The 113827-nt window shown below is 69.9% G+C and carries 100 protein-coding genes, 2 tRNA genes and 1 riboswitch (1 of these 103 cut by a window edge); of the genes, 62 read left to right on the top strand and 40 right to left on the bottom strand.

What is annotated here, in order from left to right; genetic code table 11:
- The first annotated feature begins 94 nt into the window (after positions 1 to 94).
- Positions 95 to 808 (top strand): nucleotidyltransferase domain-containing protein, encoded by a 714-nt coding sequence (locus tag ACZ6Z4_RS34080; protein WP_465574473.1) that lies wholly within the window; start codon positions 95 to 97, stop codon positions 806 to 808.
- On the opposite strand, the gene ACZ6Z4_RS34085 is transcribed toward ACZ6Z4_RS34080, so the two are convergent.
- The 10 genes from ACZ6Z4_RS34085 to ACZ6Z4_RS34130 all read right to left on the bottom strand — a co-directional run bounded on the left by ACZ6Z4_RS34085 (position 809) and on the right by ACZ6Z4_RS34130 (position 16386).
- The gene (locus tag ACZ6Z4_RS34085; protein WP_465575386.1) at positions 809 to 2647 is read right to left on the bottom strand and encodes a PucR family transcriptional regulator; all 1839 of its coding nucleotides are present in this window, start codon (positions 2645 to 2647) and stop codon (positions 809 to 811) included.
- Between the two features lie 134 nt (positions 2648 to 2781).
- On the bottom strand, positions 2782 to 3888 hold the full coding sequence (menC, locus tag ACZ6Z4_RS34090; protein WP_465574476.1) for an o-succinylbenzoate synthase: 1107 nt from the start codon (positions 3886 to 3888) through the stop codon (positions 2782 to 2784).
- Positions 3885 to 4889 (bottom strand): GNAT family N-acetyltransferase, encoded by a 1005-nt coding sequence (locus ACZ6Z4_RS34095; RefSeq protein WP_465574479.1) that lies wholly within the window; start codon positions 4887 to 4889, stop codon positions 3885 to 3887. Before ACZ6Z4_RS34095 ends, menC begins: the two co-directional genes overlap by 4 nt.
- Positions 4886 to 5968, bottom strand: coding sequence for a M20 family metallopeptidase (locus tag ACZ6Z4_RS34100; RefSeq protein WP_465574482.1), 1083 nt, complete (start codon positions 5966 to 5968; stop codon positions 4886 to 4888). Before ACZ6Z4_RS34100 ends, ACZ6Z4_RS34095 begins: the two co-directional genes overlap by 4 nt.
- Positions 5969 to 6078: 110 nt before the next feature.
- The gene (locus ACZ6Z4_RS34105; protein ID WP_465574486.1) at positions 6079 to 9411 is read right to left on the bottom strand and encodes an LpqB family beta-propeller domain-containing protein; all 3333 of its coding nucleotides are present in this window, start codon (positions 9409 to 9411) and stop codon (positions 6079 to 6081) included.
- On the bottom strand, positions 9408 to 10448 hold the full coding sequence (locus tag ACZ6Z4_RS34110) for an ABC transporter ATP-binding protein (protein ID WP_465574489.1): 1041 nt from the start codon (positions 10446 to 10448) through the stop codon (positions 9408 to 9410). The genes ACZ6Z4_RS34105 and ACZ6Z4_RS34110 overlap by 4 nt, the downstream gene beginning before the upstream one ends.
- Positions 10445 to 12343 carry a dipeptide/oligopeptide/nickel ABC transporter permease/ATP-binding protein gene (locus ACZ6Z4_RS34115; protein WP_465574494.1) on the bottom strand — a complete coding sequence of 633 codons (1899 nt, stop codon included), beginning with the start codon at positions 12341 to 12343 and terminating at the stop codon, positions 10445 to 10447. The genes ACZ6Z4_RS34110 and ACZ6Z4_RS34115 overlap by 4 nt, the downstream gene beginning before the upstream one ends.
- Entirely contained in the window at positions 12343 to 13416 is a 1074-nt protein-coding gene (locus ACZ6Z4_RS34120) for an ABC transporter permease (RefSeq protein WP_465574499.1), read from the bottom strand. The genes ACZ6Z4_RS34115 and ACZ6Z4_RS34120 overlap by 1 nt, the downstream gene beginning before the upstream one ends.
- A 4-nt stretch (positions 13417 to 13420) precedes the next feature.
- Positions 13421 to 15001, bottom strand: a complete 1581-nt coding sequence (locus tag ACZ6Z4_RS34125; protein WP_465574503.1) for an ABC transporter substrate-binding protein — start codon at positions 14999 to 15001, stop codon at positions 13421 to 13423.
- A 14-nt stretch (positions 15002 to 15015) separates the two neighbouring features.
- Entirely contained in the window at positions 15016 to 16386 is a 1371-nt protein-coding gene (locus tag ACZ6Z4_RS34130) for a serine hydrolase domain-containing protein (protein ID WP_465574507.1), read from the bottom strand.
- Positions 16387 to 16526: 140 nt separating this feature from the next.
- On the opposite strand from ACZ6Z4_RS34130, the gene ACZ6Z4_RS34135 reads away from it, so the two are divergent.
- From ACZ6Z4_RS34135 to ACZ6Z4_RS34160, 6 genes are all read left to right on the top strand, one after another.
- Positions 16527 to 17729: a cysteine desulfurase family protein gene (locus tag ACZ6Z4_RS34135; RefSeq protein WP_465574512.1), complete on the top strand. Its 1203-nt coding sequence runs from the start codon at positions 16527 to 16529 to the stop codon at positions 17727 to 17729.
- Complete coding sequence (mnmA, locus tag ACZ6Z4_RS34140; protein ID WP_465574515.1) at positions 17729 to 18817, top strand: tRNA 2-thiouridine(34) synthase MnmA; 1089 nt, start codon at positions 17729 to 17731, stop codon at positions 18815 to 18817. The genes ACZ6Z4_RS34135 and mnmA overlap by 1 nt, the downstream gene beginning before the upstream one ends.
- On the top strand, positions 18814 to 19800 hold the full coding sequence (locus ACZ6Z4_RS34145) for a uroporphyrinogen decarboxylase/cobalamine-independent methonine synthase family protein (protein ID WP_465574518.1): 987 nt from the start codon (positions 18814 to 18816) through the stop codon (positions 19798 to 19800). Before mnmA ends, ACZ6Z4_RS34145 begins: the two co-directional genes overlap by 4 nt.
- A gap of 46 nt (positions 19801 to 19846) precedes the next feature.
- Positions 19847 to 21967, top strand: a complete 2121-nt coding sequence (gene ligA / locus ACZ6Z4_RS34150; protein ID WP_465574521.1) for an NAD-dependent DNA ligase LigA — start codon at positions 19847 to 19849, stop codon at positions 21965 to 21967.
- A gap of 150 nt (positions 21968 to 22117) precedes the next feature.
- A complete protein-coding gene (locus ACZ6Z4_RS34155; RefSeq protein ID WP_465574524.1) occupies positions 22118 to 23530 on the top strand; it encodes a hypothetical protein in 1413 nt (470 codons plus the stop codon).
- A gap of 8 nt (positions 23531 to 23538) precedes the next feature.
- Positions 23539 to 23763, top strand: coding sequence for a hypothetical protein (locus ACZ6Z4_RS34160; protein ID WP_465574527.1), 225 nt, complete (start codon positions 23539 to 23541; stop codon positions 23761 to 23763).
- 68 nt (positions 23764 to 23831) lie between these two features.
- Here ACZ6Z4_RS34160 and ACZ6Z4_RS34165 read toward each other — a convergent pair whose 3' ends face one another.
- Entirely contained in the window at positions 23832 to 24476 is a 645-nt protein-coding gene (locus ACZ6Z4_RS34165) for an amino acid-binding protein (RefSeq protein ID WP_363676466.1), read from the bottom strand.
- Between the two features lie 224 nt (positions 24477 to 24700).
- On the opposite strand from ACZ6Z4_RS34165, the gene gatC reads away from it, so the two are divergent.
- Genes gatC through gatB form a run of 3 tightly spaced genes read left to right on the top strand, consistent with a single transcriptional unit; the run spans position 24701 to position 27995 of the window.
- A complete protein-coding gene (gene gatC / locus ACZ6Z4_RS34170) occupies positions 24701 to 24997 on the top strand; it encodes an Asp-tRNA(Asn)/Glu-tRNA(Gln) amidotransferase subunit GatC (RefSeq protein ID WP_465574531.1) in 297 nt (98 codons plus the stop codon).
- Complete coding sequence (gatA, locus tag ACZ6Z4_RS34175; RefSeq protein ID WP_363676464.1) at positions 24997 to 26502, top strand: Asp-tRNA(Asn)/Glu-tRNA(Gln) amidotransferase subunit GatA; 1506 nt, start codon at positions 24997 to 24999, stop codon at positions 26500 to 26502. Before gatC ends, gatA begins: the two co-directional genes overlap by 1 nt.
- Positions 26499 to 27995, top strand: coding sequence for an Asp-tRNA(Asn)/Glu-tRNA(Gln) amidotransferase subunit GatB (gene gatB / locus ACZ6Z4_RS34180; RefSeq protein ID WP_465574537.1), 1497 nt, complete (start codon positions 26499 to 26501; stop codon positions 27993 to 27995). The genes gatA and gatB overlap by 4 nt, the downstream gene beginning before the upstream one ends.
- Positions 27996 to 28102: 107 nt before the next feature.
- On the opposite strand, the gene ACZ6Z4_RS34185 is transcribed toward gatB, so the two are convergent.
- Together ACZ6Z4_RS34185 and ACZ6Z4_RS34190 are read right to left on the bottom strand one after the other, a co-directional pair.
- Positions 28103 to 28537, bottom strand: coding sequence for a hypothetical protein (locus ACZ6Z4_RS34185; protein WP_465574540.1), 435 nt, complete (start codon positions 28535 to 28537; stop codon positions 28103 to 28105).
- A 97-nt stretch (positions 28538 to 28634) separates the two neighbouring features.
- Entirely contained in the window at positions 28635 to 29642 is a 1008-nt protein-coding gene (locus tag ACZ6Z4_RS34190; RefSeq protein ID WP_465575389.1) for a PQQ-dependent sugar dehydrogenase, read from the bottom strand.
- A gap of 223 nt (positions 29643 to 29865) precedes the next feature.
- Between ACZ6Z4_RS34190 and ACZ6Z4_RS34195 the strand changes: the two genes are divergently transcribed.
- Complete coding sequence (locus ACZ6Z4_RS34195; RefSeq protein ID WP_465574543.1) at positions 29866 to 30465, top strand: nucleoside/nucleotide kinase family protein; 600 nt, start codon at positions 29866 to 29868, stop codon at positions 30463 to 30465.
- Positions 30466 to 30578: 113 nt separating this feature from the next.
- Entirely contained in the window at positions 30579 to 31925 is a 1347-nt protein-coding gene (locus tag ACZ6Z4_RS34200) for a hypothetical protein (protein WP_465574546.1), read from the top strand.
- A gap of 78 nt (positions 31926 to 32003) precedes the next feature.
- On the opposite strand, the gene ACZ6Z4_RS34205 is transcribed toward ACZ6Z4_RS34200, so the two are convergent.
- A complete protein-coding gene (locus ACZ6Z4_RS34205; RefSeq protein WP_465574549.1) occupies positions 32004 to 33290 on the bottom strand; it encodes a class I SAM-dependent methyltransferase in 1287 nt (428 codons plus the stop codon).
- Positions 33287 to 34666 (bottom strand): FAD-binding oxidoreductase, encoded by a 1380-nt coding sequence (locus ACZ6Z4_RS34210; RefSeq protein ID WP_465574552.1) that lies wholly within the window; start codon positions 34664 to 34666, stop codon positions 33287 to 33289. Before ACZ6Z4_RS34210 ends, ACZ6Z4_RS34205 begins: the two co-directional genes overlap by 4 nt.
- A gap of 109 nt (positions 34667 to 34775) precedes the next feature.
- Here ACZ6Z4_RS34210 and ACZ6Z4_RS34215 point away from each other — a divergent pair, with 109 nt between their 5' ends.
- From ACZ6Z4_RS34215 to serA, 12 genes are all read left to right on the top strand, one after another.
- Positions 34776 to 35318, top strand: coding sequence for a TIGR03086 family metal-binding protein (locus tag ACZ6Z4_RS34215; protein ID WP_465574555.1), 543 nt, complete (start codon positions 34776 to 34778; stop codon positions 35316 to 35318).
- 9 nt (positions 35319 to 35327) lie between these two features.
- Entirely contained in the window at positions 35328 to 36257 is a 930-nt protein-coding gene (locus ACZ6Z4_RS34220; RefSeq protein WP_465574559.1) for a 2-hydroxyacid dehydrogenase, read from the top strand.
- Positions 36258 to 36305: 48 nt separating this feature from the next.
- Positions 36306 to 37394: a WD40/YVTN/BNR-like repeat-containing protein gene (locus tag ACZ6Z4_RS34225; RefSeq protein WP_465574566.1), complete on the top strand. Its 1089-nt coding sequence runs from the start codon at positions 36306 to 36308 to the stop codon at positions 37392 to 37394.
- Positions 37395 to 37402: 8 nt separating this feature from the next.
- Positions 37403 to 37666 (top strand): ubiquitin-like small modifier protein 1, encoded by a 264-nt coding sequence (locus ACZ6Z4_RS34230; protein ID WP_465574569.1) that lies wholly within the window; start codon positions 37403 to 37405, stop codon positions 37664 to 37666.
- Between the two features lie 44 nt (positions 37667 to 37710).
- Positions 37711 to 38244, top strand: coding sequence for a phosphotransferase-like protein (locus tag ACZ6Z4_RS34235; protein ID WP_465574572.1), 534 nt, complete (start codon positions 37711 to 37713; stop codon positions 38242 to 38244).
- Positions 38245 to 38322: 78 nt separating this feature from the next.
- Complete coding sequence (locus ACZ6Z4_RS34240) at positions 38323 to 39294, top strand: hypothetical protein (protein ID WP_465574575.1); 972 nt, start codon at positions 38323 to 38325, stop codon at positions 39292 to 39294.
- Positions 39295 to 39316: 22 nt separating this feature from the next.
- Entirely contained in the window at positions 39317 to 40990 is a 1674-nt protein-coding gene (gene ilvD, locus ACZ6Z4_RS34245; RefSeq protein WP_363676447.1) for a dihydroxy-acid dehydratase, read from the top strand.
- Between the two features lie 256 nt (positions 40991 to 41246).
- Positions 41247 to 43022, top strand: coding sequence for an acetolactate synthase large subunit (locus ACZ6Z4_RS34250; protein WP_465575394.1), 1776 nt, complete (start codon positions 41247 to 41249; stop codon positions 43020 to 43022).
- Positions 43023 to 43658 carry an acetolactate synthase small subunit gene (gene ilvN, locus ACZ6Z4_RS34255; RefSeq protein ID WP_465574579.1) on the top strand — a complete coding sequence of 212 codons (636 nt, stop codon included), beginning with the start codon at positions 43023 to 43025 and terminating at the stop codon, positions 43656 to 43658.
- 55 nt (positions 43659 to 43713) lie between these two features.
- On the top strand, positions 43714 to 44736 hold the full coding sequence (ilvC, locus tag ACZ6Z4_RS34260) for a ketol-acid reductoisomerase (RefSeq protein ID WP_465575396.1): 1023 nt from the start codon (positions 43714 to 43716) through the stop codon (positions 44734 to 44736).
- Positions 44737 to 44838: 102 nt separating this feature from the next.
- Positions 44839 to 46074 (top strand): S1 family peptidase, encoded by a 1236-nt coding sequence (locus tag ACZ6Z4_RS34265; protein ID WP_465574583.1) that lies wholly within the window; start codon positions 44839 to 44841, stop codon positions 46072 to 46074.
- 99 nt (positions 46075 to 46173) lie between these two features.
- Entirely contained in the window at positions 46174 to 47772 is a 1599-nt protein-coding gene (gene serA, locus ACZ6Z4_RS34270) for a phosphoglycerate dehydrogenase (RefSeq protein ID WP_465574587.1), read from the top strand.
- Between the two features lie 208 nt (positions 47773 to 47980).
- Here serA and ACZ6Z4_RS34275 read toward each other — a convergent pair whose 3' ends face one another.
- Positions 47981 to 48547 carry an O-methyltransferase gene (locus ACZ6Z4_RS34275; RefSeq protein ID WP_363676443.1) on the bottom strand — a complete coding sequence of 189 codons (567 nt, stop codon included), beginning with the start codon at positions 48545 to 48547 and terminating at the stop codon, positions 47981 to 47983.
- A 149-nt stretch (positions 48548 to 48696) separates the two neighbouring features.
- On the opposite strand from ACZ6Z4_RS34275, the gene ACZ6Z4_RS34280 reads away from it, so the two are divergent.
- The 6 genes from ACZ6Z4_RS34280 to ACZ6Z4_RS34305 all read left to right on the top strand — a co-directional run bounded on the left by ACZ6Z4_RS34280 (position 48697) and on the right by ACZ6Z4_RS34305 (position 53632).
- Positions 48697 to 48858 (top strand): hypothetical protein, encoded by a 162-nt coding sequence (locus tag ACZ6Z4_RS34280; protein WP_363676442.1) that lies wholly within the window; start codon positions 48697 to 48699, stop codon positions 48856 to 48858.
- The gene (locus ACZ6Z4_RS34285) at positions 48855 to 49907 is read left to right on the top strand and encodes a 3-isopropylmalate dehydrogenase (protein ID WP_465574591.1); all 1053 of its coding nucleotides are present in this window, start codon (positions 48855 to 48857) and stop codon (positions 49905 to 49907) included. Before ACZ6Z4_RS34280 ends, ACZ6Z4_RS34285 begins: the two co-directional genes overlap by 4 nt.
- A 102-nt stretch (positions 49908 to 50009) precedes the next feature.
- Positions 50010 to 51101, top strand: a complete 1092-nt coding sequence (locus ACZ6Z4_RS34290) for a branched-chain amino acid aminotransferase (protein ID WP_363676440.1) — start codon at positions 50010 to 50012, stop codon at positions 51099 to 51101.
- Between the two features lie 46 nt (positions 51102 to 51147).
- Positions 51148 to 51546 (top strand): hypothetical protein, encoded by a 399-nt coding sequence (locus ACZ6Z4_RS34295; RefSeq protein WP_465574595.1) that lies wholly within the window; start codon positions 51148 to 51150, stop codon positions 51544 to 51546.
- A gap of 233 nt (positions 51547 to 51779) precedes the next feature.
- Entirely contained in the window at positions 51780 to 53369 is a 1590-nt protein-coding gene (gene cimA / locus ACZ6Z4_RS34300) for a citramalate synthase (protein WP_465574598.1), read from the top strand.
- On the top strand, positions 53366 to 53632 hold the full coding sequence (locus tag ACZ6Z4_RS34305; protein WP_465574601.1) for a hypothetical protein: 267 nt from the start codon (positions 53366 to 53368) through the stop codon (positions 53630 to 53632). The genes cimA and ACZ6Z4_RS34305 overlap by 4 nt, the downstream gene beginning before the upstream one ends.
- Here the strand turns inward: ACZ6Z4_RS34305 and ACZ6Z4_RS34310 are convergent.
- Genes ACZ6Z4_RS34310 through ACZ6Z4_RS34320 form a run of 3 tightly spaced genes read right to left on the bottom strand, consistent with a single transcriptional unit; the run spans position 53623 to position 56695 of the window.
- Positions 53623 to 54894: an MGH1-like glycoside hydrolase domain-containing protein gene (locus ACZ6Z4_RS34310; protein WP_465574604.1), complete on the bottom strand. Its 1272-nt coding sequence runs from the start codon at positions 54892 to 54894 to the stop codon at positions 53623 to 53625. The genes ACZ6Z4_RS34305 and ACZ6Z4_RS34310 overlap by 10 nt on opposite strands.
- Positions 54891 to 55685, bottom strand: coding sequence for a sugar phosphate isomerase/epimerase family protein (locus ACZ6Z4_RS34315; RefSeq protein WP_465574607.1), 795 nt, complete (start codon positions 55683 to 55685; stop codon positions 54891 to 54893). Before ACZ6Z4_RS34315 ends, ACZ6Z4_RS34310 begins: the two co-directional genes overlap by 4 nt.
- Positions 55685 to 56695, bottom strand: coding sequence for a zinc-binding dehydrogenase (locus ACZ6Z4_RS34320; protein ID WP_465574610.1), 1011 nt, complete (start codon positions 56693 to 56695; stop codon positions 55685 to 55687). The genes ACZ6Z4_RS34315 and ACZ6Z4_RS34320 overlap by 1 nt, the downstream gene beginning before the upstream one ends.
- A gap of 86 nt (positions 56696 to 56781) precedes the next feature.
- Here ACZ6Z4_RS34320 and ACZ6Z4_RS34325 point away from each other — a divergent pair, with 86 nt between their 5' ends.
- From ACZ6Z4_RS34325 to ACZ6Z4_RS34350, 6 genes are all read left to right on the top strand, one after another.
- Positions 56782 to 58161: an ABC transporter substrate-binding protein gene (locus ACZ6Z4_RS34325; RefSeq protein WP_465574613.1), complete on the top strand. Its 1380-nt coding sequence runs from the start codon at positions 56782 to 56784 to the stop codon at positions 58159 to 58161.
- 7 nt (positions 58162 to 58168) lie between these two features.
- The gene (locus tag ACZ6Z4_RS34330) at positions 58169 to 59128 is read left to right on the top strand and encodes a carbohydrate ABC transporter permease (protein WP_363676432.1); all 960 of its coding nucleotides are present in this window, start codon (positions 58169 to 58171) and stop codon (positions 59126 to 59128) included.
- The gene (locus ACZ6Z4_RS34335) at positions 59125 to 59991 is read left to right on the top strand and encodes a carbohydrate ABC transporter permease (RefSeq protein ID WP_465574617.1); all 867 of its coding nucleotides are present in this window, start codon (positions 59125 to 59127) and stop codon (positions 59989 to 59991) included. The genes ACZ6Z4_RS34330 and ACZ6Z4_RS34335 overlap by 4 nt, the downstream gene beginning before the upstream one ends.
- Complete coding sequence (locus ACZ6Z4_RS34340) at positions 59972 to 61153, top strand: ROK family protein (RefSeq protein WP_465574620.1); 1182 nt, start codon at positions 59972 to 59974, stop codon at positions 61151 to 61153. The genes ACZ6Z4_RS34335 and ACZ6Z4_RS34340 overlap by 20 nt, the downstream gene beginning before the upstream one ends.
- Before the next feature lie 9 nt (positions 61154 to 61162).
- Entirely contained in the window at positions 61163 to 64045 is a 2883-nt protein-coding gene (locus tag ACZ6Z4_RS34345; protein WP_465574623.1) for a tetratricopeptide repeat protein, read from the top strand.
- An 88-nt stretch (positions 64046 to 64133) separates the two neighbouring features.
- The gene (locus tag ACZ6Z4_RS34350) at positions 64134 to 66932 is read left to right on the top strand and encodes an AfsR/SARP family transcriptional regulator (protein WP_465574626.1); all 2799 of its coding nucleotides are present in this window, start codon (positions 64134 to 64136) and stop codon (positions 66930 to 66932) included.
- Here the strand turns inward: ACZ6Z4_RS34350 and nagA are convergent.
- From nagA to ACZ6Z4_RS34380, 6 genes are read right to left on the bottom strand one after another with little or no spacing between them, the layout of a single operon-like run.
- Complete coding sequence (gene nagA / locus ACZ6Z4_RS34355; RefSeq protein ID WP_465574629.1) at positions 66919 to 67965, bottom strand: N-acetylglucosamine-6-phosphate deacetylase; 1047 nt, start codon at positions 67963 to 67965, stop codon at positions 66919 to 66921. The genes ACZ6Z4_RS34350 and nagA overlap by 14 nt on opposite strands.
- Before the next feature lie 47 nt (positions 67966 to 68012).
- Positions 68013 to 69482, bottom strand: a complete 1470-nt coding sequence (locus ACZ6Z4_RS34360; protein ID WP_465574632.1) for a glycoside hydrolase family 3 protein — start codon at positions 69480 to 69482, stop codon at positions 68013 to 68015.
- 21 nt (positions 69483 to 69503) lie between these two features.
- Positions 69504 to 70322 carry a carbohydrate ABC transporter permease gene (locus ACZ6Z4_RS34365; protein ID WP_465574635.1) on the bottom strand — a complete coding sequence of 273 codons (819 nt, stop codon included), beginning with the start codon at positions 70320 to 70322 and terminating at the stop codon, positions 69504 to 69506.
- The gene (locus ACZ6Z4_RS34370; RefSeq protein ID WP_465574638.1) at positions 70319 to 71293 is read right to left on the bottom strand and encodes a carbohydrate ABC transporter permease; all 975 of its coding nucleotides are present in this window, start codon (positions 71291 to 71293) and stop codon (positions 70319 to 70321) included. The genes ACZ6Z4_RS34365 and ACZ6Z4_RS34370 overlap by 4 nt, the downstream gene beginning before the upstream one ends.
- 12 nt (positions 71294 to 71305) lie before the next feature.
- The gene (locus ACZ6Z4_RS34375; RefSeq protein WP_465574641.1) at positions 71306 to 72601 is read right to left on the bottom strand and encodes an extracellular solute-binding protein; all 1296 of its coding nucleotides are present in this window, start codon (positions 72599 to 72601) and stop codon (positions 71306 to 71308) included.
- Between the two features lie 11 nt (positions 72602 to 72612).
- Complete coding sequence (locus ACZ6Z4_RS34380; protein WP_465574644.1) at positions 72613 to 73752, bottom strand: ROK family transcriptional regulator; 1140 nt, start codon at positions 73750 to 73752, stop codon at positions 72613 to 72615.
- Between the two features lie 144 nt (positions 73753 to 73896).
- Here ACZ6Z4_RS34380 and ACZ6Z4_RS34385 point away from each other — a divergent pair, with 144 nt between their 5' ends.
- From ACZ6Z4_RS34385 to ACZ6Z4_RS34395, 3 genes are read left to right on the top strand one after another with little or no spacing between them, the layout of a single operon-like run.
- Entirely contained in the window at positions 73897 to 74331 is a 435-nt protein-coding gene (locus ACZ6Z4_RS34385) for a MarR family winged helix-turn-helix transcriptional regulator (RefSeq protein WP_465574647.1), read from the top strand.
- A complete protein-coding gene (locus ACZ6Z4_RS34390; protein ID WP_465574652.1) occupies positions 74328 to 75884 on the top strand; it encodes an MFS transporter in 1557 nt (518 codons plus the stop codon). The genes ACZ6Z4_RS34385 and ACZ6Z4_RS34390 overlap by 4 nt, the downstream gene beginning before the upstream one ends.
- A gap of 14 nt (positions 75885 to 75898) precedes the next feature.
- Positions 75899 to 76477: an isochorismatase family protein gene (locus ACZ6Z4_RS34395; protein ID WP_465574655.1), complete on the top strand. Its 579-nt coding sequence runs from the start codon at positions 75899 to 75901 to the stop codon at positions 76475 to 76477.
- Positions 76478 to 77260: 783 nt separating this feature from the next.
- Here the strand turns inward: ACZ6Z4_RS34395 and ACZ6Z4_RS34400 are convergent.
- The 3 genes from ACZ6Z4_RS34400 to ACZ6Z4_RS34410 all read right to left on the bottom strand — a co-directional run bounded on the left by ACZ6Z4_RS34400 (position 77261) and on the right by ACZ6Z4_RS34410 (position 82108).
- Positions 77261 to 78316: a ribonucleotide-diphosphate reductase subunit beta gene (locus tag ACZ6Z4_RS34400; RefSeq protein WP_465574658.1), complete on the bottom strand. Its 1056-nt coding sequence runs from the start codon at positions 78314 to 78316 to the stop codon at positions 77261 to 77263.
- Positions 78313 to 81180 carry a ribonucleoside-diphosphate reductase subunit alpha gene (locus tag ACZ6Z4_RS34405; protein ID WP_465574661.1) on the bottom strand — a complete coding sequence of 956 codons (2868 nt, stop codon included), beginning with the start codon at positions 81178 to 81180 and terminating at the stop codon, positions 78313 to 78315. Before ACZ6Z4_RS34405 ends, ACZ6Z4_RS34400 begins: the two co-directional genes overlap by 4 nt.
- Before the next feature lie 131 nt (positions 81181 to 81311).
- A riboswitch (cobalamin riboswitch) is annotated at positions 81312 to 81468 on the bottom strand.
- Positions 81469 to 81526: 58 nt separating this feature from the next.
- Positions 81527 to 82108 carry a DinB family protein gene (locus ACZ6Z4_RS34410; protein ID WP_465574664.1) on the bottom strand — a complete coding sequence of 194 codons (582 nt, stop codon included), beginning with the start codon at positions 82106 to 82108 and terminating at the stop codon, positions 81527 to 81529.
- 320 nt (positions 82109 to 82428) lie between these two features.
- Here ACZ6Z4_RS34410 and ACZ6Z4_RS34415 point away from each other — a divergent pair, with 320 nt between their 5' ends.
- Positions 82429 to 83337 carry a class I SAM-dependent methyltransferase gene (locus ACZ6Z4_RS34415; protein ID WP_465574668.1) on the top strand — a complete coding sequence of 303 codons (909 nt, stop codon included), beginning with the start codon at positions 82429 to 82431 and terminating at the stop codon, positions 83335 to 83337.
- Positions 83338 to 83354: 17 nt separating this feature from the next.
- Here the strand turns inward: ACZ6Z4_RS34415 and ACZ6Z4_RS34420 are convergent, their stop codons facing one another.
- Together ACZ6Z4_RS34420 and ACZ6Z4_RS34425 are read right to left on the bottom strand one after the other, a co-directional pair.
- The gene (locus ACZ6Z4_RS34420; protein ID WP_465574670.1) at positions 83355 to 84215 is read right to left on the bottom strand and encodes a 3-methyladenine DNA glycosylase; all 861 of its coding nucleotides are present in this window, start codon (positions 84213 to 84215) and stop codon (positions 83355 to 83357) included.
- Complete coding sequence (locus tag ACZ6Z4_RS34425) at positions 84212 to 84718, bottom strand: GNAT family N-acetyltransferase (RefSeq protein ID WP_465574673.1); 507 nt, start codon at positions 84716 to 84718, stop codon at positions 84212 to 84214. Before ACZ6Z4_RS34425 ends, ACZ6Z4_RS34420 begins: the two co-directional genes overlap by 4 nt.
- Positions 84719 to 84856: 138 nt before the next feature.
- Between ACZ6Z4_RS34425 and ACZ6Z4_RS34430 the strand changes: the two genes are divergently transcribed.
- The 5 genes from ACZ6Z4_RS34430 (at position 84857) to ACZ6Z4_RS34450 (ending at position 88487) form a co-directional block, all read left to right on the top strand.
- Positions 84857 to 85645: a fumarylacetoacetate hydrolase family protein gene (locus ACZ6Z4_RS34430; protein ID WP_465574676.1), complete on the top strand. Its 789-nt coding sequence runs from the start codon at positions 84857 to 84859 to the stop codon at positions 85643 to 85645.
- Positions 85638 to 87176 (top strand): glutamate--tRNA ligase, encoded by a 1539-nt coding sequence (gene gltX, locus ACZ6Z4_RS34435; RefSeq protein ID WP_465574679.1) that lies wholly within the window; start codon positions 85638 to 85640, stop codon positions 87174 to 87176. The genes ACZ6Z4_RS34430 and gltX overlap by 8 nt, the downstream gene beginning before the upstream one ends.
- A 4-nt stretch (positions 87177 to 87180) precedes the next feature.
- Positions 87181 to 88140, top strand: coding sequence for a lysostaphin resistance A-like protein (locus ACZ6Z4_RS34440; RefSeq protein ID WP_465574682.1), 960 nt, complete (start codon positions 87181 to 87183; stop codon positions 88138 to 88140).
- Between the two features lie 118 nt (positions 88141 to 88258).
- Positions 88259 to 88330 (top strand) — tRNA-Gln (locus ACZ6Z4_RS34445).
- Between the two features lie 81 nt (positions 88331 to 88411).
- Positions 88412 to 88487: transfer RNA gene (locus tag ACZ6Z4_RS34450), tRNA-Glu, on the top strand.
- A 93-nt stretch (positions 88488 to 88580) separates the two neighbouring features.
- Here the strand turns inward: ACZ6Z4_RS34450 and ACZ6Z4_RS34455 are convergent.
- The 4 genes from ACZ6Z4_RS34455 to ACZ6Z4_RS34470 form a co-directional block, all read right to left on the bottom strand.
- Complete coding sequence (locus tag ACZ6Z4_RS34455; RefSeq protein WP_465574685.1) at positions 88581 to 89153, bottom strand: HdeD family acid-resistance protein; 573 nt, start codon at positions 89151 to 89153, stop codon at positions 88581 to 88583.
- A 139-nt stretch (positions 89154 to 89292) separates the two neighbouring features.
- A complete protein-coding gene (locus ACZ6Z4_RS34460) occupies positions 89293 to 90255 on the bottom strand; it encodes a hypothetical protein (protein WP_465574688.1) in 963 nt (320 codons plus the stop codon).
- A gap of 60 nt (positions 90256 to 90315) precedes the next feature.
- Positions 90316 to 90696, bottom strand: a complete 381-nt coding sequence (locus ACZ6Z4_RS34465) for a hypothetical protein (protein ID WP_465574691.1) — start codon at positions 90694 to 90696, stop codon at positions 90316 to 90318.
- A 174-nt stretch (positions 90697 to 90870) separates the two neighbouring features.
- On the bottom strand, positions 90871 to 91590 hold the full coding sequence (locus ACZ6Z4_RS34470) for an IclR family transcriptional regulator (protein WP_012922430.1): 720 nt from the start codon (positions 91588 to 91590) through the stop codon (positions 90871 to 90873).
- Positions 91591 to 91699: 109 nt separating this feature from the next.
- Between ACZ6Z4_RS34470 and leuC the strand changes: the two genes are divergently transcribed.
- From leuC to ACZ6Z4_RS34495, 5 genes are all read left to right on the top strand, one after another.
- On the top strand, positions 91700 to 93130 hold the full coding sequence (gene leuC, locus ACZ6Z4_RS34475) for a 3-isopropylmalate dehydratase large subunit (protein ID WP_465574697.1): 1431 nt from the start codon (positions 91700 to 91702) through the stop codon (positions 93128 to 93130).
- A 13-nt stretch (positions 93131 to 93143) separates the two neighbouring features.
- Positions 93144 to 93743 (top strand): 3-isopropylmalate dehydratase small subunit, encoded by a 600-nt coding sequence (gene leuD, locus ACZ6Z4_RS34480; protein WP_465574700.1) that lies wholly within the window; start codon positions 93144 to 93146, stop codon positions 93741 to 93743.
- Between the two features lie 140 nt (positions 93744 to 93883).
- On the top strand, positions 93884 to 94921 hold the full coding sequence (locus ACZ6Z4_RS34485) for an SGNH/GDSL hydrolase family protein (protein ID WP_465574703.1): 1038 nt from the start codon (positions 93884 to 93886) through the stop codon (positions 94919 to 94921).
- A gap of 2 nt (positions 94922 to 94923) precedes the next feature.
- Positions 94924 to 95841 carry an LLM class flavin-dependent oxidoreductase gene (locus ACZ6Z4_RS34490; protein ID WP_465574706.1) on the top strand — a complete coding sequence of 306 codons (918 nt, stop codon included), beginning with the start codon at positions 94924 to 94926 and terminating at the stop codon, positions 95839 to 95841.
- Positions 95842 to 95875: 34 nt separating this feature from the next.
- Positions 95876 to 96409, top strand: coding sequence for an NUDIX hydrolase (locus ACZ6Z4_RS34495; RefSeq protein WP_465574708.1), 534 nt, complete (start codon positions 95876 to 95878; stop codon positions 96407 to 96409).
- Positions 96410 to 96504: 95 nt separating this feature from the next.
- Here ACZ6Z4_RS34495 and ACZ6Z4_RS34500 read toward each other — a convergent pair whose 3' ends face one another.
- A complete protein-coding gene (locus tag ACZ6Z4_RS34500) occupies positions 96505 to 97062 on the bottom strand; it encodes a flavoprotein (protein ID WP_465574711.1) in 558 nt (185 codons plus the stop codon).
- A gap of 1130 nt (positions 97063 to 98192) precedes the next feature.
- Between ACZ6Z4_RS34500 and corA the strand changes: the two genes are divergently transcribed.
- The 4 genes from corA (at position 98193) to ACZ6Z4_RS34520 (ending at position 100775) form a co-directional block, all read left to right on the top strand.
- The gene (gene corA, locus ACZ6Z4_RS34505) at positions 98193 to 99365 is read left to right on the top strand and encodes a magnesium/cobalt transporter CorA (RefSeq protein WP_363676403.1); all 1173 of its coding nucleotides are present in this window, start codon (positions 98193 to 98195) and stop codon (positions 99363 to 99365) included.
- A gap of 65 nt (positions 99366 to 99430) precedes the next feature.
- The gene (locus ACZ6Z4_RS34510; protein WP_465574715.1) at positions 99431 to 99616 is read left to right on the top strand and encodes a hypothetical protein; all 186 of its coding nucleotides are present in this window, start codon (positions 99431 to 99433) and stop codon (positions 99614 to 99616) included.
- Between the two features lie 224 nt (positions 99617 to 99840).
- Entirely contained in the window at positions 99841 to 100431 is a 591-nt protein-coding gene (locus ACZ6Z4_RS34515) for an HU family DNA-binding protein (RefSeq protein ID WP_363676401.1), read from the top strand.
- Positions 100432 to 100568: 137 nt separating this feature from the next.
- On the top strand, positions 100569 to 100775 hold the full coding sequence (locus ACZ6Z4_RS34520) for a hypothetical protein (RefSeq protein WP_344183556.1): 207 nt from the start codon (positions 100569 to 100571) through the stop codon (positions 100773 to 100775).
- Here ACZ6Z4_RS34520 and cofC read toward each other — a convergent pair.
- Positions 100772 to 101440: a 2-phospho-L-lactate guanylyltransferase gene (cofC, locus tag ACZ6Z4_RS34525; protein WP_465574721.1), complete on the bottom strand. Its 669-nt coding sequence runs from the start codon at positions 101438 to 101440 to the stop codon at positions 100772 to 100774. The two genes, ACZ6Z4_RS34520 and cofC, sit on opposite strands and share 4 nt — an antisense overlap.
- Positions 101441 to 101456: 16 nt before the next feature.
- Here cofC and ACZ6Z4_RS34530 point away from each other — a divergent pair, with 16 nt between their 5' ends.
- The 3 genes from ACZ6Z4_RS34530 to ACZ6Z4_RS34540 are packed head-to-tail and all read left to right on the top strand — an operon-like array spanning position 101457 to position 104145.
- On the top strand, positions 101457 to 102236 hold the full coding sequence (locus tag ACZ6Z4_RS34530) for a lysophospholipid acyltransferase family protein (protein ID WP_465574724.1): 780 nt from the start codon (positions 101457 to 101459) through the stop codon (positions 102234 to 102236).
- The gene (locus tag ACZ6Z4_RS34535) at positions 102233 to 103237 is read left to right on the top strand and encodes an NAD(P)H-dependent glycerol-3-phosphate dehydrogenase (protein ID WP_465574727.1); all 1005 of its coding nucleotides are present in this window, start codon (positions 102233 to 102235) and stop codon (positions 103235 to 103237) included. The genes ACZ6Z4_RS34530 and ACZ6Z4_RS34535 overlap by 4 nt, the downstream gene beginning before the upstream one ends.
- Entirely contained in the window at positions 103234 to 104145 is a 912-nt protein-coding gene (locus ACZ6Z4_RS34540; protein WP_465574731.1) for an aminoglycoside phosphotransferase family protein, read from the top strand. Before ACZ6Z4_RS34535 ends, ACZ6Z4_RS34540 begins: the two co-directional genes overlap by 4 nt.
- On the opposite strand, the gene ACZ6Z4_RS34545 is transcribed toward ACZ6Z4_RS34540, so the two are convergent.
- The gene (locus tag ACZ6Z4_RS34545) at positions 104135 to 105280 is read right to left on the bottom strand and encodes an ROK family protein (RefSeq protein ID WP_465574735.1); all 1146 of its coding nucleotides are present in this window, start codon (positions 105278 to 105280) and stop codon (positions 104135 to 104137) included. The genes ACZ6Z4_RS34540 and ACZ6Z4_RS34545 overlap by 11 nt on opposite strands.
- Before the next feature lie 78 nt (positions 105281 to 105358).
- Here ACZ6Z4_RS34545 and ACZ6Z4_RS34550 point away from each other — a divergent pair, with 78 nt between their 5' ends.
- Together ACZ6Z4_RS34550 and ACZ6Z4_RS34555 are read left to right on the top strand one after the other, a co-directional pair.
- On the top strand, positions 105359 to 106447 hold the full coding sequence (locus ACZ6Z4_RS34550) for a Gfo/Idh/MocA family protein (RefSeq protein WP_465574738.1): 1089 nt from the start codon (positions 105359 to 105361) through the stop codon (positions 106445 to 106447).
- Between the two features lie 41 nt (positions 106448 to 106488).
- Positions 106489 to 107496, top strand: a complete 1008-nt coding sequence (locus tag ACZ6Z4_RS34555; protein ID WP_363676394.1) for a sugar phosphate isomerase/epimerase family protein — start codon at positions 106489 to 106491, stop codon at positions 107494 to 107496.
- 45 nt (positions 107497 to 107541) lie between these two features.
- Here ACZ6Z4_RS34555 and ACZ6Z4_RS34560 read toward each other — a convergent pair whose 3' ends face one another.
- A complete protein-coding gene (locus ACZ6Z4_RS34560) occupies positions 107542 to 108741 on the bottom strand; it encodes an MFS transporter (protein ID WP_465574745.1) in 1200 nt (399 codons plus the stop codon).
- 43 nt (positions 108742 to 108784) lie between these two features.
- On the opposite strand from ACZ6Z4_RS34560, the gene ACZ6Z4_RS34565 reads away from it, so the two are divergent.
- Complete coding sequence (locus ACZ6Z4_RS34565) at positions 108785 to 109447, top strand: FadR/GntR family transcriptional regulator (protein WP_465574748.1); 663 nt, start codon at positions 108785 to 108787, stop codon at positions 109445 to 109447.
- Here ACZ6Z4_RS34565 and ACZ6Z4_RS34570 read toward each other — a convergent pair.
- A complete protein-coding gene (locus ACZ6Z4_RS34570) occupies positions 109444 to 110601 on the bottom strand; it encodes an MFS transporter (protein WP_465575401.1) in 1158 nt (385 codons plus the stop codon). The two genes, ACZ6Z4_RS34565 and ACZ6Z4_RS34570, sit on opposite strands and share 4 nt — an antisense overlap.
- A gap of 69 nt (positions 110602 to 110670) precedes the next feature.
- On the opposite strand from ACZ6Z4_RS34570, the gene ACZ6Z4_RS34575 reads away from it, so the two are divergent.
- Positions 110671 to 111453 (top strand): DeoR/GlpR family DNA-binding transcription regulator, encoded by a 783-nt coding sequence (locus tag ACZ6Z4_RS34575; RefSeq protein ID WP_465574751.1) that lies wholly within the window; start codon positions 110671 to 110673, stop codon positions 111451 to 111453.
- Positions 111450 to 112607, top strand: a complete 1158-nt coding sequence (locus ACZ6Z4_RS34580) for an MFS transporter (protein ID WP_465574754.1) — start codon at positions 111450 to 111452, stop codon at positions 112605 to 112607. The genes ACZ6Z4_RS34575 and ACZ6Z4_RS34580 overlap by 4 nt, the downstream gene beginning before the upstream one ends.
- Positions 112608 to 112836: 229 nt before the next feature.
- Here the strand turns inward: ACZ6Z4_RS34580 and ACZ6Z4_RS34585 are convergent, their stop codons facing one another.
- Positions 112837 to 113827, bottom strand: the 3' portion of a protein-coding gene (locus ACZ6Z4_RS34585; protein WP_465574757.1) for a trans-sulfuration enzyme family protein. The gene runs 116 nt beyond the window's last position; the window shows 991 of its 1107 coding nt (coding positions 117–1107); its start codon lies off the right edge, out of view; the stop codon is at positions 112837 to 112839.

Below are 113827 nucleotides of genomic sequence, written 5' to 3' on the forward strand. Positions count from 1 at the left end.
ACTGCGACCGGGAGGTCGTGGGAGAGTAGGACGTCGCCGGACATTCACACTGTTAAGGGCCACCCCACACCGGGGTGGCCCTTAACATTTCCCCATGCAACTCCCGCCGGACTCCCAGCCATCGCCGCACCCTGAAGACCGGCACCCGGAAGTCCGCAACGCCGAGGTTCGCTACCCGGATGATCTGGACCCCGAGGAGCTCGCCTTCCAGCAGCTCTACGGCCCATGGCACGTCTCCACCCCACAGGACGCCGCAGAACTCCTCGACGGCTACCCCTCCGACTGGTGGATCGTCGGCGGCTACGCCATCGAGGCCTTCACCGGCGTACGACGTCCCCACGAAGACGTCGACGTATCTCTCTGGCGCGCGGACATCGAGCCCCTCCGCCAGCACCTCAAAGAAGACTGGCACCTCTGGTCCAACGCGGGCGGCCGGCTTAGCCCGCTCACCGACCAGCGCCCCGAGCAACCTGACGAAGCGGACCAGATCTGGCTCCGCCGTCACGCCCTCTCTCCATGGGAGTACGACCTGGTCGTGAACCCAGACCGAGACGGCCGCTGGATCTTCCGCCGCGACCCGTCTCTCGACTTCGCCTTGGAGGAGATCACCTGGATCGCCTCCGACGGCCTGCGGTACATCACCCCGGAGATGGCCCTCGCCTACAAGGCTCGCCTCAACCGCCCGAAGGACGAGCAGGACCTAGCCGCGGCCTTGCCTCTCCTCGCGTCCACTCAGCGCACCTGGCTGGCCGACATGATCGACCACCTCCACCCCGGCCACGCCTGGCTGTCCCGCATCACCGCCTGACTACGGCCGCCCCGGCCGCGCCGGCGTGACAACCCGCAACTGCAACATCGCCGCGAACCGAGTCTCCGGATCCGCCAGATCCAGATCCGCAACCTCCGCCAGCCGCCGCAGCCGGTACCGAAACGTGTTCGGATGCACGTACACCGTCGCTGCAGCCGCGATGACATCCCCAAACGCATCCAGCCAGGCGCGCAGCGTCTCCACCAAGTTGGTGTTGTGCTCCCGGTCGTACGCGACCAGTCGAGCAATCGGCCCCGTCGGCTGATCACCCCGAGCCTCGATTAGATCCCGCAACTCGAGCAACAACGTCTCCACATGCACATCCGCCAACCGCGCAACCCGCTGCGCCCCCGTCCGCAGCACCCGAAGCGCCCGATCAGCCCCAGCGCGAGCATGCGGAAGCCGGCCCGTCTCCCGCACCACCGGCCCAACTCCCACGGTGACCGTCACCCGATCCCCGATCCGATCCAGGAAGTCCTTGGCGATCCGCACCGCCCGCTCCTCCCCGTCCTCCCGATCACCCCGAACCGGCAACAACCCGTACGCGACATCCCCCACCAACGCCGCGGCCGACCGCGGGTGCACCGCTCCCAAGTGCATCGCAAACGCATCCGCCAACCGCTGCCGCTCAGTAGCCAACCCCGCCTCACCCACCAACGACTCCTGACCAGCCCCCACGGAAACATCCCGACCGGACGCCTCCCGCGCCCGATCGCGCGGCGACTTCGGGGGAGCCACCACCTCCCGAGCCTGACTGCGTTGCGCCTTCGGGACAGCCGACGCCCGCGCCCTATCGCGCCGAGTCTTCGCGACAGCCCCCTGCCGTTCACGCCCGGCACCATCCTCAGCCGTGCGTCGTACCTGCACAGCCAAAGCCAGCACCACAACCGGCTGGTCGGCCAGCCCAAGACGATCAAGCGCATCCCGCGCCCCAGCCCCGCCCTCCAGCGCCGTACTGACCAGATCGGCGCGGAGCCGCCGTTCCACATCCGCGCCGGCCCGAATCCGAAGCATGTGCAGCGCCACCAACTTTGCCGCGTCGCACAACGCCTGGGTCCGCTCGTCAGTCAGCGGATCCCGAACAGCCGCCCAGATCGACCCAAGAATCTCGTCCCCAGCCCGAACCGCGACGGCAACCCGAGGAATCGTGAACTCGGTAGCGGTGATCGGCAACGGCGGCACATGCACCGGCCGATCGGTCCGATGCAGCTCGCGAAAGATCCCCAGCTCAGCAAGCAACCGCGAGTACCGCTGAGGCACCTGCCGCCCCAACACCGTCTCGACCCGAGCGGTATCAGCCTCATCCTGCCGCCCAGAGAACGCGAGCACCCGAGAGCTCCGATCCTCGATCGTCACCGGAGCATCAAGCAACGCCGCCGTAGCGTTCGCCAACGCGAACAAATCTCCCGACGGCATCCCGCCCAAGGTCTCCGGCTCAGCAACCCCCACATCCCCCTCAGCCAGCAACGACCGCAACAACACCGCCAGCTGATCCCAAGAAGCCCCCCGAGTCAGCCCCAGCAAAGCCACCCCAGACTCAGCAACCGCCGCACGAACACTCGCGTCCCGAGTGACCGGCGCCCGCACCACCAACCCAGCCGCCTGCTGCCGCCCCAAATCCCGCAACGCCCAAGCGATCGCCCCGGGTTCCTGCAGCCCAACCCCCAACACCAACGCATTCGAAGGCAACACAGGCTCGTCGACGGGATCATGAATCACCACCCCACCGATCTCGACGGGCCGGTCAGCGTCCCCCTCCACCAACTCGAGCAACGTGGCGCCCAAATCATCCAGCACCCGCCCAAGACTCGCCCGAGGCCGATTAGTCACGGAACGCATCACCTCCCTGACCCTAAAACCCAACTCCCCACCCTAGTTCGTCCCACCCAACAACTTCACCCCCCACTTTCGTAGCCCCGGACAACCGGTGCCGTGCCCGCCGTCGGTGGTGTGCGGTGGGGTTGCTGGTTGGGTTAGAGCTTTAGCCATTCGGTGTGGGTGGTTACTGCGGCTAGTTCTGGTTCCAGGGGGTCTACGCCTATGCCGGGGGTGGTGGGGACGGGGAGGTGGCCGTTGGTGAGGGTGAAGGGTGGGGTGATGTCGGTTTGGTAGTAGCGGGAGGAGGCTGAGGTGTCGCCGGGGAGGGTGAAGTTGGGGAGGGCTGCCAGTGCCAGGTTGGCGGCTCGGCCCAGGCCGGTTTCGAGCATGCCGCCGCACCAGACGGGGATGTTGTGGGACTGGCAGAGGTCGTGGATTCGGCGGGACTCCAGGTAGCCGCCTACTCGGCCGGGTTTGATGTTGATGATGGAGCAGGCTTTGAGGGTGATGGCTGCGGCGGCTGTTTGGGCTGAGGTGATGGATTCGTCCAGGCAGACGGGGGTTTTCAGGTGCTTCGACAGTTCTGCGTGGCCGAGGATGTCGTCTTCTGGGAGGGGTTGCTCGATCAGGAGGAGGTTGAAGGGGTCCAGGCGGGAGAGGTGGCGGGTGTCGGCCACGGTGTAGGCGGTGTTGGCGTCTACCTGGAGGAGGATGTCGTCGCCGAAGCGCTTGCGGACGGCGGCGACTGGCTCGATGTCCCAGCCTGGTTGGATCTTGAGCTTGATGCGGAGGTAGCCCTCGTCGAGGTAGTTGCCTACGGCGTCGAGTAGTTCTTCGGTGGAGTTCATGATGCCGACGGAGACGCCGCAGGGGACTTCGGTGTGGACGGCGCCCAGCTCGCGGGCCAGGGGGCGGCCTTCGGCGCGGAGTTCTGCGTCGAGGACGGCGGTCTCCAGGGCGGCTTTGGCCATGCGGTGGCCGTGGAACTTCTGCAGGGTCGGCGCGACGTCGACGGCGGTGAGGTGGTCGACGGCTGCGAGGGCGGGGACGAAGAAGCGGCGGAGGACGTCGGCGGCTGCGTCGGCGTACTCGGAGGAGTACAAGGGGGCGGCCATGGCTACGCACTCGCCCCAGCCCTCGGCTTCGGTGGTGACGACTCGGACGAGGAGGGCGTCCCGGGTGGTCTCGGTGCCGAAGCTGGTGCGGAAGGGCGAGACGAGGGGGAGGGAGATTCGGCGGAGTTCTACTCCGGTGAGTTTCATCGGGTGAGGCCTCTCGCGGGGAGTTCGAGGACGTACCAGCCGGTGCGGTCGAAGCCGATCACTTGGGCGCCGTCGGCGAGGAGGCCGCCGAGGACGTCGCGGAGGGCTGAGCGCCAGGACTTGGCTGCGGTCGGGTTGGTTTGGCGGAGAGATTCGATGTCGGGCGGTACGGCGACGAGGACGATGTTGCCGGTGAGGGGAGCGACGCCTGGGGGCGGAGGCTGCGCGGGGGAGCCCGGGACGGAGTGCGCGGCTGCACCGGCGACGGTGTGAGCGGCTGCACCGGCGACGGTGTGAGTGTTGGAGCCGGGGGCTGGGGCATCGTTGGGGGCTCGGGTCAGGGCGATGGTGGCTTGTGGGTAGGACTGGATGGTCAGCGGTTGGGGGTGGGTGGTCGCCGCCCTGGTGACTGCGGGGGTGTCGAGGTCCCACCGGACCAGGAGACGGTCGGTGTCGTCGCCGTTGTTGATGCTGTCGTGCATGCCGCCGTAGAAGTTGGTCAGGTACTCGGCGGGGTGGGCCGCCAGCTTCACGAGGTTGAAGTAGGCGTTGCGGCGGATGAGCGGGTCGAAGGTCCAGGAGATTGCGGTGATGCCACGTTCCAACGCCCAGGCTCGTTGGTGGAGTTTGAGGGCGAAGCCGATGTTGCGGCCGCGGGCTGTGGTGGAGACGCCGGCTACGTGGCTGTGCATGGAGACTTCGGCCGGTGGCGCGAAGAAGCCGACGCAGGCGCCGACGAGTTCGGTGCCGTCGTAGGCGCCGGAGACGTAGTTGCCAGCTTTGGTGAGGGCGCGAAGGAGCTCGGTGGTGACCGGAGGATTCTTCGGGTCGGGGCGCCAGATCGAGTTGTAGAGGTGATAGACGGCGTCGAGCTCGGAGAGTTCGGTGAGGGTGCGGACCTGTACGCCGGCTGAGGTGGCGGCGGCCGCGGAGGCTTGGTCGGCTGCGCTCACCGCCGTGCTGGTTGGAGCGCTGACCAGGCCGCTGACTGGGGTGGTCATGGCGTTTCCAGCAGGTCAGCGATCAGGGCTGTGAGCAACGAGGTGCGGGGGACGATCTCCGAGACCACCACGTGTTCGTCGTCGGCGTGGGCGCCGCCGCCTACTGCGCCCAGGCCGTCGAGGGTCGGGGTACCGACGCCGGCGGTGAAGTTGCCGTCGGAGCCGCCGCCGACCGAGGTTTCGCGGAGGGGCGGTAGGCCGAGGGCGGTCGCTAGTTTGCCCGCCTGTTCGTAGAGAGCTTGAGACATCTTGCGCTCTAGGGGTGGGCGGTTGGGGCCGCCGAGGATTTCGACGGTTGCTTCGGGGAGGACTGGTTTCAGGGCGTGCAAGGCGGTGTCGACGCGGAGTTGCTCGGCGACTGTGCGAGCCCGTACGTCGACCAGGAAGCTGCCTGACGCTGGGACTGTGTTGCGGGTGGTGCCGGAGGTCAGGGCGGTCGGGGTGACGGTCGTGCCTAGAGCACCGTCGCCCAGGGCGGCGATGGCGAGGATTTGGTGGGCGGCTTCGATGCTGGCGTTCACGCCGAGCTCTGGTTCCAGGCCGGCGTGGGAGGCTCGGCCGGTGATGCGGATTTCGTAGTTGGAGACGCCTTTGCGTTCGAGTTTCAGGGCGCCGTTGTCTGCGGATGCCTCCAGGACCAGGGCCGCCGAGCAGCCGGTGGCTTCGGCTTCGATCAGGGCGCGGGAGGACGGGGAGCCCAACTCCTCGTCGCCGGTGACGAGGAGGGTGACTCCGTCGAGGGACGGCAACGCGGCCAGTGCGTGGAATGCCATCACCAAGCCGGTCTTCATGTCGAAGCTGCCGGGACCGCGGAGGATGCCGTCCTCGATGACGAAAGGATGGGTGGCCAGGGAGCCGATCGGCCAGACCGTGTCGTGGTGGGCGAGGACGAGGACGCGCGATGGACCGGCGCCGAAGCTCCAGCGCAGGTGCGTACACCCGTCCACCACCTCGTACGACGGTTCGCTGCCCAGGCGTTCGGTGCCCAGGCGGGCGACTATGTCGGCGCTGCGGGCGACCGCTTCGAGGTCTGACGACGGGGACTCGCAGGCGACCAGGGTCTCGAGGTCCGCCAGCATCGCCGGCAACGACAGGGTCGTCCGGGGGGATGGTGGCGTGGGGGAGGGAGCGTTCGCCGGGGAGGGCGGACTCGCGGACGAAGAAGGGCGCGGGGACGAAGTGGGTGTCATCAGCTGACCTTCGGGGTGGCTCGGACGCCGAAGTGCATGTACTTCTCTCCGGTCGGCAGCGCGTAGAAGGTGATCGTCGACCAGGTCAGTGAGCCGGGCTGGCGGACGACGAACAGGTCGCCGGTCGCGTCTGCCGGTCGCATCTCGAAGACCTGGGACGGTTCGGGCATCAGCTCGGCCAGCGGGCCGGTTGCCGTGAGGCGGACCTTCAGCTGGTCGTCCTCGACGAAGACCTCCTGCAGGGTGCTCGCGCGTTCGTAGCGGCCGACGTGGCGGTGCAGATCGAGCTCGGGCGTCTCGGACAAGGGGGCCAACGGCAACGGCATGGCGACTCCGGCCAGGTCGCGGAAGATCTCGCGGTAGAGGTCCTGGTACAGGTCGCGGGTGTTGCCGCCGTTCGTCAACAGCGTGACGGCCAGGCCCTGCTCGGGCAGCACACGGAGGAACGCGGCCTGGCCGATCGTGTTGCCGTCGTGGCCGATCAGGCGGTGGCCGTCCCAGTCGAAGCGGATCCAGCCGAGGCCCCACGAGTCGCCGAGGGTGTGCTTGTCGGGGAGCTCGGCTTGCTTGTCGGCCATGGCAGTGACAGAGCCCGAGCTGAGTACGCGGGTGCCGTCCGGAGCGAGACCGTCGTTCAGGTGCATGCGGGCGAAGGCCAGCGCTTCGGCTGCTGTTGACGTGATGAGACCCGCCGGGCCGAGAGCCCGGGGGAGTCCCCACACCGGTGCCGGGACCAGCTCGTCCTCGCCGACGTGGCCGACGGCGGCGCGGTGCAGCAGCGCCTCCTCGGGCAGTGTGACCGTACGACGCAAGCCGAGCGGGGTGAAGATCCGTTCCCGCAACGCCGCGTCCCACGTCTTTCCGGTGAGCTTCTCGATCACGCGGCCTGCCAGCGAAAAGCCGGAGTTGCAGTACGACCAGGTCGCGCCGAGCGGGTGGTTCTGGCCGACCTCGGCCAGCCCGTCGACGTACTTCTCCAGGCAGTCGTCGCCGCGGCCGGTGTCGGTGAACACGTCGCCGTCGATGCCGCTCGTGTGCGTCAGCAGCTGCCGCATCGTCACCTGCTTGGCGACGTCGGGGTCGCCGAGCTGCAGCTCGGGCAGCACCTGGATCAGCGGCGCGTCCAGGTCGAGCAGACCCTCGTCGACGAGCTGCAGCGCTAGCGTCGCCGTCCAGACCTTCGACATCGAACCGATCTGGAAGATCGAGTCCGTCGTCACCTCGACGCCGGTCTCCTTGTGCAGTACGCCGGTCGCCGCCTCCACCAGCTCGTCGTCCTGGCCGGGCCGCAGCCGCAGGATGCCGAGCGAAGCGCCGACGACCTTGTGCTTGGCCGCGAGGGTGGTCAGCCGTCGCTGCCAGTGCGCCGCGTCGATACGCGGCCGCTTAGGGCCGCGCGCGTCGCCGGCGTACTGCTCGACCCAGTTGGCGATGCGGTGGCCGAAGTCGATCCGGTGCGACGGGCGACCCTCGACGATGAACAGGTGGCTGGCCTCCGGGTACAGGACGAGTTGCGTCGGTACGCCCTGCTCGCGCAGCGCGGTGTGCCACTGCTGGGCCTGGCCGATCGGGCAGCGCACGTCCGCGTCACCGTGGAGGATCAGCGTCGGCGTCTTCACCTGGTCGACCTTGGCCAGCGGAGACATCGCGCTGAAGTCGCCGGGGCCGTTCAGCTCGTAGACGCTGAGGAAGTGCGCGGCGTCCGACGTACCGCTCATGCTGGTCAGGTCGCTGACGACTCCGCCCGCGACGGCCGCGGCGAACCTGCTGTCGCGGCTGGTCAGGTAGCAGGTCATGAAGCCGCCGTAGCTGTACCCGGCGATCGCGAGCCGCTCGGCGTCGGCGATGCCTTCGGCAACGAGCTGGTCGATCGGCTCGAGGAAGTCGTTGGCGTCCGAGGTGCCCCACCCGCCGAGCACGGCGTTGTAGAACTCCTCGCCGTAGCCATCGCTACCGCGGGGGTTGAGCAGGAGGACGGTCCACCCGTGGGCGGCCAGCTCCTGGTGGTAGAGGTGAGCTTCGTCAGCCACACCGTTCCACGCGTTGTGCGGGCCGCCGTGGACGTCGAGCAGCAGCGGCTGGGCGCCGGTCGCCGCAGGGTCGCGGACGATCCAGCCGTGCACCACGGTGCCGTCCGAGATCGTGAACTCGCGCTCCTCACGGACGAAGGTCTCGACGTCCTCCAGCCTGTACGACGTACGCTGCGTCACCGAGTCGTCGGTCAGGTCGACCGTCACGATCTCGCCGTACGACGTCGCGGTGGTCAGCGCGGTCGCGGCGACGCCGCCGGCGACGGAGAGGCCGGACACGTTCTGGCCGGCCTCGCCCAGCACCAGACGCGGCGTGCCGCCGGCGACCGGTACGGCGTACAGGTGGGTGCAGCCGCGGTCGCGGATGCAGAACAGGACGGTCTGGCCGTCGTCGATCAGGACCGGCAGAGCTCCCGGGTACGCCGGGCTGCCGGGCATGACGTTGCGGTCGAGCGGCGCCGACAGGTTCGCGACCTCGCCGGTGTCGAGCGTGAGGCGGAGCAGGCTGGCGTGGCCGACCGGGCCGGTGGTGTTGCCGACGATCAGGAGGGACTCGCCGTCGGCCGTCCAGCGGACCTGGCCGGCCAGGCCGTCGCGTAGGCCGACTTGCTGCGGCTCTGCCTTCGCGTCGGTTGCGTCGATGACGTACACCGGTGAGGTCGGGACGAGGTCGCTGTCGGGGGCGGTGCCTGCGCTGAAGGCGAGGTTGGTCCCGTCGGGGGACCAGTCGGGGTCGCCTGCGTGCCAGTCGCCCTCCGTGGCCTGGCGGCAGGCCTTCGTGTCGAGGTCGAGGAGGTGGACGTGCTTGCGGTACGTGCGCAGCCAGCCGGATCCGTCGGCCTGGTAGTCGAGGCGCTCGTTCACGATCGGGGCGTGGCCGCGGGTCTCGCGGGCCTCGTCGTCCTCGCCGGGGAGAGCCGCGGTGTCGACGGCGGCGCTGAAGGCGATGCGGGTGCCGTCGGGGCTCCAGCGTGGGGCGCCGGCACCGAGCGGAAGCGTGGTGAGCTGCTCGGGCTCACCGCCGCCGGCCGGGAGCACCCAGAGCTGCGCCGGGCCGTCCTTGGCGCGGAGGAAGGCGAGCTGCGTGCCGTCCGGGGACCAGGTCGGTGAGGTGTCGCTGTCGCCGCGGGTCAGCTGCTTCGGTTCGCCGTCGGTGATCCGCCACAGGCTGCGCAGGGTGCGGTCGGCCGCCTGGTCGGTCGTCCGGAGGACGTAGACGAGCTGGCTGCCGTCGGGGGAGAGCGCGGGCTGCTCGGGGACGGTGAGCTCGGGCAGGTCGTCGATGCGCAGACGTCGGGTCACAGGGAGTCCTCCTTGGCTACGGAACCGGCGGTGACCGGCTGCAGGGCGCCGGCCACGTGGTGGCAGGCGGCGCGATGACGCCGGCGGTCGGCGTCAGTTGTCGGATCAATCGTCAGGCAGTGCTCGCGGTCGGCGAGCACGAACGGCCCGATCGGGCATCGCGGGTGGAACCGGCAACCGGCCGGCGGGTGGTGCGGGTCAGCCGGCTCGGCGTCGGCGACGACGTGGGCGGCGCGTTCGGCAACGGCCTGGGCCGCCGGGTCGGCGAGCAACTGGTCCACCGGGTCGAGCAGTGAGGTCGAACCCCGCCGCGGCGCGGCGGCCAGCAACTCCTTCGTGTACGGGTGTTGTGGATCGGCGAGCACCTCCGCGGCCGGGCCGAACTCGACGATGCGGCCCAGGTACATCACGGCGATGAAGTCGCTCACGTAGCGCACGACCGCGAGGTTGTGGGAGATGAACAGCATCGACAGCCGCAGCTCGCGTTGCAATGAGCGGACCAGGTTTAGCACGGTGCCCTGGATGGACACGTCGAGCGCCGAGGTGATCTCGTCGGCGATGATCACGTCCGGCTGTCCGGCCAGCGCCCGCGCGATCGCGACTCGTTGCCTCTGGCCACCGGACAGGGCGCCCGGGTACGACTGGGCGCGCTCGGCGTCGAGCCCGACCAGCTCGAGCAGCCGGGCCACCTCGGGGCGTCGTGGTGGACCTGAGCGTGGCACCGCCTCCGCGATAGAGTCGCCGATCGTCATCCGCGGATCCAGCGAGGAGTACGGATCCTGGAAGACCATCTGCAGCGGCCGTCGCTCGCGCGGCCGCCGCCGGAGCGGGGCGCCGTCGAGCAGGATCTGCCCCGACGTCAGGTCCGCGAGACCGACCGCGGCCCGGGCGAGCGTCGACTTGCCCGATCCGGACTCACCGACCAGCCCGACCACCTGGCCGGACGGGACGCACAGATCGACCGCGTCGACAGCGGTCAGCGCGCGGCGGCCGGCGCCGTACCGCACCGTCACTTGGTCGAACCTCAACTCACTCATCGTTGCCCCGTCCGGATCGACTCGATCGTCAACACTGCTTGGCCTTGCGGGTTCCAGCAGGCGACTCGGTGGTTTGTGCCTGCCAGTTCAGGGTCCTGCTCGGAACAGGCCCTCACAAGGAACTCACACCGACCTTTGTAGGCACATCCGGCCGGAAAAGCTGACGGCTCAACAGGTCTGCCGGGGATGACCGCGAGCGGTTCGTCGAGCGGCGTGTCCAGATCCGGTACGGCGGCCAGCAGCGCTCGCGTGTAGGGATGCCGAGCCCCGGTGGCCAGCTCCGAGGCCGGCAGATCCTCGACGATGCGCCCGGCGTACATCACCAGCACCCGGTCGCAGACCTGCGCGACGACGGTGATGTCGTGGCTAATCAGCAGCACCGCGACCTCGTCGGTCTCGCGGATCGTCTCCAGCAGCCGCAGCACCTGCCGCTGGACCGTCACGTCGAGCGCGGTCGTCGGCTCGTCCGCGACGATCAGCGCCGGGGCGCCCATCAGTCCCATCCCGATCATCGCCCGCTGCCGCATCCCGCCGGAGAACTCGTGCGGGTACTGCCGCGCGCGCCGTTCTGCCGCGGGAACGCGGACCGCGCGCAAGCGATCGACCGCCCGGGCCATCGCCGCGCGCCGGCTCAGTCCCTGATGCTCCCGAGCCCCTTCAGCAAGCTGTACGCCGATCCGCTTGGTCGGGTTGAACGACGTCATCGGGTCCTGGAAGACCATCGCGAACGACGTCCCCAGCAGCCGACGCCGGGTCGCTGCCGAGGTGCGGTCGGCCAGCCGGCCGAGCAGCGGCGCCCCGAGGAAGGACAGCTCCGCAGCCGAGACCTGCCCGGGAGACTCGATCAGGCCCGCGACAGCGAGCGCCGTGAGGCTCTTCCCGGAGCCGGATTCGCCCACCACACCGACGATCTCGCCCTTGCCGATCGTGAAACTGACCCCGCGCACCGGCGTGATCGGCCCCGGGAAGCTGACCCGCAGATCCTTCACGACCAGCACGGCCTCGTCGTCCACAGGCTCTGCGGGAACGGTCTCGGGCAGCCGGGACCGCACCCGGGGACCGAGAACCACCGGCACCCCGAGCCCCTTCGCCACCGCCTCGCCGAACAGGTTGAACGCCAGCCCCGCGATCACCACAGCGACGCCAGGCGCGAGCGCGGCCGCCGGATGCACGTAGATCCCGTTCAGCGACTCGCCCATCAGCCGCCCCCAGTCGTACGCCGGTGGCTGTACGCCGAGCCCGAGGAACGACAGCCCCGCGAACGCGAGCAGCACACCACCGGCGCCGATCGTCGCGTTGACGACGAGCGGCTCGGCGACGTTCGGCAGGATGTGCCGCAGCAGAATCCGGAACCGCCCAACGCCAGCGATCCGCGCCGCCGCGACGAAGTCCCGCTCGGCAACGCCGGCCACCAGCGTCTGCGTCAGCCGCGCGAAAGCAGGCGCCCCCGCCAGGCCGATCGCGAGCACCGCACCCTTCGCCCCCACGCCGAAGATCACCGCGAAGAACAGCGCGAGCAGCAGCCCCGGGAACGCGACCGCGATGTTGATCACCGCAGTCGTCAACCGCCCGAAGCGACGCCCAAGCAGCACTGGAGCGGTGCCGAGCAGAAGCCCGGCGAACACGCCAAGACCAGTAGCCAGCAGCGCGAGCAGGATCGACGTACGGGAAGCGACCAGGACTCGGTAGAAAATGTCGCGTCCGAGACTGTCGGTGCCCAGCCAGTGCTGGGAGGAGGTGCCTTCCAGCAGGTGCTCGGTGTCGATCGCTGAAGCCTGGTCGGACCAGAGCACCGGCGCGAGCACTGCGAGCAGGAGGACCGCCAGCAGGAGCAGACCGGCTCCGGCGCCCACCGGCGTACGGAGTACTGCGATCCAGCGGGTACGGCGGGCCATCAGCTCTCCCGGATCGTCGAGCGCGGGTCCAGCAGGGCAAGGGCTACGTCGACGGCCAGGTTCACCAGCAGGACGCCGACGCCGTACACGAGCACCACGCCCTGCACGAGCGGGTAGTCCTTGGCGAGGATCGAGGAGACGATCGTGCTGCCGAGGCCCGGCCAGCCGAAGACGTTCTCGACCAGGACGGTCCCGGCGACCATGCCGCCGAGCAGGAGGCCGCCGAGGGTGATGGTGGCGGTGACGGCGTTGGGGAGGGCGTGGCGGAGGTAGATCGCGACTGGGCGGAGGCGCTTGGCGCGCGCTGTCCTCAGATAGTCGGTCTGGAGTACGGCGAGCAGTTCGACGCGGCAGATGCGAGCCAGCACGGCAGCCGGACCGATGGCGAGCGAGAGGACCGGCAGCACGTACGACGTGATGCCGCCGCGGCCGGCCACCGGGAACCAGTGGAGCTGCACGGCGAACACGTAGACGAGCCCGACCGCCAGCAGGAACTCGGGAATCGCGGCGAGCACGACCGAGGTCGACGTGAACGTGAGCTCGGCCTTCGGGCGGCGGCCGGCGCGGGTGAGCACGCCCATCGCCAGGCCGAGCGGGAGCGCGATCAGCACGGCGACGAGGAACGCGGCGACGGCCAGGACAACGGTCGCCGGCAGGCGGTCGCGGATCACGTCGGAAACCGGCAGGCCGGTGGTGATCGACGTGCCGAGGTTGCCGGTGAAGAGGTGTTGGAGGAAGTGCAGGTACTGCGTCCACAGCGGGTCGTTGAGGCCGAGGGACTCGCGCTGGGCGTCGACCACGCTCTTGGCGGCGGCCGGTCCGAGCGCTGCTCGGACCGGGTCACCGGGGATCAGGTGGATCATCAGGAAGGCGGCGCTGAGCAGGGCCAGCACCGAGACGACCAGGCGGACGCCGCGGCGGAGCGCGAAGCGCAGCCAGGGGTGAAGCTCGAGGGCGGATGACGCCGGGGAGCCAGGCGACGGCGGAGCGCCGGGCGAGCCCGAGCTGCCGGAAGCAGCCGAACTGCCGGAAGCCGAGCCGCCAGGCGACGCCGGGACCAGTGGGGCCGTCACCGCATCACCCCAAGACCCGGATCGAGCTCGGCACGACACTGCCCTGCGCCATCTCGAACGTCGCGTTCTTCCCGAACACCGGAACCGTCGTGTTCACGAACGGCACCAGGTTCACCTGCTCGAACAGCGCCCGCTCACCAGCCGCCCAGTCCTCGCACCCGTCCGTCCCAGCGGTCTTGGACGCCTTGGCGACAGCAGCGTCGTACCCGGCGTTCTTGATCGACGAGAAGTTGCTCCCGTTCGGCGGACCCGTCCCGGACAGGAAGCTCACCAGCTGGCTAGGCAGCGACACCGTCAGCGGGATCAGCCCCGCGTGCCACGTCCCCTGACCAGCAAGAACCACAGTGCTGATCTCAGCGGTCGACACCGCTTTGAGCGACACGTCCACGCCCAGCTCGGTCCACGCCTTCTGCAGCAGCTCAGCGGCCGACTGCATCGTCGGGCCGAGCGTGGTCGGGTAGTAGAAGACCAGCGACAGCTTGCTCCCGCCCTTCTCGCGGACGCCACCAGCACCCGCCTTCCAGCCCGCCGCGTCGAGCGCGGCCTTGGCTGCGTCCAGGTCGTGGCCCGGCAGGTTGCCGGTGATGGTGTCGACCTTGCACGGCCCCATGCCCGGGGCAACCAAGTCAGTCGGCGCAGCCCCGGTCCCACTCGTCACCACCTTGCCCAGCTGGGTCAGGTCGAGGCCCTGGGTCAGCGCACGCCGTACGGCGAGATCCGCGGTCGGCAGCCCGGCCTTCTGGTTGAACCAGAGCTGGCCGAGCGGCGCACCGACCTCGCGCTTGAACAGCTGCTGAGCAGCCAGGCGCTGCTTGTCCGGTCCGGCGATGGCGACGATGTTCACCTGACCGGCGGCGAGCAGGTTGGCCGCGGTGGTCTCGTTGGCGACGACCTTGATCGTCACCTTCTCCGGCACGCCGGTCTGGTCGGCCTTGAAGTCACCCGGTCCCCAGGCGTAGTCCTTGCGCCGCGTCAGCGTGTAGTGGTCACCAGGTACGGCCTCGCTGACCGTGTAGAGCCCGGTGCCGTCGGAGCCCTGCTTGAGGATGCTGCGGTCCTTCATCCCCTTGGCGCAGACGATGTGCAGCCCACCGACGTTGCGGGTCAGGAACGCGTCCGGCGCCGCCGCGGTCACGGTCACCGTCCCGGCCGCGTCGTCGGCGACAGCCTTGGCGCCCGCCGGGACGAAGACGCCGATCCGGGTGGACTTGTTGGCTGGGTCCCCGACGAAGTTGATGTTCTCCGCGACCGTGCCGGCGGTCAGCGGCGTGCCGTCTGAGCAGGTGATCCCCTTGCGCAGCGTGTACTTCGCTGAGGTCGTGGTGCCTTCCCACTTCTCCGCCAGCCCCGCCACCGGGTTGCCGTCCGGACCGATGTTCAGCAGCGCGTCGTACAGGAACCAGTCGACCTGCATGGTGACCGACAGCGAGGTGAACTGTGGGTCGAGGTTGCCGGGGTCGCCGCTGACAGCCATCGTCAGCGGCTGACCTGCGACGGGCTGACCGGCCGTGGTGGGCGAGCCGCTGGAGCTGCAGGCCGACAGAGCCAGTACGCCGGCCACCAGGACTGTGAGTGCGGATCTCATGTCGCCTCCGAAGGTCAGGCGCGGCGCAGGGCGCGGCCGCTGTGCAGGTAGAGGGCGCGACCGGTGCCGTCGTCGCCGAGGAAGACGTGCGGGGTGTGCAGGCCGTTCTCCGCCTTGACCGCGATCAGGCTGTGCTCGTCGCGACCGACCAGTTCCACCGGCTCCGGCGTCGGCCCGAGCTCGGCGAAGATCCCCTTCGGCATCTGGTCGAGCCAGAGCCGCCCCTCCTCGTCCTGGCGGACGGTGAGGTCCAGCGCGTCACAGGTGTAGGTCCCGAGGAACCGGCCGGCGTCGACGGCGACAGCGGCGGCCGGGGGAGTGGGCATCGCAGGCAGGTCGAGCCCGGCGAGCTCCCTGGCCACGTGGCTGAACACAGCGCGGTACGCCTCGATCACGTCGCCGCCGTTGGTCAGCAACGCGATGGCCAGCCCGTGTTCCGGTAGGACGCGCAGGAACGCGTTCTGGCCGATGGTGCCGCCGTCGTGACCGATCACCGTCGTACCGGCCCAGTCGAACAGCTCCCAGCCGAGCCCCCAGGAGTCGCCCATCATCCCGAGCGCCGGCAGCTTCACCTGCGGCTCCTGCATGGCCGCGACGCTCGCAGCACTCAGTACGCCGTCCCTGCCGCCCTCGAGGTGCAGCTGCGCGAACGTGAGCAGGTCCCGCGGACTCATCGCCAGCATCGCGCCAGCAGCAGCCATCGACCGCGTCAGCGCCCAGACCGGTGCAGGCACCGGCGCCTCACCCGGCGCCGGCCGCAGGTGCCCGACAGCGGCCCGGTGCAAGATCGCCTCGTACGGGTCGCTCGCTGCATGCGCCAGACCGAGCGGCGTGAACAGCTGCTCCTGCAGTACGGCGTCGTACGACTTACCGCGGACCACCTCGACCAGGCGGCCCAGCACCGCGAAGCCGGCGTTGTTGTACGAGAACATCTCGCCCGGCCCGAACAGCTGGCTGACGTCGGCCAGCGTGGCCAGGTACTTCTCCACCGCGTCGTCGCCCTTGCCGGTGTCGTTGAAGATGTCGCCCTCGAACCCGGCCGTGTGACTCAGCAGCTGGCGGGTGGTGATCTTCGCCGCCGCGCCGTCGTCGCCCAGCACGAACTCGGGCAGGTAGGTGCGCACCGGCACGTCCAGGTCGACGTCATCGGATTCCACCAGCTGCATCACCAGTGTGGTCGTCCACACCTTGGTGATCGACCCGATCTGGAACACGGAGTCGGCGGTCGCCTCCACCCCCGTCGCCTTGCTCAGTACGCCGGCCGCGTGGTCGACGATCTGCCCGTCGTACAGGACGCCGACAGCGGCGCCGGGGACCTCGTGCTCGGCCAGCAGCGCCGGCAACTGGTCGTGCAGCCACGTCTCGATCTCAGTCAGGGTCGCCATGCGCCGACGCTAGGACGCTCGGGAGCGCGCGTATTCGTCGTGGCCGACGACTGCCCGGGCCGATTTCGTCCGCCGGGACGAAGCAGCCGGACGGGACGCTGCGCGGGAACATCGGAAGAGGACTTACTCTTGAGGGTGTTATGACCTCTTCCGGCCGTCGTACGGTCTACCTCGATCACGCTGCGACGACTCCGATGCTGCCCGCGGCGATCGAGGCGATGGCCTCGCACCTCGGGCGCACCGGCAACGCCTCGTCGCTGCACGGGTCGGGACGGGCGGCGCGGCGGACCGTCGAGGAGTCCCGGGAGACGATCGCGGAGGCGCTCGGCGCGCTGCCGAGCGAGGTGGTGTTCACCTCCGGCGGCACCGAGGCGGACAACCTCGCGCTGAAGGGCCTGTGGTGGGCGCGGCTCAAGCAGGAGCCGCGCCGGCGGCGCGTCCTGCTCAGCGGCGTCGAGCACCACGCCGTGCTGGACCCAGCGGTCTGGCTGGCGGAGCACGAGGGTGCCGAGCTGATCTGGCTGCCTGTCGACACGCTCGGCCGGGTGCGGCCCGACGACGTCCGGGCGGCGATCGAGCAGGACCCGGCGACGGTGTCCTTCGTCACGCTGATGATGGCCAACAACGAGGTCGGCACGCTGCAGCCGATCCAGGAGGTCGCGGCGATCGCCGCGGAGTACGGCATCCCGGTGCACACCGACGCCGTCCAGGCGGTCGGCGAGGTCCCGGTGGACTTCGCGGCCCTCGGCGTCGACGCGATGACCGTGTCCGCGCACAAGATCGGCGGCCCGTACGGGATCGGCGCGCTGGTGGTCCACAAGGAGACCCAGCTGGTGCCGATCGTGCACGGCGGCGGCCAGGAGCGCGACGTCCGGTCCGGCACGCTGGACACCCCGGCGACGGCCGGGTTCGCGGTCGCGGCCGCGCACGCCGTCAAGCACCAGGCCGACGAGTCCGAGCGCCTGATCGCGCTGCGCGACCGGCTGATCGCGGGCATCACCAGCACCGTCCCGGGCGCGCTGCTGTCCGGCGACCCGGTCGGCCGTTTGCCCGGTAACGCACACTTGTCGTTCAAGGACTGCGAGGGCGACTCGCTGCTGCTCCTGCTGGACGCCCGGGGGATCGAGGTCTCCACCGGGTCGGCCTGCAACGCGGGTGTCGCCGAGCCGAGCCACGTGCTGCTCGCGATGGGGTACGACGACCAGCGCGCTCGCGGCTCCTTGCGCTTCACCCTCGGGCACACGTCCAGCCAGGCCGACGTGGACGCCGTACTGGACACCATCGGGCCTGTCGTGGAGCGGGCGATGTCCGCCGGTCTGCAGAACGTGGGAAGGAACAGCTGATGCGGGTACTCGCAGCCATGTCCGGCGGGGTCGACTCCGCCGTCGCGGCGGCGCGGATGGCCGAGGCCGGGCACGAGGTGGTCGGTGTGCACCTGGCGCTCAGCCGCAACCCGCAGTCGTACCGGACCGGCGCCCGCGGCTGCTGCACGGTCGAGGACTCCCGCGACGCCCGCCGGGCCGCCGACGTGATCGGCATCCCGTTCTACGTCTGGGACCTGGCCGAGCGCTTCCACGCCGACGTGGTCGAGGACTTCGTCGCCGAGTACGCCGCCGGCCGGACGCCGAACCCGTGCCTGCGCTGCAACGAGAAGGTCAAGTTCAGCGCGGTCCTGGAGCGGGCGCTGGCGCTCGACTTCGACGCGGTCGCGACCGGCCACTACGCCCAGATCGTCGAGACCGCCGCCGGCCGCGAGCTGCACCGCGCGGTCGACCACGGCAAGGACCAGTCGTACGTGCTCGGCGTGCTCACCCAGGAGCAGCTGCAGCACGCGTTCTTCCCGCTCGGCGACACGGTCAAGACCGAGATCCGGGCCGAGGCCGAGCGGCGCGGGCTGTCGGTGGCGGCCAAGCCGGACAGCCACGACATCTGCTTCATTGCCGACGGCAACACGCCGGGCTTCCTGGCCGACAAGCTCGGCGCGGCCCCCGGCGACATCGTGGACAGCAGCGGGACCAAGCTCGGCGAGCACAGCGGCACCCACGGCTTCACCGTCGGGCAGCGCAAGGGCCTGCGGATCGGTACGCCGGCCGCCGACGGCAAGCCGCGCTTCGTGCTCGACATCAGCCCGGTCGACCGCACGGTCACGGTGGGCTCCCGCGAGGAGCTGGCCGTGGAGAGTCTGGTCGCCTCCAAGCCGCGCTGGTGCGGCCCTGCTCCTGAGGACGTACTGAGCGTCAAGGCGCAGCTGCGCGCGCACGGCGACGAGGTGGCGGTCACCGCTCGGCTCGACGGTGACCAGGTGCACGTGACCTTCGACGAGCCGACTGCTGCCGTCGCGCCGGGTCAGGCAGTCGTCCTGTACGACGGCACGCGCGTCATCGGCTCCGCCACGATCGACTCGGTCCAGCGCGCCAGCGTCAACGTATGACGACCACAGGTCTCGGTTCGCTGCCCGGGGACGACATCCGCGAGTGGACCAAGGTGGTGCTCGGCGCGGTCGACATCCCCTTCCTGCCGGAGCTCCCGGCACGTCCGTACGGCGACATGCTCAGCCGGGCGGTCGCCGTACTGGCTGAGCTGTCGGCGGACCTCCAGCCGGCCGGCTGGCGGCTGACGGGTGGCTCGGACTCCCGGTCGAGCCTGGACCAGCGCCGGGCGCGGTCCGTGCTGGAGGAGGACCTGGACGTTCTGGAGGAGTACGCCGACGGCTACACCGGGCCGCTGAAGCTCCAGTTCACCGGGCCGTGGACGCTGGCGGCCACTGTCGAGCTGCCGCGCGGCGACAAGGTGCTGGCCGACCACGGTGCTCGCCGAGACCTGGCTGACGCGCTGGCGCACGGGGTGAACGCCCAGGTGGCCGAGGTACGCCGCCGGGTGCCCGGTGTGGACCTGCTGGTGCAGCTGGACGAGCCGGCGCTCCCCGCCGTACTGGCTGGGGCTGTGCCGACGGCCAGTGGGTGGAGCAAGCACCGCTCGGTCGACGGGCCGGGAGCTGTGGAGCTGCTGGCGCGGGTGGTCGAGGCTGGGGACCCAGCGACGACTCTGGTGCACTGCTGCGCGGCCCGGCCGCCTATCGAGGTGTTCACCAAGGCAGGGGCGGGGGGAGTAGCGGTGGACGTGTCGCTGCTCACAGAGCCCGCCTGGGAGCAGATCGCCATCGCAGTAGAGGCCAAGACCACCCTGTACGCCGGACTGGTCGCCACCACCGGCCCGCTGCTCGACCCGGAGCAGACCGCCGCGCCGCTGGTCAGGACGTGGCGCAACCTCGGGCTGGACCCGGAGCTGATGAAGCAGGTCGTCGTCACCCCAGCGTGCGGGCTCGCTGCCTCTGCGTCGCCGGCCGACGCCCGCGCCCGCCTGGACCTGCTGCGAGGTGTGGTCGACGCCATCGGCGAAGCCGCCGAAGCGTAGGGCGCAAGAGCCCGAAAACGTCGGTGCCGGGCGGTAGGTTCTGCACATGAGCACGGAGATCCCGGAGACCGACGCCGCCGACCAGCCCCCCGCGCCGCCCGCGGTGCGCGAGCGGCACGCCGCGCTGAGCCGGGAGATCGAGGAGCACCGCTTCCGGTACTACATGTCCACCTCGACCATCTCCGACGCCGACTTCGACGCGCTGATGCACGAGCTGCAGGGCATCGAGGAGGAGTTCCCGGAGCTGCGGACGCCGGACTCGCCGACGCAGAAGGTCGGCGTACCGATCTCGACGCTGTTCGCGCCGGTCACCCACCCGATGCGGATGGAGAGCCTGGGCAACGCGTTCTCCGCCGAGCAGATGGAGGCCTGGGCCAAGCGGCTCGAGCGCGAGGTCACCGTCCAGCAGATCCACGACAGCGGCTTCATGTGCGAGCTGAAGGTCGACGGGCTGGCCCTCGACCTGGTCTACAAGAACGGCCGCCTGGACAGCGGCGCCACCCGCGGTGACGGCACCACCGGCGAGGACGTCACGCTCAACGTCCGCACGATCGACAGCATCCCGGAGGTGCTGGACACCGACGACCCGCCGGAGTTCCTGGAGGTACGCGGCGAGGTCTACTTCCGGGTCGAGGACTTCGAGCAGCTGAACGCGAAGCTCGTCGAGGCCGGCAAGGACCCGTTCTCGAACCCGCGCAACAGCGCGGCCGGCTCGCTGCGGCAGAAGGACCCGCGGGTCTCCGGCCAGCGCCCGCTGCGCTTCGTCGTGCACGGCCTGGGCCGCGTCGACGGGCATCACATCGCCCGGCTGTCCGAGGCGTACGAGCAGCTCAAGGCCTGGGGGCTCCCGGTCAGCGACCGCGCCCGGCGCGTCGAGACGCTGGCCGAGGTCAACGAGTTCATCGCGTACTACGGGGAGAACCGGCACTCCGTCGACCACGAGATCGACGGCGTCGTGGTGAAGGTGGACGAGGTCGACCTGCAGCGCGCGCTGGGCTCCACGTCGAGCGCGCCGCGCTGGGCGATCGCGTACAAGTACCCGCCCGAAGAGGTCACCACCAAGCTGCTCTCGATCGAGGTGAACGTCGGGCGGACCGGCCGCGTCACGCCGTACGGGGTGATGGAGCCGGTGCGCGTGGCCGGGTCGACGGTCGAGTTCGCGACCCTGCACAACGCGCAGGAGGTCGAGCGCAAGGGCGTCTGGATCGGCGACACCGTCGTCCTGCGCAAGGCCGGCGACGTGATCCCGGAGATCCTCGGACCGGTGATCGACCTGCGGCCCAAGGAGGCGTACCCGTTCCGGATGCCGACCGAGTGCCCGTCCTGCGGGACGACGCTGCGGCCGATGAAGGAGGGCGACATCGACATCCGGTGCCCGAACGCCCAGTCCTGCCCGGCGCAGCTGCGGGAACGGCTGTTCCACCTGGCCGGGCGGTCGGCGTTCGACATCGAGGTGCTCGGGTTCAAGGCCGCCGACGCGCTGATCGGCAGCGAGCTGATCACCGACGAGGGCGACCTGTTCACGCTCACCGAGGAGGCGCTGGCGCGGAGCCCGTTCTTCACCACCAAGGCCGGCGCGCTGTCGGCGAACGCGCAGAAGCTGCTCGCGAACCTCCAGGCGGCCAAGACCCAGCAGCTGTCACGTGGCCTGGTCGCGCTGTCGATCCGGCACGTCGGGCCGACCGCCGCGGCGGCGCTCGCGGCGGCGTACGACGACATCGACGCGGTCGAGGCAGCGAGCGAGGAGGAGCTGGCCGAGATCGAGGGCGTCGGGCCGACCATCGCGCACGCGGTGATCGAGTGGTTCCAGGTCGACTGGCACCAGCAGATCGTGCGCAAGTGGAAGGCCGCCGGGGTCGAGATGCGCCAGGAGCGGACCGGGCCGGCCGTCGAGCAGACACTGACCGGGCTGTCGGTCGTCGTGACCGGTACGGTCGAGGGGTTCAGCCGCGACGAGGCGACCGAGGCGATCGTGTCCCGCGGCGGCAAGGTCGCCGGGTCGGTGTCGAAGAAGACCTCGTTCGTGGTGGTCGGCGACTCGCCGGGCTCGAAGTACGACAAGGCGGTTCAGCTCGGGGTACCGGTGCTGGACGCGGCCGGGTTCCAGGTGCTGATCGAGTCGGGCGCGGAGGCGGCGGCCGAGGTGGCGACCACCCCGGAGCCGTAGACCGTCCCGCTCGGCGGGCAGATCTGGCCTAGGTCGGTACGGCGATTCCGCTTGGTACAAAGGAATTTCCGTTGGATGGATCCGTGGCGGGACCTGGCCCGTCGGACTGTTAACTTTGCACGTCGACACGTGGGTCACTAAGGAGCGAATATGACTACGCCGCCACAAGGACCGTGGGGTCCTGGGCAGCCGGGGGGCCAGCCGGGCGGGCAGCAAGGGGGAAACCAGGGGCAAGGTGGCTGGGGACAACAGCAGCCGCCCCAGGGCGGTGGTGGCTGGGGACAGCGCCCGCCGCAGCAGGGGCAGCCGCCTCAGCCTCCGCAGGGTCAGCCGCCCCAGCAGGGCGGCTGGGGTCAGCAGCCCGGGCAGCAGCCTCAGCAGCAGCCGGGTCAGGCTCCGCAGCAGGGTTGGGGCCAGCAGCAGAGCGGCGGCGGGTACCAGCAGCAGCCGTGGAGCCAGCAGAAGCCGCAGCAGCAGGGCTGGCACCAGCAGCAGGGTGGTCAGCAGCCGTGGCAGCCGAACGGCCCGGGTGGTTCCGGCGGCGGCAAGGACAAGATGCCGCTGTACATCGGCGGCGGCATCGTCGGCATCCTGGTGATCGGCCTGCTCGTGTTCGTCGGCATCAAGGCGCTCGGTGGCGACGACGACCCGGTCACGCAACCGACCACGACCACCTCGCAGCCGACCGACGGCCCGAACCCGACCGGCGACCCGACCGACGCGCCGCCGGCCGGTCAGCTCGGTGAGGCGACCGGTCAGGCCAAGGCCGCGACCGACAAGCTGCAGAACGACGGCTACCAGTGCAGCGACCTGTTCAACGGGGCGCAGGGTGCGCACCGGGGCTGCTTCAAGATCGACGGCGCCACCGAGGCCGAGACGGTCTTCCAGTTCCAGTCCGACGGCACGATCATCGCGGTGCTGATCAAGTCGTCGAACGACGACAACGTCAACAACGCCGGCGTCACCTTCGACGCCGCGCTGCAGGCCCTCGGCAACGACACCTTCGGCGGTTCCGAGGTGGCCAAGGTCCAGCAGGCCGTGAAGAACGGGCAGAAGACGCAGAAGGTCGGCAGCACCTGGGGCGAGTTCTCGCTGCGCAACAACGGCGACACCATCCAGGTCGGCGGCAAGAAGTCCGGCGCGGACGAGCTCGACCTGCCGCGCAAGGAGTTCCAGACCACCCAGGCGTCGATGGTCGCCGAGCTGAAGGCCAAGAAGTACGACTGCAAGACCGGTCTGACCTGCCGCAAGACGCTCGGCAAGTACGGGTCGCTGTCGGTGCTCGGCTTCGGTTCGCAGGGCGGCGGGCTGCGCTCGTTCCAGATGCGCGCCTCGGGTGACATCGAGGACGTGAAGGCCGGCGGTACGGCGGTGTTCGCCGACGGGCTCGCCGTGCTGAAGGGCCCGGACGTGGCGGCGCTGAAGGCGTTCGTCGACGCCCGTAACGACGGCAAGTCGTACACTGCGTACGTGTCCGGCTGGCGCGTGGAGATCCTCTCCGACGCCGACGACTCCTACGGGTCGCGGTCGGTCGAGTTCTCGTACGAGTCGTTCTACGTCTGAGGAACCAGGTGAAGTTCGAGCCGGAGAAGCGTGAGTCGCGGGCGGTGGCCAAGCCACCGCCCGAGGCGCTGCAGCGGATCGACGGCGGCGGCGCCTGGGGGCCGACCCAGTTCGAGCTCCCGCCGGGCGACGGCAAGAACGTCACCGCGATCCTGATCACGGCGCTGGCCTGCGGACTCGTCGTCCTGGCTATCGTCGGGCTCGGGGCACTGGCGTACTTCGAACTGCGCTGATCCCGCACTGACGAAAGCCTCCTCACACCTGTTGGTGTGGGGAGGCTTTGTGCTGTCTGTCGGTCGGGTCAGGCGGTGGCGTGGATGGTGACGGCGAGGTTGGCCAGGTAGCTCAGCCGGGCGACCTCGGAGCCGAGGAACTCCGGACCACCGCGGCGGCCGATCACCAGCACCCGGCGGTCCGACTCCAGCGGCGCGGCGACCAGCACCGACTCGACCAGACCCTTGTGGTCCGGCGCGGCCAGCGTCGTCGCCTTCTCCAGCGGCAGCCACTGCCCGACCAGGTCGCCGAACTCCGGCGTCGCGCTGGTCTCGAGCGCGACCTTGACCTCGCCGCCGGTACCGTCCAGCAGCGCGGCCCAGTCGGCGTGCAGCACCGAGGGCGCCTGCTCGACCAGGATGTCGATCGCCTCGGTCGGGGCCGACGTCATCTGCTCGACGGCCTCCAGGTCCATGTGCAGACCGCCGCCGGCGCCGTACCGGGAGAACCAGATCACCTCGACGCCCTCGACGCTGTTGCAGGCCGAGACCAGACGGTCGGGCAATACTCCGGGCGGCAGGTCGACCACGATGTCGTCGACGGCGGTGCCGTTCTCACGGCGGTGCTCGACGATCTCGATCGCGTGGATGTCGGCGTCGACCTCACCGAGGGCGGTCGCGACGGTACCGAGCGAACCGGGACGGTCCGGGATGATCAGTCGTAACAGGAACACCGAACGATCATCTCCCAGCCCAAGAACACGCAAGTCACGCCCTGTCGCGGCCAATGTTACAGAGCGGCACAAAGTGACACGCCCGAGGTGCTGATCCGATCGTCGGCGACGGGTTGTCCACAGCATCCGGCAGCAGGCAACACGGCCGTCACAACGGACCTCTAGGATGGCTCAACGAGTCTCTTTTCGGCTCGATCAGCAACCGAACACATTGGATGCCCTTCATGCCATCGATCACCCGCGAAGAAGTCGCGCACCTCGCGCGGCTGGCGCGGATCGAGCTCTCCGACGACGAGCTCGACCACCTCGCACCTCAGCTCGACCAGATCATCGCTCTGGTCGGGCAGGTCAGCGAGGTGGCCGCGGACGACATCCCGCCGACCTCGCACGCCCTGCCGCTCACCAACGTGATGCGCAAGGACGTGAACGTGCCGTGCCTGACGCCGGAGCAGGCCCTGTCCGGCGCGCCGGCCGCGGAGGAGCAGCGTTTCCGGGTGCCGCGGATCCTGGAGGAGGACTGATGGGTGACCTGACCCGCAAGACAGCCGCCGAGCTGTCGGAGCTGATGACGTCCGGCGAGGCCAGCGCGGTGGAGATCACCCAGGCGCACCTGGACCGGATCGCCGCCGTCGACGGTGCCGTGCACGCGTTCCTGCACGTCGACACCGAGGGCGCGCTGGCCCAGGCCGCGGCCGTCGACGGCAAGCGCGCCGCCGGCGAGAAGCTCGGCCCGCTGGCCGGCGTACCGCTGGCGCTGAAGGACGTGCTGACCCAGGACGGCGTCCCGACGACCGCCGGGTCGAAGATGCTCGAGGGCTGGAAGCCGCCGTACGACGCGACCGTCGTGCAGCGGCTGAAGGCGGCCGGTGTGGTCATCCTCGGCAAGACCAACATGGACGAGTTCGCCATGGGGTCCTCGACCGAGAACTCGGCGTACGGGACCACCCACAACCCGTGGGACCTGAACCGGATCCCGGGCGGCTCCGGCGGCGGTTCGTCGGCGGCCATCTCGGCGTACGAGGCACCGCTCGCGATCGGCACCGACACCGGTGGCTCGATCCGCCAGCCGGGTGCGTTCACCGGCACGGTCGGCGTCAAGCCGACGTACGGCGGCACCTCGCGGTACGGGCTGATCGCGCTCGCCTCCAGCCTGGACACGCCCGGCCCGTGCGCGCGGACGACGCTCGACGCGGCGCTGCTGCACGAGGTGATCGCCGGGTACGACCCGATGGACTCCACCTCGATCAACCAGCCGGTGCCGGCGGTCGTCGACGCGGCGCGTCGCGCCGACGTGGCCGGCCTGCGGATCGGCGTCGTCAAGGAGCTCGGCGGCGAGGGGTACCAGCCGGGTGTCGAGGCCCGCTTCCACGAGGCGGTCGAGCTGCTCACCAAGCTCGGCGCCGAGGTGGTCGAGGTGTCCTGCCCGCACTTCCAGTACGCGCTCCCGGCGTACTACCTGATCCTGCCGAGCGAGGCCTCGTCCAACCTGGCCAAGTTCGACGCGATGCGGTACGGCCTGCGGGTCGGCGACGACGGCGAGAACAGCGCCGAGCGGGTGATGAACCTGACCCGTGAGGCCGGCTTCGGCGCCGAGGTCAAGCGCCGGATCATGCTCGGCACGCACGCGCTGTCCAGCGGTTACTACGACGCGTACTACGGCCAGGCGCAGAAGGTGCGGACGCTGATCGCGCGCGACTTCGAGAAGGCCTACGAACAGGTCGACGTGCTGGTCTCGCCCGCGACGCCGACCACGGCGTTCGCGATCGGCGACCGGGTCAACGACCCGATCGCGATGTACAAGAACGACCTGTGCACGATCCCGTCGAACCTGGCCGGCAACGCGGCCGCGTCGTTCCCGTGCGGCCTGGCCGACGAGGACGGGATGCCGGTCGGCTTCCACGTGATGGCCCCGGTGATGCGCGACGAGCTGCTCTACCAGGTCGGCGGCGCGCTCGAGGCCGCCCTGGCCGACCAGTGGGGTGGCGTCCTGATGTCCAAGGCTCCGGAGCTGGAGGTGGCCCGATGACCGCGGCGGTTTTCGCGATCGAGGATGCGCTCGCGCAGTACGACCCGGTGCTCGGCCTCGAGGTGCACGTCGAGCTGAACACCAAGTCGAAGATGTTCTGCGGCTGCCCGACCGAGTTCGGCGCCCCGCCGAACACGCAGACCTGCCCGGTCTGCCTCGGTCTGCCCGGCGCGCTGCCGGTGGTCAACGCCAAGGCGGTCGAGGCGGCGATCAAGATCGGCCTCGCGCTGAACTGCGAGATCGCCGAGTGGTGCCGGTTCGCCCGGAAGAACTACTTCTACCCGGACATGCCGAAGAACTTCCAGACCTCGCAGTACGACGAGCCGATCGCGTTCAACGGCTGGACCGAGGTCGTCGTCGACGGCGAGACGTACCGGATCGAGATCGAGCGCGCGCACATGGAGGAGGACACCGGCAAGTCCACCCACGTGGGTGGCGCGACCGGCCGCATCCACGGCGCCTCGCACTCGCTGGTCGACTACAACCGGGCCGGCATCCCGCTGATCGAGATCGTCACCAAGACGATCGAGGTGCCGCCGGCCAAGGCCGCGGCGGTGGCGCGTGCGTACGTGAGCATGCTGCGCGACCTGCTGCTCGCGCTCGACGTGTCCGACGTCCGGATGGACCAGGGCTCGCTGCGCTGCGACGCGAACGTCTCGCTGAAGCCTTCGGGGTCGACGACGCTGGGGACCCGGACCGAGACCAAGAACGTGAACTCGTTCCGTTCGGTCGAGCGTGCGGTGACCTACGAGATCACCCGGCAGGCCGCCGTACTGGCGTCGGGCGGGAAGGTCCTGCAGGAGACGCGGCACTGGCACGAGGACACCGGCGTCACCACGTCGGGCCGGGAGAAGTCGGACGCCGACGACTACCGGTACTTCCCCGAGCCCGACCTCGTCCCGGTCGCGCCGTCGCGGGAGTGGGTCGAGGAGCTGCGGGCGACGCTGCCCGAGGCGCCGGCGACGCGGCGGGCGCGGCTGCAGGAGGAGTGGGGCTTCACCGACCTGGAGATGCGCGACGTCATCAACGGCGGGGCGCTCGAGCTCGTGGTGGGGACTGTCGAGCTCGGGGTTTCAGCGGCCGCGGCGAAGAAGTGGTGGTTGGGTGAGCTGGCCCGCGCGGCCAACGAGTCCGGCAAGGACCTGCTCGACCTCGGCGTCAGCCCGGTCGACGTGTCCAACGTTCAGGCGCGCGTCGACAAGGGCGAGCTGAACGACAAGCTCGCGCGTCAGGTGATCGACGGCCTGGTCAAGGGCGAGGGCACGATCGACGAGATCGTCGCCGCGCGTGGGCTGGCCCTGGTGTCGGACGACTCGGCGCTGATCGAGGCCATCGACCGCGCGATCGCGGCGAACCCTGACGTGGTCGAGAAGGTCAACTCCGGTAAGCCCGCCGCGGCGGGTGCGCTGATCGGCGCGGTGATGAAGGATCTGCGCGGCAAGGGTGACGCGGCGAAGGTCCGCGAGCTGCTGAACGCCAAGCTCGGGATCTGACCCGAGCGCTCCGGAGTCCGCGGTTGGGCTCCGGAGACCTGAGCAACGAACGATGAGCCCCGGGGGAGTCCGACCCGGGGCTCATCTGTTCGGTGGACCTGCTGTTGTCAGGCGGCTTCCTGGTGGTGCAGGTCCGGGGGAGTGCTGAGCAGCTTCTGTGCCACGGCGACGTCGTTCGGCGCGCAGCGCACCTCGTACTCCGTCGGTCGTACCTCGCTCGCCGGCGCCTCGGGTCGATTCCGCACCAGCGCCTTGAAGAACCCGACCAGCGCGCCCAGGATCGCGCCGTACACGAGACCCCAGAACACGACGACCAGCCCGGTCATGCTCGTCTCGGCCACCAGCGTCACGAACACGCCGAGCGCCAGCCCCAGCGCCGCACCGCTCAGTGCGCTGACCCCGCTCGCTTTCGCGACCTCACCCCCGCGTCTGTCGACCATCCGCAGGCCGGCGCCCGTGATCTCGAGCCCGGACATCCCGTAGGCCCTCAGCTGCTCGACGGTCCGCACCGCGTCCGCGTAGTGCTCCGTCGACGTGATCACGCTGGATTCCAGTGGCGCCTGATGAGGCACGACGTCTCCCCTCCCTGAGTGTGTGGTGCTTCCACTAGTACCAGGTGAGGGGTAATCCCATGCGTCGTCAGCGAGTAATCGTCAACCGCAGGATCCGGTCGTCGCCATCCTGTACGTCGCCACGCCCGTCGGTGTTCGACGTCGTCACCCACAACGACCCGTCCGGCGCCGCCTCGACGGTCCGCAGCCGTCCGTACCGGTTCGTGAAGAACGCGACCGGCTCACCGGTCCGCTTGCCGTCGGCAACGGGAATCGCCCACAGCCGCTCACCCCTGAGCCCCGCCATGAACACGTGCCCCTGCGCGAACGCGATCCCCGACGGCGACGCGTCATCGGTCTTCCACTGCGCAATCGGGTCCACCATCCCGTCCAGCCGGCTGACCCCCTCCGCGCCGGGCCACCCGTAGTTGGCGCCCGCGGTGATCGCGTTCAACTCGTCCCAGGTGTCCTGCCCGAACTCGGCGGCGTACAGCTGCCCCTTGTCGAACGCGAGCCCCTGCACGTTGCGATGCCCCTTCGAGAACCAGACCCGCCCACCCGGATTCCCCGGCGCCGCCTTCCCGTCGGTGGTGATCCGCAGGATCTTCCCACCCAACGAGTCGTCGTTCTGCGAGTTCGGCCGATCACTCCCGTCCCCGGTCCCGGCGTACAGGAACCCGTCCGGCCCGAACCGCAACCGCCCACCGTTGTGCACAGCCGCCATCGGAATCCCGTCAAGAATCACCTGCTGCCCCGACAGCCGATTCCCCTGATAGGTCATCCGAGCAATCCGGTTGTCCTCACCCGTCGAGTAGTAAACGTACACATACGGCCGCGTCGGATACTGCGGATCCACCGCAATCCCCAACAACCCACCCTCGGACGAGGCATCCACCCCATCAACCCGCCCCACCTCGGTCGCCTGCCCACCCGCGACCCGCTTCACCCGGCCCGAGTCCCGCTCGGTCACCAACGCCGACCGATCCGGCAGAAACGCCAACCCCCAAGGCACCTCGATCCCCGTCGCAACCGTCCCCGCAACCTCCAACTTCACTGGCCCCTGCGGCGCACTACTCGTCGGCTGCCCAGTCGGCACCGGCGTACTCGACGGCGTAGTGCTGCTGCTCCCCGACGCCGAAGGCGAGGCCGCAGCGCCACCGTCGTCCCCGTCCGAGCACCCAACAGCCAACAACCCCACCGCCACCACCAGAGCCGCAGTACGCACGCCATCTCCTCCGAGTCGACAACCCCTCCACTATCCCGAAGTACCCCCGAAAACCCCGCGAAAGCCGCGCCGCCCCCGACTACCCTCACTCTTCATGCAGCCCAGGCACCACGTCCCCGACGCCGGCCTGACGCCCAGAACCGTGTTCCTCTCCGGCCCAGCCGGCTCCGGCAAGACCACCGTCCTCCGCCTGAGCCACGCCGAGAAGCTCGCCGTCTGGGGCCGCACCGCCGCGATCGACTCCGACCAACTGTTCCTCATGGTCGACCCCGGCTGGGACCTCCCGTACGACGACGCCCGCACCGCGCTCGTACTGCGCCAATGTGCCCAACTCACCGAGTCGTTCGCCGCCGCTGGCTACGAGAACGTCCTCATCGCCGGGAACGCGATCCATGACGCGGTCGACCTGAACCCGGTCCTTCCCGACCTGCTGCAGCTCGGCCGGGTCTTCCACCTCACGCTGGAGCCCACCGAAGAGGCGGTTCTCCGCCGTACGGCCAACGACCCGGACCGGTCGCCGGCCCACCTCATCGGCGAACTGCATCACGCGCGAGCCAAGCGCTCGCCCTGGTCCGTGCCCATCGACAACTCCGAGCTCACCCCGCTGCAGACCCTCCAGAAGATCGCCCACCTGATCGACTCAGGCGAGGGTGAGATCCACGGCCTGCTGACGGACGCCACAGCTGGGCGTTGACGTGCTCCTCGTACGGCGGGGAGGTTGCAGCTTTTGACAGTTGCTCGGGGGGTGAGCAGACCGTAACCTCTTCGGGCTCGGGGGAGCCGCTCACTCATCATCTGGGGAAACTCATGCGTGCCCGACTGCTGTCAGCAGCGTTCTTGATTGCCGCCACCTCTGTTGCCGTACCCGCCACCGCGTACGCCGCGCCGCCGCGGCTCGCGCCCGAGAACTTGCAAACCGTTTGGCCGAGCACCACCTGCGTGCGCGGCGAGGCGCGGCCGTACATCGCGGAGACCGCACCTCGTCTGCAGGCGTTCCTGCCCGCGGACCCGGACGGGCCGACCCACGCCAGCGCACAGTTCCGGATGGTCGACGTGGCCACCGGGAAGCGGATGTTCACCGGCGAGAGCGGGATGAAGCTCGTCGGTTCCTGGGTGGAGACTCCCGGGCGTCAGCCGCAGCTGGAGAACGGGAAGACCTACGCGTGGCAGGCCCGGACCTTCGACGGTACGGCGTACTCGGCGTGGTCCCGCAAGTGCGAGCTCACCGTCGACACCGACCGGCCGAGCGCGCCAGGTGTCACGATCACGCCCGAAGGGCCGTACCAGGTCGGGCAGACCGTCACGCTCACCTTCACGCCGAACGGCGCGACCGACGTGGCGATGTACGGGTTCGGTGACCGCGACACGGCGGACGTGAAGATCCCGAGCAGCCCCGGTGTCGCGCAGTACACCTTCCGCGAGGTCGGGCCGACGACGCTGACCGCATGGTCGTACGACCACGCCGGCAACCCGAGCTCGCCGCCGGCGAAGGTCGATGTCTCGGTGTACCCCGGCGGGCCGCTGCCGCCGTCGGCGCCGACCGCTGACCAGCTGGCGACCATCGATCCGGCGAGCAGCTGCGTGACCGGCGAGACCCGGCCGTACCTCGCGGGGACCAGCCCGCGTCTGCGGGCTTTCGTGCCGCACGTCCAGGACGCGCCGAATGTCAGCGTCCAGTTCCAGATGGTCGATCTCGGCACCGGTGAGCAGGCGTTCAGCGGTGAGAGCCCGACGAAGTCGACGGGCACCTGGTTCGAGCCCGAGTCCACTCCGTCGCTGCTGAGCGGCAGCACCTACAGCTGGCAGGCGCGCGTGTTCAACGGAACGAGCTACTCGACGTGGTCCACGATGTGCGAGTTCACCGTCGACGTCGACCGCCCGAACGCCCCCGGCCTCACGATCACTCCGGAGGGCCCGTACCAGGTCGGCCAGGAGATCACCCTGCACTTCACCGACGCGGGTTCCTCGGACGTCGCCAGCTACCAGTACGGCTTCTTCGGCGCCCTCACCGGTACGACGCCCGCCGCGACCCCGACCGCTACGCTCACGCTGACCCAGCCGGGCTGGCTGTCCTTGTCCGCCCAGAGCCGCGACCGAGCAGGTCTCACCAGCGACCGGACGACCGTCGATCTGACAGTCACGCAACCCAACTAGAAACCTCTCGGCCCGCCCCGGACAGCAAGCACCTGATGGCGGAGCTGTGAGAGACCTCCGAGGACCCTGTGTGTTGCTCTAACTTCCCCAGGTCGGACGGAGCGGGAAGTGGGCGTTGGCCTGGTCGTCTAGTTTCACCGCGAGGATTTGGTGGAGTTGGGTGTTGTTGCGTTCGAAACCCACTCGGCAGGCGGCTAGGTAGAGGCCCCAGATTTTGGCGGTGGGGTAGCCGACTTCGGCGACTGCTTCGTCCCAGTGGGATTCGAGGTTGGCTGACCAGCCTGCCAACGTCAACGCGTAGTGCTCGCGGAGGTTTTCTTCGTGGCGGACTTCGAAGCCGGCGTCTTGGGCTTCGAGGATGATTCGGCCGGAGCCGATGAGTTCGCCGTCGGGGAAGATGTAGCGGTCGATGAAGGCGCCGGTGGAGCGGAAGCGGTTGTCGGGGCGGGTGATGGTGTGGTTGAGGAGCCTGCCGCCTGGCTTCAAACGATCCAAGAGGAAAGAGAAGTAGGCAGGGTAGTTGCGGACGCCGATGTGTTCGGTGAGGCCGATGGAGCTGATGGCGTCGAAGTTCGACTCCACCACGTCTCGGTAGTCCATGAAGCGGACTTCGGCGAGGTGTTCGAGGCCTTCTTTTTTGATGGCTTTGGTGGCCCACTCTGCTTGGGCTGAGGACAGAGTCACGCCGAGGGCGCGGACGCCGTACTCGCGGGCGGCGTGGCGGACCATGCCGCCCCAGCCGCAGCCGACGTCCAGCAGGCGCTGGCCGGATTGCAGGTCCAGTTTGCGGGCGACCAGGTCGTACTTCTCGAACTGGGCTTCTTCCAAAGTAGAAGAGGCAGTGGGGTAGACGGCGCAGGTGTAGGTCATCGACGGGCCCAACACATATTCGTAGAACGTGTTGGAGACGTCGTAGTGGTGGTGGATCGCCGCTTTGTCGCGGGTTCGGGAGTGGCGGAGGCCTTCGAAGGTTCGGCGCCATTTGGGGAGGTGTTCCTGCGGGGGCGGCGGGGGTGGCTTCAGGTGGGACCAGCCGAGGCCTCGGACGATTCTCAAAGCCTCGGAGGGCGTTGGGCGTTCGAAGTGGAGTTGGTTGAGCATCATGCGCATGAGCTCGTACGGGTTGCCGGGGTGGATGCCGGTGATCTCGAGGTCGCCTTGGACGTAGGCGCGGACCAGGCCCAGGTCGCCGGGGGCCGTCAACACGTAGGAGAGACCACGTTCGGTGGCCAGGTGCATGTGGATGGGAGAGTCCGAAGGGCCGGTGGCGCTGCCGTCGTAGGCGGTGAAGCGGAAGGGGAGGCCTTCGGGGGCGACCGTGGTGAGGGCCTGGGCGATCGAGATCTGGGTGGCGAGGGTGGTCATCGGCGCGTTACCGCCTTTTCGTAGAGCCCGGTGAGGCGGGCGTCGGGGTCGTAGAGGGTCTTCACCGCGGTGAGGGCCGGGACGTTGTACAGGCGGTCGAAGGTGTCTCGGTCGTAGTAGGCGTCTGAGTAGAGGGACTTGTGGCCGCCGAAGTCGGCGACGGCGGACTCGATGCGGCGGTTGACGTCGCCGTCGGAGGCGCCGGGGGCGATCGGGACCGTGCCCCAGAAGCCGACGTTCACGTAGGTGACGCCGGCGTCCAGGGGATACAGCGGCCAGGTGTCGCTGCCGCGCAGGCGCAGGGGGCAGAGCCAGACCGGCCGCATGCCGACTTCGGTGTCGAACCAGCGGAGGAAGTCGGCGAGGCGGTCCAGCGGGATCTCGACGTCCTGGACGACGCGTTCGCGGTCGGGATGGCCGCGGCGGCGGTTCAGGCGGGCGGCGTAGCCGTGGCGGTTCTCGAAACCGATGATGCGGTGGTAGACGTCGCTGCGGCGAAACCTCGAAGGCCAGAGGCGGCGGACCCAGCGGTTCTGTGCGCCGAAGGCCGCCGAGCACCAGAACCAGTCGGTGTCCCAGCGCCACAGGTAGTCGTGGGCGGTGAGGAAATCCGTGGAGCGCTGCTGAAGCGAGCGGTAGTAGATCTGCTGGCCGGTGTAGTCGCTGGTCGGTACGGCGGCGTCGCTGTTGCGGCCGAGCGTCAGGTACGCCTCCGTCGGGCTGAAGGCGACGCCGTCGACGAAGTGCACCGGCTCGCCGTCGTACGTGCCTTGAGCAACAATCCCCTCGAGAACAGGTGCCAGCGAGTCCAGCTCGACCCGCACGTGCCGCAGCGCGACGTACGGCGAGATCCGGTCGAGCTCGATCCGCAGGCGGGTCGCGTAACCGAGGGCGCCGTACGAGTTCGGGAAGGTGCGGAACAGCTCAGCGTGCTCGCCGGTCGGACGGGCGGTGACCACTTCGCCGGCGCCGGTCAGGACGTCGAGCTCGAGCACCGACTCGTGCGGCAGGCCCGCGCGGAACGACGACGACTCGATGCCGAGGCCGCTCACCGCGCCGCCGAGCGTGATGGTCTTCAGCTGAGGCACGACGAGCGGCGTCAGCCCGTACGGAAGCGTCGCGGCGACCAGGTCCTCGTACGTGCACATGCCCTGGACGTCGGCCGTACGCGCCTCGGGATCGACCGAGAGCACGCCGGTCAGGCCGGAGACGTCCAGGCCCGGGGTGTCGACGGCCGTTCGGGGGCGGAAGAGGTTGGAGCTGCGCTTGGCCAGGCGGACCGGCTCCCCGGGGGGAATGCGCTGGTAGGACGCTCGGAGACGTCCGACCGCCTGATCGTGTTCCACAGTCGAGGTCGAACCCGATGTCGAAGGCACCTTGTCAGAGTACGACGACGTTCGAACAACGGGCAGAAGAATTTTTTGCAACCGGATGTCGAGACGCCGCAACCCGCTCCGACGTCGCCCCTGACACGAGGAGGAACAGATGATCGATCTGAGGCCGGCCGGACGGGCGCTGAACGCGGTCGTGGCGGGAATCGCCGACAGCGACCTGAGCGCGGCGACGCCGTGCGAGAAGTACTCGGTGGCGGAGCTGCTGGTGCACGTGGACGAGGGGGCGCGCGGGTTCGGGGGAGTGGACGGGGAGCCGCTCACCCCCGGTGCGGAACGCTGGCGGGAGACGCTGAAGCACCGCGTCGAGCAAGTCGGTACGGCCTGGGCCGCGCCGCAGGCGTGGGAGGGGTCGTCCGAGCTCGCCGGGCTCGACCTGAGCAACGCCGAGTGGGGCCGGATCGCGCTGACCGAGCTGGTCGTGCACGGGTGGGACCTGGCCCGCGCGACCGGGCAGGAACTCGTGCTGCCGGACGAGACCGTACGGGCGTGCTACGAGCACGTCGCGACGTTTCTGGACGAGCCTCCGGTACCGGAGTTGTGGGGTACGCCGGTGAAGGTGGACGAGCGGGCCGCGCTGCTCGATCGTCTCGTGGGGATCACCGGACGGTCGCCGCGTGTCGGTGGGGGCGAGTAGGTTCGGCCTATGGCTGATTCGGTGATCACATGGCTCCCGTGGGAGGACCCGGACGGGTTCCTCGGCGGGCTTCCGCAGCGGGTTGAGGCGACGTACTACGCCGGTGGCGAGTTGCCGCCCGAGGCCGACCAGGTGGAGTTCTACGTGCCCAGCTACATGGGCAGCTCCCAGGTGGTCGAGGTGATCGCGCAGATGCCGAACCTGAAGGTCGTGCAGACCCAGACCGCCGGGTTCGAGAACGTGCTGCCGTTCCTGCCGGAGGGCGTGACGCTGTGCAACGCGCGCGGTGTGCACGACGCGTCGACGGCGGAGCTGGCGGTCGGGCTGATCCTGGCGTCGTACCGGCGGATCCCGCTGGCGGTGGCGAACCAGCAGCAGGGGGTCTGGCCCGCTGATGCGGGGATCGATGACTCGCTGGCGGATCGGACCGTGCTGATCCTCGGGTACGGGTCGATCGGGGAGGCGCTGGAGCGGCGGCTGGCCGGGTTCGAGTGCGACGTCATCCGGGTGGCGCGGCGGGCGCGGGAGGGTGTGCACCCGATCAGTGAGCTGCCGGAGTTGTTGCCGAGGGCGGACGTGGTCGTGCTGCTGACGCCGGCGACGGAGGAGACGAAGGGACTCGTGAACGCGGAGTTCCTGGGGCGGATGAAGGATGGCGCGCTGCTGGTCAACGTGGCGCGGGGGGTCGTCGTCAACACCGAGGACCTGGTCAAGGAACTGCACACACAGCGGATCCGGGCCGCGCTGGACGTGACCGATCCGGAGCCGTTGCCGGCGGGACACCCGTTGTGGTCGGCGCCGAACACGCTGATCATCCCGCACCGGGGTGGGGCGTCGACGGCGTTTCCGCCGCGGGTGGCGCGGCTGGTGAAGGCACAGCTCGAGCGCTATGTGACGGGCGAAGAATTGATCAACGTGGTGGCGGGGCCGCCGCGGTAGCAACCGGCGGCGGCCGACGCCGCGACACAACCGAACTGGAGGACGAGGATGTCCGAGGCCGTACTGCTGATCGGGACCAAGAAGGGGCTCTGGATCGGGCGCAGCGACGCCGACCGGCGGCTCTGGACGCTCGACGGGCCGCACTTCGAGATGCAGGGCATCTACTCCGTCGGGGTCGACACCCGCGGCGACCGGCCGCGGTTGTTCGCCGGTGGAACGAGCGAGCACTGGGGCCCGGCCGTCTTCCACTCCGACGACCTCGGGCAGAGCTGGGCCGAGCCGCCGGAGGGCTCGATCGGGTTCCCGAAGGACGCCGGCGCCTCGGTCGAGCGGGTCTGGCAGATCCAGCCGGCCCCGGACGACCAGCCGGGCGTCGTGTACGCCGGTGCGCAGCCGAGCTCGCTGTGGAAGTCGACCGACGGCGGCGTCACCTTCGAGCTCGTCCGCGCGCTCTGGGACCACCCGCACCGCAAGGACTGGGGCGCGGGCTTCGGCGGCCAGGCGATCCACACCGTGCTCCCGCATCCGACCGATCCCGCGAGGGTCAGCGTCGCGATGTCGACCGGCGGCGTCTACCGGACCGCCGACGGCGGGCAGACCTGGGAGCCGGCCAACCACGGCATCAAGGCGTACTTCATGCCCGACCCGGACCCGGAGTTCGGCCAGTGCGTGCACAAGCTGGCCGGGCACCCGGCGATGCCGGACCGGATGTTCGCCCAGAACCACCACGGCGTCTACCGCTCCGACGACGGCGGCGCGATCTGGAAGTCGATCGCGGACGGCCTGCCTTCGGACTTCGGCTTCCCGATCGCCGTCCACCCGCACGAGCCGGAGACCGTCTACGTCTTCCCGTTGGTGGCCGATGGCAACCGGATCCCGACCGACGCGAAGTGCCGCGTCTACCGCTCGCGCGACGCGGGCGCGACCTGGGAGCCGCTGACCAAGGGGCTGCCCGACGTCCCGTCGTACGCGCCGGTGCTCAGGGACGCGCTCTGCACAGACACCGGTACGCCGGCCGGCGTCTACGTCGGTACGCGCGACGGCTGCGTCTACGCGAGCGCCGACGCGGGCGACAACTGGACCGAGGTCGCGCGGCACCTGCCCGACGTACTGAGCGTTCGCGCGGCCGTGCTGTGACGGTCCGGGTGAAGTTGCCGACGGTGCTGCAGGCGTTCGCCGGTGGCAACGAGAAGGTGGCGATCGAGGCGACCACGGTCGGCGAGGCGTTCGCGCAGCTCGAGCGCGAGCACCCGGCGCTCCGGCGCCGGCTCACCGACGAGCAGGGCGCGCTGCGTCGGCACGTCAACGTGTACCTGGGCAACGACAACATCCGCGACCTCGACGGGCTCGACACGCAACTGCCCGACGGCGCGGAGCTGCTGGTGCTGCCGAGCGTGGCAGGCGGCTGAAGAAGGGACTGTTGCTGAGGAGAACCAACCGCTAGCGTCACCGCATGACTGGGCACGTGATCCTGCTGACCGGTTCGCCCGGCGCGGGCAAGACGACGGTGGCTTCGCTGGTCGCGACCGGCTGCGCGGGGCCGGCCGCCCACCTGACCACCGACCTGTACTACCGGGCGATCAAGACCGGGTTCATCGCGCCGTACATGCCGGGGGCCCAGAAGCAGAACGAGGTGGTCGTCGACGCGATCGTCGCCACCGCCTCGACGTACGCGCGTGGTGGGTACGACATCGTCGTCGACGGCGTGATCGGGCCGTGGTTCCTGAAACCGTTTCGGGCGGTCGCGGACCAGCTGCCGATCTCGTACGTCGTACTGCGGCCCGACCTGGAGACGACGCTGCAGCGGGCCCGCGACCGCGCCGACACCGAGCTCAAGGACGTCGAGGCGATCACCGGCCTGTACGACGCGTTCAAGGATCTCGGCGAGTACGAGAAGCACGTCATCGACACCACCACGCTGGACGCCGAGCAGAGCGCCGCGAAGGTCCGCGAAGCGGTCACGTCCGGCCGGTTCCGGCTGAGCTGAAACCCCTGCTCGTCAAGGCTTCTGCAGCAAGCTGCAAGAGTGCCGACTGCGGATCGCCAAGAGCCCTAGGCTTGCGCGATGGGTATCTTCTCGCGGACCAAGCGCCGTCCGCAGACCGACGGGCTGATCCTCGACCGCACCTGGGCCGACCGCGAGCTGGACGTCGCGGTCGCGGCCGTCGAGGCGGGCGACCTGGACACCGCGCTGGCCGGGTTCAAGGCGCAGACCGGCGACCGGCGGGCGGTCTGGAACGGCGGGCTGTCCGAGGCGGCCAAGGGCCGGTCGGAGCAGCTCGAGGCGCGGCTGGAGGAGGTGGGCGGCAAGGACCCCGAGCTGCTGCTGTGGCTGGCGCAGACGCTGGTGCTCGAAGGCTGGGAGGTGCGGACCGGCCGCCGGGCCAAGGACGTGTCGGACCAGCAGGCCGAGACCTTCCACCGGATCCTGCGGACCGCGCACGAGGTGGTCGAGTTGGCGATCGACGTGGCGCCCGACGACCCGACGCCGTGGACGGTTTACCAGTGGGTGGCGATCGGGCTCGGAGCCAACCTGGACACGCACGAGGCGCTGTTCCAGGAGGCGATCGCGCGGCACCCCGCCAGCTACGCCGCGCACGGCAACAAGGTGCACGCGATCGCGCCGAAGTGGTACGGGACCAGCCTCGAGGCGATGCTGGCGTTCGGAGCGGAGACGGCGGACAAGGCGGCGCCGGGAAGCGTGCTGGGCGGCGTACTGGCCAAGGCGGTGACCGAGGCGCGGCTGCACGTGTTCAGCTTCACCGACGCGGGCGCGGTGAAGAAGATCGCCGCGGCGACGAAACTGGCCAACACCTGGGCCGACCCGTTGATCGCGGCGCGCGAGAAGTGGCTGCAGCCGGGCCGTGTGCCGGAGGCGCCAGACCTGGACGCCCACAACTACTACGCCTACCTGCTGAAGAACCACCGGGAGGCGGGCCGGGCGTCGGCGGACGCGATGTTCAACCGGGTCGGGACGCTGCCCTGGGCCTACAGCGGCGACCCGCTGGAGGCGTTCGCGGAGGAGTACCGGCGCTGACGACGGGCATACAGTCAGGGGCATGACTGACATCAAGCCGCGGAGTCGTACGGTCACCGACGGGCTGGAGGCCACGGCCTCGCGCGGGATGCTGCGCGCGGTCGGGATGGGTGACGACGACTGGGCCAAGCCGCAGATCGGCGTCGCGTCCAGCTGGAACGAGATCACCCCGTGCAACCTGTCGCTGGACCGACTCGCGAAGGCGGTCAAGGACGGCGTGCACGCGGCCAGCGGGTACCCGCTGGAGTTCGGGACGATCAGCGTGTCCGACGGGATCTCGATGGGCCACGTCGGGATGCACTACTCACTGGTCAGCCGGGAGATCATCGCGGACTCGGTCGAGACCGTGATGGAGGCCGAGCGGCTGGACGGCTCGGTGCTGCTCGCGGGCTGCGACAAGTCGCTGCCGGGGATGCTGATGGCCGCCGCGCGGCTCGACCTGGCCAGCGTCTTCCTGTACGCCGGGTCGATCATGCCCGGCCGGCTCGGCGACAAGGACGTGACGATCATCGACGCGTTCGAGGCCGTCGGCGCCTGCGCGCGCGGCCTGATCAGCCGCGAGCAGGTGGACGCCGTCGAGCGCGCGATCTGCCCCGGCGAGGGCGCCTGCGGCGGGATGTACACCGCGAACACGATGGCCTCGGCGGCCGAGGCGCTCGGGATGTCGCTGCCGGGCTCGGCCGCGCCGCCCGCGGTGGACCGGCGCCGCGACGGGTTCGCCCGCAAGTCCGGCGAGGCGGTCGTCGGGCTCCTGGAGAAGGGCATCACCGCCCGCCAGATCCTCACCAAGGAAGCCTTCGAGAACGCGATCGCCGTGGTGATGGCGCTCGGCGGCTCGACGAACGCCGTACTGCACCTGCTCGCGATCGCCCGCGAGGCCGGGGTCGCGCTCACCCTCGACGACTTCAACCGGGTCGGTGACAAGGTCCCGCACCTGGGCGACCTGAAGCCGTTCGGCGCGTACGTGATGACCGACGTCGACCGGGTCGGCGGCATCCCGGTGGTGATGCGGGCGCTGCTCGACGCCGGCCTGCTGCACGGCGACTGCCTGACCGTGACCGGCAAGACGATGGCCGAGAACCTGGCCGAGATCGCGCCGCCGGACGTCGACGGCACCATCATCCGGGCGATCGACCGGCCGATCCACGGCACCGGCGGGATCACCATCCTGCGCGGCTCGCTCGCTCCCGAGGGCGCGGTGGTGAAGAGCGCGGGCTTCGACTCCGACGTGTTCGAGGGCACCGCGCGGGTCTTCGACGGCGAGCGCGGCGCGATGGACGCGGTCGAGGACGGCACCCTCCAGGCCGGTGACGTGGTGGTGATCCGGTACGAGGGGCCGAAGGGCGGTCCCGGGATGCGCGAGATGCTCGCCGTCACCGGCGCGATCAAGGGCGCCGGCCTCGGCAAGGACGTGCTGCTGCTCACCGACGGCCGCTTCTCCGGCGGTACGACGGGACTCTGCGTCGGCCACGTCGCCCCCGAGGCCGTCGACGGCGGGCCGATCGCCTTCGTCCGCGACGGTGACCGGATCACCCTCGACGTGCGTAACCGGACCCTGGAGCTGCACGTTGAAGCTGACGAACTGGAGCGCCGTAAGGTGGGCTGGTCACCGAAGGAGCCCGCGATCACCCGCGGTGTGCTCGGCAAGTACGTCCGCCTGGTCGGCTCGGCCTCCGAGGGAGCGGTCTGTATCTAAGACGCTCATCTCAGCAAATGAGACAACGCGGCGGGGAACTTGACCAGATCGGCACCGGTCGGCGACTGTTACCTGCATGCGATCGATTCTCCTCGTACTTGTGCGGCGCGCCGACTGACGCGACCACCGAGTCGAGCGCGCCCCTTCAGCCAACCCGGCAGAAGGGGCGTTTTTGTTGCCGGGGCGACTATCTGAGACCCAGAGGCCGCGCGACAACGACCACGAGCGAGGATGGATCGGTCGCGAGCAAGCCAACATCGTGACTGGACAAGGGAAGGCACTCATGAGTGAGCAGCTGACCGGGGCACAGGCTCTGATCCGCGCACTGGAACACGCCGGGGTGGACACCGTCTTCGGCATTCCGGGCGGCGCGATCCTCCCGGCGTACGACCCGATGCTCGACTCGACCCAGATCCGCCACATCCTGGTACGTCACGAGCAGGGCGCCGGGCACGCGGCCCAGGGCTACGCGTCGACCACCGGCAAGGTCGGCGTCTGCATGGCGACCTCGGGCCCGGGCGCGACCAACCTGGTCACCCCGATCGCCGACGCCTACATGGACTCGGTCCCGATGGTGGCGATCACCGGCCAGGTGGCCAGCGCCTCGATCGGCACCGACGCGTTCCAGGAAGCCGACATCCGCGGCATCACGATGCCGATCACCAAGCACAACTTCCTGGTCAACGACCCGAACGACATCGCCTCGACGATCGCCGAGGCGTTCCACATCGCCGCCACCGGCCGGCCCGGCCCGGTCCTGGTCGACGTCACCAAGGACGCGATGCAGGCCACCGTGGACTTCCAGTGGCCGACCGAGCTCTCGCTGCCCGGCTACCGCCCGGTGACCCGCCCGCACCCCAAGCAGGTGCGCGAGGCGGCCCGGCTGATCGCGGCGGCCGAGAAGCCGGTCCTGTACGTCGGCGGCGGCGTGATCCGGGCCAAGGCCTCGACCGAGCTGAAGGAGCTCGCCGAGCTGCTCGGCATCCCCGTGGTCACCACGCTGATGGCCCGCGGCGCCCTGCCCGACACGCACGAGTTGCACTTCGGCATGCCGGGCATGCACGGCTCGGTCTCGGCGGTCGGCGCGCTGCAGCGCTCGGACCTGCTGATCGCGCTCGGCGCCCGCTTCGACGACCGGGTGACCGGCAAGCTGTCGTCGTTCGCGCCGGAGGCCAAGGTCATCCACGCCGACATCGACCCGGCCGAGATCGGCAAGAACCGGGCCGCCGACGTGCCGATCGTGGGCGACTGCAAGGAGGTCATCGGCGACCTGATCGGTGCGCTGAAGGCCGAGATCGCGAGCAACGGCAAGACCCCGGACTACACCGCCTGGCGGAACCTGCTCGACTCGGTGAAGGCCAAGTACCCGGTCGGGTACGACGAGCCCGACGACGGCACGCTCTCCCCGCAGTACGTGATCCAGCGGATCGGCCAGATCGCCGGGCCGGACGCGGTCTACACCAGCGGCGTCGGCCAGCACCAGATGTGGGCGGCGCACTACCTGCCGTTCGAGAAGCCGCTGAACTGGCTGAACTCCGGCGGTCTCGGCACCATGGGCTACTCGGTGCCGGCCGCGATGGGCGCCAAGGTGGCCCGGCCGGACGCCACGGTCTGGGCGATCGACGGCGACGGCTGCTTCCAGATGACCAACCAGGAGCTGGTCACCTGCGCGCTGGAGGGCATCCCGATCAAGGTTGCCGTGATCAACAACCAGTCGCTGGGCATGGTCCGGCAGTGGCAGACGCTGTTCTACGACAAGCGCTACTCCAACACCGACCTGCACTCGGCCCGGATCCCGGACTTCGCCAAGCTGGCCGAGGCGATGGGCGGGGTCGGCCTGCGCTGCTCCGACCGCGACTCCGTCGACGCCACCATCGAGAAGGCGATGGCGGTCACCGACGCGCCGGTGGTGGTCGACTTCGTCGTGCACCGCGACGCGATGGTCTGGCCGATGGTTGCCGCCGGCACCAGCAACGACGACATCCAGATCGCCCGCGACATGGCCCCGAACTGGGACTCGGAGGAGCTGTAAATGTCCAAGCACACGCTGAGCATCCTGGTCGAGAACAAGCACGGTGTGCTGGCCCGGATCGCGGCGCTGATCTCGCGCCGCGGCTTCAACATCGACTCGCTCGCGGTCGGCCCGACCGAGCACCCGGAGATCTCCCGGATGACGATCGCGGTCAGCGTCGAGGAGCAGCCGCTGGAGCAGATCACCAAGCAGCTGAACAAGCTGGTGAACGTGATCAAGATCGTCGAGCTGGAGCCGACCCAGACCGTGCAGCGCGAGCTGGTGCTGGTCAAGGTCAAGGCCGACACCCTCACCCGCGGGCAGGTGCTGGAGACCGTCCAGCTCTTCCGTGCGAAAGTGGTGGACGTGGCCCCGGACGCGATCACCATCGAGGCGACCGGCAACCCCGAGAAGCTCGAGGCGATGATGCGGGTGCTGGAGCCGTTCGGCGTCCGCGAGCTGGTCCAGTCCGGCATGGTCGCGATCGGCCGCGGTGGCCGGTCCATCTCCGACCGCTCGCTGCGCCCGGTCCCGGTCCCGCCGCCGCACGTGGCCAACGGCGCCCCGGCGCTGCAGGCCCGCCCGGCCGCCGAGATGGCGACTTCCAGCCATCCAGTTCCTGGACCTCCGCCGGGCCACCGCCCTGCTGTCCGGTGACAATCGAACTGAAAATCAAACATTTCAGAGGAGAGAAGTAGAAGTGGCAGCAGAGATGTTCTACGACGACAACGCCGACCTGTCGGTGATCCAGGGCAAGCACGTGGCCGTTCTCGGCTACGGCTCCCAGGGCCACGCCCACGCGCTGTCGCTGCGCGACTCCGGCGTCGACGTCCGCGTCGGCCTGCCGGAAGGCTCCAAGAGCCGCGCCAAGGCCGAGGCCCAGGGTCTGCGCGTCGTCTCGCCGGCCGAGGCCTGTGAGGAGGCCGACGTGATCGTCGTGCTGGCGCCGGACCCGGCCCAGCGGGCGCTGTACAAGGAGGCCATCGAGCCGAACCTGGTCGACGGCGACGCGCTCGTCTTCGGCCACGGCTTCAACATCCGGTTCGGCTACATCAAGCCCCCGGCCGGTGTCGACGTCTTCATGGTCGCGCCGAAGGGCCCGGGTCACCTGGTCCGTCGCGAGTACTCCGAGGGCCGGGGCGTCCCGGTCCTGGTCGCGGTCGAGCAGGACGCGACCGGCAAGGCGTGGGACCTCGCGCTGGCCTACGCCAAGGGCATCGGCGGCCTGCGCGCCGGCGGTATCAAGACCACCTTCACCGAGGAGACCGAGACCGACCTGTTCGGTGAGCAGGCCGTCCTCTGCGGTGGCGTCTCGGCGCTGGTCCAGGCCGGGTTCGAGACGCTGACCGAGGCCGGCTACCAGCCGGAGGTCGCGTACTTCGAGTGCCTGCACGAGCTGAAGCTGATCGTCGACCTGATGTACGAGGGCGGCATCGCCAAGCAGCGCTGGTCGGTCTCCGACACCGCCGAGTACGGCGACTACGTCTCCGGCCCGCGGATCATCGACGCGTCGGTGAAGGCGCGGATGAAGGACGTGCTGAACGACATCGTCGACGGCACCTTCGCCGACCGCTTCATCACCGACCAGGACGCCGGCGCGCCGGAGTTCGCCGCGTTCCGCAAGGCCAGCGAGACGCACCCGATCGAGGCCGTCGGCAAGGACCTGCGCGCGCTGATGGCGTGGGTCAAGTCGCACGACGCCGACGACTACGTCGAGGGCACCGCGGCGCGCTGATCCAGCCGTACGCCGTACCGGACGCCCGGGTCACGTTGAGTGACCCGGGCGTCCGTCTGTTCTGACAGAATCGGGACTGGACCGGACAGGGGAGGGCAGGCGATGGGTGAGCAGGGCCGCCGCGAGCTGCCGCGCCCGCCGCGCCGGGTCCCGAGCTGGGCGGCGGAGAACGCCCCCGAGACCAGTGGCCCCCGGACGACGATCGAGCCGCGCCGCCGCGTGGCCGCGGCCGGCGGCGCCGGCGCGGGGAGCGGGGCGGGCGAGCTCCCACCCAGGTTTCGGCCCCGTTTCGTCTTTCCGTTGGTGGCTTTCGTGCTCGTGCTGGGCGCGGCCGCCGGGTGGCTGGTGCGGGCGGACAGCCTGAGCCTCGACGCCAAGGACGTGCAGGAAGCCGTCGGCCCCGCCGTCGTACGGGTGCTGGCGACCACCTGCGAAGGCACCGGGCAAGCGTCCGGCGTCCTGCTGCCGGGTGGGATGGTGCTGACCGCGGCGTCGGCGATCCGGTCGCCGATCTCGGTGGCGGTGCTGCTCCAGGACGGTGCGGTCCGGCGGGCGACCGTGAACGGCAGCACCTCGGACGGCGTCGCGCTGCTGTCGATGGCCGGGCCGGTGGACAAGCCGATGGCCGGCGTCGAGCAGAAGGTGCCCGACCCGAAGGCCGAGCGGGCGGTGGTCGGGTACGACCTGGGCGGCGAGCAGGTGGTGGTTCCGGCCGGCACCGCGGAGCAGCCGAGGGAGCTCGCCGGGGTGGTGGACGCCGGTGCGCTCGGCGCGCCCGTGGTCGACCGGAAGGGCCGGCTGATCGGGGTGTTCACCGGAGACACCGTTGCCGCCGGCAAGATCGTTCCGACCGCGTCGCTGCCGTTCGCCCGGAGCGTCAGCGGGCTCTTCCCCGAGCCGGTCAAGACCTGCCAGTCCCGCGGGCCGCAGACGCCGGTCGAGCCCGATCTCGCGGTGGCGAACACGCCGCTGGCGGGAGAGGTGAGCACCGCGCTCGGCGAGTACCTCGACGCGCTCAACAAGCATGACTTCGTGGCGATGCAGACCACCTACTCGACCCGGCTGCGCGGCCGCAGCTCGGCGAAGGTCGACGCGAGCAAGCACGGTACGTCGTACGCGTTCGGTGCGGTGATCGAGAAGGTCGCGGCGTCGGGGGCGGCCAGCGACGCGGACGCCGACATGACCTTCACGGTGCTGTTCTCGCCGACCAGCACGCAGGCCAACGGGCAGACCTGCGCGCAGCTGCGGATCCGGTACCACCTGGTCCGTGAGCAGCAGCGGTTGCGGATCGACGGTGCCCAGACGCTGGCCAACCGTTCAGGGTGTGACACCGACTGAGCGTCACCCTCGGCGTTTGGTAGCATCGATTTCAGCGGGCACAGCGCGGTGCTCTGATCTTTTCGAGCCCCCTACCGCTTCCAGCAGGAGTTGTCTGTCATGACTGACGCCACCCGACCCGTCGTCCTGATCGCCGAAGAGCTGTCTCCCGCCACCGTCGAGGCCCTCGGGCCGGACTTCGAGATCCGGCACGCCAACGGTGCCGACCGCGCCGAGCTGATCCCCGCGATCGCCGACGTGGACGCGATCCTGATCCGCAGCGCCACCAAGGTCGACGCCGAGGCCCTGGCCGCGGCCAAGAAGCTCAAGGTCGTCGCCCGCGCCGGCGTCGGCCTCGACAACGTCGACGTCAAGGCCGCCACCCAGGCCGGTGTGATGGTCGTGAACGCGCCGACCTCCAACATCGTGTCCGCCGCCGAGCTCGCGGTCGCGCTGCTGCTGGCCGCGGCCCGCCGGGTCCCGGCCGCCGACCAGTCGCTGAAGAACGGCGAGTGGAAGCGCAGCAAGTACTCCGGCGTCGAGCTGTTCGAGAAGACCGTCGGCATCGTCGGCCTGGGCAAGATCGGCGTCCTGGTCGCGCAGCGGCTGGCCGCCTTCGGCATGAACGTGATCGCCTACGACCCGTACGTGCAGGCCGGTCGCGCCGCGCAGATGGGCGTCCGGCTCGCCTCGCTCGACGAGCTGCTGGCCGCGTCCGACTTCATCTCCGTGCACCTGCCGAAGACGCCGGAGACGATCGGCCTGATCGGTGACGAGCAGCTGCACAAGGTCAAGCCCGAGGTGATCATCGTCAACGCCGCCCGCGGCGGCATCGTCGACGAGCAGGCGCTGTACTCCGCGCTCAAGGAGGGCCGCGTCGCGGCCGCCGGGCTGGACGTGTTCGCCAAGGAGCCGTGCACCGACTCCCCGCTGTTCGAGTTCGAGAACGTCGTCGCCACCCCGCACCTGGGCGCGTCCACCGACGAGGCGCAGGAGAAGGCCGGCATCGCCGTCGCCAAGTCCGTCCGCCTCGCGCTGTCCGGCGAGCTGGTCCCGGACGCGGTCAACGTCCAGGGCGGCGTCATCGCCGAGGAGGTCCGCCCGGGCATCCAGCTGACCGAGAAGCTGGGCCGGATCTTCACCGCGCTGGCCGGCGGCGTCGCGCAGCAGCTCGACGTCGAGGTCCGCGGCGAGATCACCCAGTACGACGTGAAGGTGCTCGAGCTGGCGGCGCTGAAGGGTGTCTTCGCCGACGTCGTCGAGGACAACGTGTCGTACGTGAACGCGCCGCTGCTGGCCGCCGAGCGGGGCCTCGAGGTCCGGCTCGTCACCGACCACGACAGCCCGGAGCACCGCAACCTGATCACCCTGCGCGGCACGCTGGCCGACGGCGGGCAGGTGTCGGTGTCCGGCACGCTGGTCGGCGTCAAGCAGTCCGAGCGGCTGGTCGAGATCGACGGGTTCGACCTGGAGATCGAGCTGTCCGCGCACCTGGCGTTCCTCAGCTACGAGGACCGGCCGGGCATCGTCGGTGCGGTCGGCCGGATCCTCGGCGAGTCCGACATCAACATCGCCGGCATGCAGGTCAGCCGGGACCGCAAGGGTGGCAAGGCGCTGGTCGCGCTGAGCGTCGACTCCAGCATCCCGCCGGCGAAGCTCGACGACATCGCGTCCGCCGTACAGGCCGACACCGCGCGCACGGTGGACCTGGAGGCCTGAGCAGGACTGTGACACTCCTGGGGGAGCACTGACCCCAGGAGACCGTCACACTGGAAAGGCAGGACCGGCCTGCCGCCCGCAGGCGCATGGCGGCCGGCCAGGGCCCGAGCCCCTCCCACCCGGGAGGCGTGGCTCGGGCCCACCTGATTTCGCCCCGCCACCTCGGATCTTCCCCGCGACTTGGCGGAGGAGAGATCTGAGGGGAGGGTCAGCGGCGGGTGGCCAGCAGTACGGCGGCGTCCGGCGCCACCATCACCTCGACCGTCGTGAACCGGCTGTCCATCAGCCATTCCTGACGCAGCGTGTCGACGCGACCTTCGTACATCGGCGGCCACACCGCCGACGGGGTGAAGTCGTCCAGTACGACGAACCCGCCGGGCTCGACGACCTCCGCGACCACGTCCCGCGCGGACAGCTTCGCCTCCCGCGCGTCGACGAACAGCAGCGAGAACGGCCCGCGCTCGATCAGCGCGGTCCAGTCCGCCTCGACGACCTCGATCCGCTCGTCGGCGGCGAACAGTTCGGCCACCGCCTTGGCCAGCTCGGGGTCACTCTCGGCGGTGACGATCTTGGTGCCCTCGGCCACGCCGCTGCGCAGCCAGGCCGAGCCGACACCGCAGCCGGTGCCGAGCTCGCCGACCGTACCGGTGCGCGACGCCGCCAGCGTCGCGAGCAGCCGGCCGGTCTCGTTGCGGGTCGAGGACACGAAACCGCGCCGGCCGGACAGGCTGAGGGCCGCCGACACCAGCGGCGGCAGTTCTGGAGGAGCGCTCACCGGTTGAGAGTTGCACAGCTTCGGTCCAGCACTGTCACTGGTATCTCACATTTCGGGACAGAGTGCCCGCATTGTGGTGAAATAGTCGGACGTCAGAGTAAATTCTGAGACACCCTGCCGCCCGCAATCCCCTTTCCGGGAGGAGCAGCATGTACGACATGTACCCAGCCAACTGGCCCGCGATCGACGGCCGCGAGCGCAAGGCGGCCCGGCGTCGCCGGCCGCGTGCGAGCAGCGAGACCGCCGCCGAGGCCCGGGCCGTCCAAGAAGCCATGAACCGCCGCGACAACGGGGGAGAACCCAAGAAGTGAGCACTCAGAAGAACTTCACGCTGGCTGTCGTCGGAGGCGACGGGATCGGCCCGGAGGTGACCGCCGAGGCCCTCAAGGTGCTCGACGCGGTCAGCGCGGTGCACGGCGTGACGTTCGAGCGCACCGAGTACGACCTGGGCGCCAAGCGCTGGCACGCCACCGGCGAGACGCTGCCGGACGCCGAGCTGGAGGCGATCCGTCAGCACGACGCGATCCTGCTCGGCGCGGTCGGTGACCCGTCGGTGCCGTCCGGCGTGCTCGAGCGCGGGCTGCTGCTCAAGCTCCGGTTCGCCCTGGACCACTACGTGAACCTGCGCCCGTCGAAGATCTACCCGTCGGTGGGTTCGCCGCTGGCCGACCCGGGCGAGGTCGACTTCGTCGTCGTCCGCGAGGGCACCGAGGGTCCGTACGTCGGCAACGGCGGCGCCCTGCGGGTCGGGACGCCGGCCGAGATCGCCACCGAGGTCTCCGTCAACACGGCGTACGGCGTGGAGCGGGTGGTCCGGGACGCGTTCGCGCGGGCCCAGGCCCGGCCGCGCAAGAAGCTCACGCTGGTGCACAAGAACAACGTGCTCGTGCACGCCGGGCACCTGTGGAAGCGGACCGTCGACGCGGTCGCGACCGAGTTCCCGGAGATCGCGGTCGACTACCTGCACGTGGACGCGGCGACCATCTTCCTGGTCACCGACCCGGCCCGGTTCGACGTGATCGTCACCGACAACCTGTTCGGCGACATCCTCACCGACCTGGCGGCCGCGATCAGCGGTGGCATCGGGCTGGCCGCGAGCGGCAACATCAACCCGGACAAGACCGCGCCGAGCATGTTCGAGCCGGTGCACGGCTCCGCGCCGGACATCGCCGGTCAGCAGAAGGCCGACCCGACCGCGGCGATCCTGTCCGCCGCGCTGCTCTGCGACCACCTCGGGCTGACCGAGGCGGCGGCCGCGATCGAGGCCGCAGTGACCGCGGACATCGAGGAGCGCACCGCCGGCGGCACCCGCTCGACGTCGGAGATCGGTGACGCGATCGCCAAGCGCGCGGCCGGGTGATGAGATGTCTTCGCTCGACTGCCGGACAGCATGCTCCGGCGGTCGGGTGGGCGCTGTCTGCGGCGCTCGCCTGACCACTGCATCGAGAGGTACGGTGCGCTCATGAGCGCCGATCTGCAGTTCTCCGTTGAGCCCAACACCCAACCGGCCAGCGACGACCAGCGCGCCTCGATCCTGGCGAACCCGGGGTTCGGGCAGTACTTCACCGACCACATGGCGATCGCCACCTGGAACCGGGAAAACGGCTGGCACGACGCGAGGATCACCGCCTTCGGGCCGCTGGAGCTGTCTCCGGCGACCTCGGTGTTCCACTACGCCCAGACCATCTTCGAGGGGATGAAGGCCTACCGGCACCCCGACGACTCGATCCACACCTTCCGCCCGGACGCGAACGCGGCCCGGTTCAACCGCTCCGCGAAGCGCCTCGCGCTGCCGGAGCTGCCGGAGGCGGCGTTCCTGGACTCGCTGACCAAGCTGGTCGAGATCGACAAGGCATGGGTCCCCGGCGGCGGCGAGACCTCGCTGTACCTGCGGCCGTTCATGTTCGGCTCGGACCCGTTCCTCGGCGTCCGCCCGTCCGCGCAGGTCACGTACTGCGTGATCGCGTCCCCGGCCGGCTCGTACTTCGCCAAGGGCGTCAAGCCGGTCCGGATCTGGCTCAGCGAGGAGTACACCCGCGCGGCCCCCGGCGGGACCGGCGCGGCCAAGACCGGTGGCAACTACGCCTCGTCGCTGCTGGCCCAGGCCGAGGCGATCGAGCAGGGCTGTGACCAGGTCGCGTTCCTGGACGCGGTCGAGAAGAAGTGGGTCGAAGAGCTCGGCGGGATGAACCTGTACTTCGTGCTCGACGACGGCTCCGTGGTCACCCCCGAGCTGTCCGGCACGATCCTCGAGGGCGTCACCCGGGACTCGATCCTGAAGCTGGTCACCGACCTCGGGCACACCGTCACCGAGCGGAAGATCTCGATCGACGAGTGGCGCGACGGCGCTGCGTCGGGCCGGATCAGCGAGGTGTTCGCCTGCGGTACGGCGGCCGTGATCACCCCGGTCGCGTCGCTGAAGTGGAACGGCGGCGAGGTCCAGGTCGCCGACGGCAACGGTGGCCCGGTGACCGCGGCGGTCCGTAGTGCGCTGCTCGACCTGCAGTACGGGCGCACCAAGGACACCCACGGCTGGATGACCCGGATCTGCTGACCGGTTTCACAGAATTCCTTCAGGTCGGTTCGGTAGGGTCGCGGCCATGAGCGACCTACCGGACGACGTCGAGCGGTACTACGCGGAACTCGCCCGGGTGCGGGAGTGGGAAGACGACACCCGGGCGGCGTTTCGCGCCTCGGTCGAGCTGATCCGCGACCTCGACCGCGGGACGGCGGCGCGCACGTTCGGCGCCAAGGCCGACGCCGACGGGACCGACCGCCTGTTCGAGGCCGTCTGGCACGAACGCGAGTGGGTCGTCGTCCGCGAGCTGCACGTCAGCGAGGACGGGACCATCACCCGGTACTGGTGGCAGCGGCTCGAGGACGAGCAGGGCGGGCTGACCGACCAGGCCCTGGACCGCGACGAGTGGGGCCTGCGGGCGCTCGACCGCGACGACTTCTACACCGCCTGGGACACCCCTGAATGGTCTCTCACGGCCTGAGATCTGGACTGCGGCGCACGCCGTAGTACTGCACGCCGTACTGGATGTTCGCTTTTCGAGACATTCCGGCCTGGTCACGACCTGCTGTGGCAGACTGAAAAATGTCATGAAGAACTTCCGGGTCATTATTGGCTAGGCGCGCTCAGCAGCAGTACCTGAGCGCGCAGACCTCTCGCACCTTGCGGGAGGTTTTTTGTTTGCCTGATGCCCCCATCCACCGGAAGGCGACCCCCGTGAGCAGACCCGACGAGTTCCACGTCTACGACACCACCCTGCGCGACGGTGCGCAGCAGGAGGGTCTGGCGCTGTCCGTGGCCGACAAGATCGCCATCGCGCAGCACCTGGACGACTTGGGCGTCGGTTTCATCGAGGGCGGCTGGCCGGGCGCGGTCCCGAAGGACACCGAGTTCTTCGCGCGGGCCCGTACCGAGCTGCACCTGCGGCACGCGACGTTCGCGGCCTTCGGCGCGACCTGCAAGCCGGGTGCGGCCGCAGCCGACGACCCGCAGGTCGCCGCGCTGCGCGACTCCGGAGCCGGCGTCGTCACGTTGGTTGCCAAGAGCCACGACGCGCACGTCGAGCGGGCGCTGCGCACGACGCTCGACGAGAACCTGCGGATGGTCGCCGACACCGTGAAGCACCTGCGCGAGCACGGGCAGCGGGTGTTCCTCGACACCGAGCACTTCTTCGACGGCTTCAAGGCCAACAAGGCGTACGCGCTCGAGGTGGTCCGGGTCGCGGCCGAGGCCGGCGCCGACGTGGTCGCGCTCTGCGACACCAACGGCGGCTCGCTGCCGCGGGAGCTGCAGGACGTCGTACGGGAGGTGCTGGAGACGACCGGGGCGCGGCTCGGCATCCACGCCCACAACGACGGTGGGTGCGCGGTGGCGAACTCGATCGCGGCAGTGGAGGCCGGGGCGACGCACGTGCAGGGCACCGTCAACGGGTACGGCGAACGCACCGGCAACGCCGACCTGCTCGCCGTGGTCGCGAACCTGGAGCTGAAGCGCGGGATGGAGCTGCTCCCGCCGGGCAAGCTGGCCGAGTCGTTCCGGATCGCGCACGCGATCGCCGAGGTCACCAACGTGCCGATGTCGGCCCGGCAGCCGTACGTCGGGCTGTCGGCGTTCGCGCACAAGGCCGGGCTGCACGCGAGCGCGATCAAGGTCGACCCGGATCTCTACCAGCACACGGATCCGGCGCTGGTCGGCAACGACATGCGGATGCTCGTCTCGGAGATGGCCGGGCGGGCCAGCGTGGAGCTGAAGGGTCGCGAGCTCGGGTTCGACCTCGGCAACGACAAGGAACTGGTCGGGCGGGTGACCGAGCGGGTGAAGGAGATGGAGGCCCGCGGCTACACGTTCGAGTCGGCGGACGCGTCGTTCGAGCTGCTGCTCACCGAGGAGGTGACCGGCGAGCGGGCGAGCTTCTTCGACGTCGAGTCGTGGCGGGTGATCACCGAGTCGCGTGCCGAGGGAGAGGCGGTCTCCGAGGCGACGGTGAAGCTGGTCGCCGGTGGCGACCGCGAGGTCGTGACGGGTGAGGGGAACGGGCCGGTCAACGCGCTCGACCACGCGCTGCGGGCGGCGATCGAGCGCGCGTACCCGGTGGTGAACAAGTTCGACCTGGTGGACTACAAGGTGCGGATCCTCGACCAGGGACACGGGACGGACGCGGTGATCAGAGTCCTGATCCAGACCGCCGACGGCGAGGGGTCCTGGGTGACGGTCGGGGTCGGCCACAACATCGTCGAGGCGTCCTGGGAGGCGCTGGTCGACGGGGTCACGTTCGGTTTGCTGCGCCACAAGGAGGTAGTGCGATGACTGCTGTCGTTTCCGCTCCCGAGTACGCCGGGCCTGAGCTGGTCGAGCGCCCGATGACCGTCTTCACCGCGCAGATCGTCGAGACGACGGGACTGCTCGCGCGGATCGCCGTGCTGCTCAACCCGTACGACGTGCGCACGATCAACCTGTGCCTGGAGCGGTGCGAGCTGCGGATCGTTGTCGAGGGCAATGGGTTCGACGCCGGCCGGGTGGCGGCCCGGCTCGACAAGGTGGTCGGTGTGCTGGACGTCAGCTACAGCTGAGTCGGCGCGTTCTGCGACTCCAGCAGGTCGAGGCCGAGGGCGGCGGTCCAGCTGAAGGTCTGGGCGCCGCGCGGCGAGCCGTCGTACGGGTCGACGTACTCGGCGAAGTCGGTGCTGCCGGCGAGCGCGAGCAGGTCGTCTTTGACGTGTTCGGCGTCTGCGTGGGCGCCGACTGCTTGGAGGCCGCGGTGGATCAGCCAGGCGGTGTTGAACCAGCTGGGGCCTCGCCAGTAGCGCTTGCGCTCGAAGGCGGGGCCGGTGAGGTCGTAGCTGGGGACGAGGTGGACCTGGCCGAGCTTGAAGTGGTCGCTGCGGGCGGTGGCCAGCAGGTCGGCGGCCTGGGGGAGACCGGGGACGATCAGGGGGATCAGCCCGGAGATCGTGCGTGCCGGCACGAGGTCTGTGTGCAGGTCCCGGGCGTGAAACAGATCTTCTGAGAAGAGCTGTCCCAGGGCATGGGTCAGTTCTTCTGCCGCCTTCAGGTGGTGGGCGGGGTCCAGGCCGAGGTACTCCGCGATGTCGGCGAGGGCGTGCTCCGAAGTGATGAGCAGCGCGTTGAACGCCGGGTCCTCCAGGGCGAACTCGAACGGCGTGGTCGCGTCGTCGTACTGGTGATCGCGGTACGTCGCCGCGAGCTGGACGTAGCGGGCGTAGTCGAGGTTCGTGGGGCGGTCGGTCGGGTTGGCGTGGTTGGTGTCCTGGCGGGTGAAGGAGTCCAGCGGTGCCGGGGTGACGCGTGCGAGCGCGTCGTCCCAGGCCGGGCTGTTGTCCATCCCGGACTCCCACGGGTGCACGATCGCGACCAGGCCGTGGCCGCCGAGGTCGCGGCGGGTGCGGAGATAGGTGTGCCAGGCAACGAGCTTCGGGTAGACGCGCGGCAGGAAGTTCCGGCGTACGGACTCGGCCTCGTCGGCCTGGTGGGTGAGCCAGGCCGCCAGCGCGTGGACCGGCGGCTGGATGATGCCGGAGGTCTCGACGCCGCCGACCGTGGTGGCCTGCCAGAAGTCGGGGCCGGGGAAGTAGGCGTCGCGGGCAACGGCGGGGGAGAAACTGATGTGCGGGATCCGGCCGTCGGACCACTGGGAGCCGAGCAGCGACTCCAGCTCGACCTGGGCCCGACGCGGTGACAGGTGCCGCAGACCGATCGCGATGAACGCCGAGTCCCAGCTCCACTGGTGCGGGTACAGCGACCGCGACGGGACCGTCGAGTGCCCGATCCAGTTGCCCAGCAGCACCCGCTCAGCAGCTTGACGCAAACTCACACGTACCGCCTGACCACCGACGGGATGGACCGCACGGCCTCGACCGGGTCGCCGGTGAGACGGCACTCGACGGCGAGGTAGCGGTCGTAGCCGATGGCATCGAGTGCACCGAGGAACGCGGCCCAGTCGAGGTGGCCGGCGCCGGGCTGGAAGCGGTTGGAGTCGCTCAGCTGGACGTGGCCGATGTAGGGCGCCTGGGCAACGATCGAGGCGGACGGGTCGGTCTCCTCGATGTTCATGTGGTAGCTGTCGATGCCGATCTTGACCGAGTCGAGCCCGACCGCCTGGATCAGCTCGGCGGCCTGGTCGAGGCGGTTGATCATGTGGTCCTCGTACCGGTTCAGCGGCTCGAGGAACAGCTCGACGCCCGCGGCCGCGGCGTGCTCGCCGAGCTCGCGCAGGCCGTCGAGCAGCACCTCGCGGTCACCGGCCTCGTCGCGCGGCGGCTCGAACGGCGGGAGCCGGCGCGAGAACATCCCGTACGACGTCGGCGTCTGCGCGCCGAGCCCGCCGAGCTCGGCGATCACGGTCAGCTCGTCCTTCATCTGCACGATCGCGTCGGCGCGCTGGACGGCGTCGAAGGCGCCGAAGAAGTGCAGCATGTCGACACAGACGGTCGGCATCACGACGCCCTCGGCCTGCGCTTTCTGCAGCTCCGGCAGCCGGTCGCGGAAGCTGCGGTCGCCCTTGCCGCGCAGCTCGATCCCGTCGTACCCGGCGGCGGTGGCGAACTCCCACTTCTCCGGCAACGTCGCCCCCGGCAACAGTTGCTCCTGGCATGCGATCTTCATCAGAACTCCAGTACTACTTGCAGGGCGTCACCGGGACGCGTGTCGAGCAGGACGTAGGCGTCGGCGGCGTCTTCGACGGGGACGCGGTGGGTGATCAACGGCTCGGGGTCGACCGCGCCGCGGCCGACCAGCTCGAGGAAGCCGCGCTGAAGGCGGTCGACGGACCAACGGTTGGCGACCTCGGGCGGGACGCCGCCGATCTGTGAGCTGATCAGCTCGACGCGGTTGTGGTGGAACTCCTCGCCGAGGCGCAGGCCGTTGCCGTCGCCCTGGTAGAAGCCGGAGGCAACCACGCGCCCGCCGACGCCGACCGAGCGGATGGCCTCGTGGAGGGCGGGGTAGACGCCGGACAGCTCGATTGCGGTGTCCACCGGATGGATCTGCTCTGCAGCTGTGCCGGGGGCGAAGGAAGCAACAGCGCCGTATCTCAGGGACTCCTCACGGCGGGCTTCGACGGCGTCGATGGTGACTACTTGTGCGCCGGAAAGTGTGGCGAGCCGAGTGGCCAGGAGGCCGATCACGCCTTGGCCGTAGATGGCCACCACGTCGCCGAGGGTGATGCGGGCCGAGAGGATCGCGTTGTAGGCGATGGCGCCGACTCGTGTGAAGGAGGCTGCCGCGAGGGAGACGCCGGTGGGAAGTTGGTGGCCGGTGAGTTTGTCGGCGGGGAGGACTGCTTCGCTGCGGTGGCCCCAGATGCCCCAGACCTGGTCGCCGACCGACAGCCCGGCGACGTCGTCGGCGACCTCGGTGACCTCGCCGGACTCCGAATAGCCCCAGCCGACGACCGGGAAGGCGACGCCCGCCTCGGCGTCGCGGAAGATCCGCGCGTCGGCGTCCCAGGTGCGGGTCAGGTACGGGTTCGTCCCCCGGTACGCCGTGAGCTCGGTGCCGGCCGAGATGCCGGAGTACGCCGTACGGACGCGGACGTGACCGGGCGGGAGCGGTGGCGGGTCGAAGTCGACCACCTCGGCCACCCGGGGAGCGGAGAACTGCACGACGCGAGCCACGGAAACCTCCAGAGCGACAGACTTAGGTCTTGTCAAAATACAATAGTCCTGATGTTATGCGTAAGTCAGCTCCCTCAGGAGGATAGATGTCACGCTTCATCAGGGCGCTCTCCGTGGCGACGGCGCTCCTGCTGCTGAGTTCGTGCGGGAACGACTCCACCGCCGGCGACGAGCGCAGCATCACCGTGTGGTCGCTCGAGAACGTGTCCGGGCGGCTGGAGACCACCCGGGCGATCTTCGAGAAGTTCACCGCCGAGACCGGGATCCAGGTGAAGCTGGTCGGTGTCGACGAGCCGCAGCTGAGCCAGCTGGTGATGTCCGCCGCGGCCGCCGGGAAGCTCCCGGACGTGATCGGCGCGGTCCCGCTGGCCGCGATCCAGCAGCTGTCCAGCAACGGTCTGCTCAACCCCGACGCGGCCGGCCAGGTCGTCGACGAGCTCGGGCCGAAGACCTTCGACCAGCGCGCGCTCGATCTGACCCGCAACGGCGATCAGCAGCTCGCCGTACCGTCGGACAGCTGGACGCAGCTGCTCTACTACCGCAAGGACCTGTTCGCGCAGGCCGGGCTGGCCGAGCCCACGTCGTACGCCGCGATCGAGAAAGCGGCGCAGACGCTCGACAAGGACGGCACCGAGGGCATCTCGATCGCCACCGACCCGGCCGACCCGTTCACCCAGCAGAGCTTCGAGTACTTCGGTCTGGCCAACAACTGTCAGCTGGTCGATGCCCAGGGCAAGATCACGCTGGACAGCCCGCCGTGCCAGGGGGCGTTCCGCTTCTACGGCGACCTGGCCACCAAGTACTCCGCGGCCGGCACCCAGACCGTCGACTCCACCCGCGCGTCGTACTTCGCGGGGAAGTCGGCGATGGTGGTCTGGTCCTCGTTCCTGCTCGACGAGCTGGCCGGGCTGCGCGAGGACGCGCTGCCGAGCTGCGAGCCGTGCGCGAAGGACAAGGGCTGGCTGGCCCGCAACACCGGTGTCGTGACCGCGGTCCAGGGCCCGGACGGCGCCGAGCCGGCGCAGTTCGGTGAGGTGACCGGCTGGACGGTGACGAAGACCGCGAAGGCCGACGCGTCGGAGCAGCTCGTCGAGTACATGCTCGACCAGGGCTACGAGGACTGGTTCGGGATGGCGGCCGAGGGCAAGTTCCCGGTCCGGCACGGGACGGCGGCCGACCCGGACAAGTTCGACCAGGCCTGGGACAAGGCCGACATCGGCGTCGACACCCGCAAGCCGCTGGCCGCGATCTACCCGGCGCCGGTGATCGCCGAGCTGCGCGGCGGCATCGGCAAGATGCAGCGCTGGGGGATCACGCAGGGGCAGGGCGCGCTGGTCGGCGCCACGCTCGGCGAACTACCGGTGCCGAAGGCAATCAGTGCGCTGGCCAGTGGGCAGGTCGATGCCGACGAAGCCGCACAGCAGGCGACCGACGACGTCGCCGCGATCCAGGACTCGCTCGGGTGAGGCGGAGATGACAACTGTGACCGAAGCGCGCCGAGCACGCAAGAACCCGCTCCGCCGTGAGGAGAACCGGGCCGGCCTGACGCTGGTCTCGCCGACGCTGGTGATCGTGCTGGTGGTCGTCGTACTGCCGATCCTGTGGACGATCATGCTGGCGTTCCAGAACGTCCGCCTGGTCGACATCCAGAGCCAGGGCCTGTGGGGCCACTGGACGCTGCGCAACCTCGAACGCGTCTTCAGCTCGCCCGGTTTCTGGTCGTCGCTGTGGACCACCGTCGTCTACACGGTCGGCTCGACGCTCGGCTCAATCGTGGTCGGCCTGGTCGCCGCGCTCGCGCTGCGCAAGCCGTTCCGCGGCCGGGCCCTGATCCGCGGCGCGATGCTGCTCCCGTACGTCGCTCCGGTGGTCGCCGTCGCGTTCGTCTGGCAGGTACTGCTCAGCCCCGACCTCGGCGTCGTGAACCACGTCGGCGTCGAGTGGCTCGGCTGGGACCGCCCGATCGCGTTCCTGACCCAGCGCTCGTACGACGTACTCGGTGTCCCGGTCCCGATGGCGCTGTTCACGGTGATCGCGTTCGAGACCTGGCGCTACTTCCCGTTCGCGTTCCTGTTCCTGATCGCCCGGATGCAGGCGGTGCCGCCGGTCCTCGAGGAGGCGGCGGTGGTCGACGGGACGACGCCGTGGCAGCGGTTCCGGTTCATCCTGCTGCCGCAGCTGATGCCGGTGGTCGCGCTGCTCGCGGTGCTGCGGTTCATCTTCACGTTCAACAAGTTCGACGACGTGTACCTGCTCACCGGCGGCGGCGCGGGCACCGACGTGGTCGCGGTCCGGGTGTACCGGTTCCTGACCGCGCGCTTCGACGTCGGACTGGCGTCGGCCCAAGCTGTCGTGCTGGCCGTCGTACTGATCGTGCTGCTGGGCCTCTACTTCAGGTTCTTCGGACGCAAGGTGCAGGAGGACCAGGCATGACCAGGGACGCGTTCCAGATCAAGTTCTTCGGGATCATGCGCTGGGTGGTGATCGCCGCGCTGGTGGTGGCGACGCTGTTCCCCTTCTACTACATGGTCCTGCTGTCGGTGAAGCCGATCGACGCGCTGCTGCTCGACCCCGGGCGGATCTGGGTGTCGGCGCAGGAGTTCAGCCTCGACTCGTACCGGTCGGTGCTGACCTCGGTCGAGAACGGCGGCCAGGGTTTCCCGCTGATGCTGCGCAACTCCGCGGTGGTCGCGATCGGCGCGATGCTGCTCACGCTGCTGGTCGCGATCCCGGGCGCGTACGCCGTCAGCCGGCTGCGCTTCACCGGGCACCGCAAGGTCAGCGCGCTGTTCCTCGGCGTCTACCTGTTCCCGGCGACGCTGCTCGCGGTGCCGCTGTTCGTGATGTTCGCGAAGGCCGGGCTGCAGGGCAGCCTGGTCGGGCTGATCATCGTGTACATCGCGCAGACCGTGCCGGTCGCGATCTACATGCTGCGCAGCTACTTCAGCACCGTGCCGATCAGCATCGAGGAGGCGGCGGCGCTGGACGGGCTGTCCCGGTTCCAGATCCTGCGCAAGGTGGTGCTGCCGCTGGCGGCGCCGTCGGTGATGGCCACCGCCCTGTACGTTTTCATGATCGCGTGGAACGAGTTCCTGTTCGCGCTGCTGTTCCTGGCCGCCGAGCCGGACCACTGGACGGTCTCGCTCGGGCTGCAGCAGCTGGCGAACGGCGTGGAGGTGCCGAAGACCGTGCTGATGGCAGGATCCGTCGTACTGACACTGCCGGTGGTACTGATGTTCTACGGCGCCGAACGGTTGCTGACGGAAGGGCTGACGAGTGGGGCAGACAAGGGCTGACGCGACGACGTCCGCGGGACGGCTGCTGCACCTCGTCCGGACCGGCCAGGCCGGGACCCGTGGCGAGCTGCAGGAGCTGTCCGGTCTGTCGCGCTCGACGCTGGGCCAGCGGCTGGAGCCGCTGCTCGGCAACGGCTGGCTGGTCGAGGCAGGTTCGACTGCCTCGACCGGCGGCCGGCCGCCGACCGTACTGCGGTTCGACGAGCAGCATGCCGTCGTACTGGCGGCTGACCTGGACACACGGCATGCGCGCGCTGCGTTGATGGACCTGGCCGGTGGTGTCCTGGCTGAGCACTCCGGCGAGCTGGTGATTGCCGACGGCCCCGGCGTCGTGCTCGACACGCTGGCCGACTGGTTCGACGACCTGCTCGTGGCGGCCGGGCGGACGGTCGGCGAGCTGGCCGGGATCGGGGTGTCCGTTCCGGGGCCGGTGGAGTTCGACACCGGGCTGGTGATCCGGCCGCCGATCATGCCGGGCTGGGACGAGTACCCGATCCGCGAGCACCTGCACCGCCAGTACGGCGTACCGGTGTTCGTCGACAACGACGCGAACGCGATGGCGCTCGGCGAGCACTCTGCCGGGTACGCCGGCAGCCCGGCGTTCGTTCTGGTGAAGGTGTCGACCGGGATCGGCGCGGGCGTCGTGATCGGGGACAGCGTGTTCCGCGGGATCGACGGCGGCGCCGGGGACATCGGGCACGTCCGGGTCCGGGACGCGGGCGACGCGAAGTGCCAGTGCGGGTCGATCGGGTGTCTCGCGGCGGTCGCCAGCGGAGGAGCGATCGCGGCGGCGCTGACCGAGCTGGGCGTTCCGGCGCGGTCGGGGGCCGACGTCCGGGCGTTGCTGCAGTCGGGGCAGCCGGACGCGTTGCGGCTCGCCCGGGACGCCGGGCGGCGGGTCGGCGAGGTGCTGGCGACCGTGGTGAGCCTGATCAATCCGGGTGTGCTGATGATCGCAGGAGATCTCGCGCACACGGACTTCGTCGCCGGGGTGCACGAGGTGCTCTACCAGACGACGTTGCCGCGGGCCACGCGTCATCTGACCGTCGCAACCGGGCAGCTGGCCGACCACGCGGCGCTGGACGGGATGGCCCGGCTGGTGGTCAACGAGGTGTACTCGCCGGCGGCGGTCGACGCTCGGCTCGGGAATGCCGCGCGATAGCGTAGGGGCGTGGTCGAGGAGCGCCTGAGGTTCGCCGTCCTGGGACCGGTTCGGGCGTGGCGCGGCGAGCGTGAGTTACGCATCGGCTCGCCGCAGCAGCGAGCGGTCCTCGCGACCTTGTTGCTGCACGAGGGAAACCTGACGACCACGGCAGACCTGGTCGACATGATCTGGGGTGAAGACGTCCCGCCGTCGGGCGAGCAGGTGCTGAGGACGTACGTCTACCGGCTGCGCAAAGTCCTCGGCACGATCGGTGACGGGCCCGCGATCGTGTCGGTCGGCAACGGTTACCTGATCCCGACCGGGCCGGAGAACTTCGACCTGGCGATGTTCCGGCAGCGCGTGCGCGAAGCCGAGCAGGCGAGCCGGGCCGGCGACCGGACGCGGTCGCTGGCACTGTACGACGAGGCACTCGCCTGCTGGCGGGGTGAGCCGGTGGCCGGCCTGCCCGGTGCCGGCGTCGAGGTGCACCGGCGGCATCTCGAGGTCCAGCGGGTCGCGGCGCTCGAGGCCAGGACGGTCGAGCTGATCGAGAACGGCGACTACGGCCTGGCGGTCGCCGCCCTGACCGGACTGGTGTCGCAGTTCCCGCTGAACGAGCGGTTCCGGGAGCTGCAGATGCTGGCGCTGTACCGGTACGGGCGCCAGTCGGACGCGCTGACCGTGTTCCGCGAGACACAGGAGCTGCTCGCCGGCGAGCTGGGTGTCGACCCGGGGCCCGGCCTGCAGACGATGCAGACGCGGATCCTCCGGGCCGACCCAGGGCTGCTTCCGGACAGCGGATCCGACCAGGACAACAGCGCGGCACCGGACCGCGCCGCGGCCGGGAAGGGGCAGGCGCCGGGCGGTGAGCCGGCGACGGTCTGGCCCGTGCCGGCTCAGTTGCCGGCAGATCTGCGGGTGTTCACCGGGAGGTCCGAGGAGCTCGCCGCGGCCGAGGCGTTGACCTCGGTCGGTGAGGACTCGGAGGTCGCGATCGCGGTCGTCACCGGCATGGCCGGCGTGGGCAAGACGGCCTTCGCCGTGCACTGGGCGCACCGGGCGGCCACCGGCTACCCGGATGGTCAGCTCTACCTGAACTTCCGTGGCTTCGACCCTTCCCGTCCGCCGCTGACGCCCGAGGAAGCGCTGCGGGCCGTCTTCGATTCGCTCGGCGTCCGGCCGGAACAGGTGCCTGCCGACCTCGACCAGCAAGCGGCACTCCTGCGCAGCCTGGTGGCGGGCCGCAAGCTGCTGTTCGTCTTCGACAATGTGGGGGACATCGGGCAGATCCAGCCGCTGCTGCCCGGGGGCGACAGTTTCGTCGTTATCACCAGCCGCCACCAGTTGCGGGCGCTGGCCGTGCTGGAGGGCGCCGCCCTGATCGAGCTCGACGTCCTGTCGGCTGAGGAGGCCGCCGGTCTGCTGGTCCGCCGGAGCCGCCGCCGGCTCACCGAGCCGGACCTCAAGGCGATCGAGGCGATCGTCGAATGGTGCGGCCGGCTACCGCTCGCCATCGCCGTCGTCGCGGCCCGCTTGGCGTCGGCGCCGAACAGCGATCCGGCCCGGATCCTGGCCGAGCTCCGCGGCGAGGCCAGCCGGTTCGACGCGATGGCCGAACCGGAGCTGGCGGTCGACGTCCGGTCGGTGTTCTCCTGGTCGTTGAAGGCCCTGACGCCCGAAGCCGCCGGCCTGTTCCGCTTCCTCGGTCTGACGCACTCGCTCAGCTGGGACGCGTACACCGCCGCGAGCCTCAGCGCGCAGCCGCTCCGGGTGGTCAACCGGCTGCTGGCCGAGCTGCTGGCGGCCCATCTGCTGATCGCCGACAGCCCCGGCCGCTACACCTTTCACGACCTGCTCCGCTTGTACGCCGTGGAGCTGGCGGCCGACCTGCCCGCCGACGAACGGCATGCCGCGCTCCGCCGCCTCCTGGACCACTTGGTGATCAGCGGACAGAACGCCGAGGCCCTGCTCAACCCGGCCCGCCGGGGGATCGAGCCGATCATCGCGGGCCCGGCCGTCGCCGGGCAGGAGTTCGACGGGCACGACGCCGCCTGGGCCTGGTTCGTCACCCACCGCGAAGCGCTGCTGGCGGCCTTCGGCGTCAGCGTGACGGAGGGGTTCGACGATCACGTCTGGCGCCTGTCGTGGGTGCTGCAGACCTACCTCACCAGGATCGGGGACTTCCGGGTCGCGCTCGGTCTCGAGCAGCAGGCGCTGGCCGCGCTGGAACGCCTGGGCGATCTCGGGCTGACGGCCCGGACGCTCAACAACATCGGCCGGTTGCACCGGGAGCTGCACGAGCCCGACCTCGCCCTCGCGCAGCTCCAGCGGGCGCTCGAGATGTCTCTCGACGAGGCCGGCGATCCCGACGGTGCCGCCGGCGCGGCGATCAATCTCAGCGGACTGCTGCTCGAGCAGGGGCGGCACGAGGAGGCACTGCGGTTCAACGAGCAGGTCCTGGAGTGGACCGGCGACGACGTGCTGCGGTCCAAGGCCCTGAACGGCATCTCGTCGGCCCACCATCTGATGGGACGGTACGACCAGGCGCTCGAGGTGGGCGAGGAAGCGCTGCGCCTGGCCCGTCGGGCCGACGACCGGTACGGCGAGGCGAACGTGTGGACGTGGCTCGGGGCGGCGTACTTCGGGCTCGGCCGGTTCGACGAGGCCGTCGACGGGTTCCGCCGGTCCGTCGACCTGTTCGCGGCGATGGAGGACGAGTACAACGAGGCCGACCGGCTCTGGCGGCTCGGCGACGTCCTGCTGGCGTCGGGGCGTGCCGACGAAGCCCGTGCGGCCTGGACGGCGTCCTACGAGATCCTGCTGCGGGTGGATTCCCCGGACGCCGAAGCGGTGCGAGCACGGTTGGCCAAGCTTCCTTCGGGCTCCTCCCAGGAGGCCACCGGCGGGTGATGGCCGGCCGGAGTGGTCACTGGGTGAGACGACGTCTCGCGCGGGAGTAACGTGGTCCAGTGGCCGGGCGAGCGGGAGGAGGATGCGGGTGGCGGATCGGTTGAGGTTCGCCGTACTCGGTCCTGTCCGGGCCTGGCGGGGAGACGACGAGCTGCGGCTCGGGGCGCCTCAGCAGCAGGCGGTGCTGTCGGCGCTGCTGCTGCGCGAAGGGGTGGCCGCGTCGCCCGCGGAGCTGATCGACACGCTGTGGGAGCACGACGTACCGGCGTCGGCGGAGCAGGTGCTTCGGACGTACGTGTACCGGCTGCGCAAGGCGCTCGGGCCGGTCGACGGTGAGCCCGCGATCGTCTCGGTGGGCAGCGGGTACCTGATCCGGACCGGCGCGGAGAACCTGGATCTCGCGGCGTTCCGGGAGAGCGTGCGGGCCGCGCAGGAGATGGCGAGCGCCGGGGAGCTGGTCGGCGCGGTGGCCCGGTACGACGAGGCGCTCGCGTTGTGGCACGGGACGCCGCTGGCCGGTGTGCCGGGGGAGTCGGTGGCTGCGCAGCGGCGGCATCTGGAACTGCAGCGGTTGGGTGCGGTCGAGGCGAAGGTGGTCGCGCAGATCGAGCTCGGCGATCACGCCGATGCGGAGGCCGTGCTGTCCGAGCTGAGCCGGCAGTTCCCGTTGAACGAGCGGTTTCGGGAGCTGCTGATGCTGTCGCTGTACCGGCACGGGCGGCAGTCGGACGCGCTGGCGCTGTACCGGACGTCGCAGGAGCTGCTGTCGGAGGAGCTCGGCGTCGATCCCGGGCACGGGCTGCGGACGATGCAGGAGCGGATCCTGCGCGCTGACCCGACGCTGCTGCCGGGGGAGAAGCCGCGGCCACCTGAAAAGCGTCCCGAGCAAGCTGTACCGGTGCCTGCTCAGCTGCCGGCGGATCTGCGCGGGTTCACCGGGCGGACGGATGAGCTGGCTGCTGCTGACGAGTTGCTCGCTGTGGACGGCGCGGTGGTGATCACCGGGATGGCCGGCGTCGGCAAGACCGCGTTCGCCGTGCACTGGGCGCACCGGATCGCCGACCGCTACCCCGACGGCCAGATCTACCTGAACTTCCGCGGCTTCGACGCCGCCCGACCGCCGCTGACCGCCGAGGAGGCGCTCGGCGCGGTCTTCGACTCGCTCGGCGTCCGCCCGGAGCAGGTGCCCGCCGACCCCGACCGGCAAGCGGCGTACCTGCGCAGTCTGGTGGCCGGACGGCGGATGCTGTTCGTGCTCGACAACGTCCGCGACATCGAGCAGATCCGCCCGGTGCTGCCCGGCGGCGACAGCTTCGTGATCGTGACGAGCCGGCACCAGTTGCGCGCCCTCGCGGTCACCGAAGGCGCCGCGCTGATCGAGCTCGACGTGCTGCCCGCCGCGGACGCGGTCTGCCTGCTCGCCCGCCGGATCGGCAGCGACCGCGGCGTCGAGGACCTGGCCGCGATGGAGGCGATCGTCGACTGGTGCGGCCGGCTGCCGCTGGCGATCGCGGTCATCGCGGCGCGCGTCGCCGTCACGTCGCACAGCGACCTGGTCGAGATCCTCACCCAGCTGCGCGCGGAGGGCAGCCCGTTCGACGCGCTCACCGAGGTCGACGCGGTCGTCGACGTCCGCTCGGTGTTCTCCTGGTCGCTCAAGGCGCTGTCGCCGAAGGCCACCGACCTGTTCCGGCTGCTCGCGCTGACCCGCTCGCTGACCTGGGACGAGCACACGGCCGCGAGCCTGACCGGCCTGCCGATCACCGTCGTACGACGTACGCTCGCGGAGCTGCTGTCGGCCAACCTGATCGCGGCGTACGGGCCGGGCAGCTTCACGTTCCACGACCTGACCCGCCTGTACGCAACCGAGCTGGCCGAGGCGCTGCCGCGCGAGGAGCGCAGCGCCGCGATCCACCGGCTGCTCGACCACTACGTGCTCAGTGGCCAGAACGCGGAGGCTCGGCTCAACCCGACCCGCCGCCCGATCGAGCCGCTGACGCCGTGCCCGGGCGCCGTCGTACGGGAGTTCAGCCGGCACGACGACGCGTGGGCGTGGTTCGCCACGCACCGCGAAGCGCTGCAGTCGGCGCAGGCCCTCGCGCTGGAGGAAGGCCTCGACGAGTACGTCTGGCGGGTGTCGTGGCTGCTGCAGACCTACCTCGCCCGGGTCGGTCACTGGCGGCAGGCGCTCGCGCTGGAGAAGACGGCGCTGATCGCCCTCGAGCGCCTGGACGCGCCGCAGTTGCTGGCCCGGACGCTGAACAGCATCGGCCGGCTGTACAGCGAGATCGCCGAGAACGACGCCGCGCTGGAGCACCTGAACCGCGCGGTCGACCTGTTCCTGAACGAGGCCGACGACCCCGAGGGCGCGGCGAGCACGTCGATCAACCTCGGCAGCCTGCTCGCCGACCTCGGCCGCAACGAGGAGTCGATCCGCTCCAACGAGCGTGTCCTGGAGCTGACCACCAACGAGACGCTCTGCTCGAAGGCGCTGAACGGGCTCGGCGTCGTGCACGTCCAGCTCGGCGAGTACCGGCAGGCGCTCGAGCTGAGCGCCGCGGCGGTGCGTCTGTCCCGCACGGCCGGCGACCGTTACAGCGAGGGCAAGGCCTACAGCTGCCTTGGTACTGCGCACCACGAGCTGGGCCACTACGCCGATGCGGTGCGCTGCCTGCGCCGTTCGGTCGAGCTGTTCCAGGCGATCGGCGACGACGTCAACCGGGCGGACAGCCTGTGGCACCTCGGCGACTCGCTGCTGGCCGCGGGCGACGAGAGCTCGGCGCGCGACGCGTGGACGATCTCCGCGGAGATCCTGGTCCGGGTCGATCCGGCGGCGGCCGAGCCGGTGCGGGAACGGCTGCTCAGACTGCCGGTCACGTCGAGCTGACCACGCGCTGCCCGTCCAGGTAGACGGAGTCGACGCTCAGGTCGTCGTTCAGGACGACCAGGTCGGCATGGTTGCCGACGGCAAGCGAGCCGCGGCCGTCGAGGCGGTAGTGGCGGGCGGCGTTGGTGGCGACCAGGGCGGTTGCCTGCGGCACCGTCAGGTCCAGCGCCCGGACGGCGTACGCGAGGGCGTCGGAGAGGAAGTGGACGGAGCCCGCGAGCGTGTCGGTGCCGTGCAGGCGGGCGACGTGGTCGCGGACGGTGACGCGACGGTCGGCGTACTGGTAGTCGCCGTCGCCGAGACCGGTGGCGGCCATCGCGTCGGTGACCAGGATGCTGCGGTCGAGGCCCGCGGTGCGGAGCGCGACGGTGAGCGCCTCGGGGGACAGGTGGGTGCCGTCGGCAATGAGTTCGCAGGCGACCCGGTCGTCGAGCAGGGCGACGCCGACCGGGCCTGGTCGGCGGTGGGTCATGGCCGGCATCGCGTTGAAGAGGTGGGTGGCGGTGCGGGCGCCGGCGGCGAAGGCCTGGCGGGTGCAGGTGCCGTCGTCGTCGGTGTGGCCGACGGCGAAGGTGAGCTCGGGGTGGTTGGCGATCAGGTCGATCGCGCCGGGGAGCTCGGGGGCGATGGTCATCGAAGTCGCCAGGCCCCCGGCGGCTTCGATCAGCTTCTTGTACACGTCCTCGTCGGGGTGCAGAAGCGCGGAGGCGGTCTGGGCGCCGCGGCGGTTGGGGGAGAGGAAGGGGCCTTCGAAGTGGATGGCGCGGAGGTTCGGGGCGTTCGCGGCGGCGATCGCGGAGGCGGCGGCGAGCATGCGGTCGAGCTGCATGGTCGCGACCGAGGCGAAGAGGGTGGTGGTGCCGCTGAGCAGGTGGGCTCTCGCGGCTTGGCGGACGTCGTCGGGGTTGCCGGAGTAGAGGGCGGCGCCGCCGGCGCCGTGGCAGTGGGTGTCGACGAACCCGGGGAGCAGCCAACGGCCGGCCAGATCGATGACTTCTCCTCGGGGTTCACACCGACCGAGGGAGGTGACCACACCTCCCTCGATCTGTACTGAACCCACTTGGGTGTTGAGGAAAGTGATCATCGGCCCAGCAGGCGGCGGGCTGCAGCTTCCGCGCAGACCCTGGCGCTGCCGAAGGTCTGGATCCAGGCGGCGAACGCCGAGTAGTCGGTGCCGGGGACGCCCATGTCGACGACGACCGCGTCGGGGTGCTGGGTCTGCAGCTCGGCGATCAGCTTCTCCTGCCAGGGGAAGCGGTGCGCGCCGCGGACGAGCAGGACCACCTGGCTGTCGTCGCCGTACTCCGACCGGAACTCGCCGACGCCCGCCTTGGCCATCCCGGGGCCGTTGTAGGTCTGACCCGACAGACCGATGCTCTCGACAACCTTCCCGGCGTCGCGCAGCAGTTGCTCGACGCCCCAACCCGACGATCCGGCGGCGGGGGAGTGGGTCGGCTCCAGCCGGATCACCAGGGCCGCGTCGCTGCGGATCACCGGATCGCCGTGGACGACGGCGACCTGCTCCGCGAGCCGCTCACCGAGCGCGTTGTCCCGCAGCGCGACGTCCGCCTTCGGTCGCGTCCCGAGCCGGGCGAGCCGGTCGTTCGCGCTCTGCAACCGCTCCAGCGGCAGCCGCCCGCTCTCCACCGCCTCGACGAGCGCCCGCGCGGCGATCTCCACGTCGTCCAGGAACGCCCACGACCCCAGGCACAATGCGTCGGCCCCCGCCTCGATCGCCCGTACGGCGGCCTCCGCCAGCGGCGCGACGTCGGCGATCCCGTACATCTCCAGCGCGTCGGTAATCACCACCCCGTCGTACCCGAGCTCGCCGCGCAGGATGTCGGTGAGCAGCACCTTGCTGATCGTCGCCGGGACGTCGTCGACCTGCGGGACCAGGTCGTGCGACACCATGATGCTGTCCACCCCGGCCGCGATCGCGGCCCGGAACGGATCGAGGTAGCTGTCCAGCAGCTCCTCCCGCGACACGTCGACGAGCGGTGTCGCGAGGTGTGCGTCGGTGCCGCTCAGCCCGTGGCCCGGGTAGTGCTTGGCGCAGGCGCTCACGCCGGCCTCCTGCAGGCCCTCGACCCACGCGGCCGAGTGCCGGCTGACCAGGTCGCGGTCGGCGCCGAAGCAGCGGATCCCGTTCGGGCTCAGCGGGTTCACGGCGGTGTCGACCGCGGGCGCGAGGTCCCAGTCGACACCGGCGTCGACCAGCGACAGCCCGATCTGGAACGCGGCCTGCCGGGTCAGCTCGACGTCGTCGATCTCCCCGAGCGCCCGGTTGCCGGGCATCGAGAAGCCGCCGAGGTTCTCCAGCCGGTTGACGTCACCGCCCTCCTCGTCGATCGAGAGCAGCACGTGGTCGCGCAGCGCGTGCAGCTGCCCGGCCAGGTCGCGGAACTGGTCGCCGTCGACGATGTCGCGGCCGAAGATCACGAACCCGCCGAGACCGTTCTCGATCCGGGGCGGCACCCAGTTCGGGACCCGGGGCCGGCCGAGGGCGGGGAACAGTACGCCGTACGCGAGCCGCTCGAGCTCTGAGCTCATCAGTTTCTCCTTGAGGGGGTTTCAGCCTTTGACCGCGCCGCTGGTCATGCCGCCGACCAGCCGGCGCTGGACCAGCAGGAAGACGACCAGGACCGGCAGCGAGAAGATCGCCGACGCCGCGATCGTGGCGCCGTTGTCGATACCGTCGGAGGTCTGGAACGAGACCAGCCAGACCGGCAGCGTGTAGTTGCTCTGCGACTTCAGGAACACGTAGGCGAACAGGTAGTCGTCCCAGGCGCTGATGAAGGCGAAGATCGAGGTGGCCACGATGCCCGGCGCGAGCAGCGGCAGCTGGATGTGCCAGAACGCGCCGAACCGGCCGCAGCCGTCGACCATCGCGGCCTCCTCCAGCTCCAGCGGGATGCCGGCCACGAACCCGCGCAGCGTCCAGATCGTGAACGGCAGCACGAAGGTCATGTAGGTGATGATCAGGCCGGGCACGAAGTCGATCGCACCGACCGAGCGCAGCATCAGGTAGAGCGGGATCACCATCGCCGAGCCCGGCACCATCTGGACCAGGACCAGCCCGACCAGGAACGCGCGGCGGCCGAGGAACCGGAACCGGGCCAGCGCGATCGAGGCGCCGAGGGCGACGACCAGTGCGATCAGGACGGTCGAGACCGAGACCAGCAACGAGTTCCGGACGTAGTGCAGGAACGAGCCGTGGGTGAGCGCCGTACTGAAGTTCTCGAAGCTGATCGGCCACGGGATGAATTCGGGCGTCGCCGACAGGATCCGGCCAGGTTGTTTGAGCGCGGTCGCGAACATCCAGTAGACCGGGAAGATCACGATCAGCGAGACCACGACCGCGATGAGGTTCGGCACCGTGCGCTTGTTCATGCGGTCACCTCACCGGACGCGAACAGCCGGCGGACGTAGAGAACCGCCAGTACGGCGAGCAGCACGACCGTGATGATCGCGATCGCGGCACCGCCGCCGTAGTCGTTGCGGGTGAACGCCTCCAGGAACGAGTAGACGCCGAGCGTCGTCGTACCGCCGTCGGGACCGCCCTGGGTGAGCACCCAGAACGGGGTGAACGAGTTCACCGACCAGATCACCTCGAGCAGCACCAGGACCCCGAGCACCGGGCCGAGGATCGGCAGCGTCACGTGCCGCGCGGTCGCCCACCGGCCGGCGCCGTCCAGGCCGGAGGCCTCGTACAGGTCGTCGGGGATCTGGCCCATCGCGGCGTACAGGGTGAGGGCGACGAACGGCAGGCCCTTCCAGACGATCAGCGCGATGATCAGGAACAGCGCCTGGCCGGGTGACGAGAACCAGTCGTGCGCCGAGAAGTCGCCGAACACCTGCAGCTGCGTGATCACCCAGTTCAGCACGCCGTACTGCGGCTCGAACAGCCAGCGCCAGATCATCGACGCCGACACCATCGGCATCGCCCAGACCAGCACCAGGCAGACCGACAGCATCACCCGCGCCCAGTTCGAGACCAGGCGCAGCAGCGACGCGAGCAGGAAGCCGATCACCATCAGGCTGACCACGCAGCCGACGCTGACCACCAGCGTGCGCAGCAGCACGTGCCAGAAGTCGGCGTCGCCGAGCACCCGGGTGAAGTTGCCGAGACCAACGAACGGTGCCTCGCCGGTGAACAGCGACCGCGGCCCGAAGTCCTGCACCGACAGCCAGACCAGCCGGACCAGCGGGTACCCGAGCACGGCCGCGAAGGCGAGCACGGCCGGCCCGACCAGCCCGTACGGCGTGAAGCGCGCGAGCCGGCCGGCCCGGACCGCCGCGCCCGTGCGCTGCGGCGCGGGCGTTGCGGTGGCCGGTTCCGGGGCCTGCGTGAGCGAGGTCATCAGCCGTGACCGTCAGCGCGGACCGGACAGCGCGTTGAACGCCTCGGTCGCGTGCTTGTCGTACTCCTGCGCGGCGCCGGCGATGTCGGCGCCCTTCGCGATCTTGGCGAAGAACTGCTCGTTGTAGCTCTCGGTCTCCAGCGTCGCCTCACCCGGCGTGGCCGGCAGCGCGCGGCTGACCGTCGCGGCCTGCGTGCCGAGCTTCAGGATGTCCGGGATGTCGCCGGTCGGCAGGAAGTCGGGGACGACCGGGAGCTGGTGGATGGTCTTGGTCATCGTCTGCTGGAAGGTCTTGCCGGTGATCGCCTTCAGCCAGTCCACGGCGACGTCCTTGTTCGGGCTCTTGGCCGCGATGCCGATCGTCGAGCCGGCCACGATCACCGGGAGCGGCTCGTTCGGCTGGTAGCCCGGCATGATGAAGAAGCCGGCGTCGGCCGCGGTCTTCGCGTTCTTCTCCGCGACCGCACCCGGCTCCCAGGCCTTCACGTAGATCATCGCGGCCTTGCTGTCGGCGAAGACCTGGTCCTGGTCGGGGCTGTCGGTGTTGGCGCCGATCGACGACGGGGTCGAGCAGGCGTTCTGGAACTTCCGCCACTCGGCCAGGCCGGCCTGGTTCTCGGCGCTGCTCATCGTCGCGGTCCACTTGCCGTTGTCCTCGGTGGCGATCGCGCCGCCCTTGCCGAACAGGAACGGCATCCCGGCGAACCAGTACTGGCCGGGCATGTAGAAGGCGGAGAAGTTCGGCGTCTTGTGCGCCTGGGCGAGCTTGCCGCAGGCCGCGATCAGCTCGTCGACGGTCGCCGGCGGCTTGGCGATGCCGGCCGCGGCGAACATCTTCTTGCTGTACATGACGACCTTCGTCCCGCCGTACAGGGGAGTGGCGTAGAGCTTGTCCTGGTACGTCGAGGGGCCGGCGAGCCCGGCCAGCCACTTGTCCGAGGACTCGAAGTCGCCCTTGTCGCCCGTGAGATCGGCCAGCGCGCCGGACGCCGTCAGCAGCGGAGTCTGGGTGTTGCCCATCTCGACGATGTCGGGCGGGTTGTCCGAGGCCAGTGCCGTGGTCAGCTTGGTGACGATGTTGTCCCACTGCTGCACCTCGACCTTGACGGTCACGTCGGGATGCTTCTCGTGGAACTGCTTGGTCACGTCGTCGATGATCTTGTTGTCGCCCGGGCCGCCGGTCATCATCCAGACCGTCAGCTCGTTCGTCGGCCCCGAGCTGCTGGCGTCACCACCCCCGCAGGCGGCCAGACTGGTCAGGGCGATCGAGACCGCGGCGGCGAGGCCGGCCGTCTTCCAACGCTTCATGGTTGTTCCTTTCACTGGTGGCGGGCCACGCCGATCGCGGTGTGGTAACCGCTCAGGGCCGCGGCGGTCGCGCCCAGCAGGCCGCCGGAGTCCCCGAGCACAGACCGGCGCAGAGCGGTGCGCACGCCGACCGTTTCGTACGTCGTACTGCCGACCTCGTCGAGCACGGTGTCGGTGAACGCGGCCGAGAAGCCGCCGGTGAACACGACCGTCTGTGGCTCGTAGGCCAGGGCGACGATCGAGACCAGATGCAGCAGCGCCTCGTGGACGTCGTCGAGCAACGCGGGGAAGCGTGCCGGGTCGGCAAACACCTCGTCGGCTTTGGTGACCTGGTGGCCCTGCTGCTGCGCGAGGTTGAGCAGACCGGCGCCGGAGAGCAGGTCGCGGAGACGCTCCGGGCGCCCCGGGAGGCGGAGCCGTCCGAACTCGCCGAGCAGGCCTTCCGGTCCGGCGATCACCTGCCCGTCGAACGCGACCGCCGAGCCGAGACCGGTGCCGAGGCTGAGCAGTACGACGGTCTCGTCGCGCGGCAGCTCGCCGTAGTGCAGCTCGCCGAGCAGCGCGAGGTTGGAGTCGTTGTCGATGGTCGTCGGGACCTTGAGCTCGTCGGCGACGGTCTCGACGAACGTCGTACCGAGGATCTGCGGGAGGTTGAACGCGCCGACGACCCGGTCCTTGGTCGCGGCGACCACACCGGGCAGGCCGATCGCGACCGAGGTCAGCGGTACGCCGTCGCCGTGCTGCTCGACCAGGTCGAGGACGCGGGCGGCGATCCACTGGGCCAGTTCGACGGCGGCCAGGTCGCGCGGGGTCTCGTCGCGGCGGCGGACGACGTCGGTGCCGAGCGCGTCGGCGAGGACGGTCCGGCAGTAGGTGCCGCCGAGGTCGATCCCCGCGACCAGGCCCGCGCGCGGGTTGAAACCGAGGGCAGCGGCCTGGCGGCCGGGACCGTCGCGGACGATCTTGTGCTGCTCCAGCACCAGCCCGTCGGCGAGCAGGTCGTCGACGATCCGGGCGACGGTGGCCCAGCTCAGCCCGGTCTGCTCGACCAGTTGGCGGCGGTCGATCCCGGCCCCGGACAGCACCGCGGCGATGATCGCGCCGCGGTTGGCCGACCGGGTCCCGGCGCTGCCTCGTACCAGCTTCGTCATTTATTCTCACGGTGAATAGAATTGGTTGAGCTGTGAGGTTAGCGCTGCGCGGTAACCGCTGTCCAGGGGTTACAGACTTCTGTATGCATTCTGGTTGCACAGGCTGAACTGATCAGTTTGGACTGATGGTCTAGGTTGGTCGGTGTGGAGATCTCCGAGAGTTCGGTGCGGGCGGCGAGCGAGGTGCGGGCCGTTTTCGGGCGGCTGCACCGTCGGTTGCGTGAGCTCGCGGACGCCGAGGACCTGACGCCGTCGCAGTCGTCGGTGCTCGTGCGTCTGGACAAGGACGGGCCCGCGACGGCGAGCGCGCTCGCTGCTGCTGAGCGGGTCAGGCCGCAGTCGATGGCGGCGACCGTTGGGGTGCTGCTGGAGCTCGGGATGGTGACGCGGGCGCCTGATGCGGCGGACAAGCGGCGACAGGTGTTGTCGTTGACTGCTGCTGGGATTGAGCGGTTGCAGGGTGGACGGCGGGTGCGGCAGGAGTGGCTGGCGGCGGCGCTGGAGGAGCGGTGCACGGAGGAGCAGCGGGTTGCTCTGATCGCTGCTCTGGGTTTGCTGGACGAGGTGACGCAGGCTTGACCGCAGGCAGGTCCGGCACCCCCGGCGAGGTGGCCGACGCTTCGGCGACGCGCGGCGAAGACGAGCTCGCGTCGGCCGTGCCCAGGGAGGACGAGATCGCCTCGGCGACACCTGGCGAGGACGACCTCGCCTCGGCGACGCGCGGCGCGGAAGCCCCCGAGCGGTTCCGGCGGACGTTGGTGCCGCCGATGCTGCTCGGGTCGATCCTCAACCCGATCAACTCGTCGATGCTCGCGGTCGCGCTGGTGCCGATCGGGGCAGCGTTCGGGGTAGGGCCGGCGGACACCGCGTGGCTGGTGACCGGGCTCTACCTCGCGACCGCCGTCGGCCAACCGGTGATGGGCCGCCTGGTCGACCGGTACGGACCGCGCCCGCTCTACCTGATCGGTACGGCGCTCGTCGGAGTCGCCGGGCTGCTCGGCGCGTTCGCGCCGACGCTCGGGGTGCTGATCGTCTCGCGCGTGCTGCTCGGCTTCGGGACCTCGGCGGCGTACCCGGCGTCGATGTCGCTCATCCGCAGCGAGGCCGACCGCACGGGGATGGACAGCCCGACGGGTGTGCTGAGCGCGCTGTCGATCGCCAACCAGGTGATCGCGGTGATCGGGCCGACGCTCGGAGGGTTGCTGATCGGGTTGGGTGGGTGGCACCTGATCTTCACGGTCAACGTGCCGCTCTCGCTGGCCTGCGTGGTCCTGGGCGCGATCTGGTTGCCGCGAACAACAGGTGAGCCCGACCGGTCCGACCGGCCCGACGAGGCAGGCGGCCGGCACGCACCGGCCGCTGGGACGGCTGGCGGGCGGGGCAAGCTCGACCTGGCGGGGATCCTCTTGTTCGCCGCGATGCTGGTCAGCTTCATGGGCTTTCTGATGCGACCCAGCCTGTCGACCCTCTGGCTGGTCGGCGTGGCTGTTGCCGTGGGCATCGGCTTCGCCTGGCGCGAGCTCCGGGCGCCCGACCCGTTCATCGACCTGCGCGTGCTGGGCGGCAACGGACCGCTGCTGGCGACGTACGGGCGTCAGATCTGCACGTTCGTGGTCTCCTACTCGTTCCTCTACGGCTTCACCCAGTGGCTCGAAGAGGGCCGCTCGCTGAGCGCTCCAACAGCTGGTCTCGTCCTGCTCCCGATGTCTCTCGCCGCCGTCGCGATCACGGCGATCACCGGCCGGCGTTCCGCCGTCCGCGGCAAGCTCGTCGCCGGAAGCATCACTCTCCTGATCGCCGTCGCCGCGCTTCACCTGGCCGGCAGCGGCAGTCCGCTCTGGCTGCTCGTCGGCCTCGGCGTGCTCGCCGGTTTCCCCCAAGGACTCAACGGCCTCGCCAACCAGAACGCCCTGTACCACCAGGCCGACCCCGCCCGGATGGGCTCGTCCGCGGGCCTGCTCCGCACCTGCACCTACCTCGGCGCCCTCACCGCGGCCGCCGCGAACGCGTCGTTCTTCTCCGACGGCGCGACCACCACCGGACTGCACGAACTCTCCTGGTTCCTGCTCGGCGTCGGCGTACTGCTGCTCGTCCTCACCGCGCTCGACCGCTCCCTGTCCCGGATCAAGTGAAAGGTCTCCCACACGTGGCTCTCACCACCCTCGACCCGAACACCGCGTTGGTCGTCATCGACCTCCAGAACGCCGTCGCCGCCCTCCCCGTCGCACCGCACTCCGCCGCCGACGTGATCGCCCGTACGGCGAAACTCGCCGAAGCCTTCCGCGCGCACCAGCTCCCCGTCGTCCTCGTCCGAGTCAGCGCCGCCCCCGGCGAGTGGACCCCCGGCCGCACCGAATCTCCCCGCCGCGCATCGGCTCCGATCGAGAACGGCGACCAAATAGTCCCCGCCCTCGCCGACCACCCCGACGACATCATCGTCACCAAACGCAACTGGGGCGCCTTCTACGGCACCGACCTCGACCTCCACCTCCGCCGCCGAGGCATCACCCAGATCGTCCTCACCGGCATCGCCACCAGCATCGGCGTCGACACCACCGCCCGAGAAGCCCACGCCCACGGCTACCACGTCACCCTCGCCACCGACGCCATGTCCGACCTGTCGGAGGAGGGCCACACCTTCACCCTCCAAACAATCTTCCCCCGCCTCGGCGAGTCAGGCACCACCACCGAAGTCCTCAACCTGCTCGACAAGCCCCGCCCGTAGCCTCCCGCTGCTGCCGGTGACGCTGTCTCTGGCGCTGCCATGGCGCTGGCGCTGCCGCTGGCGCCGCTCTCGCACTTAGCGCTGGCGCAGTCGCTGCCCTCGCGCTTGGCGCTGGCGCAGCCCGCTCGCCCTGCTGCCGCTAGTCCGCTACCTCCTTGCCCTCCCGCTGCTCGCTCGTCCAGCCGTTGCTCGGCGTGCTCGTGTTCCACCAGGCCCACGCCCGTGCGCGATGCGGGCGGAGCGAGCGAGGCTGCGGGGCACCTCTGCCGCTGGAGGCGCACTGGCGCAGGCGCTGCCCCTGCTGCCGGTGCCCGGCGCTGGAGCTGCCGCTGGCGCCGCTCTCGCACTTAGCGCCGGCGCAGTCGCTGCCCTCGCGCTTGGCGCTGGCGCAGTCCGCCCGCCTCGGCGCCTGCGTGCCTGCTTGCTCCCGCCGCTGCCGCTGCCGATGCCCGGGCGTTGGGGCTGCCGCTGGCGCCGCCCTAGCACTTGGCGCTGGCGCTGCTCGCTTCCCTCGCGCTTGGCGCTGCTCGCTCGCCTCGCTGGTTTCTGCTGCCGACGCTGCCTGGTCGCCCCATCGCTGTTCGCTCGCCCGCTGCTGCTCGGCTTGCTCGCCTTTCACGTAGCTCGCCCCCACGCGCGATGCGGGTGGGGGCGAGCTGGGATGCGGGGGTGACGGCGGTGCCTCTGGCGACGAGCAGGCGAGGCTTCGGCTGCTGGGCGAGGAGGACACCGGTGTGTGCGCCTCGGTGTGGTGCTCTTACGCGCCGCTCCAGGCGCCTTCTCTCAGTCCCAAGTGAGGCCCGAGGCCGACTGGTACTCGATGACTCGGGTTTCGAAGAAGTTCTTTTCCTTCTTCAGGTCCATCACCTCGGACATCCAGCCGAACGGGTTGCGGGTTTCGCCGAAGATGGGGGTGAGGCCGATCTGTTCGGCGCGGCGGTCGGTGATGAAGTGCATGTACTGCTCGCACAGGTCGGCGGTCAGGCCGAGCATGCCGTTGGGCATGGTCGAGCGGCCGTAGGCGACCTCCAGGTTGCAGGCCTCGGTGAGCATCTGGCGGACCTCGGCCTGGAACTCCGGTGTCCACAGGTGTGGGTTCTCCTGCTTGATCTGGTTGATGCAGTCGATGCCGAAGTTCAGGTGGATCGACTCGTCGCGCAGGATGTACTGATACTGCTCGGCGATGCCGACCATCTTGTTCCGCCGGCCGAGCGACAGGATCTGCGCGAAACCGGTGTAGAACCACATGCCCTCGAAGACCACGTAGAAGGCGATCAGGTCGCGCAGGAAGTCGGTGTCGGCCTCCGGCGTACCGGTGCGGAAGTTGCCGTCCTCCAGGTGCCGGGTGTACTTCAGCGCCCAGGCGTCCTTGTCGGAGATCGACGGGACCTCGCGGTACATGTTGAACAGCTCGCCCTCGTCGAGACCGAGCGAGGTGCAGATGTACTGGAAGGTGTGCGTGTGCACGGCCTCCTCGAACGCCTGCCGGAGCAGGTACTGGCGGCACTCGGGGTTGGTCAGCTGGCGGTAGACCGCGAGCACGATGTTGTTCGCGACCAGGGACTCCGCAGTGGCGAAGAAGCCGAGGTTGCGCTTCAGCATCAGGCGCTCGTCCTCGGTGAGGCCGTCCTTGGACTTCCACAGTGCGATGTCGGCCTGCATGGAGACCTCGGTCGGCATCCAGTGGTTGTTGCAGGCGGCAAGGTACTTGTCCCAGGCCCACTGGTACTTCAACGGGAGCAGCTGGTTGACGTCGGCGCGGGCGTTGATCATCGCCTTGTCGGCGACCTCGACCCGGGAAGCGCCGACGGTGATCTCACCAAGTCCGGTGGCAGTCACTGGCAGGCCTCGCAATCGGGGTCGTCGATCTTGCAGACGGCGGGGGCGTCGAGCAGCGTGTCGTCCATGGGAACTTCAGGTGCGGGCTTCGGAGCAGGCGTGACCGGTACTGCATTCAGACGACCGTCCGTCCCTTGCAGTGTCGACTTCTCCACATGCGTCGCGGACTGCGAGCGCAGGTAGTACGTCGTCTTCAGCCCGTACCGCCACGCACCCCGGTACAGCTCGTCGAGCGCCTTCCCGGACGGCGCGGACATGTAGAGGTTCAGCGACTGCGCCTGGTCGATCCACTTCTGCCGGCGCGATGCCGCCTTCACCAGCCACAGCGGATCGATCTCGAACGCCGTCGCGTACAGCTCGCGCAGGTCTGCCGGGATCCGCTCGATCTGCGCCAGTACGCCGTCGTGGTACTTGAGGTCGGAGACCATCACCTGGTCCCACAGCCCGCGCGCCTTCAGGTCGGCGACCAGGTACGGGTTGGCGACGGTGAACTCACCGGACATGTTCGACTTCACGAACAGGTTGCTGTACGTCGGCTCGATCGACTGGCTGACCCCGCAGATGTTGGAGATCGTCGCGGTCGGCGCGATCGCCAGCACGTTGGAGTTGCGCATGCCGTCCTTCAGCACCTTCGCGCGCAGCGCCTCCCAGTCGAGCGTTCGGCCGGTGTCGACCTGCAGGTCGCCCTGCCGGGCGGAGCGCAGCAGCTCGAGCGAGTCGATCGGCAGCACGCCCTGGCTCCACAGCGAACCGGCGTACGTCTGGTACGTGCCGCGCTCGGCGGCGAGATCGGTCGACGCCTCGATCGCGTGGTAGCTGATCGCCTCCATCGAGACGTCGGCGAACTCGACCGCGGCGTCCGAGGAGTACGGGATGCGCAGCGCGAACAGCGCGTCGGCGAAGCCCATCAGGCCGAGGCCGACCGGGCGGTGCCGCTGGTTCGCGCGCTCGGACTCCGGCGTGGTGTAGAAGTTCACGTCGATCACGTTGTCGAGCATCCGGACCGCGGTCTTCACCGTGTCGCGCAGCAACTCCGCGTCGAGGCCGGTCTCGGTCAGGTGGGCGACCAGGTTGACCGAGCCGAGGTTGCAGACGGCGGTCTCGTCGACGGTCGTGTTCAGCGTGATCTCGGTGCACAGGTTGGACGAGTGCACCACGCCGTCGTGCTGCTGCGGGGAGCGCAGGTTGCAGGCGTCCTTGAAGGTGATCCACGGGTGCCCGGTCTCGAACAGCACGGTCAGCATCCGGCGCCACAGGTCGACGGCCTTGACCCGGCGGAAGACCCGGATCTCGCCCTGGTCGGCCCTGCGCTCGTAGGCCTCGTACGCCGTGGCGAAGGCCGCGCCGTACAGGTCGTGCAGGTCCGGCACCTCGTCGGGCGAGAACAGCGTCCAGTCGCCGCCGGCCTCGACCCGCTGGAGGAACAGGTCGGGCACCCAGTTCGCGGTGTTCATGTCGTGGGTGCGGCGGCGCTCGTCACCGGTGTTCTTGCGCAGGTCGAGGAACTCCTCGATGTCCATGTGCCAGGTCTCGAGGTACGCGCAGACGGCACCCTTGCGCTTGCCGCCCTGGTTGACCGCGACCGCGGTGTCGTTGGCGATCTTCAGGAACGGGACGACGCCCTGGGACTCGCCGTTGGTACCGCGGATCTTGGCGCCGATGCCGCGGACCGGGGTCCAGTCGTTGCCCAGGCCGCCGGAGTACTTGGCCAGCAGGGCGTTGTTGCGGATGCCGGCGAAGATGCCGGACAGGTCGTCGTCGACCGTGGTCAGGAAGCACGACGACAGCTGCGGCCGGGTGGTGCCGGAGTTGAACAGGGTGGGCGTCGAGGACATGAAGCGGAACGAGCTGAGCAGCTCGTAGAACTGCAGCGCCCGGGCCTCCCGGTCGTCCTCCTTGAGCGCCATCCCCATCGCCACCCGCAGGTAGAACGCCTGCGGCAGCTCGAAGCGGACCTTGTCGATGTGCAGCAGGTACCGGTCGTAGAGGGTCTGCAGGCCGAGGAACGCGAAGTCCAGGTCGCGCTCGGGCCGGATCGCCGCGGCCAGCCGCTCCAGGTCGAACGTGGCCAGTTCGGGGTCGAGCAGCCCGGCCTCGATCCCGGTCTCGATGTAGCGCGGGAAGTACTCGGCGTACGCCGTGCTCATGTCGGCCTGGCTGGCCTGCCGGGGCTCGCCGTGCACGCGGCCGAGGGTCTCGCGGCGGATCTGGTCGAGCAGCAGCCGGGCCGCGGCCTGGCTGTACTGCGGCTCGGTCTCGACGTACGACCGGGCGGCCATCACCAGCGCCAGCTCGACCTCGTGCTGGGCGATGCCGTCGTAGCAGGAGCCGAGCGTCTCGTTCAGGATCTGCTCGGGGTCGACCGCGTCCAGCCCGGCGGCCGCCTCGGCGATCACCAGCCGGAGGCGCGCGACGTCCAGTGGCGCAGTGTCACCGTGGACGCCACGGACAGTGATGACCGGGGTCTCGGCGGCACCGGCCGCGTCGGCGGGAGTGCGCGCCTTGGTGCGCTCCTCGCGGTAGAGCACGTACGCGCGGGCGACCTGGTGCTCGCCGGCGCGCATCAGCGCCAGCTCGACCTGGTCCTGGATGTCCTCGACCTGCACGCTGCGGCGGACGTCGCCGCGCGTGGTGAGCGCGGTGACGACGCGGTCGGTCAGGTCGGTGACGAGGTCGCGGACGCGGTGGCTGGCGCCGGCCTCGGCGCCCTCGACGGCCAGGAAGGCCTTGCTCATCGCGACCGCGATCTTGGTCGGGTCGAAGGTGGTGCTGGTGCCGTCGCGGCGGACGACGGTCAGCTGGGACGCCGCCGCACCGGGCACGAGGCCCGCCGCGGTCGGCGACGAAGACGAAACGATGGTCACAGGCGCTCTCTCCACGCGAGTTCCGAAGGACCACGACCTGCGGGAGAACGCGTGACGAGCGGCAGTACGGCGAGTACGACTGCCTGCACGCCCACCGACCCACCCACGAGGTCTCGGACCGACGCGTACCGGCGGTACGCGTACCGGTGGCAGGTACTCGGACTCGCGGACGACCTGTCCGCTCACCGTTGCGGGGCAGCTCCGGACTCGCACCGGATTCCCCTGTTGCCTCCGCCCGGCCGCGCGACCTCGCGTCGCCCGGGCAGAACCACCAGCACGCAGAACACTAGCGGTAGACCCCGACATGTTGTGCCTCGACGCGCCGCGTGTCGCACATCTAGTGGTTTCAGGCGGCCAGTGCATGCAGGTCCTGGAGCGTCATGATCTCCGAGCCGTGGTGGATCAGCTCCCGGTTGAGCCGCAGTACGACGTGCCCGAAGGGCTCCGCGGCGTCCAGCTCGGAGGCCTGGCTGAGGCCGACGGTCATCACCTGGTCCTCCTCCAGGCCGGCGATCGACTCCTGCCAGGCGTTCACCCAGTGGGTCAGCCAGGCGACCGCGTCCCGGGCGTTGCCGTGCAGGGTGATGTCGGTGCGGCCCTGGAGCTTCTCGCCGAAGGTCCACTCCCAGCGCTCGAAGAACGTCTCGGTCAGGTGTGCGATCAGCCAGGCGATCGTGCGCGGGCCGCGGTGGTTCGGCTCGTTCGGCCACTGGGCGACCCACTCGCCGGAGCCGAGCGCGCGGTAGCGGCCGGAGTACCGGCGGCGGACGACGGTGAGCGCCTCCGCGCTCGGTCGCCAGAAGTACTCGTCGTCGGTCAGTGCCGCCAGTCGCCCGGCCAGCACCATCCAGCTGAAACCGAGCTGGCCGCGCACCATCGCCATCGCCGACGGTCGTTCCAGGATGTCCCAGTCGAACGGTTCCGGCATCACAGATCCTCACGCTCCCCGAAGTCCCCGCGGTTTGTCCTTGCTTCGAACATGTGTTCGAATTGTGGTCGAGAAGAGGCCACGAAGTCAATCAGCACAGCGTGTCGGTGCTGGCGCTGATGGTCGTCGACTGCTATCGGCGAAACGTTCGGGGAGATGGTGCGGAGTGAGACCGGTTCGTGACTACTCAGCGTGTCCGACAGGAGTAGAGTCACGCTGGGTGAGCAGGGCTGGGGGAACGCTCTCGGGACGGTCCGGGGGCACGGCCGCTGCGCGGACAGGGTGCCGAGGGGGCAGGTCGTGACGTCAGGACGGCGAAGGTGAGCCTCAGTGGGGACGTCTGGACCTGGGCCTGGAGAGACTGGGAGAACGACGACCGGGTCAGGCGACAGAAGGAGAAGCCCGTGGGGCTGAACGCGCACGAGCTGGCGCAGGTGGCGGCCAACGAGGCGGACTGGGACGCACGGGCACCACTGCACGCGGCGAGCGCGTTCTACGAACGCCCGGCCGACTTCTGGTTCGCCGACTACGAGTGGGCCGACCTGGGCGAGCTCGACGGCCGCGACGTCGTGCACCTGCAGTGCCACCTGGGGACCGAGACGATCGCGTTCGCGCGGCGGGGCGCCAAGACGTTCGGGCTCGACCTGTCCGGGCGGTCGCTCGACGCCGCCCGGCGGCTCGCGCACGAGGCCGGCGTCGGCATCGAGTACGTGCAGTCCAACGTGTACGACGCGGAAGAAGCGTTCGGCGGCCGCCGGTTCGACGTCGTCTACACCGGCAAGGGCGCGCTCTGCTACCTGCCTGACCTGGCCAAGTGGGCCGACGTGGTCAACGGGCTGCTGATGCCGGGCGGGTTCCTGTACGTCGTGGAGTTTCATCCGCTGCTCAACGCGCTGCGACCGGTGGGGCTGCCGGGAGAGTCCGACGAGTTGGTGCTGCGGAACGACTACCTGGAAGGCCGGGGTCCGATCGCGCACGAGTCGACGGTCACCTACACCGGCGACGAGGTGCCGGGGCGGAACACGAGCTACGAGTGGATGCACGGACTGGGGGAGCTGGTCACGACGCTGTCCGCTGCCGGGTTCCGGATCGACAGCCTGCGCGAGTCCGAGGTCCTGCAGTGGCCGCGCTGGTCGTCGATGGTCCAGACGCCCGAAGGCTGGTGGCGACTGCCGGACGATCAGCCACGTATACCGCTGCTGTTCGCGCTGAAGGCCACGAAGGTCTGAGGGGGAGCGGGAGGTCGTCAGGTCGGCAGCAGTTCGTCGCACAGGTCGACGAGCTGTTCGCGGAGCGGGCGGGCGCGGGCGGCGAACGCGCGTTGGGCGGCGGCGTACTCGGCCTTGCCAGCTGGAGTTTCGATCGGGACCGGGGTGTAGCCGAGCGGGGCCAGGTCGTACGGCGACGCTCGCATGTCGAGCGTGCGGATGTCCTTGGCGAGCTCGAAGCAGGACAGCAGCAGCGTGCTCGGGGTGAACGGCGCGAGCTTGGTGGCCCACTTGTAGAGGTCCATGTTCGCGTGCAGGCAACCGCCCTGCTCGAGCGCGGGCTGGAGCTCGCGGGTCGGCTGCAGCGCGTTCAGCGGGCGGGCCGGTTCGGTGAAGAAGCGGAAGGCGTCGAAGTGCGAGCAGCCGATCTTGTGCGACTCGACCACCTGATCGGTGCCCTCGGCACCTAGTCGCAGCGGCCACTTCTCGTGCCGGACCTCGCCGGGTTGCAGGCGGTAGACCATCGCCCACTCGTGCAGCCCGAAGCAGCCGAACTGCGGCTGGCGGTCCAGCGTCGCGGCGAGCAGGCGGCGGATCCAGGTGATGCTGTCGGCCCGGCGCTCGATCTCGGCCGGGTCCAGGCGCGCGGCGCCGTCGGCGTACAGGTAGCCCTTGCGACCCTCGTACGCCGAACCGCCGAGCAGCGTGACGCCGGGGCCGGGGTGCCAGACGCGGAGCTGGTTCGGGCGGGTGGGGTAGTAGGTGAAGAGGAAGTCCTCGACGGGGTGCGCTTCACGGCGCTGCCGGCGCGCGAGGTGACCGGCCACGAGTTGGTCGACTCGCTCGGCGTGGGCGGCGGCGAGTGGTTCCCATTCGGAGGGGGAAAGAAGAACGGTCACAGCGCGAGTGAGAACGCGTACAGGTTGACGCCCTCCCGGGGGACCCAGTCCCGTTCGGGGACGCGGGTGAAGCCGAGGCGTTCGTAGAGGCGGTGCGCCTGCTTCATGTACTCGGCGCTGCACAGGACGACGTGGGTGAAGCCCAGCTCGCGGGAGCGGTCGATGCAGTGCTCGGTGAGCGCCGTACCGACGCCCAGGCCGCGGGCCTTCGCCGAGACGCCGAGCATCCGGAACTCGCCCTCGTGCGGCTGCCCGATCTCGCCGTAGAAGGAGCCGGGCAGGCAGTACGTGACGGTGCCGAGCAGGTCGTCACCGGCAGCGGCGACCCACAGCTCGGCGCGTTCGGCGCGATCCGCGGCCGCGCGCAGCACGTCACCGTAGTCGGTGCCGGCCGGGATGAAGCCGTCGTTCGCGTACGCCTCGGCGGTAAGTTCGCCGACGGCGGCGTACTCGGCGGGCTCGGCCAGGCGGATCGTGAACGCGGCGGTGGCTTCGGAGGTCACCCGACAACTGTCTCACCACAGGCTGGGGACAGGAAAAAGAGAAGGAAGGGAAAGAGAGCGAGCGGGTTGCCGGATCGGAGGCTGTCCGCAGGCGGCGGTAGGCTCGGGCCGTTCAATCCCCCCGACCGAAGGCCGGCCGTGCGTATCGCCAGATTCTCCGTCGACGACGAACCGAAGTACGGGCTCGTCGAGACCGACGACCCCGAAGGGCTCGTCGGTACCGTCGCCGTGCTCGACTCGGACCCGCTGTACCGCCCGGTCCAGCTGACCGGCGAGGTGCTGCAGCTGGCCGACGTCCGGCTGCTGGCCCCGGTGATCCCGCGCAGCAAGGTGGTCTGCGTCGGGCGCAACTACGCCGACCACGCCGCCGAGCTGGGCAACGACGTCCCGGCCGAGCCGATGATCTTCCTGAAGCCGAACACCTCGGTGATCGGCCCGCGCGACGGCATCGTCTACCCCGAGCAGACCAACAACCTGCACTTCGAGGGCGAGCTGGCGATCGTGATCGGCCGGATCTGCCGCGACCTGCCCCGCGAGCGCGCCGAGGAGGTCATCTTCGGCTACACGATCGCCAACGACGTGACCGCGCGCGATCTGCAGAAGACCGACGGTCAGTGGGCCCGGGCCAAGGGCTACGACACGTTCTGCCCGCTCGGCCCCTGGATCCAGACCGACCTGGACGTCTCCGACGTGCGGGTCAGCACCGAGCTGAACGGCGAGCCGAAGCAGGACGGCCGGACCTCGCAGTTCATCTTCGACATCCCGGAGGTGCTGGCCTACATCACCTCCTTCACCACGCTGCTGCCCGGCGACGTGGTGCTCACCGGCACCCCCGCGGGTGTCGGCCCGATGCTGCCCGGCGACGAGGTCGCGGTCAGCGTCGAAGGAATCGGAACTCTGACGAACAAGGTGATCGTGCGTGACTGACAGGCCTGCCCCGACTGACGACGACGTCCTCGGCGGTCTCGAGCCGAGCCAGGTCCGCCTGCGCTTCGCGCCGTCCCCGACCGGTCTGCTGACCGTCGGCAACATCCGTACGGCGCTGTTCGCCTGGGCCTTCGCCCGCCACTACGGCGGCAAGCTGGTGCTGCGGATCGAGGACACCGACGCGGCCCGCAACACCCCCGAGGCGCTGCAGTACACGCTCGACTCGCTGCGCTGGCTCGGCATCGGCTGGGACGAGGGTCCCGAGGTCGGCGGCGACTTTGGCCCGTACAAGCAGACCGAGCGGATGGACATCTACGCCGACGTCGTCGCGAAGCTGCTCGGCGCCGGCAAGGCGTACCACTGCTACTGCTCGCAGGAGGAGCTCGACCAGCGCCGCGAGGCCGCCCGTCAGGCCGGCCAGCACAGCGGGTACGACGGCCACTGCCGCACGCTCACGCAGGAGCAGGTCAAGGCGTACGTCGACGAGGGCCGCCGGCCCGTCGTCCGGCTGCGGATGCCGGACCGGCCGATCACCTTCACCGACCTGGTCCGCGGCGAGATCACCTTCCTGCCCGAGAACCTCGGCGACTACGTGCTGGTCCGGGCCAACGGCTTCCCGCTGTACCCGCTGGTGAACCCGGTCGACGACGCGCTGATGGAGATCACCCACGTGCTGCGCGGCGAGGACCTGCTGCCGTCGACGCCGCGGCAGATCGCCCTGTACGAGGCGCTGGCCGAGATCGGCATCGGCTCCGGCCGGACGCCGCGGTTCGGGCACCTGCCGTTCGTGATGGGCGAGGGCAACAAGAAGCTGTCCAAGCGCGACCCGGGCGCCGGCCTCGGCGAGTACATGGAGCGCGGCTTCCTGCCCGAGGGCCTGCTGAACTACCTGGCGCTGCTCGGCTGGTCGATCGCCGAGGACCGTGACGTGTTCACGATGGCCGAGATGATCGAGGCCTTCGACATCCGCAAGGTGAACTCGAACGCGGCCCGCTTCGACCCGAAGAAGTGCGAGGCGATCAACGCCTCGCACATGCGGCTGCTGGAGCCGGCCGAGTTCGGCCGCCGGGTGGTGCCGTTCCTGGCCAAGGCCGGCGTGCTGCCGGCCGAGCCGACCGAGGAGCAGCAGCAGTTGCTGACCGCCGCCGTACCGCTGGTGCAGGAGCGGATGAACTCGCTGTCGGAGTCGGTCGACATGCTCGGCTTCCTGTTCGTCGCCGACGAGGCGTTCAAGGTCGACGCCGACGCCGCCGGCAAGGTGCTGACCGGTGACGCCGGCGCCGTGCTGGAGGCCTCGGTGAAGGCGCTGTCGAACTTGTCCGACTGGAGCACCGAGGCGATCGAGGCCGCGCTGCGCGCCTCGCTGATCGAGGGTCTCGGGCTGAAGCCGAAGAACGCGTTCGGCCCGGTCCGGGTGGCGATCTCCGGCCGCCGGATCTCGCCGCCGCTGTTCGAGTCGCTGGAGCTGCTCGGCCGCGACAAGGCGCTGCACCGGCTCGAGCACGCCCGCACCCTGCTCCCGGCGGAGTGAGCTGATGCCGTACGACGCGACGCCGCGTCCCGGGTCCACCGCGGACCCCCGGGACGCGGGGCCGCAGCCGTACCACCGGCTGCTGCGCAACCCGGTCACGGCCGGGTGGACCGTGGTGCTCGGAGCGTTCGCCGTCCTGGCCGGGTGGATGTTCCTCAGCCTGCTGATCCAGGTGATCGGGTTCGCGATCCGCAAGGATCCCGAGGGCACGATCTCCTGGTTCGGGTTGCTGACCACGAACTTCACGCTGATCGTGCTGATCCCGCTGACGATGCTCGTCGCGACCCGGCTGAACAAGCAGACGCCGGGGCTGCTGTCGTCGGTGGTCGGCCGGATCCGCTGGCGGCCGATGCTGTGGTTCGGGCTGGCCGCCGTGGTGGTCGAGCTGGTGATGCTCGGTGTGATCAAGGTCGGCGGGGTCGAGCTGCTCAGTGGTGACGGCAAGGGCGCGGCGGCTGATGCGGCCGGCGTGATCGCCGTCGTGGTGCTGACGTCTTCGCTGCAGGCCGCGGGGGAGGAGTACTTCTTCCGCGGGTACCTGCTGCAGGCCGTCGGTGCGTTCGTCCGCAGCTCGGTGGTCGCCGTCGTGGTGACGACCGTACTGTTCACGATGGCGCACGGAGTGTGGCCGTGGGAGAGCCCGGCGCTGTTCCTGGACCGCTTCGCCTTCGGGCTGGTCGCGGGCTTCCTCGCCGTACGGACCGGTGGTCTGGAGGCGTCGATCGCGGCGCACGCGGCCAACAACGTGGTGACGTTCATCTACGCCGCGCTGACCAACAGCGTGAACGCCAGCCTGAACGCCTCGGACGCGGGCTGGGGGCTGGTGGCGGTGGACATCTCGAAGTTCGTGCTGTTCGGCGTTGTGGCCGTGCTGCTGGCGCGCAAGCAGGACCTGGAGACCACCTGCGACCTGCCGCTGGTGCACGCGCCGGTGATCGGTGGCCCGGGCAAGAGACTGGTGTGACACGAGTGACATCTGGTTCAGCGGGGACTCGTTTTGGTGTCTGGGCCCGGACTTCGGTATGCTCTCTGAGCCGGGTGATGAGGGCGGAAACGAACTCAGAAAACCGGTGAAATGCCTTTGGGGTATGGGGTAATTGGCAGCCCGTCTGATTCTGGTTCAGTTAGTCTAGGTTCGAGTCCTAGTACCCCAGCGAGCGATTGGACCCGGCCGATGAAAATCGGTAGAGTCCTTCCTCGTTGCCAGATCCGCAAGGATCACGCAACAACCCTCTGGCCCCGTTGTGTAGCGGCCTAGCACGCCGCCCTCTCAAGGCGGTAGCGCGGGTTCGAATCCCGTCGGGGCTACCAGAGAAAGAGCGCCTCTCACCTCAGGGTGAGAGGCGCTTCTGGTCTCTCGGGCCCACCGGTTTCTCGAGGCCTGTTTCCTCGCGCCCGGGTTTCTCAGGGGGTCGCGAGGTTCGGCGGAGTCGTCGGGCTCGTCGAGCCGGCCAGCTCCCGGCGTACGGCGAGACCGCCGAGCACGAAGACCGCGCCCCACAGCAGCGCGACGACGCCGAGCCAGGTCGCGATCGTCACCGCACCCGCGCCCGGGTTGGCCGCGAACAGGATGCCGATCAGGATCGACAGCGCGGCACTGAGCAGCAGCAGCCAGCGCGGCGTCGCCAAGTTGCTGCCGAAGGCCCCGAACACCTCGAACAGGCCACGGACGATCAGCCAGATCCCGAGGATCCAGGTCAGCGTCACCGCCGTCGTCGCCGGGCTGAAGATCGCGAAGAACGCCGCGACCAGCGCGATCACTCCCATCACGATCAGCCAGACCCGGCCCTGCGCCTGCGGCTGGAAGGCCTGCGCCAGCGAGCCGATGCCGTCCATCAGCGCCCAGAAGCCCCACAGCAGGGCCAGCGCGATCGCCGTCGAGAGCGGCCACACGATGGCCAGGATCCCGAACACGATGCCGACCGCGCCGCGGGCGACCAGCATCTTCCATCCGACCGAGAGCCAGTCACGCTCCATACCGACCTCCCAGGGCCGGCCCGGGACGGGCCGCAACCCGTCTTCATCGTGATCCCGCGGGCGGGGGATCGACAAGGGTTGTGGTCGAGCTGCAAGAAAGCCAGACCGTCGAGGACTGGCCTGCTGCTTGTTGCGGCGGTCAGCCGGCTTGCTGCAGCAGGCTCAACGTCAGGGCCGTTTGCTGCTCGAGAGTGAGCGGGTTCTTCGATCTGCTCGGGGCGAGGCCGGGGGCGAGCGCGTTGACCTGGGTGACCACGGCGCGACGACCGCGGGGTGTCAGGACGTCGACATCGTCCTGGACCGCTCCACCACCGAGCTTGTGGTGCCGGGTGACGAGACGAGTGCCGTCCGGTGTGCGGGTCGAGGCCTTGAAGATGTCGGTGAGGCTGCTGGTCTCACTCCACTGCTGCACGGTCATGGTCACCAGGCTTTGCCCGGTGCCGCCGTCCAGGACGGCTTCGAGGTAGCCGCTGCCGCCAGCTGCAGTTCTCCCGATCTCGATCGGGGCGGGCACGTGCCGACGCAGTACGGCGAGCATCCGGTCAGGTGGAAGGTCCCCGCGGCTGGGTGCGGCCGGTGGCGCCGGTGGTTCGGCCAGGCGTGACCACACGGGTTGCCAGTCGGAGGAGGTGACGACATCGCGGAGCTGGTCCGGGGTGAGCGGTGGATGTGGGCGGGAGGCCCGGGTGGCATCGGCGGTTGGCGCGTTCCACTCGGTCAGCGAGATCAGCGCGCCGTCCGGCGTACCGAGGGTTGCGGTCCACTGGCGGACGCCGGCCGGCTTGCGGGGGTCCGTGAAGCCCTGGCTGACGGTCAGGAACGCGCCGTCGGGGCGACGGGTCCGGTCGCAGTCGTCGTACGGCCGCTCGGAGAGCGGTGGGCAGAGCGTCGCCTGGTCGAGGTATGGGGTCGGGATGCGGGTGACCGAGATCTGCAGCGAGCCCGAGCCGTCGTCGTACCGGAGCGTGTGGTCGTCGATCGGTGAGGTCGAGGACTTGGGGAGGAGACCGCTGAGGATCGAGGCAGGAGTGCTGTCGGCCGGTGCGCAGGCAGAGATGCCGAGCAGGGCGACGGTGGCAAGGGCGAGGCGGGACACGCGCACGAGATTCTCCTTCGGGCAGTGACGCCCCGCCGGCGGCGGGGCGTCACTGGGCGGGCCGGATCAGCAGTGCTTGCCGTCGCGAAGCCAGAAGTCGTTCAGCGGGTGCCAGTCGTCGTACGGCCAGCCGAGGGTGTTCCACTGGGCGCGCGGCCAGAAGTTGTACCTGTTGCTGTCCGATTCCGAGCCTGGCGACAGATAACCGCCGCAGACCTCCGAGTCGGAGTTGTTCCAGACCGACCGCACCCGGAAGGAAGGGCCCTGCGGGTAGTGGTTCCAGGCGGGCTGGAAGCCCCAGCCCGATCCGGTGAGGTACTCGCCCGGGTAGGCGAAGAACCAGGAACTGTCGTCGCCGGCCGGGGCTGCGGACGCGACGGGGGTGCCGGCGATCGCGGCTCCTCCGGCGAGGGCGGCGGCGGCCAGCAGGGTGATGAGACGTTTCACGAAGCACTCCAACGGTCGAGGATCGGGGGTGGCGAATAAAACGTAAAACATGAATACTTCTCGCGGCGCGGAAGCGCTGAAGGATGGCTGAGATCTGCCAGCGGGGCCACACACGAAAAGAAGGCCCGACCGCGGGGTGTGCGGTCGGGCCTTCTCCTGCTGTTCGTACAGGCGTTACTCGGAAGCGCGGCGCAGCGCTTCGGAGAGGCGTTCGGCGGCGGCCATCACGGCCGGGGCGTGCATCCGGCCGGGCTGGCGGGACAGCCGCTCGATCGGGCCGGAGACCGACACGGCCGCGATCACCTTGCCGGAGGGGGAGCGGACCGGCGCCGAGACCGAGGCGACGCCCTGCTCGCGCTCGCCGACTGAGTGCGCCCAGCCACGACGCCGTACGCCGGCCAGGGCCGCGGCGTTGAAGGTCGCGTTGTGGAGGCCGCGGTGCATCCGCTCCGGGTCCTCCCAGGCCAGCAGTATTTGGGCGGCCGACCCGGCGGCCATGGTCAGCTGGCTGCCGACCGGGACGGTGTCGCGCAGACCGGACGGACGCTCGGCGGCCGCGACGCACACCCGGTACTCGCCCTGGCGGCGGAACAGCTGCGCGGACTCACCGGTGATGTCGCGGAGGCGGGCCAGCACCGGGCCGGCGGTCGCCAGCAGGCGGTCCTCGCCGGCGGCGGACGCGAGCTCGCTCAGGCGGGGCCCGAGCACGAAGCGGCCCTGCATGTCGCGCCCCACCAGCCGGTGGTGCTCGAGCGCGACGGCCAGGCGGTGCGCCGTCGGGCGGGCCAGCCCCGTCGCCGCCACGAGTCCGGCCAGGGTCGCCGGCCCGGACTCGAGTGCGGACAGAACGAGAGCTGCTTTGTCGAGAACGCCGACTCCGCTAGAGTTGTCCATGAGACGATATTGCCGTCTCGAATCGTGGAACGCAAGTCGCGTGAGCGCCTCATCTCGGCGCACTGTGAGCCAAAGCGCACCTCAGTACACCACCCGAAGGAGAAGTCTGATGGGCAGGACGTTGTCGGAAAAGGTCTGGGACGCACATGTCGTGCGTCACGCCGACGGGGAACCCGACCTCCTCTACATCGACCTCCACCTGGTCCACGAGGTGACCAGCCCGCAGGCCTTCGACGGACTGCGGCTGGCCGACCGCCCGGTCCGGCGGCCCGACCTGACGATCGCGACCGAGGACCACAACGTCCCGACGTACGACGTGGACAAGCCGATCGCCGACCCGGTCTCGCGCACGCAGGTCGACACGCTGCGCAAGAACGCCGAGGAGTTCGGGATCCGGATCCACACCCTCGGCGACCCCGACCAGGGCGTCGTGCACGTGATCGGCCCGCAGCTCGGCCTGACCCAGCCCGGGATGACCGTGGTCTGCGGTGACAGCCACACCTCGACGCACGGCGCGTTCGGCGCGATCGCGTTCGGGATCGGCACCAGCGAGGTCGAGCACGTGCTGGCCACCCAGACGCTGATGCAGGCCCGTCCGAAGACGATGGCGGTCACGGTCGACGGCGTCCTGCCGGACGGCGTCTCGGCCAAGGACCTGGTGCTCGCGCTGATCGCGCAGGTCGGCACCGGCGGCGGGCAGGGCTACATCGTCGAGTACCGCGGCGAGGCGATCCGCGCGCTGTCGATGGAAGCCCGGATGACGATCTGCAACATGTCGATCGAGTGGGGCGCCAAGGCCGGCATGATCGCGCCGGACGAGACGACGTACTCGTACCTCAAGGACAAGCCGCACGCGCCGCAGGGCGTCGACTGGGAAGCCGCGGTCGAGTACTGGAACAGCCTGGCCACCGACGCCGACGCGTCGTTCGACCGTGAGGTCGTGCTGCGCGCCGAGGACATCGCGCCGTTCGTCACCTGGGGCACCAACCCGGGCCAGGGGCTGCCGCTGTCGGCGAACGTGCCGTCGCCGTCGGACTTCGAGACCGAGAACGACCGGGTCGCGGCTGAGCGGGCGCTGGAGTACATGGGCCTGACCGCAGGGACGCCGCTGCGCGAGATCCAGGTCGACACCGTCTTCCTGGGCTCCTGCACGAATGGGCGGATCGAGGACCTGCGCGCCGCGGCCGGCGTACTGGCCGGGCGGAAGGTTGCCGAGGGCACCCGGATGCTCGTCGTACCGGGGTCGGGCCGGGTCCGCCTGCAGGCCGAGGCCGAGGGGCTGGACGCGATCTTCAAGGACGCCGGCGCCGAGTGGCGCGGCGCGGGCTGCTCGATGTGCCTGGGCATGAACCCGGACCAGCTGGCCCCAGGCGAGCGCAGCGCGTCGACGTCGAACCGCAACTTCGAAGGCCGGCAGGGCAAGGGCGGGCGCACGCACCTGGTGTCGCCGCTCGTCGCCGCCGCCACCGCCGTCACTGGAACCTTGGCTGCGCCGGCAGACCTGCCGCCGGTCGAGGTCGCCGTACCCGAGAACGTCTGAGGACAAAGGAATCATGGACGCCTTCACCCAGCACATCGGCACCGCGGCCCCGCTGCGCCGCAGCAACGTCGACACCGACCAGATCATCCCCGCCGTCTACCTGAAGCGGGTCACCCGCACCGGCTTCGAGGACGGCCTGTTCGCTGCCTGGCGCAACGATCCTGCCTTCGTCCTGAACCAGCCGGAGCACGAGGGCGTCTCGGTGCTCGTCGCCGGCCCCGACTTCGGGACCGGGTCTTCGCGTGAGCACGCGGTGTGGGCGCTGCTCGACTACGGCTTCCGGGTCGTCGTCTCGTCGCGCTTCGGCGACATCTTCCGCGGGAACTCGGGCAAGGCGGGCCTGCTCGCCGCGCTCGTCACCGAGGAGGTCGTCGAGGAGCTGTGGTCGACGATCGAGGCCGACCCGGGGACCAAAGTCACGGTGGACCTCGAGGCCAAGACGATCTCGGCGGGTGCGCTGTCGGCGCCGTTCGAGATCGACGACTACACGCGCTACCGGCTGCTCAACGGGCTGGACGACGTCGGTATCACGCTGTCGCACGCGGACGCGATCGAGGCCTACGAGGCGACGCGGCCGAGCTTCAAGCCGGCGACGTTGCCTGCCAAGGCTTGAGTTCGTAGCGGCTCTTCTTCGGGGGCCGGCGGACAGGGGGATCTCTCCTGTTCGCCGGCCCTTTTGCTGTCGGTGGATTTAGTCATGATCTGTGACTATAATCTTTGGTGACCAATCGGGTTGCTCGACAGGGAGGCATCATGACGGAGATCTACGGGATGACGGCGGCGGCGCTGCGGCGGTGGCGGTGGCGCCGTGCGGCGACCGTGGCGGGAACGGGAGCGGCCCGCTACGCCAAGATCGGCGACTCGATCAGCGCCGGCCAAGGGCTGCAGCCGAGCACCCAGTCGCCGCCCGTGGTGATGGCGGGGATGCTGGCCGCCCAGGGATTCCCGGTTCGTGGCGCGTCGGTGATCATGAACCCCCGCACGCGGACGGCGGACTCCCGCCTGGCGTTCAGGGGTGCGTGGTCCGAGCTCGACCAGGATGCGCTGACCACCTATGCGGCGTCGCGTACGGCGGGTGACTCGATCGAGTTCACCGCGTCGATCGGGGACGCCGGCGACTACCGGGCTCGGGTGATCCACGGCGCGGACTCGCGACCGTTCCGGATCGGGGTCGACGGCGGCGAAGCCGTCCTGGTCACCCCTCGCGGAGGAGCCGGTCCGGTGGCGACCGAGATCCCGCTGCAGGGGCTCGCGGCCGGGGAGCACCGCGTGACGGTGACGGTCGCCGGTGACGCGGGCGTGCTCCAGGTGGGCAGTATCGGGATCGAGGCCGCGGCCGGCATCGCGGTCGGAGACTTCGGCATCTCGATGTCGACGACCGAGGACTGGGTGGCCGGCGGTGCGCCGTACTCGGCACTGCGGCACGTCGTGGCCTGGGCTCCGGATCTCGCGATCATCGCCTTGATGACCAACGACGCCCATGGTCTCGCGGTCCCGCCGGATCGGTACGCCGCCAACCTGCGCGCCATGGTCGATGCGCTGGTCGACACCTGCGACGTCGTACTCGAGGTGCAGATCCCGGGCGACCCGGCGTTGGTGGACCTCGATCCCTATCGCAAGGCCGTCCACGCCGTGGCGGACGCGACCGACGTACCGGTCCTGGATCTGTTCGACCGGTGGGGCGATTTCGGCGCGGCCCGCGATGCGGGGCTGATGAACGACATGTTCCACCCGAACGCGACCGGCGCGGCCGACATCGCGGCGGCCGAACTCGCTGTGGTCACGGCCTGACGATGACTATCACCTCTGATGACCATCGTTTGAATCGGCTCGTCTTCGGGGTCGCCGTCTCGCCGGAGCGCGCACCGGAACGGCTGCGAGCAGTGGCGGCCGCGGCCGACCAGGGCGGCCTCGATCTCGTCGGCGTCCAGGACCTTCCGTTCGTCGCAAGCCAGCTGGACGCGCTCGCCGTGATCGCCGACCTGATCCCGCGGACCGAGCAGGTGCACTTCTTCCCCGACGTGGCGAACCTGCCGCTACGCCCCGCACCGATGCTGGCGCGGGCCGCAAGCTCGCTGAGCACCCTCTCGGGCGGACGCTTCCAGCTCGGCCTGGGCGCCGGTGGTCTGTGGGACGGCATCGCCTCGATGGGCGTCGAACGACGAACCGCTGCGCAGGCCCTCGCGGCGCAGGAAGAGGCGATCGCGCTGATGCGGCAACTGTGGCACGACGATGCGACGGTGACCTCGGCCGGCCCGTGGTACCCGGTCGAAGGCATGGGGGGCCAGACTCCCGACCCCGCCGGCGTGGAGATCTGGGTCGGCGCCATGGGCCCGCGGAGCCTGGAACTGACCGGTCGTGTCGCGGACGGCTGGGCCGCGCCGATCGCGCCGTACTTTCCGTACGAACGATGGGCCGAGGGCCATCGAACGATCGACCGCAGCGCGGCCGAGGCCGGGCGTGCGCCGTCCGATGTCCGCAGGATCGCCCAACTGGTTGGCACGATCACGCCTGACGCTGGTGACAGCACCCTGCGCGGGTCAGAGCCGATCCGCACCGACGTCCGGGGCTGGATCGACATCATCACAGGGCTCGCCGAGGAGACGTCGTTCAACGGGTTCGTGATGATGCCTGAGGGGGACGCTGTCGAGCAGACGCGTCGTTTCGCGGAGGAGGTGGCCGTGGGGGTCCGGGCTCGCTTCGTGTCCTGAGTGTTCGTGCCTGCATGCTGGGTAGCGTGCGGGCGTGACCAAGTGGACCATTCATGGCGAGCGGGTTGTTGATGCTTCGCGGCGGTTGACGTTGAGCGTGGCGTCGGTGGAGTTGCCGGACGGGGTGACGTTCGAGCAGTACGTGCTGCGGATCCCCAAGGCCGCCATCGTGGCGGTGCTGAACGGCAGTGGCAGCGTGCTGATGATGCGGCGGCATCGGTTCATCATCGATCGGTGGGTTTGGGAGCTGCCCGGCGGTTACGTCGATCCGGACGAGGACCCTGCCGTCACGGCAAGCCGCGAGGTCGAGGAGGAGACCGGGTGGCGGCCGCGCGACGTCGAGTATCTGATGTCGGCCCAGCCGAACGTGGGGATCGCTGACGCGGAGAACCTGATCTATGTCGCCAGAGGAGCCGACTACATCGGCGAACCGTCCGACATCAACGAAGCCCAGGAGATTGCCTGGATCCCGTTGGACTCCGTGCTCGCGCGGATCGCGAACGGGGAGATCATCGGGGCTTCGTCGCAGTTGGCGTTGCTGCGGTTGATGATCGAGGAGACGCGCTGATCGACGGCCGACGTTGCCCGCCGAGGTTTGGTACGGCTTCCCAGCGGCTGGGTTGGGCGATGCGCCTGCCTCAGCCGCCGTCTCTCTCGGCGGGGTCAGGTGCGCCGCCAGGGATGGTCGAGAAGCGCTTCCCAGGCGAGGTGCCATGGGAAGAGGTGAATGTATTTCTCGCCGGTCCCGGGCTCGTGCTGCTTGTAGACCTCGTCGCCGACGAGCATCGTGACACCCCAGCTCGACAACCGCTCCATCGCCTGCTGCACCGCCGGAAAGCTGATCTGCGCGTAGTTCGAGAAGGGCATCGCCACGACAGGCTGCCGCTTCCCCACTGCCTCGACGAGCAGCCCGAGGGGGAGAGTGTCAGAGATCCCCGCGGCCCACTTGGCGAGGCTGTTACAGGTGATGGGCGCGACGATCATCGCGTCGGCGGGCGGGAGGACGTCCGGGGCGTCCGGCTCCTTGTAGGCGCTCCGCACCGCGTGCCCGGTCTTGGCTGCCAAGGCATCGCAGTCGATGAAGGGCCGGCCGTTGGGGGAGGCGATCACGCACACTTCCCAGCCGTCCGCCTGCGCGAGGTCGACCAGCCTGCCCACGTCGGTGGCGGCGGGAGAACCAGTCACCAGGGCATAGAGGACCGGCCGGCGGGTTTCACTCATGTGTCCGTACCTCTCCGCTCAGACACGAACGCCGCACCATGCGGCGAACCTCGCAAGTGAGGCGGACGTTCGCTGATCGCTGATGGCGAGTGACTGTACGGTCTCATGAACCTGAGGGTGATAGCGCGCCGGCTGTTGCGTCCTACGGGACGAGAGAGTGTGGTTCGACAGCGATCTCAGGTTCGTGCAGGGCGCGGTTCTCCCCGGCTTGCGATTCTTGAGCAAGCTCGACGACGGAGTCACCATCTTCGCGCACCCCGATGGTTCCTGTGCAAGGCGGACTCCCGCAGATCTGGGGTATCTCCCGCGTCAGCCGGCCGAAGTCGTTCTGAGCGGTGTCAGCTGAGGAGAGTGGGCAACCAAATCGGCAACAGCACGCCTGCTGAGCGCGCCAGCGCTGCACTTGAAGCGCGTCAGCGCGCACTTGAAGCGGGCGAAGCACGCGCAAAGGCGGGCGCTAGCCCGCAGCTGAACAAGGGGTGGGCGGGAGCTGGCACCGTAGTGAGCGCTAGCGAACGGAGGAGCCCGCGTGGGGGAAGCACCTTCACACCCCAACAGGTGAACATTTCTCGACCACTTGTAGTCGCTCCAAGCGGCGCTAGCCGCGCACTTAGGCGCGCTAGCGCCGCACTCGAAGCGCGCTAGCGCGCACTTGAAGCGCGTCAGCGCGCACTTGAAGCGCGTCAGCGCGCACTTGAAGCGCGTCAGCGCGCACTTGAAGCGGGCGAAGCACGCGCACCCGCGGGCGCTAGCCCGCAGCTGAGCAAAGGGCGGGTGGGAGCAGGCACCGTAGTGAGCGCTAGCGAACGGAGGAGCCCGCGTGGGGTGAACACCTGTCCCACCGCGCTGGTGGACGGAGCAGCCCGCGTGGGATGAAAACCTCGGGGTGATAACTCTGGTGTTACCCTTGCCAGGTTGTTCGGACAAGGCTGCGAGATCTAGGAGGTGAGGCGCTGATGACCAGTGACCCCTCCAGACATACCGATTTCGCTCGGCCTCGAGGCAACTAGTTCCTCTTCCTGGTCAGCTGCCCCTGCGTGAAAAGCGGGGTTGTTGTGGTGCGCGGTGGGTGAGCCGCGGGGGTCGGGCAGACGTCGTAGGGATCCGTCTGCTGCTTCTTTGGAGGACTCATGTCCGACCTGCGTCTGCGCACTCTTCGGGCCTTCGGCCGTACGCCGTCTCTGCGGGCTGCTGCTCGCCGGTACGCCGGGGGGCTGGCTGCGCCTGCTCCTGAGGCGATCGAGCCGGCGCCGGAGCACCCGGGGCACAGCAAGCCCAAGGGGCATTCGGTTGTGGACAGTGCGATCTACTGCGACGGGCGGCGGGTGGCGTCGCCGGAGTCGTTGGCTGACACGTACCAGGTGTTGCACGAGGCGCCGCGCAGCTTGGCGTGGATCGGGTTGTACCGGCCGGACCGGCGCGAGTTGATGTCGCTGGCGCAGGAGTTCGATCTGCACGAGCTGGCGATCGAGGACGCGATCCAGGCGCACCAGCGGCCGAAGCTGGAGCGGTACGGCGACACGTTGTTCGTCGTACTGAAGGCGGCGCGGTACCGGGACGCGACCGAGGAGGTCGAGTTCGGCGAGGTGCACGTGTTCGTGGGGCCGGACTTCGTGGTGACGGTCCGGCACGCGGAGGCGCCGAACCTGGCCGCCGTACGGCGCCGGGTGGAGCGCGATCCGGAGCTGCTGCGGCAGGGGACCGAGGCGGTGCTCTACGCGATCATGGACAAGGTCGTCGACGGGTACGCGCCGGTGGTGGCGGGGCTGGAGAACGACATCGACGAGATCGAGACCGAGGTGTTCCGCGGCGACCCGAAGGTGTCGCGGCGCATCTACGAGCTGTCGCGTGAGGTGATCGAGTTCCAGCGCGCGACCCGGCCGCTGATCGGGATGCTGGACTCGTTGCGGGCCGGGTTCGACAAGTACGGCGTGGACCAGGAGCTGCAGCGGTCGCTGCGCGACGTCGCCGACCACGTGACGCAGGTGGTGGAGCGGGTGGACGGTTTCCGTGAGCTGCTGCGCGACATCCTGACCGTGAACGCGACGCTGGTGGCGCAGCAGCAGAACGAGGAGATGAAGTCCCTCACGGTCGCCAGCAACGCGCAGAACGAAGAGGTGAAGCGGATCTCCGCGTGGGCGGCGATCCTGTTCGCGCCGACGCTGATCGGGACCGTGTACGGGATGAACTTCGACGTGATGCCGGAGCTGCACTGGCAGTGGGGCTATCCGTTCGCGATCGGCCTGATGGCGTTGGTCTGCGGCAGCCTGCACCAGGTCTTCAAGCGCCGCGGCTGGCTCTGACCCGTACGCCGGTGTAGTGGTTGGGCACCGGTCCTCGACGGACTCGGAGACTTCTGGAGGCTGAGATGTTGTTGTTCCTGCGCCGGCGGCTGATCCTGTGGGTCGTGCTCGCGATCGCCGTACCGCTGGTGGACTGGTTGCTGGGCAAGGTCAGCGCGACGTTGCGGGAACGCAAGGGCGACAGCGCCGTCACCAGAGGGCTCGACACGGCCCAGTCGGGGCTGCGGTCGCTGCGCGGAAAGCGTCGCTGACCGGCTCCGGGCGGGTTGTGGCCGGGGTCACGGTTGGTCGCCGGATCGTTGCTCAGAAGGGAATCCGGGGGCCCGAAAGGGGCGTTCGGAGGCCAAATCGGGGGCAAATCGCCCAAAACAAGGCCGAATTGCCGCGTTGGTGTTTGTGAACGGCGTGTTGAGTCCATAACGTTCCTGTGAGATCGAGCGCTGTGCTCGACGCCATCGTTCACGGAGGGAAGACAGTGAACAAGAGCCAGTTGGTCGAAGCGCTCGCAGTGCACTTCGACGGAAATCGCCGTTCGGCCCAGCACGCCCTGGAGTCGGTGATCGACACCGTCCAGCGCGAGCTGACCAAGAAGGGCGGCAAGGTCGCCATCACCGGGTTCGGTGCCTTCGAGGCCATCGAGCGCGGTGCCCGCATGGTCCGCAACCCGCGGACCGGCGAGACCAAGCGGGCCAAGAAGACCGTGGTTCCGAAGTTCCGCGCGGGTGCGGAGCTGAAGGCCGTGGTCTCCGGCGCGAAGAAGATGCCGAAGCTGGTGGCCCCGAAGCCGGCCGCGACCGCCACCAAGGCGGCTGCTCCGGCCAAGAAGGCCGCTCCGGCCAAGAAGGCTCCGGCCAAGGCCGTCGCGACCAAGACCGCCGCGAAGAAGGCGCCGGCCAAGGCCGCCGCCACCAAGACGGTCGCCAAGAAGGCCCCGGCGAAGAAGGCCCCGGCCACCAAGACCGTTGCCAAGAAGGCCCCGGTCAAGAAGGCCACCGTCGCGAAGAAGGCGCCGGCCAAGAAGGCCCCCGCCAAGAAGGCCCCGGCCAAGCGCGCTTCGGCCCGCTGACCTTCGGCACTGCGGCACCGCTGTACCAGCGAAGGCCGGTCTCCCCACTCCAGGGGCGACCGGCCTTCGCCGTGTCCGGTGGATGTCCGTGGCGAGAAGATGTCGTCGGCAACGTCCCGGTGCTCTAGCGTGGAGCCATGCAGGCGACAGTGAGCCGTTACGACGACGCGTCCAGGTCCGGTGCGGTGCTGACCGACACCGGTGTCGAGCTGCCGTTCAGCGCCGACGAGCTGGCCGGTACGCCGGTCCGCTTCCTGCGCGTCGGTCAGCGGGTGCGGGTCGAGACCAGCGGGTCAGGCCACGGGATCGCGATCACCGCGGTCCACTTCATCACCTTGCACTAACAGGCGAGACCCTCGGAGCCCGTCGCGGCGCCGAGGACGATCGACAGCACGTCGGCGGTGTGCGGGCCGACGCCGAGCTGGATCGCGTCGGCGAGATCCGCGGCGGTGTCGACGTCACGGCGTACCGACGGGATCGGGAGCGCCAGCGGGACCGCGCCGGAGGCCTGGTGGGCCAGGGCGGAGCCGACGCCGAAGCGCGGATCGAGGGCGATGCCGGGCGCGGCCGCGAGCATCGTCGTACCGGTGCCGGGTTGGTCGATGACGAAGGAGCGGTCGGCGACGCAGGCCGCGAGGGCGGCGGTGAGCTCGTCGGGGCGGAGCGCGGGGAGATCAGCCGAGAGCGCCGCGACACCGGCACCCGGGAACTCGAGAGCAGCAATCGAAGCACCGTGCTCGAGTGCTTCGTTGAGGCCGGTCAGCGGAAGATCCGGTACGACGCGCGCCCCCGCCGCGGTCACGTCCGCGGCGACCTGCGGGTCGTCGGTGACGACCAGGACCGCGCGCACCAGCGGCGACGCGAGCGCGGCCGTGGTGGTGTCCGCCGCGAAGGCGCGGGCGAGCTCCGGACGGTGCTGGGGGTAGGCCGCAGCGAGCCGGCTCTTCGCGATCGCCGTACGCTTCACCGGGATCACCAGGATCCAGGGAGCGACCTGTACGTCTTCCATCAGGCAGGATTCTCCCATGACGTACGGCGACGACCCGCAGGAGGCAGCAGTGAACAGCCCGGAACACGATCCACGCCCGCGCCGCGGGTTCTGGTTCGGGCTGGTGGTGGCGCTGGTCAAACCGTTCATGCTGGTCTTCACCAAACCCGACTTCCGCGGCCGCGAGAACATGCCGCGGACCGGTGGCGTGGTGTTCGTGACGAACCACATCTCGCACTTCGATCCGTTCGTGCTCGGGTTCTACATCTGGGAGTGCCGGCGGATCCCGCGGCTGCTCGGCAAGGCGTCGCTGTTCAAGCTGCCGATCGCCGGGCGGATCATCACCGCGGCCGGGCAGATCCCGGTGTACCGCGAGTCCGCGCAGGCGGCCGACGCGTTCCGGGACGCGGTCGCGGCGGTCGAGCGGGGGGAGTGCGTCGGCGTCTACCCCGAGGGCACGATCACGCGCGACCCCGACCTGTGGCCGATGACCGGTAAGACCGGTGCCGCCCGGATCGCGTTGATGACCGGCTGCCCGGTGATCCCGATCGCGAACTGGGGCGCGCAGGAGGTCTTCCAGTCGTACGGCAACAAGCTGCGGGTCCGGCTGCTGCCGCGCAAGACGATGCTGGTCAAGGCCGGGCCGCCGGTCGACCTGGACGCGTTCCGGGGCCGCGAGATCACCAACGAGCTGTTGCACGAGGCAACCGAGGTGATCATGAAGACGGTCGCCGCCGGGCTCGGCGAGCTGCGTGGGGAGACCCCGCCGAAGGAATTGTTCGACCTCCGCAAGTCCAAGGATGAGGAGAACGGATGACCAAGGTCGCGGTGTTCGGGGCGGGTTCCTGGGGTACGGCGTTCGCCACCGTGCTGGCGCAGGCGGGGAACCAGGTGTCGGTGTGGGGGCGCCGGGAGTCGTTGTGCGAGGCGATCAACAGCCGGCACGAGAACCCGGACTACCTGCCGGGGCTGCGGTTGCCCGAGGCGATCACCGCGACCCACGACCCGGCCGCCGCGGCCGATGGTGCCGAGGCGATCGTGCTCGCCGTACCGAGCCAGTCGTTGCGCGACAACCTGCGGGACTGGGCCGGCGTGCTGCCGCCCGCCGTACCGCTGGTCAGTCTGATGAAGGGCGTCGAGGTCGGTACGACGAAGCGGATGTCCGAGGTGATCGCCGAGCTGACCGGCGCCGGGCCGGAGCGGATCGCGGTCGTCTCGGGGCCGAACCTCGCGCGGGAGATCGCCGAAGGCCAGCCGGCTGCGGCGGTCGTCGCGTGTGCGGACGAAGGAACGGCGACGCGGCTGCAGAAGCTGTGCCACTCGCCAGTCTTCCGGCCGTACACGAACAACGACGTGGTCGGCTGCGAGCTCGGGGGTGCGACGAAGAACGTGATCGCGCTGGCCGTCGGGATGGCGGTCGGGCTCGGGTTCGGTGACAACGCGCGCGCTTCGGTGATCACGCGCGGGCTGGCGGAGACCGCGCGGCTCGGTGGGGCGCTGGGTGCTGACGAGCACACGTTCTCAGGGCTGGCGGGGCTCGGCGATCTGGTCGCCACCTGCTCTTCGCCGTTGTCGCGCAATCGCACGTTCGGCGAGAAGCTCGGGCAGGGGATGACTGTCGCGGAGATCGCCGGGGCGACCCGTCAGGTCGCCGAGGGCGTGAAGTCGTGCTCGTCGATCACCGAGCTCGCGCATCACCATGACGTGGAGATGCCGATCGCTGAGCACGTGACCAAGGTCGTCGCGGGGGAGATGACGCCGAAGGACATGCTGTTCAGCCTGGTCTCACGGTCGGCGAAGTCGGAGCGCTGGGGGTGATCCCGGGCGGCTTCGTCCGGACCACGATCGATCGGGAGGGCGAGGCCGGGACGGCTTGGCTGGCTGAGTTGCCTGGGCTTGTCGACGAGCTGTTGGCGCGGTGGGGTTGTGTTGCCGATGGCGAGGTCGGGTACGGCGGCGTCGGGCTGGTTGTGCCGGTACGGCGTACTGACGGCGCTGCAGTGCTGAAGGTTTCGTTCCCGCATCCGGAGAACAGGTCCGAGCCGGAGGCGTTCGCGCTCTGGAGAGGGCAGGGCGCGGTTCTGCTGCGTGAGCGGGATGACGCGCGGTTCGCGATGCTGCTGGAGCGGGCCGGGCCCGAGCAGTTGGCCGAGCTCGAGGACGGGGACCAGATCGCCTCGGTGGCGGGGAGGCTGAGTCGCCGATTGGCCGTTCCGGGGCCGCGGGGGTGGCCGCGGTTGGAGGAGCAGGTCGACGGCTGGGTGCACGAGCTTCGTGCTGGGGCGGCGGCGTACCCGGACGTGCTGCCAGGTGCGGTGGTGGATGCGGCGGTTGCCGTCGTGGAGGAGATCGGGCGTCGTCAGCCGGAGCTGGTGGTGCACGGGGATCTGCATCCGCGGAACATTCTGCGGGGCGATCGGGAGGACTGGCTGGCGATCGATCCGAAGGGGTGGGTCGGGGATCCGGCGTACGACGGGAGCATGCTGTTCCGGTCGCGGCTGCGGGTGTTACTGGGGGCGGACGATGCGGTGAAGGCGTTGCTGCGGGAGCTGGAGATCTTTGCCGAGGCGGCGGAGGTTGATCCCGAGCGGGTGCGGATGTGGGCGCGGTTTCAGTTGGTGCGGGGTGTGTACTGGGGGCGGCGGCACGGGTTCAGGTTCGCGCGGCGGGGGCCGGAGCTGGAGCGGGCGATGGCCTTTGTGGATGAGCTCGCTGTCAGCTGGTGAGGGTGTGCTGCAGTACGAGGGCGGCGGCGCCGTGGAGGGCGCCCTGGGCGCCGGCTGTCGAGGCGACGACGCGCAGCTCGGTGGTGGCCAGGGGCAACGATCTGGCGTAGACGGTCTCGCGGATGCCGGCCAGCAGGCTGTCGCCGGCGAGGGAGAGCGAGCCGCCGACGACGATCACCGAGGGGTTGAGCAGGCTGACCGCGGTGGCGAGGACAGAGCCGATCTGACGACCGGCTTCGCGGACCAGTTGAGTTGCAGTGGGGTTGCCAGAGCGGACCAGGTCCACGACATCGCGGCTTGAAGTTGCAGCAATGTCTGCTGAGGTCAGAGCAGTTGCGATCGCCGTACCCGAGGCCACTGCTTCCAGACACCCCGTGTTGCCGCAGCGGCAGAGGTCGGCCCGGCCCGGCGTCTGCACGTGGCCGATGTCGCCCGCCGCGCCTTGCGCGCCGCGGTGCAGGCGACCGCCGCTGATGACGCCGGCGCCGATGCCGGTGGCGACCTTCACGAACAGCAGGTGCTCGACGTCGGCGTACGTCGTACTGTGCTCGCCGAGCGCCATGATGTTCACGTCGTTGTCGACCAGGACCTGGCCGGGCAGGTCGGCGGACAGCCGCGCGACGACGTCGTACGAGTCCCAGCCGGGCATGATCGGCGGGTGGTTCGGGCGCCCGGTGCGGTGGTCGACGGGACCGGGGAGGCCGACGCCGGTGCCGGCCAGGTCGGCGGGGGAGCGGCCCGCGGCCGCGAGCATCGCGAGGCCTTCGCGGACGATCGCGCCGAGCACCACCTCGGGACCTTCGGCGATGTTCAACGGCAGCGTGCGGCTGTCGATCATCGTTCCGGTCAGGTCGGTCAGGGCGATCGAGAGATGCGTCGCGCCGACGTCCGCGGCCAGGACCAAGCGAGCCAACGGGTTGAAGCGGAAGCGAGCGGGCGGGCGGCCACCGGTCGACGCGGCTTCGCCCGACGGTACGACGAGCCCGCTGGCCAGCAGTGCCTCGATCCTGCCGGTCACCGTCGATCGCGCCAGGCCGCTCAGGTCGATCAACTCGGCGCGCGTCCGCGGCCGGCCGTCGAGCAGCAGCCGCAGCAGCGGGCCCGCCTCGCCGGCGGTGGTGCCGAGGTCGCTCATCGGGGTGCTCGCACTTTCGTCGGCCGTCGCTGGACTTTTGCTTGACAGGGTTCAAAAGTGTCACATAGCGTCCCGAGCGTGTCCACAGACAAGCTGAAGGTCGGAATCGTCGGTGGTGGCTTCATGGGCCGGGTGCACGGCCGGTCCGCGCTGGTCGGTGGTGCGCGGGTGGTCGGCGCGATCGGCTCGACGCCGGACCGCGCGAAGGCCGCCGCCGAGGCCACCGGTGCCGACGAGGGGTTCGCGACCCTCGACGACCTGCTGGCCGCGGACATCGACCTCGTCCACGTCTGTACGCCGAACAGCACGCACCTCGCGGTGACCCTGAAGGCGCTCGAGGCGGGCAAGCACGTCATCTGCGAGAAGCCGCTGGCCACCAACGCGCAGGACGCCACCGGTCTGGTCGCGGCCGCGCAGGAGGCCGGGCTGGTCGCCACCGTGCCCTTCGTCTACCGCTACCACCCGATGGTCCGCGAGCTGCGGACGCGAGTGGCAGCCGGTGATGCCGGGATCATCACCAGCCTGCACGGCAGCTACCTGCAGGACTGGCTGGCCGGCGTCGACGACGACAACTGGCGCGTCGACGACGCGGCCGGTGGTCCGTCGCGGACGTTCGCCGACATCGGTTCGCACTGGTGCGACCTGACCGAGTTCGTCACCGGCGACCGGATCTCCCAGGTCAGCGCGCAGACCCGGACGGTCAGGTCGCAGCGTGGTGGCGTGGACGTCAAGACCGAGGACCTGGCGACGGCCCAGTTCCGCACCGAGGCCGGCGTCGTCGGCACGGTCGTGGTCAGCCAGGTCGCCGCCGGCCGCAAGAACCGGCTGTACCTGGAGGTCTCCGGGACCGAGTCGAGCTACGGCTTCGACCAGGAGGACCCGGACCGCCTCTGGGTGGGCCATCGAGCGGCCAGCCAGCTGCTCACCCGCGACCCCGACACGTTGAGCCCGCCGGCGGCCCGCGTGAACCGGCTGCCCGCCGGTCACGCCCAGGGCTACCAGGACGCGTTCGACTCGTTCGTCGCGGACACCTACGCGGCCGTGCGCGGTGGTGATCGTCCGGACGGACTTCCGGACTTCGCCGCCGGCGCACGGTCTGCCCGCTTGGTCGACGCCGTTCTCCGGTCGGCCGCCGCCGACTCCGCGTGGGTCGACGTCGACGCCTGAGTACGCCGTACAAGATCACTTCCAGCTGAGGAGCACCGCGGATGCCACGCCCGATCACCCTGTTCACCGGCCAGTGGGCCGACCTGCCGTTCGAGGAGGTCTGCGAGTTCGCCTCGTCGGCCGGGTACGACGGCGTCGAGATCGCTTGCTCCGGTGACCACTTCGACGTCCAGCAGGCGATCGACGACCCGAACTACGTCCAGACCCGCAAGGACATCCTGGACAAGTACAACCTGAAGGTCTGGGCGATCTCGAACCACCTGGTCGGCCAGGCGGTCTGCGACGACCCGATCGACTTCCGGCACCAAGCGATCGTGCCCGGCCGAGTCTGGGGCGACGGTGACGCGGAGGGGGTTCGGCAGCGCGCGGCCGACGACCTGAAGAACACCGCGCGGGCGGCCCGGCTGCTCGGTGTCGACACGGTGATCGGCTTCACCGGCTCGTCGATCTGGCAGTACGTCGCGATGTTCCCGCCGGTCCCGGCCGAGCGGATCGATGCCGGCTACCAGGACTTCGCCGACCGCTGGAACCCGATCCTCGACGTGTTCGACGCCGAGGGCGTCCGGTTCGCGCACGAGGTGCACCCGTCGGAGATCGCCTACGACTACTGGACGACGACGCTGGCCCTGGAGGCGATCGGGCACCGCGAGGCGTTCGGGCTGAACTGGGACCCGTCGCACATGGTGTGGCAGGACATCGACCCGGTCGCGTTCCTGTGGGACTTCAAGGACCGGATCTACCACGTCGACTGCAAGGACACCCGGATGCGGGTCGGCGGCGGCCGCAACGGCCGGCTCGGCTCGCACCTGCCGTGGGGCGACCCGCGCCGCGGCTGGGACTTCTACTCCACCGGCCACGGCGACGTGAACTGGGAGGACTGCTTCCGGGTCCTCAACTCGATCGGGTACGCCGGGCCGATCTCGGTGGAGTGGGAGGACGCCGGGATGGAGCGGAAGGTCGGCGCGGCTGAGGCTGTGAACGTCATTCGGAACCTGGCGTTCGACAAGCCCGAGGCTGCGTTTGATGCAGCCTTTGCAACAGACAAATAGTCAGCCCGCCACCGCCACGGCTACTTGAGCCCGTGGCGGTGGCAACTACTTGTTGGGGGTCGCCTGGCGGGTGTCGCGGCCGGCGGCGAAGCCCAGGGCGAGCTGGATCGTCGCCAGGGCCGCGAACACGATCAGTGTCGTGTCCCACCCACCCGTGTGCTCGGTGATGAAGCCTGCGGCCACTGGACCACCGGCGGCCAGCAGGTACCCGATGGACTGAGCCATGCCGGACAGCTGCGTCGTCTCGTGGTGGCTGCGGCCGCGGATGCTGATCAGCGACAGCGCGGCGACCAGCGCCGCGCCCTGTCCGAGCCCAGCCAGTACGACCCACAGCAGCGCCAGGTCGGGCACCAGCAGGAGCCCGAGCAGCGCGGTGAGGATCGGCACGCTCGCGGCGATCGTGCCCGGGCGCTGGTCGGTCGGGTGCCGCATCAGCCACGGGATGCTCAGGCCGCCGATCAGCCCGAACACCTGGAACAGGAAGATGTGCACGCCGGCGGTCTTCTCCGAGATCCCGGTCGAGATCTCGATCGTCGGCAGCCAGTTCACCAGCAGGTAGAAGCTGGTCGACTGCAGGCCCATGAAGAACGTGACCAGCCACGCCATCGGCTGCCGCCAGACGCTGACCGGCGGGTTCTCGTCGTCGGTCGCGGGCGCGGCGGGGACCGGCGCCGGTGAGATCGTCCGCGGCAGCCAGACCAGCGCGACCAGGACGGCGAGCCCGCCCCAGATCGCGAGCGCGAGCCGCCAGCCGGCCGCGTTCGCGATCGGTACGGCGACCAGCGACGCGACCGCGGCGCCGCCGGTGATGAACGCCGTGTAGATGCCCGTCGCGCGGGACACGTTCGCGGCGTAGTCGCGCTTCAGGATGACCGGGACGAGCACGTTGCCGACCGCGATCGCCGCGCCGACCACGACGGTCCCGATCCAGAGGCCGGCCAGACCCGTGTACGGGCGGGCCGCCGTACCGACGGCCAGGACGAGCAGAGAGACGAAGACTGTCCGCTCCATCCCGAACCGGCGCGACAGCAGGTGCACGAGCGGGGAGGCGAACGCGAACGCCAGCAGCGGCAGCGTGCCGAGCAGGCCGAGCACGCCCTCGCCGAGGTGCAGGTCGACGCCGATCCGGGGGAGCACCGGGCCGACCGCGGTGAGCGCCGGGCGCAGGCTCAGGGCCACGACGAAGGCGGTCGCGGTGATCACTGGTGAGTACTGCCGGACGGCCGGTGCGGCGGACTGAGCCACTGGTGCTTCCCTCATCCCTGTAGATGTCCTACATTTACACACTATGTCATTGATTCGGCAGGTTCCGCTGGTGATCCAGGTCTCGGAGCAGTTCCGCGGGCGGATCGAGTCCGGCGAGTGGCCGCGCGGTGAGCGGATCCCCGGCGAGCACCAGCTCGCCACGGAGCTCGGCGTCAGCCGGGGGACCGTGCGGGAGGCGCTGCGCTCGCTGAGCCTGACCGGGCTGCTGGAGCCGCGCGTCGGCGACGGCACCTACGTGCGCGCGACCGACGAGATCGGTGGCGTGCTGCTGCGCGACGAGGTCACGTCGCTCGACCACGTCTTCGACGCCCGGGCCGGGATCGAGGCGGCCGCGGCCCGGCTGGCCGCGCAGCGCCCGAGCGCCGACGGGATCAAGGCGCTGATCGCGGCGCTCGAGGCCCGCGACGCCGCCCACGACGCGAGCGACCTCGCGGCCTTCGTGGCCGCGGACACCGCGTTCCACCAGGGCATCGTCGAGGCCTCGGGGAACCCGGTGCTGGTGCGCCTGTACGCCGCGATGGGCGGTCTGCTGAGCGAGTCGATCGAGCAGAGCGCGGCCTTCCCCGAGCATCCGGGGCTGCGCGCGGCGCACCTCGACGTGTTCGAGGCGATCACGAACGGCGATCCGGACGCGGCCGCGCGCGCGTCGTACGGGTTGATCGAGACGGTGAAGCAGGGCGCCTAGGCGGCGTCGGTGACCTTGCGGCGAGGCGCGAGGACGGGCGCGAACAGCGCGAGGCCGGTCGCCAGGACGGTGACCACGATGAAGGACAGCGTCAGGCTGCTGGCCTGCGCGATCCCGCCGATGATCGACGGCGCGACCAGGCCGGACGCGTATGTGACGGTCGCGACGCCCGCGATCGCCTGGCTGGGGTTGGGTCCGGACTTGCCCGCGGCCGCGAAGGCGAGCGGGACCACGACCGCGATGCCGAGGCCGAGCAGTCCGAAGCCGGTCATCGCGACGACCGGGTGCGGAGCCAGTACGACGAGTACGCCGCCGAGCGTCGCGATCACGCCGCTGACCCGGACCGTCGGCACCGCGCCGAACCGGTCGACCACCGCGTCGCCGACCAGCCGCGCGATCGCCATCGTCAGCGCGAAGCCCGTCGTCGCGCCGGCCGCGACCCCGGCCGAGGTGGTGAGCACGTCCTCCAGGTAGACCGCCGACCAGTCCAGGCTCGCGCCCTCGGCGAAGACCGCGCAGAAGCCGACCGCGCCGATCAGCAGCGCCGACTTCGGCGGCAGCGCGAACCGCGGCGGCGCTTCCTCCTCCTCGGTCGGACGCAGGTTGAGCACGTACTGGCAGGCGATCGCGCCGAGCACGGTCAGGACGCCGGCCATCACCAGGTGGTGCAGCTGTGCGTTCACGTCGAGGTGCGCGGCGACCGTGCCGATCCCGGACCCGATCAGCGCACCGACGCTCCACATCCCGTGCAGGCCGGACATGATCGACTTCTCCAGCCGGTGCTCGACCTCGACGCCGAGCGCGTTCATCGCGACGTCGGCCATCCCCGCGGTCGCGCCGTACACGAGCAGGGCGCCGCAGAGGGCGGGCAGGTTCGGCGCGAGCGAGGGCAGGACCAGCGCGAGCGTCCAGAGCGCGAGCAGTCCGCGCAACGCCGTACGAGAGCCGAAGCGGTGACTGACCCGGGCGGCCAGCGGCATCGCGAGCGCCGCACCGAGCGCCGGGAACGCGAGCGCGAGGCCGAGCTGGCCGGGGCTGACGCCGGCGTGGTCCTGGATCCACGGCACCCGGGTCGCGAACGAGCCGGTCACCGAGCCGTGCACGCAGAACACGACGGCCACCGCGACGCGGGCCCGCCGTACCTCATCGATCATCACAGGGGGAAGTCCATATCAACAGGCGGAATGTTTGAACGCACAGGGAGAAATGTTAGATTCGACGGCGTGAAGAGTGCCGAGCGTCAGCGTGTCATCGTAGAACGGCTGCAGGGCTCGGCCCGGATCGCGGTGGCCGAACTGGTCGAGCTCACCGGTGCCTCGGACATGACCGTGCGCCGCGACCTCGACTACCTGGCCGCGCAGGGCGTGCTCAAACGCGTCCACGGCGGCGCCGTCTCGGCGATGCCGGCCGGTCTCGAACCGCCGTTCGCGGCGCGTTCGACGGCGGCGGTCAAAGCCAAGCAGGCGATCGCCGCGGCGGCCGTGGACCAGCTGCGCGACGGCGACTCGATCGTGCTCGACAGCGGTACGACGGCGCTCGAGGTCGCGCGGCTGCTGCGCGGCCGGACGATGACGGTGATGCCGCTGTCGCTGCAGGTCGCCCAGGAGCTCGTCGACAACCCCGGGATCCGGTTGCTGCTGCCCGGCGGCGAACCGCGCAAGGGCGAGCAGGCGCTGGTCGGCCCGCTGACGCTGGCCTCGCTGCGCGCGCTGCGCTTCGACGTCGCGGTGCTCAGCCCGTGCGCGTTCAGCCTGGAGACCGGGCTCACGGCGTACGACCTGGGGGACGCCGAGGTGAAGCTGCAGGCGCTGGCCGTGGCGACCCGTTCGATCGCGCTGGTGGACGGCGCGAAGTGGGACCGCGCGGCGCTGGCGTTCGTCTGCGCCGCCGACCGTCCCGACCTGATCATCACCGACCCGTCGGCCCCGCAGGACGAGCGGGCCGCGCTGGCCGAGCGCGGCGTCCTCGTCCAGGTGGCCGGCTCAGCTGTGGAGGACGTTCTGTGAGCACGATCGTCGCCGCGCCGCCGCGAGCGGCCCGGATCGCGACCTGGGTGTACTTCGGCATCAACGGTTTCGCCATCGGGCTGTGGGTGGTGCACATCCCGAACATCGAGCACGCGACCGGGATCACGCACAGCACGCTCGGGCTGCTGTTGCTCGTGCTCGGTGGCGCCGCGTTCTTGGGGATGCAGGTTGCCGGGCCGCTGGCTGATCGGGTCGGGCAGCGCCGGCTGGTGCCGGCGTCGGCGGCGTTGCTGGGGGTGTCGCTGTTCGGGCCGGGGCTGACCGACTCGTGGTGGACGCTTGGGTTGACGCTGATGCTGCTCGGGTTCGCGAACGGGTCGCTGGATGTGGGGATGAACGCGCACGCTGTCGTGGTCGAGCGGGCTTACCCGCGGCCGATCATGGCGGCGTTCCACGCGATGTGGTCGATCGGCGGGGCGATCGCCGCGCTGATCGGGGCGATGACGTTGCGGGCCGGCGTACCGACCGAGGTGACGTTGGGGGCTTGTGGGGTGCTGCTCGTCGTCGTGTCGCTGGCGACGAGCCGGTACTTGATCGAGGCTGATGTGCCGGAGTCCCATGAGGAAGCGCCCTCGAGTAAGCCGCCGGCGAAGTTGGTGTGGGCCCTGGGCGGGCTGGCGTTCGGGCTGATGCTCGCGGAGGGGGTTGCGAACGACTGGGCTGCGTTGCAGTTCCGGGATGTGCTGGGGACTTCGACCAGTACGGCGGCGTACGCGTACGGCGCGTTTGCTGTCGCGATGACGGTCGGGCGGTTCGCGACGGACCGGGTCGCCGCGGTGATCGGGGCGATGGCGATCGTGCGGTACGGCGCTGCGCTGGCTGCTGTCGGGTTGACGATCGTGATCCTGAGCCCGTGGGTCGCGGTTGGGCTGGTCGGGTGGGCGTTGTTCGGGCTCGGGTTGGCCGGGGGAGTGCCGCAGCTGTTCACGGCGGCGGGGAACCTGGATCCGCGGGCCTCGGGGGCGTTGATGGCGAAGGTTGTTGGGCTTGGGTACGTCGGGTTGCTGGCCGGGCCGGCGTTGATCGGTGGGCTGGCGCACTTCATGCCGCTGAACATCGCGTTCATCTTGCCGGCGGTGCTGTGCGTGCTGACGGTGATCGGAGCGCCGGTGTTGCGAGCCAGGAAGCCCTGAGCCCCGCCCGACCTACCCCTGCCCCACCGACCCCTGCCCCACCTGCCCCCGCCCCACCGACCCCTGCCCCACCTGCCCCCGCCCCACCGACCCCTGCCCCACCTGCCCCCGCCCCACCGACCCCTGCGCCACCTGCCCCTGCCGCACCTACTCCGCCCAACGACCCCTGCCCCACCGACCCCTGCCGCATCTACTCCGCCCCACCTCTCCCCCCGCCCGCAGGGGCGGGCTAGGCCTTCAGCGCCTGTTCCAAGTCGGCCCACAGGTCGCCCGGGTGCTCGATGCCGACCGACATGCGGATCAGGTCGACCGGAATCGTCGGGACCTCCGCGGGCCAGCGGCGGCGGCGTTCGAGCATGGACTCGACGCCGCCGAGGCTGGTGGCGTGGACCCACAGCTTCGTGGACTCGCAGACCCGCTGAGCCAGTTCGCCGTCGCCGCCGAGCTCGACGGCGAGGATCGCGCCGAAGCCCGACATCTGCGCCTTGGCACGGGCGTGGCCGGGGTCGTCGGCGAGGCCGGGGTAGCGGACGCGGCTGACCCGCGGGTGCTCGCGCAGGCGCTCGGCGAGGAAGGCGGCGTTCGACTGCGCGCGCTCCAGCCGGAGGGCGAGCGTGCGCAGGCCGCGCAGCCCGAGCCAGGCCTCCATCGGGCCGGGGATCGCGCCGAGGTTGCGGCGCTTCGACTCCAGCGTCGTCCACAGCTCGTCGTTCGCGGTGATGATCGCGCCGAGAAGTACGTCGGAGTGCCCGGCGATGAACTTGGTCGCCGAGTGCATCACCAGATCGGCGCCGAACTCCAGCGGGCGCTGCAGCAGCGGGGTGGCGAAGGTGTTGTCGACAACGACCAGTGCGCCGGCCGCGCGTCCTGCCGTACAGAGTGCTGGCAGGTCCGCGACCTCCATCGCCGGGTTGGTCGGGGACTCGATCCAGAGCAGGTCGGCTCCGGCTGCTGCCGCGACGACCTGGTCGGTGTCGGCGATGTCGACCCGGTGGAGTTGCAGCCGGCCGGCAGCCGCTTGCTGGTCGAGCAGACCTAGTACGCCGCTGTAGGCGTGCTGCGGAGCGACCACGCGCCCGCCGACCGGGATCAGGTCGCAGATCGCCGCGACCGCGCCCATGCCGGAGGCGAAGGTGAGCCCGCGACCGCCTTCGAGCTCGCCCAGGGTCTGCTCGAGCGCGGCCCAGGCGTCGTTGTCGAACCGGCCGTAGCCGCGGTCG

It is taken from the genome of Kribbella sp. NPDC104740, assembly GCF_055583505.1.

Coding starts and splice junctions, on each gene's coding strand:
- ACZ6Z4_RS34510 (WP_465574715.1), top strand. CDS start 99,431: ATGTTGTTGTTCCTGCGCCGGCGGCTGATCCTGTGGGTCGTGCTCGCG.
- ACZ6Z4_RS34265 (WP_465574583.1), top strand. CDS start 44,839: ATGGGTGAGCAGGGCCGCCGCGAGCTGCCGCGCCCGCCGCGCCGGGTC.
- ACZ6Z4_RS34360 (WP_465574632.1), bottom strand. CDS start 69,482: ATGAGCTCAGAGCTCGAGCGGCTCGCGTACGGCGTACTGTTCCCCGCC.
- ACZ6Z4_RS34195 (WP_465574543.1), top strand. CDS start 29,866: ATGCAGCCCAGGCACCACGTCCCCGACGCCGGCCTGACGCCCAGAACC.
- cofC (WP_465574721.1), bottom strand. CDS start 101,440: ATGGAAGACGTACAGGTCGCTCCCTGGATCCTGGTGATCCCGGTGAAG.
- ACZ6Z4_RS34095 (WP_465574479.1), bottom strand. CDS start 4,889: ATGACCACCCCAGTCAGCGGCCTGGTCAGCGCTCCAACCAGCACGGCG.
- ilvC (WP_465575396.1), top strand. CDS start 43,714: ATGTTCTACGACGACAACGCCGACCTGTCGGTGATCCAGGGCAAGCAC.
- ACZ6Z4_RS34330 (WP_363676432.1), top strand. CDS start 58,169: ATGACAACTGTGACCGAAGCGCGCCGAGCACGCAAGAACCCGCTCCGC.
- ACZ6Z4_RS34305 (WP_465574601.1), top strand. CDS start 53,366: ATGACTGCTGTCGTTTCCGCTCCCGAGTACGCCGGGCCTGAGCTGGTC.
- ACZ6Z4_RS34410 (WP_465574664.1), bottom strand. CDS start 82,108: ATGCCGGAACCGTTCGACTGGGACATCCTGGAACGACCGTCGGCGATG.
- ACZ6Z4_RS34080 (WP_465574473.1), top strand. CDS start 95: ATGCAACTCCCGCCGGACTCCCAGCCATCGCCGCACCCTGAAGACCGG.
- ACZ6Z4_RS34215 (WP_465574555.1), top strand. CDS start 34,776: ATGATCGATCTGAGGCCGGCCGGACGGGCGCTGAACGCGGTCGTGGCG.
- ACZ6Z4_RS34490 (WP_465574706.1), top strand. CDS start 94,924: ATGACTATCACCTCTGATGACCATCGTTTGAATCGGCTCGTCTTCGGG.
- ACZ6Z4_RS34100 (WP_465574482.1), bottom strand. CDS start 5,968: ATGCTGGCGGACCTCGAGACCCTGGTCGCCTGCGAGTCCCCGTCGTCA.
- ACZ6Z4_RS34085 (WP_465575386.1), bottom strand. CDS start 2,647: ATGCGTTCCGTGACTAATCGGCCTCGGGCGAGTCTTGGGCGGGTGCTG.
- ilvD (WP_363676447.1), top strand. CDS start 39,317: ATGACTGACATCAAGCCGCGGAGTCGTACGGTCACCGACGGGCTGGAG.
- ACZ6Z4_RS34470 (WP_012922430.1), bottom strand. CDS start 91,590: ATGGACAACTCTAGCGGAGTCGGCGTTCTCGACAAAGCAGCTCTCGTT.
- ACZ6Z4_RS34380 (WP_465574644.1), bottom strand. CDS start 73,752: ATGACGAAGCTGGTACGAGGCAGCGCCGGGACCCGGTCGGCCAACCGC.
- ACZ6Z4_RS34365 (WP_465574635.1), bottom strand. CDS start 70,322: ATGAACAAGCGCACGGTGCCGAACCTCATCGCGGTCGTGGTCTCGCTG.
- ACZ6Z4_RS34225 (WP_465574566.1), top strand. CDS start 36,306: ATGTCCGAGGCCGTACTGCTGATCGGGACCAAGAAGGGGCTCTGGATC.
- ACZ6Z4_RS34570 (WP_465575401.1), bottom strand. CDS start 110,601: ATGATCGATGAGGTACGGCGGGCCCGCGTCGCGGTGGCCGTCGTGTTC.
- ACZ6Z4_RS34530 (WP_465574724.1), top strand. CDS start 101,457: ATGACGTACGGCGACGACCCGCAGGAGGCAGCAGTGAACAGCCCGGAA.
- ACZ6Z4_RS34295 (WP_465574595.1), top strand. CDS start 51,148: ATGAGCGACCTACCGGACGACGTCGAGCGGTACTACGCGGAACTCGCC.
- ACZ6Z4_RS34110 (WP_465574489.1), bottom strand. CDS start 10,448: ATGAGTGAGTTGAGGTTCGACCAAGTGACGGTGCGGTACGGCGCCGGC.
- ACZ6Z4_RS34485 (WP_465574703.1), top strand. CDS start 93,884: ATGACGGAGATCTACGGGATGACGGCGGCGGCGCTGCGGCGGTGGCGG.
- leuC (WP_465574697.1), top strand. CDS start 91,700: ATGGGCAGGACGTTGTCGGAAAAGGTCTGGGACGCACATGTCGTGCGT.
- ACZ6Z4_RS34135 (WP_465574512.1), top strand. CDS start 16,527: ATGACCTCTTCCGGCCGTCGTACGGTCTACCTCGATCACGCTGCGACG.
- ACZ6Z4_RS34235 (WP_465574572.1), top strand. CDS start 37,711: ATGACTGGGCACGTGATCCTGCTGACCGGTTCGCCCGGCGCGGGCAAG.
- ilvN (WP_465574579.1), top strand. CDS start 43,023: ATGTCCAAGCACACGCTGAGCATCCTGGTCGAGAACAAGCACGGTGTG.
- ACZ6Z4_RS34535 (WP_465574727.1), top strand. CDS start 102,233: ATGACCAAGGTCGCGGTGTTCGGGGCGGGTTCCTGGGGTACGGCGTTC.
- gatC (WP_465574531.1), top strand. CDS start 24,701: ATGCCATCGATCACCCGCGAAGAAGTCGCGCACCTCGCGCGGCTGGCG.
- leuD (WP_465574700.1), top strand. CDS start 93,144: ATGGACGCCTTCACCCAGCACATCGGCACCGCGGCCCCGCTGCGCCGC.
- ACZ6Z4_RS34130 (WP_465574507.1), bottom strand. CDS start 16,386: ATGGCGACCCTGACTGAGATCGAGACGTGGCTGCACGACCAGTTGCCG.
- ACZ6Z4_RS34125 (WP_465574503.1), bottom strand. CDS start 15,001: ATGAGATCCGCACTCACAGTCCTGGTGGCCGGCGTACTGGCTCTGTCG.
- gatA (WP_363676464.1), top strand. CDS start 24,997: ATGGGTGACCTGACCCGCAAGACAGCCGCCGAGCTGTCGGAGCTGATG.
- ACZ6Z4_RS34155 (WP_465574524.1), top strand. CDS start 22,118: ATGACTACGCCGCCACAAGGACCGTGGGGTCCTGGGCAGCCGGGGGGC.
- ACZ6Z4_RS34555 (WP_363676394.1), top strand. CDS start 106,489: ATGCCACGCCCGATCACCCTGTTCACCGGCCAGTGGGCCGACCTGCCG.
- ACZ6Z4_RS34240 (WP_465574575.1), top strand. CDS start 38,323: ATGGGTATCTTCTCGCGGACCAAGCGCCGTCCGCAGACCGACGGGCTG.
- ACZ6Z4_RS34315 (WP_465574607.1), bottom strand. CDS start 55,685: ATGAAGATCGCATGCCAGGAGCAACTGTTGCCGGGGGCGACGTTGCCG.
- mnmA (WP_465574515.1), top strand. CDS start 17,729: ATGCGGGTACTCGCAGCCATGTCCGGCGGGGTCGACTCCGCCGTCGCG.
- ACZ6Z4_RS34440 (WP_465574682.1), top strand. CDS start 87,181: ATGCCGTACGACGCGACGCCGCGTCCCGGGTCCACCGCGGACCCCCGG.
- ACZ6Z4_RS34455 (WP_465574685.1), bottom strand. CDS start 89,153: ATGGAGCGTGACTGGCTCTCGGTCGGATGGAAGATGCTGGTCGCCCGC.
- ligA (WP_465574521.1), top strand. CDS start 19,847: ATGAGCACGGAGATCCCGGAGACCGACGCCGCCGACCAGCCCCCCGCG.
- ACZ6Z4_RS34290 (WP_363676440.1), top strand. CDS start 50,010: ATGAGCGCCGATCTGCAGTTCTCCGTTGAGCCCAACACCCAACCGGCC.
- ACZ6Z4_RS34370 (WP_465574638.1), bottom strand. CDS start 71,293: ATGACCTCGCTCACGCAGGCCCCGGAACCGGCCACCGCAACGCCCGCG.
- ACZ6Z4_RS34335 (WP_465574617.1), top strand. CDS start 59,125: ATGACCAGGGACGCGTTCCAGATCAAGTTCTTCGGGATCATGCGCTGG.
- ACZ6Z4_RS34500 (WP_465574711.1), bottom strand. CDS start 97,062: ATGAGTGAAACCCGCCGGCCGGTCCTCTATGCCCTGGTGACTGGTTCT.
- ACZ6Z4_RS34145 (WP_465574518.1), top strand. CDS start 18,814: ATGACGACCACAGGTCTCGGTTCGCTGCCCGGGGACGACATCCGCGAG.
- ACZ6Z4_RS34520 (WP_344183556.1), top strand. CDS start 100,569: ATGCAGGCGACAGTGAGCCGTTACGACGACGCGTCCAGGTCCGGTGCG.
- ACZ6Z4_RS34115 (WP_465574494.1), bottom strand. CDS start 12,343: ATGGCCCGCCGTACCCGCTGGATCGCAGTACTCCGTACGCCGGTGGGC.
- ACZ6Z4_RS34565 (WP_465574748.1), top strand. CDS start 108,785: ATGTCATTGATTCGGCAGGTTCCGCTGGTGATCCAGGTCTCGGAGCAG.
- ACZ6Z4_RS34200 (WP_465574546.1), top strand. CDS start 30,579: ATGCGTGCCCGACTGCTGTCAGCAGCGTTCTTGATTGCCGCCACCTCT.
- ACZ6Z4_RS34375 (WP_465574641.1), bottom strand. CDS start 72,601: ATGAAGCGTTGGAAGACGGCCGGCCTCGCCGCCGCGGTCTCGATCGCC.
- menC (WP_465574476.1), bottom strand. CDS start 3,888: ATGAAACTCACCGGAGTAGAACTCCGCCGAATCTCCCTCCCCCTCGTC.
- ACZ6Z4_RS34280 (WP_363676442.1), top strand. CDS start 48,697: ATGTACGACATGTACCCAGCCAACTGGCCCGCGATCGACGGCCGCGAG.
- ACZ6Z4_RS34325 (WP_465574613.1), top strand. CDS start 56,782: ATGTCACGCTTCATCAGGGCGCTCTCCGTGGCGACGGCGCTCCTGCTG.
- ACZ6Z4_RS34545 (WP_465574735.1), bottom strand. CDS start 105,280: ATGAGCGACCTCGGCACCACCGCCGGCGAGGCGGGCCCGCTGCTGCGG.
- corA (WP_363676403.1), top strand. CDS start 98,193: ATGTCCGACCTGCGTCTGCGCACTCTTCGGGCCTTCGGCCGTACGCCG.
- ACZ6Z4_RS34205 (WP_465574549.1), bottom strand. CDS start 33,290: ATGACCACCCTCGCCACCCAGATCTCGATCGCCCAGGCCCTCACCACG.
- gatB (WP_465574537.1), top strand. CDS start 26,499: ATGACCGCGGCGGTTTTCGCGATCGAGGATGCGCTCGCGCAGTACGAC.
- serA (WP_465574587.1), top strand. CDS start 46,174: ATGACTGACGCCACCCGACCCGTCGTCCTGATCGCCGAAGAGCTGTCT.
- ACZ6Z4_RS34220 (WP_465574559.1), top strand. CDS start 35,328: ATGGCTGATTCGGTGATCACATGGCTCCCGTGGGAGGACCCGGACGGG.